The sequence below is a fragment of the Streptomyces sp. NPDC049813 genome, from assembly GCF_044465085.1.
Lineage (GTDB): Bacteria > Actinomycetota > Actinomycetes > Streptomycetales > Streptomycetaceae > Streptomyces.
This window is the reverse complement of record NZ_JBITLI010000012.1, coordinates 111,044-212,877: the sequence shown is the minus strand read 5'-3', so window position 1 is coordinate 212,877 and position 101,834 is coordinate 111,044. Positions and strand designations below refer to the sequence as shown.

The window sequence follows — 101,834 nt, the reverse complement described above, 5'->3', positions numbered from 1 at the left end:
GGGGGGGGGGGGGGTGGTGTCAGTTCTCGGCGCGGGGGGGGGGGCCGCGGGCCGCCCCCCCCCCCGCCCCGGCCCCCCCCCCGGGGGGGGGGGGGGGGGGCCCCCCGGGGGCCCGGGGGGCCCCCCGCCGGACGGTGGTCGGGTCAGACGGCGAGCGCCTGGGCGCGACGCTTCACCTCCGTGCCGCGATTCTCGCTCAGGGCCTGCGCGGGCGTGCCCGGCAGGGTGGGGTCGGGGGTGAAGAGCCACTCCAGCATCTCTTCGTCGCTGAAGCCGTCGTCCCGCAGCAGCGTCAAGGTGCCGGTGAGCCCCTTGACGATCTTGTCGCCGTCGATGAAGGCGGCGGGCACGTGCAGTGCCCGGTTCTCCCCACGGCGTACGGCGATCACCTGGCCCTCCTTCACCAGCTGCCGCACACGCGTCACCTCGATGCCGAACTGCTCGGCGATGTCGGGGAGGGTGAGCCAGTCGGGGACGAGAGCTTCGGTCTTTGCGTCAATCTCGGTCACGGGACAAGCCTGCCATCCCGCACCGACAGTCGGCGAGCCGGTCCGGGCTGACCAGGTGTTCCGCGGCCGGGCGGGGCTCAGGCGAGGGCGGACTTCAGCGGCCGGGCCGGGTCGGCGAGCCGCTCCGGGTCGAGCGCGGTGCCCGCCTCGATGAGCTTGCGGCCCTGCGCCAGGTCGCGGGGCCGGCCGACGGCCAGCACCCCCACGAGGGCGCCCGCGCGCAGCCAGCACACCGACCACGCGGCGCCGGCCGGGTCGCCGCGCCACACCGTGGTGTCGGCGGCGCGGTGGTGGCCCGCGTACTGCACGAAGCGGCCGAACTGCTCGGACCAGAAGTAGGGCACCGGGTCGTACACCGCCGGTGTCTCACCGATGATGTTCGCCGCCACCGTGCGCGGGCCCTGGAGGGCGTTGTCCCAGTGGTGGACCAGCAGGCGCTCCGCGTAGCGTCCGGAGGGGAAGGACGAGCAGTCCCCCACCGCGTACACGTCGGCCCGTGAGGTCCGCAGCCCGGCGTCGGCCAGGACCTCGCCGTGCCCGCCCAGGTCGATGCCGGAGCCGGCCAGCCAGGCGGTGGCCGGGCGGGCACCGATGCCGATGACGACGGCTCCGGCGGGCAGCTGCGTCCCGTCGTCCAGGACCACGGAGCCCGGCTCGACGCTCCGCACGCGCGCGTGGGTGCGCAACTCGGCTCCCGCGTCCGCGTACCAGGCGGCCATGGGGGCCGCGATCTCGGCGGGCAGCGCCCCGGCGAGCGGGCGCCCGGCCGCCTCGACGACGGTGACGCGGCAGCCCGCCTCGCGGGCCGCGGTGGCGAACTCGGCGCCGATCCACCCGGCGCCCACCACGACCACGTCGCGCTGCTCGGCGAGGACGGGCCGCAGCCGGGCGGCGTCGTCGAGGGTGCGCAGCAGGTGCACGGCGGGGTCGGCGTCGGTGCCGGGCAGCCGGACCGGTTCGGCGCCGGTGGCGACGACCAGGACGTCGTAGCGGACCGGGCCCGCCGCCGTGTCCAGCTCGTGGTCGCCGGGGCGCACCCCGGTGACCTCGCGGCCCAGCTCCAGGGTGACGCCGAGCGCCGCGAAGTCCACGTCGAAGGCGGAGCCGTCGGCCTTGCCCAGCAGGACGGCCTTGGAGAGCGGCGGCCGGTCGTAGGGCCGGTGGGGCTCGGCGCCGATCAGCGTGACGGGGCCGGCGAAGCCCTGTTCGCGCAGGGCCACGGCCGTCTGCACGCCGGCCATCCCCGCGCCGACGATGACGACGTGCCGCTGTCCCAGCGCTGTCCCGGTGCCGCTCCGCTGCTCGCTCACCGGATCACTTTAGGCACCTGATCTTGCGTGGGTCAGCGACGCGGACCACTCCCGTGCCGTGACGTCCTGCACACGTGTCACCGGTTTAGCCGCCGGGCGCAAGGAGAGAGCGGGCGACCGTACTTACTGCGGCTCGGGCACAGGAGTTAGGGTGACGGCGTAAAGCACTCGCGGGAGCCCGTACGCAGCGGGCTGAGAGGGAGGCTGGGACGGCCTCCGACCGTACGAACCTGATCCGGGTCATGCCGGCGAAGGGAGGGGCTGGACGCCCATGTCGCGTACGTCACCCGAGGCCACCGACGTCCTTGTCGTCGGTGGCGGCATCATCGGTCTGGTCACCGCCTGGCGGGCCGCGCAGCGCGGCATGTCCGTCGCGGTCGTGGACCCCGCGCCGGGCGGCGGGGCCGCCCAGGTGGCGGCCGGCATGCTGGCCGCCGTCACCGAACTGCACTACGGCGAGGAGACGTTGCTCGGCCTGAACGTCGCCTCCGCGCGCCGCTACCCGCAGTTCGCCGCCGAGCTGTCCGAAGCCTCCGGCCAGGACCTCGGCTACCGCGCGTGCGGCACGCTGGCGGTCGCCCTGGACGCGGACGACCGGGCGCACCTGCGTGAACTGCACGCCCTGCAACGGAGGTCGGGCCTGGAGTCCGAGTGGCTGTCGGGCCGGGACTGCCGCCGCCTGGAGCCGATGCTCGCGCCGGGCGTGCGCGGGGGCCTGCGGGTCGACGGCGACCACCAGATCGACCCGAGACGGCTCGCGAGCGCCCTGGTGACGGCCTGCGAGCGCGCGGGCGTGACCTTCCACCGGCGGCGGGCCGAGCGGCTCCACGTGGTCCGGGACCGGGCGTGCGGCGTGGTGGTGTCCGAGAGCGCCACGGAGGGTGCCTCCGGTGGCGCGGGCGACGGGGCCCCCGACGGCTCCGCGGCGGGCGGCACCCTGCTCGCGGCCGACCGGACCGTGCTCGCGGCGGGCAGCCACAGCGGGCGGCTGGCCGGCGTCCCGGACGAGGTCCGGCCGCCCGTCCGCCCGGTCAAGGGCCAGGTGCTGCGCCTCACGGTGCCGCCGGGGTACGCGCCGTTCCTCAGCCGCACGGTCCGCGCGGTCGTCCGCGGCAGCCACCTCTACCTGGTGCCGCGCCTCAGCGGCGAGCTCGTCGTGGGCGCCACCAGCGAGGAGCTGGGCTGGGACACCACGGTGACCGCGGGCGGGGTCTACGAGCTCCTGCGGGACGCGCACGAGCTCGTCCCGGGCATCACGGAGCTGCCCCTGACCGAGACCTGCGCGGGCCTGCGCCCCGGCTCGCCGGACAACGCCCCGCTGCTCGGCCCGACCGCCCTGCCCGGCCTCCTCCTGGCCACCGGTCACCACCGCAACGGCGTCCTGCTCACCCCGGTGACCGGGGACGCCATGGCGCAGGTCCTGGCCACCGGCGAACTGCCGCCGGAGGCCCGGCCGTTCACCCCCGGCCGGTTCGCCGGGGCGGCCCCCGGCGACCTCAGCGACGTCTCCTTGGAGCAGCCCGTATGAACGTGTCCCTGAACGGCGAGCCGCGCGCGGTGGCCGCCGGCCTCACCCTCGAAGCCCTCGTCACCACCCTCACCACAGCGCACTCCGGCGTCGCCGCCGCCCTGAACGAGACCGTCGTCCCGCGGACCCGGTGGGCCGTGACGGCGCTCCGCGACGGAGACCGCGTCGAAGTCCTCACCGCCGTACAAGGAGGCTGATCCGGCCATGGCAGACGACGCTTTCGTCCTCGGCGACACCACCTACTCCTCGCGCCTGATCATGGGCACGGGAGGCGCCCCGAGCCTCGACGTCCTGGAACGCTCCCTGGCCGCCTCCGGCACCGAACTCACCACCGTGGCGATGCGCCGGGTGAACGCGTCGGTGCACGGCTCGGTCCTGTCGGTCCTGGAGAAGCTCGGCATCCGGGTGCTGCCGAACACGGCGGGCTGCTTCACCGCGGGCGAGGCGGTGCTCACCGCCCGCCTCGCGCGGGAGGCGCTCGGCACGGACCTGGTGAAGCTGGAGGTCATCGCCGACGAGCGCACCCTGCTGCCCGACCCGATCGAGACCCTGGACGCGGCGGAGACCCTCGTCGACGACGGGTTCACGGTGCTGCCCTACACGAACGACGACCCGGTCCTGGCGCGCAAGCTGGAGGACATGGGCTGCGCGGCGATCATGCCGCTCGGCTCGCCCATCGGCTCCGGGCTCGGCATCCGCAACCCGCACAACTTCCAGCTGATCGCCGAGCACGCGCGCGTGCCGGTGATCCTGGACGCGGGCGCGGGCACCGCGTCGGACGTGGCGCTCGCCATGGAGCTGGGGTGCGCGGGTGTGATGCTCGCCTCGGCGGTGACGCGGGCCCAGGAGCCGGTGCTGATGGCCGAGGGCATGCGGCACGCGGTGGAGGCGGGCCGGCTGGCGTTCCGCGCGGGCCGCATCCCCAAGCGGCACTTCGCGGAGGCCTCCTCGCCCACCGAGGGCCGCGCGCACCTGGACCCCGAGCGCCCCGCGTTCTGACCGGGACCTACCAAGCGGGCCACGGCACCGGCCACGGTTGCGGGCCACGGCACCAGCAACGGTCGCGGGCCACAGCACCGGGTCACAGCTCTGCTGCAGTCCGGGTCCGGTCCGGCAGCGGGCCGGGGGCCTGTCGGCGGCTCCTCGTAGACTCGCCTGCGTGGACACGACCCTTCAGGACCCTTCCCCGGCCTTCGGCCGGGGAGACCCCATGCTCGGGCACGTGCTCGACGGCCGGTACCGCGTCGACGCGCGGATCGCGGTCGGCGGGATGGCCACGGTCTACCGGGCCGTGGACACCCGCCTCGACCGCGTGCTCGCGCTCAAGGTGATGCACCCCTCGCTGGCGACGGACGTGTCGTTCGTCGAGCGCTTCATCCGCGAGGCGAAGTCGGTGGCGCGGCTCGCGCACCCGAACGTGGTGGGGGTCTTCGACCAGGGTGCCGACGGCGCGTACGTCTACCTGGCGATGGAGTACGTCGCGGGCTGCACGCTCCGGGACGTCCTGCGGGACCGGGGCGCGCTGCGGCCCCGCGCGGCGCTCGACATCCTGGAGGCGGTGCTCGCCGCGCTGGGGGCGGCGCACCGCGCGGGCTTCGTGCACCGCGACATGAAGCCGGAGAACGTCCTGATAGGGGACGACGGCCGGGTCAAGGTCGCGGACTTCGGCCTGGTCCGGGCGGTGGACACCGTCACGAGCACCACGGGGACGCTGCTCGGCACGGTCTCGTACCTGGCGCCCGAGCAGATCGAGGACGGTACGGCGACGCCGGGCGTGGACGTCTACGCCTGCGGGGTCGTCCTCTACGAGATGCTGACCGGCGCCAAGCCGCACCCCGGTGACACCCCCGCCCAGGTCCTCTACCGGCACCTGAACGAGGACGTGCCCCCGCCGTCCGACGTCGTGCCGGGCCTGCCGCCCGCCCTGGACCGGCTGGTGGCCTCGGCGACCGCGCGGGACCCGCGGGCCCGCCCGCACGACGCGGTGGCGCTCCTCGGCCACGTACTGGAGGCTCGCGCCGCCCTGACCGAGGCCGAGCTGGACACCGATCCGCCGGGGGCCCGGGAGGTGCCGCACGCGGGTGCGGACGACCGGACGAGCGTGCTGCCGGGGGCGGTGCAGCAGCCGCTGCCCGCGGAGGCGGACGGCGTGCACCGTACGAGCCTCCTGCAGAGTCCGCCCCCGCCGCCGCCCGCCCGACGGCGGCGCACCGGCGGCAGGCCCCGGCGCGGCACCTTCGCGGTCGTCGCGGCGCTGCTGCTGGTCCTCGGGGTCGGCGCGGGCGTCTGGTACATCAACGCGGGCCAGTTCACGCAGGTCCCGTCCCTGCTGGCCAAGACCGAGGCGCAGGCGAAGCAGCGGCTGGACGCGGCCGGTCTGCACCCGGGCGGCACGACGGCGTACCAGTACAGCGACGCGTACGAGCGCGGCACCGTCATGGCCACGGACCCGGAGGCGAACGCCCGGATCCGGGACGACGGGACGGTGCAGCTGACGGTGTCCAAGGGGCCGAAGACGGTCAAGGTCCCGGACGTGGCGGGCTCGCGGCTGTCCGAGGCGAAGAGCGACCTCAAGGACCGGGGCCTGGAGCCCGGCATGGTCACCAAGGAGTTCAGCGAGGAGACCGACAAGGGCTCCGTGGTCCGTACGGACCCGAAGGCGGGCACGGTCCGCGCCACCGGTTCCGCGGTCGCCCTCGTCGTCTCCAAGGGTGCGCCGGTGGACGTCCCCGACGTCACGGGCGAGTCGGAGGACGACGCCGTGGCCGAGATCGAGGACGCGGGCCTGAAAGCGGAGATCGCCACGGCCCGGGTCACCTCCGACGAGGACGAGGGCGACGTGGCCCGCCAGTCCCCCGCCGACGGCCGGCTCGCCGAGGGCGACACGGTGACCCTGACGATCTCCAAGGGACCCCCGATGATCGAGGTCCCGGACGTCACGGGGCTGAGCGTCGACGACGCCCACGCGAAGCTGGAGGACGCCGGTTTCGACGTGGACGAGGACCGGGGTCTCCTCGGCCTGTTCGGCGACACGGTCAAGAGCCAGTCCGTCGAGGGCGGCGAGAAGGCCGCCAAGGGCTCGACGATCAAGATCACCATCCGCTGAGGCCGGGCCCCCCGCCCCAGGCCCCTGGCCGAGGCGGGGGCGGGCGGCGCGTCGGCCCGTTCATGACACCCTCGTCGGCCATGACACCCTTGGCCGGGTGAACAGCAGCATCCGCAACCCCATCGGCGGGCACGTCCCCGTGGCCGGCGGTCTCGCCACCGTCGGGCTCGCGTGGGCCCACGACGTCCGGGCCGAGGCCGTCCAGGTCTTCGTGGCCAACCCGCGCGGCTGGGCCACCCCGCCCGGCAACCCCCGGCAGGACGAGGAGTTCCGCGCCCGGTGCGCGGCCGAGGGCGTCCCGGCCTACGTCCACGCGCCGTACCTGATCAACTTCGGCTCGCACACCGAGGCCACCGTGGAGCAGAGCGTCACGTCGATGCGGCACTCGCTGCGCCGGGCCCGCGCGATCGGCGCCCTCGGCGTGGTCGTGCACACCGGCTCCGCGACCGGCGGCCGGGAGCGCTCCGTGGCCCTCGCCCAGGTCCGCGAGCGGATGCTCCCGCTGCTCGACGAGCTGACCCACGACGACGACCCGTTCCTGCTCCTGGAGTCGACCGCGGGCCAGGGCGCGTCCCTGTGCGCGCGCACCTGGGACTTCGGGCCCTACTTCGACGCCCTGGACCACCACCCGAAGCTCGGGGTCTGCCTCGACACCTGTCACATCTACGCGGCCGGCCACGACCTCGCCGGCCCGGGCGGCATGAAGCAGACGCTGGACCTGCTGGTGGACACGGTGGGCGAGGGCCGCCTCAAGCTGATCCACGCCAACGACTCCAAGGACGTCGCCGGCGCGCACAAGGACCGCCACGAGAACATCGGCTCGGGCCACATCGGCGCCGAACCCTTCCGGGAGCTGCTCTCCCACCCGGCGACGGAGGGCGTCCCGCTGGTCATCGAGACGCCGGGCGGCAAGGCGGGCAACGCGGCGGACATCGCCCGCCTGAAGGAACTGCGCCCCTAGGGCCTGTCTGGCGGCGCCGGGCTACAGCTCGGGGCCGTCCCCGGGCTCCTCCTGGTAGGAGTAGCGCTGCTCCTGCCACGGGTCGCCCACGTTGTGGTAGCCGCGCTCCTCCCAGAAGCCGCGCCGGTCGGCGGTCATGTACTCGACCCCGCGCACCCACTTCGGCCCTTTCCAGGCGTACAGGTGGGGGACGACGAGGCGGAGCGGGAAGCCGTGCTCGGCGGTGAGCAGCTCGCCGCCCTTGTGGGTGGCGAAGACGGTGCGCTCGGCGGCGAAGTCGGCCAGCCGCAGGTTCGAGCTGAAGCCGTACTCGGCCCAGACCATGACGTGGGTGACGGCCGGGTCCGGCGGCGCGAGATCGAGGATGGTGGAGGCGCGGACGCCGCCCCACTCGGCGGCGAGCATGCTGAACTTGGTGACGCAGTGCAGGTCGCCGACCACGGTCGCGTACGGCAGCGCCGAGAACTCCTCGTGGTTCCAGCAGTGCTTGTCGCCGTCGGCGGTGGCCCCGAAGACCCTGAACTCCCAGCGCTCGGGCCGGAACTTGGGCACCGGGCCGTAGTGGGTGACCGGCCAGCCGCGCTGGAGCCGCTGCCCCGGCGGAAGCTCCGGCTGCACTGCTCCCCCAGACTCGCGACCCACCGGCTGACCCATGCCTCCATCCTGACAGACCCCGGGCAGTGGCCACGACCACGCGGGCGCCGACGGGCCGCCGCCGCCCGCCGATCGGGGCAACTCCTACTAAGCGTGCACTTACTGGACGGGTTTCGGGACCGATGCGAGGATGCGCCGGAACCTGCCCAGTCCCACCGTGCGGAAGGAGCCCTTGCGATGCAGGGCGACCCCGAGGTCATCGAATTCCTCAACGAGCAGCTCACGGGCGAGTTGACGGCCATCAACCAGTACTGGCTCCACTACCGGATCCAGGACAACAATGGCTGGACCAAGCTCGCGAAGTACACGCGTGCCGAGTCCATCGACGAGATGAAGCACGCGGACAGGCTGACGGAACGGATCCTCTTCCTCGATGCCCTGCCCAACTACCAGCGGCTGTTCCACGTCCGGGTCGGGCAGACCGTCACCGAGATGTTCCAGGCCGACCGGCAGGTCGAGGTGGAGGCGATCGACCGCCTGCGGCGCGGCATCGACGTCATGCGCGCCAAGGGCGATGTGACGTCGGCGCGGATCTTCGAGGACATCCTGGAGGACGAGGAGCACCACATCGACTACCTCGACACCCAGCTGGAGCTGATCGAGAAGCTCGGTGAGGCGCTGTACCTGGCCCAGCAGATCGAGCAGCCGGACAGCTGACCCACAAGCCCCCGGAGCATGTCCTAGGCCGCGGCGGCCTCGTCCGGCGCGACGCCGGCCATCCGGTCGGGCCCGCTCGTGACCAGCGCGGGCCGGGGGTAGGACCCCCGCCCGAGCAGCGCCTGGATGCGGCGCACGCACGAGCCGCAGTCGGTGCCCGCCTTGCAGGCGGACGCGATCTGGCGCGGGGTGCAGGCACCCCCCTCCGCGTGCCGCTTGACCTGGTCCTCGGTCACTCCGAAGCAGTTGCAGACGTACACGCCGGCTCACCTCCCGGGGCGGGACTCGTCGGTGTCGCCGTCCCGATCGACTCGGTGAGGCTAGCCTAACCATACCCGTCGGGCCCGCCGCACAAAAGCGCCGTGGGGCGCGGATCGCTGTGATCCGCGCCCCACGGCGCCGTGCCGGTACGGGCTCACTGGTCGCGGTACATCTCCGCCACCAGGAAGGCCAGGTCCAGGGACTGGCTGCGGTTCAGCCGCGGGTCGCAGGCCGTCTCGTAGCGCTGGTGCAGGTCGTCGACGAAGATCTCGTCGCCGCCGCCCACGCACTCGGTGACGTCGTCGCCGGTCAGCTCGACGTGGATGCCGCCCGGGTGGGTGCCGAGCGCCTTGTGGACCTCGAAGAAGCCCTTGACCTCGTCGAGCACGTCGTCGAAGCGGCGGGTCTTGTGGCCCGAGGCCGCCTCGTAGGTGTTGCCGTGCATCGGGTCGGTGATCCACGCGACGGTCGCGCCCGAGGCGGTGACCTTCTCGACCAGCTCCGGCAGCTTGTCGCGGACCTTGTCGGCGCCCATCCGGACGATGAAGGTCAGCCGGCCCGGCTCGCGGTCCGGGTCGAGACGCTCGATGTACTGCAGCGCCTCCTCGGCCGTCGTGGTCGGGCCGAGCTTGATGCCGATCGGGTTGCGGATCTTCGACGCGAACTCGATGTGCGCGCCGTCCAGCTGACGGGTGCGCTCGCCGATCCAGACCATGTGGCCCGAGACGTCGTACAGCGTGCCCGTCCGCGAGTCGACGCGGGTCAGCGCCGACTCGTAGTCCAGGAGCAGCGCCTCGTGGGAGGCGTAGAACTCGACCGTCTGGAACTCGGCCGGGTCGGTGCCGCAGGCGCGCATGAAGTTCAGCGCGTTGTCGATCTCGCGGGCCAACTGCTCGTAGCGCTGGCCGGACGGGGACGACTTCACGAAGTCCTGGTTCCAGGCGTGCACCTGGCGCAGGTCGGCGTAGCCGCCGGTGGTGAAGGCGCGCACCAGGTTCAGCGTGGAGGCGGAGGCGTGGTACATCCGCTTCAGGCGCTCGGGGTCCGGGACGCGGGCGGTCTCGGTGAACTCGAACCCGTTCACCGAGTCGCCGCGGTAGGTCGGCAGCGTGAGGCCGTCGCGGGTCTCGGTCGGCTTGGAGCGCGGCTTGGAGTACTGGCCTGCGATGCGGCCGACCTTCACGACCGGCACCGAGGCGGCGTAGGTGAGGACGGCGCCCATCTGGAGCAGCGTCTTCAGCTTGTTCCGGATGTGATCGGCCGAGACGGCGTCGAAGGCCTCGGCGCAGTCGCCGCCCTGGAGCAGGAACGCCTCTCCCTTGGCGACGGCCGCCAGTCGGGCGCGCAGCTGGTCGCACTCGCCGGCGAAGACGAGCGGCGGATACGACTCGAGGTCGGCGATCACGTCGCGCAGAGCCTCGGCATCGGGGTACTCGGGCTGCTGCGCCGCGGGCAGGTTGCGCCAGGTGTTGCCAGCGCTCGCGCTGGTCTTAGCGTTCACGGTCACCTCGACAACATTACGGGGTCACGTCGGGCGTCCATTCCGCCGCTCATCTTTTGAGACAGCTGAGAGGCACCTGGCCCACATGAGCCCGGGGTTCGGGTACGGTTGCGCCCATGTTCGCGCAGTTCTTGACCCGCACCTGGTGGTGGACCGCACATCCGGCGGCCCACTGACTGCGCGTTCCCGAAACCGCGAAGGCCGCCCGAGGGGCGGCCTTCAGTGTTTTCAGGACACACACCGGCTGTTCCTCCCGAATCGACTGCTCCGTAAGTCTCCGGAAGGAACCCGATGCTGGACACCCTGCTCACCGACGACCGCCCCTTCGCCCTCCTGCGCCGCCGCGCGCCGGGCCGCGACCACGACACCGTGGAGCTGCTGATCGGCCCGGTCGGCTCGTACGAACGGCTGGCGGACATCCCCGAGGGGCTCGCCCTCGTCCCCTTCAAGCAGATCCGCGAGCGCGGCTTCGACGTCCGCGACGACGGCACCCCGCTCACGGTCCTCACCCCCGAGGAGTCGTACGAGATCCCGCTCGCCGAGGCGCTCGGCGGGCTCCCCCGGCACGAGGTCCGCGTCCAGGAGGGCGGCTTCGACATCGGCGACGAGGCGTACGCGCGGATCGTCGGGCGGGTGCTGCGGGACGAGATCGGGCGGGGCGAGGGCGCGAACTTCGTGATCCGCCGGACGTACGAGGGCGAGATCCCGGGGTTCTCCCGGGCGGACGCACTCGCCCTGTTCCGGCGGCTGCTCGCTGAGGAGCGCGGCGCGTACTGGACGTTCGTCGTGCACACCGGGGAGCGGACCCTGGTGGGCGCGAGCCCCGAGGTCCATGTCCGGATGTCCGGCGGCACGGTCGTGATGAACCCGATCAGCGGCACGTACCGCTACCCCGCGGCCGGGCCCACCCCCGAGGGCCTGCTGGACTTCCTCGCCGACGGCAAGGAGACCGAGGAGCTGTCGATGGTCGTCGACGAGGAGCTGAAGATGATGTGCACCGTCGGCGACATGGGCGGGGTCGTCGTCGGGCCGCGGCTGAAGGAGATGGCGCATCTCGCCCACACCGAGTACGAGCTGCGCGGGAAGTCGACCCTCGACGTGCGCGAGGTGCTGAAGGAGACCCTGTTCGCTGCGACGGTCACCGGCTCGCCGGTGCAGAACGCGTGCCGGGTCATCGAGCGCCACGAGCCCGCCGGGCGGGACGGGGCCGGGCGCGGGTACTACGCGGGGGCCCTCGCACTGATCGGCCGGGACGCGGGCGGCGCGCAGACCCTGGACTCCCCGATCCTCATCAGGACCGCCGACGTCGACGCGGGCGGACGGCTGCGGGTCTCGGTCGGGGCGACCCTGGTGCGGGGCTCCGACCCGGCGGGCGAGGTCGCCGAGACGCACGCCAAGGCCGCCGGGGTGCTGGCCGCGCTCGGGGTGCGCCCGGCCCGGCCGCGTGAGGAGGGCGCGCGGCCCGCGCTCGCCGACGACCCGCGGGTGCGGGCGGCGCTCGACGGGCGCCGCGCGTCGCTCGCGCCGTTCTGGCTGCGGATGCAGGAGCCCGGGCGGCCGGGTGGTGAGCTGAGCGGGCACGCGCTGGTCGTCGACGCCGAGGACACCTTCACCGCGATGCTGGCGCACGTGCTGCGCTCGTCCGGGCTCGGCGTGACGGTGCGCCGCTACGACGAGGCCGGGCTGCGCGAGGCCGTCCTCGCGCACGAGGGCCCCGTGGTGCTCGGCCCCGGGCCGGGCGATCCGGCGGACCCGGCCGATCCGAAGATGCGGTTCCTGCGGTCGCTGACGGCCGAGGTGCTCCGCGGCCACCGGCACGGGGTGCTCGGTGTCTGCCTCGGTCACGAGCTGGTCGCCGCCGAGCTGGGCCTGGAGATCGTCCGCAAGGAGGTGCCGTACCAGGGGGCGCAGACGGCCGTGGACCTGTTCGGGCGGACCGAGACCGTCGGCTTCTACAACAGCTTCGTGGCCCGCTGCGACGACGAGGCGGCCCTGGAGCTGGCCGCGCACGGCGTCGAGGTGAGCCGGGACACGGCGAGCGGCGAGGTGCACGCCCTGCGCGGGCCCGGCTTCGCCGGGGTGCAGTTCCACCCGGAGTCGGTGCTGTCGCTGCGCGGCGCCGCGATCGTGCGGGAGCTGCTGGCTCAGGTCGCGGGGGGCGCGGGCGCCGCCGCCGGCACCAGCACGTTCTCGGAGCGGCGGCCCGCGCAGTAGTCGAGGACGTTGCGCACCGTGGCGTCGACGATCTGGCCGACGGCGTCCACGGTGTAGTACGCCTGGTGCGAGGTGACCAGGACGTTCGGGAAGGTGACGAGGCGGGCCAGGGTGTCGTCGTCGACGATCTCCAGGGACTTGTCGAGGAAGAACAGGCCCGCCTCGGCCTCGTACACGTCGAGGCCGACCCCGGCGAAGCGGCCCTCGCGCAATTCGGCGACGAGGGCCTTGGTGTCGATGAGGCCGCCGCGGCTGGAGTTGACCAGGATCGCGTCGTCCTTCATGGCGCGCAGGGCGGCCGCGTCGACGAGGTGCTCGGTGGCGGGCAGCAGCGGGACGTGCAGGCTGATCAGGTCGGCCTCGGCGAAGAGCCGCTCCTTGTCGACGTACGTCATGCCGAGGGCCACGCACTCGGGGTTCTCGGCGACGTCCCAGCCGAGCAGGTTCATGCCGAAGCCGTGCGCGATGCGGGTGAAGGCCTCGCCGATCTTGCCGGTGCCGAGGACGCCGACGGTCCGCCCGCGCAGGTCCCGGCCGAGCAGTCCGTCGAGGCGGAAGTCGAAGTCGCGGGTGCGGGTGCTGGCCCGGACGATGCGCCGGTTGACGGCCATCGCCAGGGTCCAGGCGAACTCGGCGACCGAGTACGGGGAGTAGTACGAGACCCGGGCGACGGTGAGCCCGAGGCGCTCGGCGACCTCCAGGTCGATGTTGTTGAAGCCGGTCGAGCGCTGGGCGATCAGCTGGGTGCCGCCGGCGGCGAGGCTCTGCAGCACCCGGTTGTTCAGGGTCGCGTTGACGCTGGTGGAGATGGCCTCGTAGCCGGCGGCGATGGGAGCGGTGTCCTCGTTGAGGAAGACGTCCAGGCAGCGGACGTCGTGATGGCCCGCGAAGCCCTTCTCGATGAGGGGCTTTTCATCGGATTGCACACCAAATGCGAGGATCTCCATACCGGCGAGTCTAGGGCGCATGTGCCCGCCGGGCCCTCCGGCGGACCCGTCGCGCCCCCGGGACCCGCCTCAGCCGAAGAAGACGCCCACCTCCTCGTACAGCGCGGGATCGACCGTCTTCAGTCGCGAGGTCGCCTCGGCGATGGGGACCCGCACGATGTCCGTGCCCCGCAGCGCCACCATCTTCCCGAAGTCGCCGTCCCGCACGGCCTCGATCGCGTGCAGGCCGAAGCGGGTGGCGAGCCAGCGGTCGAACGCGGAGGGGGTGCCGCCGCGCTGGACGTGCCCGAGCACCGTGGTGCGGGCCTCCTTGCCGGTGCGCTTCTCGATCTGCTTGGCGAGCCACTCCCCGACGCCGGAGAGGCGGACGTGCCCGAAGGAGTCCAGCGACTCGTCCTTGAGGACCATGTCGCCGTCGCGCGGCATCGCGCCCTCGGCGACCACCACGATCGGCGCGTACGAGGAGGTGAAGCGGGAGGTGACCCAGGCGCAGACCTGGTCGAGGTCGAAGCGCTGCTCGGGGATGAGGATGACGTTGGCGCCGCCCGCGAGCCCCGAGTGCAGGGCGATCCACCCCGCGTGGCGGCCCATGACCTCGACGACGAGGACCCGCATGTGGGACTCGGCGGTGGTGTGCAGCCGGTCGATCGCCTCGGTCGCGATGCCGACGGCGGTGTCGAAGCCGAAGGTGTAGTCGGTGCCGGACAGGTCGTTGTCGATGGTCTTCGGGACGCCGACGGCCTGGATGCCGTAGTCGTCGGCGAGGCGGGCCGCGACACCGAGGGTGTCCTCGCCGCCGATCACGATGAGCGCCTCGACCTCCTCCTTGGTGAGGGTGTCCTTGACGCGGCGGATGCCGTCGGGGGCCTGGAGGGGATTGGTCCGGGAGGAGCCGAGGATGGTGCCGCCGCGGGGCAGGATGCCGCGCACCGCGGGGATGTCGAGCCGTACGGTGTCGTCCTCCAGGGGACCGCGCCAGCCGTCCCGGAAGCCGACGAAGTCGTAGCCGTACTCCTGCACGCCCTTGCGGACGATGCCCCGGATCACGGCGTTGAGCCCGGGGCAGTCGCCGCCGCCGGTCAGTACTCCGACCCTCATCGCGTAACTCCCTTGTCACGGTGAGCAGTTGGAGCAACTGTCCCGCGCGGGGTCACTCGTCGTCCAGACCCCGTTCGATCGCGTACCTGACGAGCTCCACGCGGTTGTGCAGCTGGAGCTTGCCGAGGGTGTTCTGGACGTGGTTCTGCACGGTGCGGTGCGAGATGACGAGGCGCTCCGCGATCTGCTTGTAGCTCAGCCCCTTGGCGACCAGGCGCAGCACCTCGGTCTCCCGGTCGGTGAGCCGGGGCGCGCCGGGCTCGTCGGTGTCCGGGGCCGGGGCCGGTTCGCCGGCCAGCCGCCGGTACTCGCCGAGCACGAGACCGGCCAGGCCCGGGGTGAAGACCGGGTCGCCGGCGGCCGTCCGGCGCACCGCGTCGACCAGCTCCTCCGTGGAGGCCGACTTCAGCAGGTAGCCGGTGGCGCCGGACTTGACCGCCTCCAGCACGTCGGCGTGCTCGCCGCTCGCGGACAGCACCAGGACCCGCAGCGCCGGGTCGGCGCCGACGAGTTCCTTGCAGACCTGGACACCGGGTCTGACCGGCAGGTTCAGGTCGAGGACGAGGACGTCGGGGGCCGCGGCCCGGGCGCGGCGCACCGCCTGTTCGCCGTCGCCCGCCGTGGCGACGACGTCGAAGCCGGCCGCGGCCAGGTCGCGGGCGACGGCGTCGCGCCACATCGGGTGGTCGTCGACCACCATGACCCGGACCGGGGCCCCCGTGCCGTCCGTGCGCGGTGTGCTCATCGCCGTGCTCCTGCCTTCCCCCGTGCCGTCCATGCCGCTCACTTCTCCTTCGGTACGTTCAGTTCGACCTCGGTGCCCTGGCCGGGGACCGAGATCAGCTCGGCGGTGCCGCCGATGTCGCGCAGCCGGCCCCGGATCGACAGGGCGACGCCGAGCCGTCCCTCGCCCTCGGCCTGGGCGAGCCTGCCCTCCGGGATGCCGGGCCCGTCGTCCCGCACGGTCACGGTCACCGCGTCCGGGGCGTCCTCCAGCAGGATCCACGCCCGGGCGTCCGGGCCCGCGTGCCGCCGCACGTTGTCCAGGGCGGCGCCGACGGCGGCGGCCAGCTCGCGGGCGGCGGCCGGGCGCATCAGGACCGGGGTGCCCGGCTCGGCGAAGGTGACGCGGGCGCCCGCGTGTCCGGCGAGCAGGGTCCGCAGGTCGAGGGGGCCGGACCGGTCGCCCCCGGCCCCGCCGGCCCCGCCGGGTTCGCCGGGTCCGTCGGGTCCGTCGGGTTCATTGACGGACCGCACCACGGCGCCCTGCGCGGCGTCCTCGGAGACCCGGGACCGCGGCGCCAGGCCGCCGGTCACCAGGGTGCGCAGCGCCGCCTCCTGCTCGCCCGCCATGCGCCCGATCTCGGCGGCCTCGCCGCCCAGCGCGTTGCCCCGGCGCTGCACCATGGCGAGGACCTGAAGGACGCTGTCGTGGATGTCCCGGGCGAGCCGCTCCCGCTCCCGGGTGGCGGCCTCGATCTCCAGGGCGCGGGCGAGGGTCCGCTCGGAGGCGCGGGCCACCTCGACGACGTAGCCGATGGCGATGGACGCGATGCAGACGAGCAGCACGTTGTGGATCATGCTGCGGCTGAGGCCGCCGCGCTGGATCACGTTGGCGACGCCGATGAGCAGGGACGCGGAGGCGGCCCAGCGCCAGCCGCCCTTGAGCGCCCAGGCGAGGACCGCGCCCGCCGTCCAGATCGAGGGGAGCGTGGAGCCGCCGGTCACCGCCCGCTCGTGTCCCGCGACCGGGGAGAGCAGGATGCCCGCGACAGCGATCGCCAGGTCTGCGGTGAGGAACGGCTTGGTGCAGCGCGCGGCCCCCGACACCTGCGGCAGGGTCGCCAGCGTCCATCCGGCGAGGACCGCGAAGTAGGCGACGGCGATCCACGGCCGCTCGTACACCTCCCAGGCCGAGGCGAACAGCCCGATGGCGTAGACCATGGTGAGCAGCCGGTAGCCGCGCAGCGCGCGCCACAGCGGCTGCTCCACCGACATCCGTACGACCCGCTCGCGCCTGACCGTGCTCCCCATGTCCCCCGCCCCCGTACCACCGCGGGCGACGCCGCTAGGCGCCGTCCCGCTCCTGGTGGGATTCCTTCCCGGCCTTCTCCTGCCCGGCCCGGGCCGCCTTCTCCGCCTTCTCCGCCTTCGCCGCGTCCGCGATCTTCCGCTTGGCGGCCGTCGCGTAGATGTCCACGTACTCCTGGCCGGAGAGCTTCATGATCTCGTACATGACCTCGTCGGTCACCGCGCGCAGCACGAACCGGTCGCTCTCCATGCCCTGGTAGCGGCTGAAGTCGAGCGGTTTGCCGATGCGGATGCCGGGGCGCATGAGCTTCGGCATCACCTTGCCGGGCGGCTGGATCTTCTCCGTGTCGATCATGGCGACCGGGATCACGGGCGCGCCGGTGGCCAGCGCCACCCGGGCCAGTCCGCCCGGCTTGCCGCGGTACAGGCGCCCGTCGGGCGAGCGCGTCCCCTCGGGGTAGATGCCGAAGAGCTCGCCGCGCTCCAGGACGTCGATGCCGCTCTTGACGGCGGCCTCCCCGGCGCCGCGCGAGCCCGAGCGGTCCACCGGGAGCTGTCCGACGCCTTTGAAGAAGGCGGCCGTCAGCTTGCCCTTCACGCCGGGCGTCGTGAAGTACTCGGCCTTCGCGATGAAGGTGACCTTGCGGTCCAGGACGGCCGGCAGGAAGAACGAGTCGGAGAAGGAGAGGTGGTTGCTGGCCAGGATCGCGGCTCCCTCGGCGGGGACGTTCTCCATGCCCTCCACCCACGGCCTGAAGCCGAGCCTCAGCGGCCCCCCGATGGCCACCTTCATTGCGCCGTAGATCAACCCACTGCCTTCCCTCGTCCGAGATTCAGACCTTAACCCGCGGGGCCGCTCAGGAGCCCGACGACCCTGGTCGGTGTCAGTCCGGTCGCGTACGGTGAGGGGCAGATCCCGCCGCGCGTCCGTCCAGCAGCCCGGGCGGGAACCAACACCCCCCTGCCCCACCACCAGTAGCCCTTTTCACGAACTGGAGACCGATGGTGCCGGTCCTTCCCGGAGCCGAGCCGTACCGCCACGAAGGCGGCGAGGTCGGCGTCCTCCTCTGTCACGGCTTCACCGGATCCCCCCAGTCGCTGCGGCCCTGGGCCGCCTACCTGGCCGGGCGGGGCCTGACCGTCTCGCTGCCGCTGCTGCCCGGGCACGGCACCCGCTGGGAGGACCTCGCGGTCACCGGCTGGCAGGACTGGTACGCGGAGGTGGACCGGGCGCTGCGGGAGCTCACGGACCGCTGCACGCAGGTCTTCGTCGCGGGCCTGTCGATGGGCGGGGCGCTCGCGCTGCGGCTCGCGGCGCACCACGGCGACCGGGTGGCGGGGCTCGTCCTGGTGAACCCGGGGATCAAGGTGCACGGTCTGGCCGCGCACGCCCTGCCGGTGGCCCGGCACGTCGTCCGGACGGTCCCGGGCGTCGCCGACGACATCGCGAAGGAGGGCGCGCACGAGCTCGGCTACGCCCGGGTGCCGCTGCACGCCGCGCACCAGCTGCGCCGCTTCTTCCGGCTCGTCGACCGCGACCTGCCGCAGGTGACGCAGCCGGTGACGGTGCTGCACAGCCCGCAGGACCACGTGGTGCCGCCCGCCGACTCGGCCCGCGTGCTGAGCCGCATCTCCTCCCGGGACGTCACGGAGATCCTGCTGGAACAGAGCTACCACGTCGCGACGTTGGACCATGACGCGGACCGGATCTTCGAGGAGAGCTACGCGTTCATCGACCGGCTCGCTCCCAGTGTCGGCAAGATCCCCAGCGAGGGCGTGAGCGGCCCCGGCGAGGGCGCGGAAGGGACGGCCAGCAGTGGCTGAGCAGGAGCGGCGGGAGCCCGGGAGCCCCGACAGCCCGGACGGCGGTGCGGGCCGCGAGCCCGAGGTGTCCGGTGCCGGGCAGTCGCCGCCGGACCCGCAGGAGGAGGGCGCGCTCCCCGTCGACGAGGACGCGGTGTGGGCGCAGATCGTCGCCGGGTACGGGGAGGAGCCGCCGGACCCGCCGGGCGCGAAGCCCTTCAAGTCGGTGGAGGACCTGGCGCTCCTTGACCCGCAGACGAACGCGGTGCCGGGGCGGGAGGACCGGGAGAACCCTGACGAGCAGGCCGAGCGACCCGCGGCGGACGGCAGGAGCCCGCTCGGCTCCTCGGTCTCCTTCGCCCCGGGCGTCGGTGGCGCGCCGGGCCCCCGGGACCACACGGTCGCGGAGCCGTCCGACACCGACTTCGACGAGGACGACGAGGGCCACTTCGTACCGCCCGAGCCGCCGCCGCTCCCGGAGAGCGACGTCACCGCCCGGTTCGCGTGGCTGGCCGTGCTCGGCGGCCCGGTGCTGCTGCTCGTCTCGGTGCTGCTCGGCTGGTCGATGACGTGGTGGCTGGCGACGCTCTGCATCGGCGGTTTCCTGGGCGGCTTCGCCACCCTGGTCGGCCGGATGAAGTCGGACGAGGACGAGGACGACGACCCGGGCCGCGGCGCCGTGGTCTGAACGGCGACGCACGGCGCGGGCCCGGCCGGGGTGCTCCCCCAGGGCCCGTTCCGTGCGCCCGCCCCGCTCCCGTCTCCTCAGGCCGCGGGGATGCGCAACGCCGCCAGGACCGGGAGGTGGTCCGTGGCCGCCCGCAGCTCGTGGGCGGGCAGGCCGGGCGGGACCCCGCAGCCGAGGATCTCGATGCCCTTGGTGGCGAGGATCGCGTCGATGCGCTGGTGCGGGTCGGCCGGGGTGGAGGTGTACTCGGAGCCCCAGGGCCGCACCGCCCAGGCGTCGTTGAGGGCGGCGGCGAGCCGGCGGAAGGTGCGCCCGTCCGGGCGCTCGTTCAGATCGCCGCCGACGACGGCGTGCTCGACGCCCAGCGCCTCGACCTGGTCGAGCAGCAGGCCGCCCTGGGCGTACCGCTCGTCCTTCTGCAGGCTCAGGTGGCAGCTGACCACGCCGAGCCGGACGCCGCCGAAGCGGACGACGGCGGTGGCGAAGCCGCGCCGGTGCAGCCCGGGGGTGAGGGGCAGCAGGACGTCCTCGGTCCGCTCCACCGTGGCCCGCAGCGAACAGAGCAGGGCCGGGCCCGCCGCGCTGCCGCCGCCGGAGAGGATCACCAGGTCGGCGGCGCGGGCCAGCCGGGCCAGCTTCTTGCGCCAGCGGAAGAACCGCGGCGCCTCCTGGACGAGCACGAGGTCGGGGGCGCAGGCCTTCATGACCCGGGCCAGCGCGACGGGATCGTCGCGCATCGAGCGGATGTTGTAGCTGAGGACACGGATGACGGCCGAACCGTCGGCCTCGGTAAGCGAGTTGGGGAGCGAGCCGGAGTCCATGGCGATCAAGATACGCCGGTGCCCGCCGTCCCCGGGGGGAACGACGGGCACGGCGCCGGTACCGCGTGTCGTCACATGACGGGATCGGGCTCGCGCGCGAGGTCCGCGGCGCCGACCATGCCCGCCTTGTTGCCGAGCTGGGCGGCGATGACGTCGGCCACCGGGCGCCAGTTCCCGCCGACCAGCCAGCGCTTGTACGACTTGCGGATCGGGTCGAGGACCAGCTCGCCCTCGTCCGACAGGCCGCCGCCGACGATGAACGCCGAGGGGTCGAAGAGCGAGGCGAGGTCGGCCAGGCCGGCTCCGGCCCAGCGCGCCAGCTCGCGGTAGGAGTCCACCGCGACCAGGTCGCCCTCGCGGGCGGCCGTGGAGATGTGCTTGCCCTCGATGCCCTCGGGGGTGCCGTCGCCGAGCGAGAGCAGGTACTCCGCGTTCTCCGGCGTCGCGTTGGCGCGCTGCTTGGCGTAGCGGACCAGGGCGCGGCCGGACGCGTACTGCTCCCAGCAGCCCTGCGAGCCGCAGCCGCACAGCAGGCCGTCCGGGACCATCCGGATGTGGCCGAACTCGGCGGCGACGCCGAAGTGGCCGCGGCGCAGCTTGTTGCCGATGATGATGCCGCCGCCGAGGCCGGTGCCGAGCGTGATGCAGATGACGTTGCGGTGGCCCTTGCCGGCCCCGAACTTGTACTCGCCCCAGGCCGCCGCGTTCGCGTCGTTCTCCACGACCACGGGCAGGCCGACGCGCTGCTCGACCTTCTCCTTCAGCGGCTCCTGGCGCCAGTCGATGTTCGGCGCGAAGTACACGGTGGAGCGCTGCCGGTTGACGTAGCCGGCGGCGCCGATGCCGACGCCGACGATCTCGTGCCCGGCCCTGGCACCTTCCACGGCCGAGGCGATCGCGTCCACGATCCCGTCAGGCGTGGAAGGCGTCGGCACCTTGAACGTGGAGAGGATGTTGCCCTCCTCGTCGACCACGCCGGCCGCGATCTTCGTACCGCCGATATCGACGCCGATGGTGAGTCCCATGAATCCCTCAGTTCGGTCGAGCCCCGCTACGGCCCACCGTACCTGAGGGGCCCCCGCCGCCCGCCTCAGTCCAGGTCGATGTGTTCCCCGTCGGGGCCTTCGTCCCGGGTGGTCCCGGGGCGCTTCGGGCCCTGCGGGGAGCGCTGGGTCCAGCGGCTCTCCTGCGTCTCCACGGCGGACCGGTAGGCGGCGAGCAGCTCGGAGCCGGCGGCGGCGAGGTGGTCGAAGACGCCGGAGTTGCGCTCGATGACCGGTTCGACGGCGGCCCGGGCCTGCCGGACGACCTGCCGGGCCACCTGCTCGGCGGTGCCCTGCGCTACGGCGCCGAGGAACGGGGCCTGGATCCCGGCCAGCTTGTCGCTCACCGCGTCCATGAGCCGGCGCAGCTCCTCGGCGGCCGAGCCGGGCGGTGTCCCGTACGCGGCCTTGCGGCGGGCCTTCTCCGCGGCGAGGTCCTCGGCGCAGGCCTGCTCCCAGGCGTCGGCGTCGACCTGAGGTGCGGGCTGCTCAGTGGCTTCGCTCATGGCGGCTGACTCCTGCGGAGAGCTGAACGGGGTGCGGTGCGATGACGTCTTCGACGGTACCCGAACGGACGCGGCGCCTTCAGGGGGTGCGCGGCCACAGATCCGGGTCCGGCGCGAACCGCACCCTCAGTTCGCCGTCGACGAGCCCGGCCCCGGCCACGGTGCAGCGGCGGGGCGCGGAGGGCAGCGGGACGACGCGGCGGAACGGTCCGGCGCCGACGACCAGCTCGTCGCCGCGCCGCACCAGGGTCAGCTCCTCGCGCACGGCGCCGGGCAGCGGGATGCGCCAGAGCAGTACGCCGTCCTCGGCGAGCCGGTCCTCTACGGGCCAGGGGACGCGGGGCGCGCTCGCACCGGGCGGCGGCACGGCGAGGTCGGCGGGGAGCGGGTCGTGGCCGAGGTGCGGTATCTCGTACGCGTCCTGCCACGCGGCGACGGTCTTGCGCTGGCGGGCCGCGGCGTCGGCCAGCCAGGGGTCGGCGGAGCCGTCGGGCCAGACGCGGTTGGCGATCAGCGTCTCGGTGCGCAGCCCGTGCAGGCTCAGCCCGAGGCGGGTGGTCCGCAGGATGCGGTCGGCGGCCGGGGTGGGTTCGGCGACGAGGCGCACGAGCGTGGTGTCGGCGTCGATCACGGCCTGGGTGGCGGCGAGTTCGGCGTCCCAGCGGGCCGCGGTCTCGTAGAGCCACTCCGCGGGCATCGGTACGCCCGCGAGCCGGCCGAGGACGGGGCGCAGGGCGCGGGCCGCCTGGCGTTCGGCGGGCAGCAGGCGGCGCAGGTAGCGGCGGAGCTGGCCGGGCAGGGCGAGGACGGCGACGGCCCGGGGGGCGGGCGGCAGGTCGACGACGACCAGGTCGTGGGGGCCTGCGGCGCTGTCCCGCAGGGCGCGCAGCAGCGCGAGTTCGTCGCTGCCGGGCAGCGGGGTCAGCTCGTCGGCGTCCAGCCGGGCGGCCCCGAGCAGGTCGAGCGCGGAGCGGGCCCGGTCCTGGAGGGCGAGCAGGTCGTCCCGGAAGTCGTCGGCCGGGGCGAGCCGGGTGACGGTGACGCCGGGCGGCTGAGCCAGGTCCTCGCCCGTGATCAGGTGCGTGCGCAGCCCGTCACGGGCGGCCCGCAGGGCGGTGGCGGCGGCGACGGTGGTCCTGCCGGAGCCGCCGGGACCGGTGACGAGAAGGGTGCGCATGGCGTCCGAGGCTACTGTGCCGGGGCCACGGGGGTGCGCCCCGCATCCCGCTTCTCAGTCGCCGGCGGAGTGCGCGGTGCCGGACTCGACGCGCTTCTTCAGGCCGGCCAGCGCGCGGTCGATGATGACCTTCTCGGCCTTGCGCTTGATCATCCCGAGCATGGGGATCTTCACGTCGACGGTGAGGGAGTAGGTCACCTCGGTGCCCGTGCCCGCGGGCCTGAGCAGGTACGAGCCGTCGAGCGAGCGCAGCATCTGGGACTTGACGAGGGTCCAGGACACCTCGTCCGGGCCCGTCCAGGTGTACTTGAGGGTCTGGTCGTCCTTGATCGCGCCGGCGTCCATGACGAGCCGGACCTGCTCCGCGCGGCCCGCGTCGTCGGTCGCGAGGACCTCGGCCTCCTTCACCTCGCCCGTCCAGTCCGGGTAGCGGGCGAAGTCGGCGATCACTCCCATGACGTCGGCCGGTGCCGCCTCGATCGTGATGCTCGAGCTGGTGTGTTCCGCCATCGCGGTGGCTCCTCCAGATGCGGTCCGGCGTGCAGGGGCGTGTCTCGCGTGCAGGCTATCGCGCGCGGGCGGCGGCGCCGTCACCACTCCAGGGCCCAGGGCCGTCCCGCGCTCGCGAAATGGCCGACGTTCACGCACTCCGTGGTGCCGATCCGCATGCGCCGGGTGAGCGGCTGGTGGACGTGGCCGAAGAGGCTGTAGCGGGGCCGGGTGCGGTGGATGGCCGCCAGGACCGCGCGGCTGCCGCGCTCGAACCGGCGCGCCACGGTGTCGTACACCAGCTCGGGGACCTCCGGCGGGATGTGCGTGCACAGCACGTCGACCTCGCCCACGGCCTCGATCTTGGCGGCGTACTCCTCGTCGTCGATCTCGTACGGGGTGCGCATGGGGGTGCGCAGGCCGCCGCCGACGAAGCCGAAGACCCAGCCGCCGATCTCGGCCCGCTGGCCGTCGAGCACGGTGGTCCCCGGCCCCGCGTACTCACTCCACAGGTGCGGGATGTCGACATTGCCGTAGGTGGCGTACGTAGGAGTGGGGAAGGCGGCGAACAGCTCCGCGTACTGCTTGCGCACCGCTTTCTCGATGGCGGGGCGGCGGTCGACGCCCGCCCAGAGCCGGGCGCCGAGCGCGCGGGCCTCCTCGAAGCGGCGGGCCGTGCGCAGCTCGACGAGGCGGTCGGCGTTCTCGGTTCCGAACAAGTCGGGAAAAATGCCGCGCGAGTGGTCGGCGTAGTCGAGGAAGAGGACCAGGTCACCGAGGCAGACGAGGGCGTCGGCACCCTCCCCGGCCCGTGCGAGGTCGGTGGAGTTTCCGTGCACATCGCTGACCACATGTACGCGCATGCGATCACCCTAGGACGGTGGCCCTAAGGTCGGTAGAGGGGGCCGGACCTGCGGTTACTTCCCAGTCGCGAAACACGTCGACTACTGTGCGCTGTGCACCGCCGTGACGTGTGACGCAGCGAACATCTGGCCTGGACCCCCTACCGAAAAAGCCATACCGGTGGGTAACGTCCGGGCAGTCCAGTCGTGCTCAGTTCAAGCAACGTGTCGGTCGGCAGCACCGCGTCCGCCGACCGGGTCCTGAGCACCTGCCCGATCTTGGACCGCACCGACGCATCGCACAGAGTCGTGGCGCCGGCGCCTTATGAGGAGCAGCAGTCTTGCGCGAGTTCAGCCTTCCGGCTTTGTACGAGGTCCCCGCGGACGGCAATCTGACCGACATCGTCCGCAGAAACGCCGCGCAGCATCCGGACGTCGCCGTCATCGGCCGCAAGGTCGGCGGCGCCTGGACGGACGTCACCTCCGTCCAGTTCCTCGCCGAGGTGCGGGCCGCCGCCAAGGGCCTCATCGCCGCGGACGTACGGCCGGGCGACCGGGTCGCCCTCATGTCCCGCACCCGCTACGAGTGGACGCTGCTGGACTTCGCGATCTGGAGCGCCGGCGCGATCACCGTCCCGGTGTACGAGACCAGCTCGGCCGAGCAGATCCAGTGGATCCTCGGCGACTCCGGCGCCGTCGCGGTCCTCGTCGAGTCGGCCGCGCACACCGAGGCCGTCGCCGCCGTCCGCGACCGGCTGCCGGAGCTGCGGCACGTCTGGCAGATCGACGCGGGCGGCGTCGAGGAGCTGAACCGCACCGGCGCCGAGGTCACGGACGCGACGGTCGAGGAGCGCAGCGGCACGGCCAGGGCCGACGACCCGGCGACCATCGTCTACACCTCCGGCACCACCGGCCGCCCCAAGGGCTGCGTGCTCACGCACCGCAGCTTCTTCGCGGAGTGCGGCAACGTGGTGGAGCGGCTGAAGCCCCTGTTCCGCACGGGCGAGTGCTCGGTGCTCCTCTTCCTGCCCGTCGCGCACGTCTTCGGCCGCCTGGTCGAGGTGGCCTCGCTGATGGCGCCGATCAAGCTGGGCCACGCCCCGGACATCAAGCACCTCACCGACGAACTCGCCGCGTTCCGCCCGACGTTGATCCTGGGTGTGCCGCGCGTCTTCGAGAAGGTCTACAACTCGGCGCGGGCCAAGGCCCAGTCCGAGGGCAAGGGCAAGATCTTCGACAAGGCCGCCGACACGGCGATCGAGTACAGCCGCGCGCTCGACACTCCCAAGGGTCCGTCACTCGCCCTGAAGCTGAAGTACAAGACGTTCGACAAGCTCGTCTACAGCAAGCTGCGCGCGGTGCTCGGCGGCCGCGGCGAGTACGCGATCTCGGGCGGCGCCCCGCTGGGCGAGCGCCTCGGGCACTTCTTCCGCGGCATCGGCTTCACGGTCCTGGAGGGCTACGGCCTGACCGAGTCCTGCGCCGCCACCGCATTCAACCCCTGGGACCGCCAGAAGATCGGCACGGTCGGGCAGCCGCTGCCGGGCTCCGTGGTCCGCATCGCCGACGACGGCGAGGTCCTGCTCCACGGCGAGCACCTGTTCACCGGGTACTGGAACAACGAGGGCGCCACCGGCGAGGCCCTGGCCGACGGCTGGTTCCACACCGGTGACATCGGCACGCTCGACGAGGACGGGTACCTGCGGATCACCGGCCGTAAGAAGGAGATCATCGTGACGGCCGGCGGCAAGAACGTCGCCCCGGCCGTCATCGAGGACCGCATCCGGGCGCATGCGCTCGTCGCGGAGTGCATGGTCGTCGGTGACGGGCGGCCGTTCGTCGGCGCGCTGGTCACCATCGACGAGGAGTTCCTCGGCAAGTGGGCCGCCGACCACGGCAAGTCCGCGGACGCGACGGTGGCGTCCCTGCTGGGCGACGCGGATCTGCTGGCCGCGGTCCAGGCGGCCGTGGACGACGGCAACGCGGCGGTGTCCAAGGCCGAGTCGGTCCGCAAGTTCCGTGTCCTGGGGGCCCAGTTCACGGAGGAGTCCGGGCATCTGACGCCCTCGCTCAAGCTCAAGCGGAATGTCGTGGCGAAGGATTACGCGGACGAGATCGAGGCGATCTACCGGGGTTGAGGCGCGTCACCGCGCCGCGGGGGTGCGGGTCCGGTACGCGGGTGCGGCCCGGTGGGGCTTCTCGCGCAGTTCCCCGCGCCCCCGAGATGCGCACTACGTGCGCCATCTCATCGGGAAGCCGCGGCGAGGCCGCACGCTTCGGAGGAGCTCCGGCGAAGCCGCGTGCTTCGGAGGACCTGCGGCGGCGAAGCCGCGTGCTTCAGGCAGAAGCTGAGACGAGCCGCATGCTTCAGGGGCGCGGGGAACTGCGCGAGAAGCCCCACCGGCCCGCGGCCGCGAGACAACCCACCCCGCACCCCGACGGGCGCTGCGCTACAACAACCCCCGCAACCGCTCCGCGAGGAGATCCCACCGCCACCGCTCCTCGACCCACGCGCGGCCACGCTCACCCATCCGGCGCCGCAGCTCCGGGTCCCCCAACAACGCCACGATCCGGTCGGCCGCCTCCTCGGGCGCACCCCCGCGCACGACCCACCCGGTCTCCCCGTCCAGGACCGCGTCCGGCGCCCCGCCGGAGTCCCCCGCCACGACCGGCAACCCCGTGGCCGACGCCTCCAGGTAGACGATCCCGAGCCCTTCCACGTCCAGCCCCCCGCGCCGCGTCCGGCACGGCATGGCGAACACGTCACCGGCCCCGTAGTGCGCGGGCAGCTCCTCCCACGGCACCGCCCCGGTGAACCGCACGGAGTCCGCGACCCCGGTCTCCTCCGCCAGCGCCCGCAGCTCCTTGCCGTACGGGCCGCCGCCGACGACCAGCAGCACCGTGTCCGGCACGGCCGCCAGGATCCGCGGCATCGCGAGGATCAGCGTGTCCTGGCCCTTGCGCGGCACCAGGCGCGACACGCACACCACGACCGGACGCTCCGTCAGCCCCAGCCGGGCCCGCACCTCGTCGCCGCCGGAGCCGGGGTGGAACGTCTTCTCGTCGACCCCGGGCGGGAGTTGGACCATCCGCGCGGCCGCCGCCGGCGTGAGCGCCGCCGCGATCCGCTCGCGGGTGTACTCGCCGAGGTAGGTGATCGTGTCCGTCGACTCGCCGATCCGGCGCAACAGGCTCCGGGCGCCCGGGAGCTGGGCCCAGCCGGCCTCGTGCCCGTGGGTCGTGGCGACAAGCCGCCGCGCCCCCGCCCGGCGCAGCGCGGGCGCCATCAGGCCGAGCGGCGCGGCCGCCCCGAACCAGACCGACGTACAGCCGTGCTCCTTCAGGAGGCCCACCGCGCGCCGGGTCACGCCCGGCGTCGGCAGCAGCATCGTCGTGCGGTCGCGTACGACGGTGAACGGCTGCTCCGCGTCGAAGGCGGCGGTCGCCTCCGCGCCTTCCCTGCCGCGCTTCCAGGTGGAGGCGTAGACCACGAGCCGGTCGGGGTCCAGACGCAGCGCCATGTTGTGCAGGAACGCCTGGATGCCGCCGGGCCTGGGCGGGAAGTCGTTGGTGACGACCAGCGTCTTGTTCGTCGTGTGCATCGCCGCTGACAGTACCGAACCCGCCGCACCGGGACCGCCACGCCGCCTCGGTCCGTGGCGGCCACACCGGTCCGCCGGGCATGATGGTTCGAATGAAGACGCGAAATCCGGCAGCACTCCTCGTCATCTGGGCGTTGACCAGGGCACTGCTGTTGCTGTGCGTCTTCAAGGTCGTCGTCGTCCCGGGCCCGGACGTCACCAGCGACGTCTCCGTGATCTACCAGGGCTGGTTCGACGTCCTGCGTACCGGAACGTTTCCGCTGGACGACGTCACGTGGCAGTACCCCCCGGCGGCGGCGGTCGCGATCCTCTCCCCCGCGCTGCTCCCCTTCCTGTCGTACGCCTCGGCCTTCTTCCTGCTGGCGTTCCTGGCGGACGCGGCCGTCTTCCTGATGCTGCTGTACGCCGACCGCCGGGGCATGGCGCGGCGCGGCGTCTGGGTCTGGGTGGCCGGCCTGCCGCTGCTGGGGCAGACGGTGTACGCCCGCTACGACGTGATGGTGACCGCCGTCGCGGTCGCCGCGCTGCTGGCGGCGGCCCGGCACCCGAGGGCCGCCGGGGTGCTGGCCGCGCTCGGCGCGATGCTCAAGGTGTGGCCCGCGCTGCTGCTCGTCGGGGCGCGGCGCGGCCGGGCGACCCGGGAGGCGTGGGGCGCCGCGGTGCTGACGGCCGGCGGGCTCGCGCTCACCTGCGCCGTCGCGATGCCGGGCGCGTTCGCCTTCCTGACCTTCCAGCGCGACCGCGGCACGGAGGTCGAGTCGCTGGGCGCGCTGGTCTTCCACGTGGCGCGGCGGTTCGGCTGGTCGGGCACGGTGCAGCTGAACTACGGGTCCGTCGAGTTCCTCGGCCCCGCCGTGCCCCTGGTCAGCGTCCTCGCGCAGGGGCTGACCGGGCTCGCCCTCGGCTGGCTGGTGCTGTGGCGGCTGCGGGCGCGTACCTGGGGTGAGGGGACGCCGGCCGACGCAGGCCTGACGGCGGTGCTGCTGTTCACCACGACGAGCCGGGTGATCAGCCCGCAGTACATGCTGTGGCTCGTCGGTCTTGCGGCCGTGTGCCTGCTGTTCCGGGACAGCCGGATGACGCTGCCGGTCTGGCTGGTGCTCGCGGCGACGTTCGTGACGTTCCTGGAGTTCCCGCTGTGGTTCTCGCACGTGGTCGCCAGCGACACCCTCGGGCTGACGCTCCTTGTGGTCCGCAACGGTCTCCTGGTCGCCGCGACGCTCAGCGCCTGCCGCCGGCTCTGGCGCTCGACGGTGACCGGCTCCGGCCGCGCCGCGCGGGTTCCGGCGCCCCCGCACGTGGAGCGCTCCGGGCTGAGCGGAGCGGCCAGCTCCTCCTGAACGGGGACGGACGGCCTCCCGGCCCGTGGCTAGGACCCGTCTCCCAGCTCGCTGCGGACGTACGCCCGCCACTTCGCCGCGAAGTCGTCCTCCCCGATCCCGAGGACCTTGTGCAGCGCCCCCTCCACCGCCCCGGCCCGCCGCTGGTGTTCGCCGACCGCCGCGTAGAAGGCGTTGAGCTTCGCCTCGCCCCACCGCTCCGCGATCATCCGGCAGGCCAGCCAGCCGCTCTCGTACGCCCGCGCGAGCTTGCCGGAGTCGCCGCTGAACCCGAAGTCCGCGTCCTCGGGCAGCGTGGCCGGCGGCGTCCCCTCGCGCACGGCCCGCCGCAGCTCGGGCGCGGCCTCCGCGGCGGTGCGGCCCGTCCCGCGGTACCCCGTCCAGTCCGCGTACCCCTCCGACAGCCACAGCGGCGTGGCCGGTGTGGTCACCGCGCGGGTGGCCACGTGCGCGGTCTCGTGGGTGAGCACGACCTGCTTGCCGAGGTCGCCGAGGACCCCGTACGCCTCCGGGTTGATGATCACCCGGTCCGCGGGCGCCGAGCCCGACCCGCCCGCCTCCCCGGTCGTGACGGCGGCGATCCCGCGGTAGCTCGCGGCCGGCGAGCCGAGCAGCTCGCCCATCCCGTCCAGCGACTCGGGGACGAGGACGACGACGCGGCGCGCCCAGCGCCGCCCCCAGGCGTCCGTCACCGCGGGGACCGCCCGGTCGGCGATGTCGGCGTACGACGCCAGCACCGACCGCTGCTGCCCCACACCGAGCACGAGGCTGTGCGCGCCCTTCACCGCCGTGATCCGGCCCTGTTCCCACAGCTGCTCGCCCGACTTCGCGGCCGGTTCGTCGTCCACCACCCGCCAGCGGCCGTCCTCGCGCAGCAGCGTCAGGGTCCGCTCGGCGACGACCGGCGCCGTGTCGTACCCGTCGACGCGGTACCGCAGCTCGGCCGCGGCGCGGACCCGGGAGCCTGAGCCGTCGAGCCGGGTCAGGTGGTACGCCCAGGAGTCCAGCGGCACCGCCGCGAGGTCGAGGAGCAGGTACGGGTCCGCGCCCCCGGTCGCCCGGTACGCGGCGGCGTCCTTGCCGAGCACGGCCCGCGCCCGTCGGTCCAGCACGTCCTGCACGGCGGCCGAACGCGCGTCCGTCCGGGGCGCGTCCGCCCCGCACCCGGCCACGCCTGCCAGCAGGGCGCCGGCTGCCACGAGGCACCCCGCCCTGCCCACCGCACGCCGTCGACCAGCCATCCTCCCGATCGTACGGCGTCCCGGGCGGGCGGGCTCAGACCCGGGTCACGGAGGAGACCGGCATCATGCCGACCGGGTCGTAGCGCACCGGGGCGCCGGGGTACGGCGCGTGGATGACCTGGCCGTTGCCGGCGTAGATGCCGATGTGGTGGGCGTCGGACCCGTACGCGACGAGGTCGCCGGGGCGGGCCTGGGAGAGCGGCACCTGCCGGCCCGCGTACCGCTGGGCCTGAGAGGTGCGCGGCAGACCGACCCCGGCCTGCCCGTACGACCACTGCATGAGGCCCGAACAGTCGAAGCCGGAGGGGCCGTTGGCGCCCCAGACGTAGGGCTTGCCGAGCGCCGACTGGGCGGCGGCCAGGGCGGCGGCCGCGCGGGCCGACGAGGCGGGCCCCGCGCCCGCCAGGTCGGGGCGCTCGTCGCCGCGCGAGGCCCGCTCGTAGGCGGCACGGTCGCCGTCCGGCAGCGAGTTGAGCAGCCGCCTGGCCTTCGACAGCTTCGCCTCGACGGTGCGCTTGTGCCGGGCGACGGCCTTGCGGCTCTTGTCCAGCTGCGCCAGTTTGCGCTGGGCCTCGGCGCGCTCCTGCGCCAGCTCCCGCTGCGCGGTCCGCAGTTCGGAGAGCTCCCCGGCCTGCCGGGCGCCGATCCGGTCGAGGGCGCTGGCCCGGTCGAGGTAGGCGGCCGGGTCGGAGGAGAACATCAGGGCGAGCGAGGGGTCGAGGCCGCCGGAGCGGTACTGGGCGCCGGCCACCATGCCGAGCGCCCGGCGCATCGTGTTGATCCGCTCCTGGCCCCGGGCCACCTGGTCCTGGGACGCGGCGAGGTCGGCGCGGAGCCGGTCGGTGCGCTCGTCGGCCTTGTTGAACGCCTCGGTGGCGGTCTCCGCCTGCTCGTACAGCCGGTCCACGGCCGCCTTGGTGTCGGCCGGATCGTCCTGCGGCGCGGCGCCCGCGGGGGCCGCGCCGAGGGCGGCGGCGGCCGAGGCGACGGCGGCGACGGTCAGGACGGTGGCACGGGCGTTCCGGTCGAGATCCGAGAGACCGGGGAGCGCGGTGCGGCGATGGGACCCCACAGGCAGCCGCTTCCCTTCCGCTGGCAGAGCGCTGACGAGCGCTGACGACCCCCGTGATCGGGGAATGCGCGCCGACAGTAGCCGCGCGGCCACCGCCTGGCCAACGACCGTTCGGGGCGCGCACACCACGAAGCCCCGCCTCTGACGCAGGTCATGGGCGGGGCGTGGGGTCAGCGAGCGGAGTCGGAATTCGCCCGAACGGGCTCGTTCTCCGGGACGCGTCGGGCCGCGGGTGCGGGGGTCAGATACGGACGCCGAACTGGAACGAACCGATCGTGCTCATCGACTCGTAGCGGACGACGGCGCCGGGGTGCGGGGCGTGCAGCACCTGGCCGTTGCCCGCGTAGATGCCGACGTGCGCGAGGCTGTTGAAGAAGACGAGGTCACCGGGCTTGAGCTGGCTCATGCCGATCTTGGTGCCGTCGTTCTGCTGGGTGTACGTGGTCCGGGTGATGCCGACCCCGGCCTGTCCGTACGCCCACTGCGTGAGGCCCGAGCAGTCGTAGGAGTTGGGGCCGGTGCCGCCGGAGACGTACGCCTTGCCGAGCTGGGTGGCGGCGGCGCTGAGCGCTGCCCCGCCGAACTTGGAGGCGGGCGCCTCGTTGCCGAGGTCGACGCGGCCGGCGGAGCCGCGGCTGGCGCGGGTCTCGGCGTCGGCCATCTTCTGGCGCTCGGCGGCGGTCAGGGTGTTGAGCAGCTTCTGCGCGGAGCCCAGCTTGCTCTGGACTTCCTTCTTCTTCTTGCCGAGCTCGGTGCGGGTGTCGGCGAGGTCCTTGAGCTTCTCGGAGGCCTCGGCGCGCTCCTGGGCGAGGGTGCGCTGCTTGTCCTGGACCTTCTTGAGCGACTGCAGCTGCTGGGCGCTGAGCGAGTCGATCGTGGACGCCTTGTCGAGGTAGTCGTCCGGGTCGGCGGAGAGGAAGAGCTGGACGGAGGGGTCGATGCCGCCGGAGCGGTACTGCTGGCTGGCGAGCGAACCGAGGCCCGTGCGCAGCTCGTTGAGGTCCTCCTGGCCGCGGGCGACCTTGTCCTGGAGGTCGCCGATCTCCTTCTCGAGCTTCTGCTGCTTCTCCTTGGCCCCGTTGTAGAGGTCGGTGGCCTTCTCCGCCTCTTCGTAGAGCTTGTCGACCTTGGCCTTGACCTCGCTCTTGTCGGGCTTCGGGGCGGCGTTGGCCGCCTGCGCGGAGAGGGCCACGGCAGCGGCGGCGGTCGCGGTGAGCACGGTCACGCGGGTGCGGCTCGGCTGCTTGGGTCGACGGTGGGACGCCACGAAGGCGAGCTCCTTCTTCCTCCAGCCGCCCACGCAAACACCCGGTGGGCGGTGCCCCTCCACCGTCACTCACCTCATGTGAGTGATCACCCGAGCGGAGGTTCGAGGCCTGACCCTAGTGATGTTCTTGTGATCAGTTCAAATCCTGACGGGAAAAATCTCGGTCGCCAACAGGTTTCTTTGCTCACAACTCACGTGCGGTAATGGTCGTTTGACCGTACGTTGCAGGAAGGTTCCGCCAATTCGGTCATACGGAACGGACCTTGCGGATGCGGCGTATGCGGCGTACGTGACGGGGTGGGCTCAACCGTGCGAGAGCCGCTTCAGCAGCATGACGGAGGCGACCGGACGCGCGCCCGCCTTCGCGACGCCGTCGGCGACCTCGCGGTCCGTCGACACCACGATCACCGGCCGGCCCGACGGTTCCGCGCGCACCAGCTGGCGAATCAGTTCGTCAGCGGTGACACCGGCCTTGGAGAAGAGCACCCTGACCCCGCGCGGCGGCGCGAGCAGCACCGGCGCGGCCAGCTCGGCCCCGTCGAAGACACAGGTCACCTCGGCGCCGGTCTGCGCGGCGAGCTGGGAGAGCGAACCGAGCAGCCGCAGCCGCTGCTTCTCCAGCGGCATCGTCGGATAACCGGTCTTGGTCACGTTGTAGCCGTCGACCACGAGATGGGCCTGGGGCAGCGCGAGCAACTGGTCGAGGATGGCGGGGTCGTGCTCGTGCAGGGCGCGCGCCGCGATGTCCTTGGGCGTCATCCGGCCCGGCTCCACGGCGTCCACGGAGTCGGCGGGGCGGGCGGAGACCGGCGGCAGCGCCAGCTCCCTGCGCAGCCCCTGGGCGGCGTCCAGGACGGTGTCGAGCAGCAGCCGCACCCGCATGTCCTCGACACTGCGGCCCTCCCGGGCCGCCCGGCGCGAGGCCTCCAGGGCCGCCTCGGCCTCGCCGAGCCGCGCCTTGAGCCGCCGCGTCTCGCTCTCCGCGGCCGACACCTGGGCCTGGCCCTCGGTGCGCAGGGCGTCGGCCTCGGCCCGCGCCTTGCGCACGGCGGCCTCGCCGCGCTTGACGTCGCTGAGGGCCGCGCGCAGCTTGCGGTGCACGGCGTCGGTCTCGCGCTTCGCGGCGTCGAGTTCGGCGCGCAACCGTTCCGTCTCGGTCTTGGTGTGGGCCTGCGCCTCGGCGAGCCGTTCGCGCAGCGAGCGCAGTTCGGCCCGGGTCTCCTCGTCGGCCCGCTCGGCGTCGGCCCGCTGGGCCTCCTCGCCGGCGGCGGCAACCAGCTTCACCCAGCCCACGGGCCGCAGCACGTACGCGGCCGCGGCCACGTCCAGCGGGTCGGCGGCGGGCGGCGGCGACCCGGCGTCGAGCGCCGCGGTCAGCTCGGGCTGCACCTCGCGGAACCGCTCCGCGATCCGCTGCCGGAACAGCGGCTCGCTCTCCACGGCGGCCGCCATCGCGTTCCCGGCGAACTTCAGCCGGCGGGTCGGGGTGAACCGCGCGTACTGCCGCAGCTGCGGCGGCAGTTCACCGACGGTCAGGCCGCCGAAGCCGTCCGAGACGATCTGCACGACCCGCCGCCGCACGCCTTCGGGCAACGGCCGGTCGAGCACCTCGGCGGCGGCGGCCTCGTCGGCGTGCCCGGCCTCCCCGCCTGTGCTCTCCACCATCCGTCACCCCAAAGTCGCTGAGGGGCCGCTCCTCAGGAGTCGGCGCCCGGCCTGTCGACGAGTTCCACCTGGTCCACCGCGTTGCACCAGCGGCAGCGCACGGACTCGATGGTCTCACTGACCACGGTCCGCTCCTCGACCTCCGGCTCACCGGCCAGGTCGAGGTGGACGTACTCGACGACCTTCGAGGAGCGGGTCACGTCGAACCGCGTGAGATTGCCGCAGAGCGTGCAGCGCCAGCGGGTGGTGGCGGTCGGCAGGGGAACCGTCATCGGACTGTCGCCTCTTCCTTCGCGCACGGCCCTCGGCGCGTGCGCTTTCCGTGGTACGTGGTGCGTGCTTTATTGCCTGTAACCCTACGGCCTGCCGTACGCCGCCCGCTCCCCGCCGTGCGTCATGCTCGTCCCCATGATCGGCAACGGACGCCACGCGATCGGCAGAGTGACCGCATTCCTCCGGGGACATCCGGCTCCGGTCACGTACGCGATCATCGCTCTCTGCTGCGTGACCTTCGTCCTCTCCCCCTCCTCCGGGCTCAACCCGTCGTACGGCACGGGCGACCACCTCCTCACCGCGCAGAGCGCCTACTTCGAACGCTGGGGCGTCCTGCCCGCCGAACTCTTCACCGGATCCCCCCGCGCCGCCCTCACCCCGGCCACAGCCCTGTTCGTGCACGGCAGCTGGATCCACCTGCTCGGCAACATGCTCTTCCTGTACGTCTTCGGGGCGATGGTCGAGGAACGCATGGGGCACCTGGCGTACGCGCTCTTCTATCTGATCAGCGGGTACCTGGCGCTCCTCGGCTACGCGATCGCCCACGCCGGCTCCGAACAGACCCTGGTCGGCGCCTCGGGAGCGATCTCGGCGGTGCTCGGCGCGTTCCTCTACCTCTTCCCCGACGCGCGGGTGACGAGCGTCTTCCCCTTCCTCCTCTTCCTGCCGCTGCGCTTCCCCGCCTGGGTGGTGCTGCCGTTCTGGGTGGCGCTGCAATGGGCGGCGGCCGGCCAGGACAGCCAGGGGCCCGGGGTCGCCTACCTCGCGCACCTGGTCGGCTTCTCGGTCGGGTTCCTGTGGGCGTGGGTGCGGTACAGGTCCCGGGCTAAGGTGAGGGCAGCCCCAGCCACGGCCACCGAGGGAGACAGCCAGCCGTGATCACCGCGATCGTGCTCATCAAGACCAGCGTGGACCGGATCCCCGAGATCGCGGAGTCGATCGCGGCGCTCGACAGCGTCAGCGAGGTCTTCTCCGTCACCGGTACGTATGACTTGATCGCCATGGTCCGGGTGGCCCGGCATGACGATCTCGCGGATGTCATTCCCGGGCGGATCAGCAAGATCCAGGGGGTCGAGGGCACCGACACGCATGTCGCCTTCCGCACGTACTCCCAGCATGACCTGGAGGCCGCCTTCTCCATCGGCCTGGATGGCTAGCCCCGCCAGGGGCGCGGGGGGCAGGGCCCCCCCCCCCCCCCCCCCCCCCCGGGGGGGGGGGGGGGGGGGCGCCCCCCCCCGCCCCCCGCGCCCCTTACGGGGCCGGGACGCAGCGGCCTTCTTCGGTGCGGTAGGTCCACTTGGCGCCGTGCCGGACCAGTTCCTTCACGGCCCCGACGAACCGCTCGACGTGCTCGTCGGGCGTCCCCGCCCCGAAGCTCACCCGGATCGCGTTCAGCGACTTCTCCCCCGGCGCCGCCTCGGGCGCCCCGCACTCGCCCTGGGTGCCGGGGTCGGAGCCGAGCAGCGTCCGCACCAGCGGGTGGGCGCAGAACAGGCCGTCCCGCACGCCGATGCCGTACTCGGCGGAGAGCGCGGCGGCGAAGTGCGAGGAGTTCCAGCCCTCGACGACGAACGACAGGACGCCGACACGCGGGGCGTCGTCCCCGAACAGGGAGAGCACCTTGACCTCGGGCACCTCGGCGAGGCCCGCGCGCACCGTGCGGATCAGGTGCTGCTCGCGGGCGACGAGGGCGTCGAAGCCCGCCTCGGTGAGGGCCTTGCAGGCGGAGGCGATGGAGTAGACGCCGATGACGTTCGGCGAACCGGCCTCGTGCCGGGCGGCGCTGTCGTGCCACTCCACGTCCACCCCGCCGTCGGCGCGGCGGGCGACCTTGCGGGAGGCGCCGCCACCGGCGAGGTAGGGCTCGGCGGCGCGCAGCCAGTCGGCGCGGCCGGCGAGCACCCCGGACCCGAAGGGCGCGTACAGCTTGTGCCCGGAGAAGGCGATCCAGTCCACGTCCAGTTCCTGCACGGAGACCGGGTGGTGGGGGGCGAGCTGCGCGGCGTCGAGCACGATGCGGGCGCCGTGCGCGTGCGCGGCGGCCGCCAGCTCCCGCACCGGCCACAGCTCGCCGGTGACGTTCGAGGCGCCGGTGACGCAGACGAGGGCGGGCCCGTGGGGGTCGCGGCCGGCGAGGGCCCGCTCCAGGGTGGCGACGGCCTCGGCGGGGGTGCGGGGCGCGTTCAGGTACGTCACCTCGGCGTCGCGCCAGGGCAGCAGGGACGCGTGGTGCTCGGTCTCGAAGACGAAGACCTGGCAGCCGGCGGGGAGCGCGGCGGCGAGCAGGTTGAGCGAGTCGGTGGTGGAGCGGGTGAAGACGAGCTGGTCGTCCGCGCGGCAGCCGAGGAACGCGGCGACGGTGGCCCGGGAGGTCTCGAACAGGTCGGTCGACAGCTGCGAGAGGTACCCGGCTCCGCGGTGGACGCTGCCGTAGTAGGGCGCGTAGGCGGCGACGTCGTCCCACACCCGCTGGAGGGCCGGTGCGCTGGCGGCGTAGTCGAGGGCGGCGTAGGTGACCTCGCCGCCGGTGACGAGCGGCACGGTCACGTCGCGGCCGAGCACCGGCAGCGGGGCGGCGGTCCGGGTACAGGCGGCGGCTTCGACGGAAACGGACATGGCTGAACTCCCTGGCGAGGTAAGCGAATCGACCATGCCGGAACCACGTCCGAGCAGTGCGGAACAGGGCTCGACGGCATGGGAGAGAAGAGGAAACGGGTAGGCGGAGGCGGGGCCGAGACGCCCTATCGCATTCGCTTGCTCACGAGACTGCTCCCTTGAGGACCAGGACCCCAGGGTTGCGAGGGGTCCGCGCTTGCCATACGCCTTGCTGCGTACGGCCTGGTCTTCACCCAGGGCACCCCGCCACGGACGGAGGGTTGCCGGACAGCGGGCTGGGGCCTCGATCGCTGTCACTCATGACCTTGGAGAGAATCCTGCCACACCTTGCGGATACGGCAAGGGCGCGGTCCAGTTCCTGAGACATCCGGACCGCGCCCTGCGTCACACCGCGCGAGCGGTCAGCGGTTGCTGGCGGCCACCCAGCGCTCCAGGGCCGCCTTGGCCGCGCCGGAGTCGATCGACTCGGCGGCCCGGTCCATCCCGGCCCGGATCTGGTCGGCCAGCGCCCCGGGCCCGGGGCGGACGGCGACGAGCGCGGCGGCCGAGTTCAGCAGGACGGCGTCGCGGACCGGGCCCCGCTCCCCGTCGAGCAGCCGCCGGGCGACCTCGGCGTTGAACGACGGGTCCCCGCCGCGCAGCGCCTCGATCCCGACGGTCTCGATGCCCACCTCCCGGGGATCGAAGACCTCCTCGCGCACCGAGCCGTCGCGCACGACCCAGACCCGGGAGGTGCCGGTGATGGTCAGCTCGTCGAGCCCGTCGTCGCCCCGGAAGACCAGCGAGGAGTTCCCGCGCTCCGCGAAGACGCCGGCCACCACGGGCGCCATCCGCGGGTCGGCGACCCCGACCGCCTGCGCCCGTACCCGGGCCGGGTTGGTCAGCGGGCCGAGCAGGTTGAAGACGGTGCGGATGCCGATCTGGCCGCGGGCCGCACCCGCGTACCGCAGGGCCGGGTGGAACTTGATCGCGAAGCAGAAGGTGATCCCCGCCTCCTCCGCGACCTGGGGGACGCGGGCGGGCGGCAGGTCGAGGTTGACGCCCAGCTTCTCCAGGACGTCCGATGAGCCGGAGGCGGAGGAGGCGGCGCGGTTGCCGTGCTTGACGACCTTGGCGCCCGCCCCCGCGATGACGATGGCGGACATGGTGGAGATGTTGACGGTCTTGGCGCCGTCCCCGCCCGTCCCGACGATGTCGACGGTCGCGCCGGGCACCTCGATGGTGTTGGCGTGCTCGTACATCCCGCGGACCAGGCCGGTGATCTCCTGGACGGTCTCGCCCTTGGCGCGCAGGGCGACCACGAAGGCGGCGATCTGGGCGTCGGTCGCCTCGCCGGTCATGATGCGGTCCATCGCCCACGCGGTGTCGTCGGCGCTCTGGTCCCGCCCCTCCAGCAGGCCGTTCAGCACGGTGGGCCAGGAACGGACCGCCGCGGTGTCGCCTCCAGCGGGGTTCAAAGCGCTCATGGCCGCTCCTGCTCGGTGTCATGGGGGTCGGATCGCCCACCCGGATCGCCACCCACCTTATCCAGCGCCGCGGACGGCAAAGAGCCCCCGTCCAGTGCCTGGACGAGGGCTCCTGCCGTGGCGGACAGTTCAGGGATCAGTGGTGGCCGTGGCCGCTGGTGATCTCCTTGTACTCCTCGGCGGTGGGCTTGGGGATCTGGTTGTTCTCCCCGTAGAAGCCCTTCGAGAGCTTGGCGCGCGTCTTCTGCAGGCGCGACGTCTTGCGCTCGACGCCGTTCTCGTCGACCGAGGGGCCGATCTCGACGGGCTTGTACTGCTCGTGCGCGGTGAGCGTGTGCAGCGCCTCGGCGCCGAGCGGCTCGTGGACCTCGATGAACTCACCGTGCGGCAGACGCTTGATGATGCCGGACTCGCGTCCGTGCAGCACCTTGTCCTTGTCCCGGCGCTGGAGGCCGAGGCAGATCCGCTTGGTGGCGATGAAGACGAGGACCGGCACGACGAAGAAGCCGACCCGGACGAACCAGGTGATCGCGTTGATCGACAGGTGGAAGTGCGTGGCCCAGAGGTCGTTGCCACCACCGACGAGCAGGACGAAGTACCAGGAGATCCACGCGGCACCGAACGCGGTACGCGTCGGCACGTTGCGCGGGCGGTCCAGGATGTGGTGCTCGCGCTTGTCGCCGGTGACCCAGGACTCGATGAACGGGTAGACCGCGATCGCGACCAGGACCAGCGGGAAGATCACCAGCGGCACGAAGACGCCCAGGACCAGCGTGTGGCCCCAGAGGTTGATCTCCCAGCCCGGCATCGTACGGATCAGGCCCTCGGAGAAGCCCATGTACCAGTCGGGCTGCGCGCCGGTGGAGACCTGGTCGATGCGGTACGGGCCGATGGCCCAGATCGGGTTGATCGAGGCGATGGCCGCGACGACCGCGATGACACCGAAGACGAGGAAGAAGAAGCCACCCGCCTTGGCCATGTAGACCGGCAGCAGCGGCATGCCGACGACGTTCTTCTCGGTCTTGCCGGCACCCGCGAACTGCGTGTGCTTGTGGTAGAAGACCAGGATCAGGTGGGCCACCAGCAGGCCGAGCATGATGCCCGGCAGCAGCAGGATGTGGACCGAGTAGAACCGCGCGACGAAGTCGCCGCCCGGGAACTCGCCGCCGAAGAGGAAGAACGACAGGTACGTGCCGACGATCGGCACGGACAGGACCGCGCCCTCCATGAAGCGGACACCGGTGCCGGAGAGCAGGTCGTCCGGGAGCGAGTAACCGGTGAAGCCGGTGAACATGCCCAGGACGAACAGCAGGAAGCCGAACAGCCAGTTGACCTCACGCGGCTTGCGGAACGCACCCGTGAAGAACACGCGCATCATGTGCACGAACATGCCGGCGAGGAAGATCAGCGCCGCCCAGTGGTGGATCTGCCGGATCAGCAGACCACCGCGCACATCGAAGGAGATGTGCATGGTCGAGTTGAACGCCTCCGACATCAGCTGCCCCTGCAGGGGGGTGTAGCTGCCGTTGTACGTCACCTCGTTCATGGACGGGTGGAAGAACAGCGTCAGGTACACACCCGTGAGGATGATGATGATGAAGCTGTACAGGCAGATCTCACCGAGCATGAAGGACCAGTGGTCCGGGAAGATCTTGCGCATGTTGGACTTGGCCAGGGAGTAGATCCCCAGACGGCCGTCGGCCCAGTCGGCGACGCGCTCGCCGGCCGGCGCCTTCTCGCGAGAGGGCGCCTCGTTGCTGGTCGTAGTACTCATCCGCGCTCCCAGAAGGCAGGACCGACGGGCTCAGCGAAGTCGCCCTGCGCCACGAGGAAGCCCTCGTCATCGACATCGATGTGCAGCTGCGGCAGTGCGTGACCGGCGGGGCCGAAGATCACCCGCGCACCGTCGGAGAGGTCGAAGGTGGACTGGTGGCAGGGGCACAGCACGTGGTGCGTCTGCTGCTCGTACAGGGAGATCGGGCAGCCCACGTGGGTGCAGATCTTCGAGTACGCGACGACGCCCTCGTGGGACCACTCGAGCTCGCGCTTGTCCTTGATGTTCTCCGGCTGGATCCGGACCAGCATCAGCGCGGCCTTGCCCATGACCTGCTGGAAGTCCTCGTCGTGCTCCTCCACGCCCTCGGGCTTGGCGAAGGTGAGCGAACCGACCGCGATGTCCGAGGCACGCAGCGGCTCGTTCGTGTTCATGTTGACGAGCTTGAGGCCCTTCTTCCAGGCCGTGGTGCGCAGCTTCTTCTCGGGCAGCGGCCCGAGGTCGCGCAGGAGCACCACGCCGGAGAGGGGCACCAGGGCCAGCGCGCCGAAGAGCGTGTTGCGGATCAGCTTGCGCCGGCCGAACTGCGACTCGCGCGCACCGTCGGCGAAGTCCGACAGGACCTTGGCCCGGACCTCGGGCTCGGCCTCGATCGGGTGACGCTCGGCGGCGACCTCGACGTCGGACATCAGGGTGCGGGCCCAGTGGACCGCGCCCGCGCCGATGCAGAACAGGGCCACGCCCAGGGTCACGCCGAGCGCGAAGTTGAGCGCGCTGATGTGCCCGATCGGGAAGACGTAGATGCTCTTGTCGACGCCGATGGCGACGTACGAGGCGATGAACGCGACCGTGGCCAGCATCGAGATCGTGAACAGCATCGCCACGACGCGCTCGGACCGCTTGGCGGCCCGCTCCTCGATGTCCTGGATCCGGTGCTCGTGCGCGGGCAGCCCCGGGTCGGCGAACGGGTTGTCCGTCCCCTCGACCGCGCCGTGCCCGGTCTCCTGCTCGGAGGGCAGGTTCTCTTCTGGAATGTCTTGGCTACTCATGACTTCTTGGCCTTTGCGGTCCGAGCGGCGACCCAGATGGCGACGGCGATGAGGGCGCCGAGACCGAAGATCCAGGCGAACAGACCCTCGCTGACCGGGCCGAGCCCGCCCAGCTTGAGGCCGCCGGGGCTCTCCGTCTTGTCGCCGTTGACCGCGTCGAGGTACGCGATGATGTCCTTCTTGTTCTGCTTGGTCATCGTCGTGTCCGGGAAGGACGGCATGTTCTGCGGGCCGGTCTGCATGGCCTCGTAGATGTGCTTGGGCGCGACGTCCCCGAGGTTCGGCGCGAACTTGCCGTGCGTCAGCGCGCCGCCTTCACCGGTGAAGTTGTGGCACTGCGCGCAGTTGGTGCGGAACAGCTCGCCACCCTTGGCGATGTCCGCGCCTTCCGGGTTGTAGTCCTTCGAGGTCGGCGCGACCGGACCGGCGCCCAGCGAGGCGATGTACGCCGCGAGCTGGTCGATCTCGGCCTGCGAGTAGATGACCTTCTTCTTCGGGACCTGAGCGCCCGGCTGCTGGGCCGGCATGCGGCCCGTGCCGACCTGGAAGTCGACGGCGGCAGAGCCGACGCCCACCAGGCTCGGGCCGTCAGTGGTGCCCTGACCGCCGGTTCCGTGGCAGCTGGCGCAGCCGACGGAGTAGAGCTTCTTGCCCTCGTCGATGGCGAGGGACTGGGCGGTTTCATCGGCCTGCGCCTTGCTCGCGGGCGCGAACGCGGCGTACAGCCCCCCGGTGGCCGCCAGCGCGAGGAGTAGGACGACGACCGCCGCCAGCGGATGGCGTCGTCGTGCGGAGAGCTTTTTCACGGATTACCCCGGTGTCAGGATCTTCTGCGTCGGTGCTGCGGGAATGTGTCGGGTTCTGCGCCCGATGCTGTGATCTTCGGACTACTTGATCAGGTAGATCGTGGCGAAGAGGCCGATCCAGACGACGTCGACGAAGTGCCAGTAGTAGGACACGACGATGGCGGCGGTCGCCTGCTCGTGGGTGAACCTCCGGGCCGCGTACGTCCTGCCGAGGACGAACAGGAAGGCGATGAGCCCGCCTGTCACGTGCATGCCGTGGAAGCCGGTGGTCAGGTAGAACACCGAGCCGTACGGGTCGGAGGAGAGCGAGAGCCCGTCCTTCTTGACCAGTTCGGTGTACTCGAAGACCTGACCGCCGATGAAGATCGCACCCATGATGAAGGTGACGATGAACCACATTCTGAGCTTCTTCACGTCACCGCGCTCGGCGGCGAAGACGCCGAGCTGGCAGGTGAGTGAGGAGAGCACCAGGATGGTGGTGTTCGTCGCCGAGAACGGAAGGTTCAGGCTGGACGCCATTTCCTTCCAGTGATCCGGTCCCGTCACCGATCGCAGGGTGAAGTACATCGCGAAGAGGGCCGCGAAGAACATCAGCTCGGAACTCAGCCAGATGATGGTTCCGACGCTGGTGAGGTTCGGTCGATTGACCGACGGGTGCGCGTGCCCGGTTTCTACTGTCGTTGCTGTCGCCACGACCGACATTATGTCGGTCGCTTATCTCGCCCTCACTCCGGGGGGTGCCGTTCGGAGTGTCTGGGGGGTGTGTCCAGCCCATATGGCCCATCGGAGGGCTGTGCGAACCGGTGTTGACGGGGTGTCGGGAGGAGTAGGCTCCGCGCCGAGGACACCGCAAGACGCCCCAGACTGACAACGCCCCGGAGGAACGATGCAGTCGACCGCGACGGTTCTGGTCTACAGCGACGACGCCAGCACGCGGGAGCAGGTCCGCCTGGCGACCGGCCGCAGGCCCGCGTCGGACGCGCCCGAGGTCCGGTTCCTGGAGTGCGCGACCCTGCCCGCGGTCCTCACGGAGCTGGACCGCGGCGGCATCGACGTCGTCGTCCTGGACGGCGAGGCGGTCCCCGCGGGCGGCATGGGCGTGTGCCGGCAGATCAAGGACGAGGTCTTCCGCTGCCCGCCGGTGCTGCTGCTGATCGGCCGCCCCCAGGACGCCTGGCTGGCCACCTGGAGCCGCGCGGACGCGGCGGTGACGCTGCCGGTCGACCCGGTCGACTTCCCGGCCGCGCTGGCCTCCCTGCTCCGCTCCCGGCAGACCGTCGGCGCCTGACCGCGGGGCATCCGCCCGGCGACTCCCGGACGCCGCCGGCGCCCGGGAGTCGGAAGTCTCACATCCGGCAGAACCGGGCCCGGGGGCTCAGACCTCCGGGCTCAGCCGCGCCCGGGTGACCGGGTCGGGCGTGCCGGTGGCGGTGGCGGACAGGGCGCTGCCCTCGCCCCACTTCTTCCAGCTGACGTTCCAGTCGCCGAACCCGTTGCCGAACGGGTCCATCTCGGCGCCGGAGCTGTTGATCACCTTGACGATGTCGCCCTCGCGCACGGTCTTGAAGAACCAGGCGGCGTTGCCGGTGCTCATGCCGGTGCAGCCGTGGCTGACGTTGGCGTACCCCTGGGAGCCGGTCGACCAGGGCGCGGCGTGCACGTACTCGCCGCTCCAGGTGACGCGGGTCGCGTAGTACACCGGCAGGTCGTAGGAGTCGGACGAGCCCGCGGCGATGCCGATGCTCGTCCCGCGCATACGTACGTAGTACTCCTTGCCCAGCACGACCTTGACGCCGTTGCGGGTGTCGAAGCCCGGCTTGCCGGTGGTGACCGGGATCGTGTTGATGGCGCTGCCGTTGCGGTAGACCGTCATGGAGTGCGAACCGGCGTCGGTGATCGCCTCGATGCGGTCGCCCGTGGTGAGCGTCAGCGGCTTGCTCTCGCCGCCCCAGAGCCCATCGCCGACCTTGAGGCCCTGGAGGCTGCTGCGGGCCGTGATGGTGGCGTGGGCGGGCCAGTACTCCTTCGGGCGGTAGTGCAGCGTCTTGCTGTCCACCCAGTACCAGGAGCCCTCCTCCGCGGCCGGCTCGGAGGTCACCTTCAGGGACCGCTCCACGATCGCGCGGGCCTTCGCGTCCTTGACCGGCTTGTTCAGCTCGGCCGTGATGGGCTGGCCGACGCCGTACGTACCGTGCTCGGGGCCGAAGGTGGCCTTGAGAGCCTTCTCCTTGCCGGGGTCGCCGGTCTCGAAGGTGAGGACCTTGCGGCCCGGGGCGCCGTCCTCGTCCATGGTGCTGACCCGGACGGTGTACTGGGCGTCGGCGGCCAGCGGGGAGGTGGTGTGCCACCTGCGGCCGTCGGCGGAGAGTTCGCCCGCGACGTAGCGGCCGAGGGCGTCCGTGGCGGTGACGTCGGTGATGCGCCCCTCGTCGCCCTGGGCGCCGACCTCCAGGGGCTTGTCCGGGTCCGCCTTCTTCCCGCCCACGGGCCCGCTGAAGGAGATCTGGCTCGCCGCGTCGTAGGGCTTGGCGGAGAGCGGGTGGCCGGAGCTGCCGCAGGCCGTGAGGCCCGCACCGAGTGCGGCCACCAGCAGGCTGCAGCCCAGAACCGTACGGATGCGCGGAGAGTGGTCCATGAGCACACCGTAAGAAGGTTCGCCGCGGCCGGCGCGGTGAGATGAGCCGGTCGGGGCACGGCCGACACGCCGAAGGGCCCGGACGCTCCCTCAGGAGTGTCCGGGCCCTTCGCGCGCGTGCGGTCAGAACCGGGAGGTGCTACTGGTTCTGGTTCTCACCGCGGTAGTACTCGAAGACCCAGCCCCACAGGCCGAACATGATCACGGGGGCGGAGAAGTACAGCAGCCACCAGCCGAAGACGACGCCCAGGAAGGCGAGCGCGCCACCGACGGCCAGGGAGAGCGGCTGCCAGGAGTGCGGGCTGAAGAAGCCCACCTCACCGGCGTCGTCCGCGACGTCGGCTTCCTTGTTGTCCTGCGCACCGGTGTCGACCCGCCGGGCCGTGAAGGCCAGGTAGTAGCCGATCATGATGCACAGGCCGAACGCCAGGAAGAGCGCCGTCGTACCGGCCGGCTCCTTCGACCACACGCCGTAGACACCGGCCATGATCAGGACGAAGAGGCTCAGCCAGATGAACATCTTGCCTTGGACCTTCACTTGCCGGCCTCCTTGCTGCCAGCCAGCGCCTTGTCACCATGGCCGGAGTTCTCCAGCTGGTCCAAGGCCGCGATCTCAGGGTGATGCAGGTCGAACGCCGGCGATTCCGAGCGGATGCGCGGCAGGGTGAGGAAGTTGTGCCGCGGCGGCGGGCAGGACGTCGCCCATTCGAGCGAACGGCCGTAGCCCCACGGGTCGTCGACCTCGATCTTCTTGCCGTACTTGGCGGTCTTCCAGACGTTGTAGAAGAACGGCAGGATCGACAGGCCGAGCACGAACGAGGAGATCGTCGAGACCGTGTTCAGGGCGGTGAAGCCGTCGACCGCGAGGTAGTCCGCGTACCGGCGCGGCATGCCCTCGACGCCCAGCCAGTGCTGCACGAGGAACGTGCCGTGGAAGCCGCAGAACAGCGTCCAGAAGGTGATCTTGCCGAGCCGCTCGTCGAGCATCTTGCCGGTGAACTTCGGCCACCAGAAGTGGAAGCCGGAGAACATCGCGAAGACGACGGTGCCGAACACCACGTAGTGGAAGTGCGCCACCACGAAGTACGAGTCCGAGATGTGGAAGTCCAGCGGCGGGGCCGCCAGGATCACGCCGGTCAGACCACCGAAGGTGAAGGTGATCAGGAAGCCGATCGCCCAGAGCATCGGTGTCTCGAAGGACAGTGAGCCCTTCCACATCGTTCCGATCCAGTTGAAGAACTTCACGCCTGTCGGTACGGCGATCAGGAAGGTCATGAAGGAGAAGAACGGGAGCAGCACGCCGCCGGTGACGTACATGTGGTGCGCCCACACGGTCACGGAGAGACCGGCGATGGCGATCGTCGCGCCGATGAGGCCCGAGTAGCCGAACATCGGCTTTCTCGAGAACACCGGGATCACTTCGGAAATGATGCCGAAGAAGGGCAAGGCGATGATGTACACCTCTGGATGGCCGAAGAACCAGAAGAGGTGTTGCCAGAGCAACGCGCCGCCGTTCGCGGCATCGAACACATGCGCCCCGAACTTGCGGTCCGCCTCCAGGGCGAACAGCGCGGCGGCGAGCACCGGGAAGGCCAGCAGCACCAGCACACCGGTGAGCAGCACGTTCCACACGAAGATCGGCATGCGGAACATCGTCATGCCGGGCGCGCGCATGCAGATGATCGTGGTGATGAAGTTGACCGAGCCGAGGATCGTGCCGAAGCCGGAGAAGGCCAGACCCATGATCCACATGTCGGCGCCGATGCCCGGCGAGCGGACGGCGTCCGAGAGCGGGCTGTAGGCGAACCAGCCGAAGTCGGCCGCGCCCTGCGGGGTGAGGAAGCCGGCGACCGCGATCAGCGAGCCGAACAGGTACAGCCAGTAGGCGAACATGTTCAGCCGCGGGAACGCGACGTCGGGGGCGCCGATCTGCAGCGGCATGATCCAGTTCGCGAAGCCCGCGAACAGTGGCGTCGCGAACATCAGCAGCATGATCGTGCCGTGCATCGTGAACGCCTGGTTGAACTGCTCGTTCGACATGATCTGCGTACCGGGACGGGCCAGCTCGGCGCGCATGAAGAGCGCGAGCAGACCGCCGATGCAGAAGAACGCGAACGACGTGACCAGGTACAGCGTGCCGATCGTCTTGTGGTCGGTGGTGGTCAGCCACTTGATCACGGTCGCGCCGGGGCTCTTCGGCCGCACGGGCAGCTCGTCCTCGAACGAGTTGTCAGCTGCGGCGGCACCCTGGGGTTCGTTGAGGATGCTCACAGGTTGTTCGTCTCCCGGTTCTTCTCGTGTTCCGTCTGGGCGATGCCAGCCGGGACGTAACCGGTCTGCCCCTTCTTGGCAAGGTCCTTGAGGTGCTGCTCGTAGCGCTCAGGAGAGACGACCTTCACGTTGAAGAGCATCCGGGAGTGGTCGACGCCGCACAGCTCGGCGCACTTGCCCAGGAAGGTCCCCTCCTTGTTGGGGGTCACCTCGAACGAGTTGGTGTGGCCCGGGATGACGTCCTGCTTCATGAGGAACGGCACCACCCAGAAGGAGTGGATGACGTCCCGCGAAGTGAGGACGAAGCGGACCTTCTCGCCCTTGGGGAGCCAGAGGGTCGGGCCGGGGTTGCCGGTCTGCGGGTTCCGCGTGCCGGGGGTACCCACCTCGTAGACGCCGCCGGCGTTGGCCGGGAAGTCGTCCTTGAAGCGCTGCGGGATCGCGGAGAGCTCCTTGGAGGTCTTGGCGTCACCCTTGACACCGGGCACGTCCTCGACGTAGTTGAAGCCCCAGCTCCACTGGTAGCCGACCACGTTGACGGTGTGCGCCGGCTTGTCGTCGAGCTTGAGCAGCTTCGACTCGTCGCGCGCGGTGAAGTAGAAGAGGACCGACACGATGATCAGAGGAACGACCGTGTAGAGGGCCTCGAGCGGCATGTTGTACCGCGTCTGCGTCGGAACCTCGATCTTGGTGCGGCTACGCCGGTGGAAGATGACACTCCACAGGATCAGCCCCCACACCAGCACGCCCGTGGCGAGCGCTGCCGCCCACGAGCCCTGCCAGAGGGAGAGGATCCGTGGGCCCTCTTCCGTCACCGGAGTGGGCATACCAAGACGGGGGAAGTCCTTGTATGTGCAACCGGTAGCGGTTACCAGGATCAGGCCCGCAGTCAGCACCTGCGGCAGCTTCCGCCGCATCGGGCGCCGCGACGAGCGGTCGGAGCCGTTGGGACTCACGTAGCGCCTTCCCGAGAGTCTCGCCCGCGCTGGTTGGCTACGGCCGTCTCGCTGGTCGCTCGCCGCCCTGGCACACGGGCAGGGGTTTGGATGTTTATGCGGACCAAACCCTACTGGACGCTATTTGGGGTCGCGCGGGGAGGGTGCCTAACGCGCCGCGGGTCACTCCGAAGGGTGGGATCGGGGCCTGTTGGGGGTTTCTGACGGGGGGTCCGGGCGCCGTTCGGGGCGGGTCGGCCGACTGGTCGGCGACCGCGGGTTCGCAGTGGTTGCTCGCGCAGTTCCCCGCGCCCCTTCGGGGGCGCTTTAACTTTGGGGGGTGGGTTACTTCGATGTTGCTTCGTCCGCTCCCCTGCACCCCGTTGCTCGGCAGGCGCTTCAGGCGTCCCTCGATGAGGGGTGGGCCGATCCGTCCCGGTTGTACCGGGAAGGACGAAAGGCGCGGCTTCTCCTTGACGCCGCGCGCGAGGCGGCCGCCGAGGCGGTGGGGTGCCGGCCGGACGAGCTGGTCTTCACCTCCTCGGGAACGCGCGCCGTGCACGAGGGGATCGCCGGGGTGCTCGCGGGCCGTCGGCGTGTCGGGCGGCACCTCGTGGTCTCCGCGGTGGAGCACTCGGCGGTCCTCCATTCGGCGGCGGCCCATGAGCGCGGCGGCGGCACGGTGACCGAGGTGGGTGTCGGGCGGGAGGGCGCGGTCTCCCCCGACGGCTACGCCGCTGCCCTGCGGCCCGACACCGCCCTGGCCTGCCTGCAGTCGGCCAACCACGAGGTGGGCACGGTCCAGCCCGTGGCGGAGGTGGCCGAGGCGTGCCGGGCGGCGGACGTGCCGCTGCTGGTGGACGCGGCGCAGTCGCTCGCCTGGGGGCCGGTGGCGCGGGGCTGGTCGGTGCTGGCCGGCAGCGCCCACAAGTGGGGCGGTCCGGCCGGGGTCGGGGTGCTGGCCGTGCGCAAGGGAGTGCGGTTCGCTCCGCAAGGGCCCGCGGACGAGCGGGAGTCCGGGCGCGCCGCGGGGTTCGAGAACATCCCGGCCGTGGTGGCCGCCGCCGCCTCGCTGCGGGCGGTACGGGCCGAGGCCGCCGGGGAGGCGGCGCGGCTGCGGGAGCTCACGGACCGGATGCGGGCGCGGGTGCCCGCGCTCGTACCGGACGTGGAGGTCGTCGGGGACCCGGTGCGGCGGCTGCCGCACCTGCTGACGTTCTCGTGTCTCTATGTCGACGGGGAGACGGTCCTGCACGAGCTGGACCGGGCCGGTTTCTCCGTCTCCTCCGGCTCGTCGTGCACCAGCAGCACGCTGACGCCGAGCCATGTGCTGCGCGCGATGGGCGTGGTGAGCGAGGGCAACGTACGGGTGTCGCTGCCGCTCGGGGTGGCGGAGGCGGAGGTCGAGCGGTTCCTGGAGGTGCTGCCCGGCGTCGTGCGCGGGGTGCGGGAGAGACTCGGGGCGCCCGTGGCCGGCGGGAGCGGGGACGCGGAGGCCGTCACCGTCGACGCGGTCGGCATGACCTGCCCGCAGCCGGTCATCGAGCTGGCCCGGGCGATCGGCCGGGTCCGGGCCGGGGGCACGGTGACTGTCGTCGCCGATGACGAGGTCGCCGCCGTCGACATCCCGGCGTGGTGTTTTACGCAGGGCCACGAGTACGTGGGGGCCGCGCCCGGGCCTGACGGGGCCGTCGCTTATGAGGTACGGAGGGGCGCATAGGGGGCGCGGGGAACTGCGCGCTCGGCCACGACGGATGCCGCGGACGCGTCTGCTCGGTGCATGAGCAGACGCGTCCGCGGCCGTTCGTCGGCTGGTCGCGCAGTTCCCCGCGCCCCTGAGCGGCGTCTAGCTCAGGTAGGACTCGACCTCGGCCGCGGCCTCGTCACCGTAGGCCTTGCGGAACCGGTCCATGAAGGGGGCGCGAGCCAGGGCGTACTCCTGCGTGCCCAGGGTCTCGATGACCAGCGTGGCGAGCATGCAGCCGACCTGCGCCGCACGCTCCAGGGAGGCCCCCCAGACCAGCCCCGAGAGGAACCCCGCCCGGAACGCGTCGCCGACGCCCGTCGGGTCGATCTTGGCCTTCTCCTCGGGGCAGCCCACCTCGATGGGGTCCTCGCCGACCCGCTCGATGCGCACGCCCCGCGCGCCGAGGGTGGTGACGCGGTGGCCGACCCGGCCGAGGATCTCCGCCTCGGTCCAGCCGGTCTTCGACTCGATGAGGCCCTTCTCGTACTCGTTCGAGAAGAGGTAGGTGGCGCCGTCCAGCAGGAGGCGGATCTCCTCGCCGTCCATGCGCGCGATCTGCTGCGAGAAGTCGGCCGCGAAGGGGATCTGGCGGGAGCGGCACTCCTCGGTGTGGCGCATCATCCCTTCCGGGTCGTCCGCGCCGATGAGCACCAGGTCGAGGCCGCCCACCCGGTCGGCGACGGTCTTCAGCTCGATGAGGCGGGCCTCGCTCATGGCGCCCGTGTAGAAGGAGCCGATCTGGTTGTGGTCGGCGTCCGTGGTGCAGACGAAGCGGGCCGTGTGCAGGGTCTCGGAGATGCGGACCGAGTCGGTGTCCACGCCGTGCCGCTCCAGCCAGGCGCGGTACTCGTCGAAGTCGGAGCCGGCCGCGCCCACGAGGATCGGGGCCGTGCCGAGCTGTCCCATACCGAAGGCGATGTTGGCGCCGACACCGCCCCGGCGCACGTCGAGGTTGTCGACGAGGAAGGAGAGGGAGACCGTGTGCAGCTGGTCGGCGACGAGTTGGTCGGCGAAGCGGCCGGGGAAGGTCATCAGGTGGTCGGTGGCGATGGATCCGGTGACTGCGATTCGCACGGCGAGGTCACGCTTCCTGCGGGGAAAGGGGTTGACAGTCCACGCTATCCGGTCAGGTGCCCCGCCCTGAAGAGCGCCGAAGTGCGGAAACTACCCGATAGTAGGGCTTTTTTCCGGGGAGCAGGCGTGCCTACGGTGCGGACATGACGTACGACGTGTCCTTCATGACGCAGGACGGGCTCGCCGCGCTGCGCGGCGACTGCGCGCGGATGGTGCCGCACTGGGTGCTGCCGCGTGCCCCGTGGGAGACCGACCGGGTGGCGGCCGCACCGGCCGCGGAAGGCGTGGCCGGTATACACGGGGTCGTCGTGCCCGCCGCCTCCGCCCGTCTCATCGACGCCATGGCGGACTTCGGCGACTGACGGCGCACGGAAGGGAACCGCGCGCTCCCCTGTCACGTCCCACCTCCGTCCCCGGCGCACGCGCCGGGGGGCACGGGACATGTATGTGGCGGCTGAAGGAGCGATGCGGTGAGCACGGAGGAGCGGACGCAGGATCGGCACTCGCGGCGGCGCACGCTGGCCGTCGCCTCGGTCGCGGCGGCTGTGCTGCTCGCCGGTGGCGGCGGGGCCTACCTGGCGACGAGCGCGTCCGGGGGCGGCGAGGACCGCACCGGCGCGGGAGCGGGAGGCGGCGGCACTCCCCCGCCGCTCGCCCTGGACGGCTACGCGCAGGGCGGCAGCCCCGGCGCCCCGAACGGGATCGCGCCGGGCGAGCCGGACCCGAACGGCACGCGGTACCGGGCGACCGGCACGCTGCCGCAGGGCCCCGGTGAGGCCCCGGTCTACCGGGCCGCGGGCACGGTGACCGCCGCCGAGGTGGCCGCTCTCGCCGAGGCCCTCGACGTGCCCGGCACTCCGCGCCTGGTCGACGACGCCTGGCGGCTCGGCCCGGCCGCGGACGGGTCCGGGCCCTCGCTCCAGGTCGGCCGGCAGGCGCCGGGGACCTGGACGTACGCGCGGTACGCGCCGTCGCAGGGCCAGAAGTGCGCGGGCGTCGCGAAGTGCCCGGACCCGGCGGGCGGCGGGAGCGAGCATGACGCGGTGAGCGCGGCCGCGGCGGAGAAGAGCGCCGCGCCGGTCCTCAGGGCCCTCGGCCAGGGCGACGCGGCACTGGACGCGACCCAACTGATGGGCGCCACCCGGGTGGTGAACGCCGATCCGAGGGTGGGCGGCCTGCCGACGTACGGCTGGTCGACCGGGATCCAGGTGGGCGCGGACGGCCAGGTGACCGGCGGCAGCGGGCAGTTGAAGGCGCCGGTGAAGGGCGCCACGTATCCGACGGTGGGGGCGAAGGAGACGATCGAGCGGCTGAACGGCGCGGCGGCCGGTGACCGCGGGGCCGCGGTGGGCGGCTGCGCGAGCGCGGTGCCGCTGGACGGGAGCACGGCCGACTCCGGGCAGGGCGCCGGCTGCACGCCGTCGTCACCGCGGCCGCCGGCGTCCACGACGGTCTCCGTCACCGGGGCGACGTTCGGGCTCGCCGCGCACGTCGTCGGGGGGCGGCAGGCGCTGGTGCCGTCGTGGCTGTTCCGGGTGGCGCCGGCCGGGGACGGCAAGGAGTTCACCGTGACGCATCCGGCGGTGGAGCCGGAGTTCCTGGTGGCGCCCGGCAGTTCGGCGTCCCCGCCGGCATCCTCCTCGGCGTCCGCTTCGGCGTCGGCTTCGGAGCCGGGGAAGGGTGAGCGCGGGGCGGAGACGGGTGACGTGCGGGTCCAGGGGTACGGCGCCGAGGGGCGGACCCTGACGCTGCACTTCACCGGGGGCGTCTGCGCGACGTACGCGGCGAAGGCGCAGGAGTCCGGCGGGAAGGTGACGGTGCGGGTGACGTCCACGCAGGACAGGGGCAGCATCTGCGTCAAGATGGCGAAGTTCTACACGCTGCCGGTGACGCTCGACGCGCCCCTGGACGGGCGGAAGGTCGTAGGCACGGACGGCTCCACGGTGGCGCCCGCGCAGAAGAACGGCCCGGGCGGGGCCGCTCCGGCGCCGCGCGGCTGACCGCGCGCACCCGGCCCGTACACGGCGAAGGGCGGTCACCCCGACCGGGGTGACCGCCCTTCGCCGCGCTTGCTCAGCTGAACGAGTCGCCGCAGGCGCAGGAGCCCGTGGCGTTCGGGTTGTCGATCGTGAAGCCCTGCTTCTCGATGGTGTCGACGAAGTCGACGGAGGCGCCGCCCAGGTAGGGGGCGGACATGCGGTCGGTCACGACCTTGACGCCACCGAAGTCCTTGACGACGTCACCGTCGAGCGAGCGCTCGTCGAAGAAGAGCTGGTAGCGCAGGCCGGAGCAGCCGCCGGGCTGGACGGCGACCCGCAGAGCCAGGTCCTCGCGGCCTTCCTGCTCGAGCAGAGCCTTGACCTTGGCCGCGGCGGCGTCGCTCAGGATGATGCCGTCGCTGACGGTGGTGGTCTCGTCCGATACGGACATCTACATCTCTCCCGGGTTGTACGGAGACTGCTTGCCGACCATTGCAACCGGCAAAGACCCGGATCCATTCCGGATCGTCGGGGCGTTTCGCGCTTCTCTTTCATGCTCGCACACCCCGGCCCGGGCGGGCACGGGACGGCCGGGGCGGATTGCGTCACATCGACGACATCGGCATCGTCAAACTGACGTGAAGCGGTTATGATAGATAACGTCATTTCGACGAAAAGTCGGTCTGCAGACAAGAAAGGGTGCGTGACGTGACCACGGCCCAGACCCCCCAGGCAGTCGTTGACCTGGACGTTTCGCCTACGCCGCTGGCGCTGCTGCTGCTCGGCCGCGAGGCCGACGCCGCGAGCGAGCGCGGCGTCGACTGCCCCGGCGACCTGCCCTCGCCCTCCGACCCGGACCTGGTGGAGCGGGCCCGCGCGGCCAAGGAGAAGCTCGGCGACAAGGTGTTCGTGCTCGGACACCACTACCAGCGCGACGAGGTCATCCAGTTCGCGGACGTCACCGGCGACTCCTTCAAGCTGGCGCGGGACGCGGCGGCGCGGCCCGAGGCCGAGTACATCGTCTTCTGCGGCGTGCACTTCATGGCCGAGTCCGCCGACATCCTGACCGGGGACGAGCAGAAGGTCGTGCTGCCGGACCTCGCCGCGGGGTGCTCGATGGCCGACATGGCCACCGCCGAGCAGGTCGCCGAGTGCTGGGACGTGCTGACCGAGGCCGGGATCGCCGGGCAGGTGGTCCCCGTCTCGTACATGAACTCCTCGGCCGACATCAAGGCCTTCACCGGCAAGCACGGCGGCACGATCTGTACGTCGTCGAACGCCGAGCGCGCGCTGAACTGGGCGTTCGAGCAGGGCGAGAAGGTGCTCTTCCTGCCCGACCAGCACCTGGGGCGCAACACCGCGGTGCGCGACCTCGGCATGTCGCCGGCGGACTGCGTCGTCTACAACCCGCACAAGCCCGGCGGCGGTCTCACCGCGGAGCAGCTGCGCGACGCGAGGATGATCCTGTGGCGCGGGCACTGCTCGGTGCACGGGCGGTTCTCGCTGGAGTCGGTGAACGACGTGCGGGCCCGCATACCGGGGGTGAACGTGCTGGTGCACCCGGAGTGCAAGCACGAGGTCGTCGCTGCGGCGGACCAGGTCGGGTCCACGGAGTACATCATCAAGGCGCTGGAGGCCGCGCCCGCCGGTTCCAAGTGGGCCATCGGCACCGAACTGAACCTCGTCCGGCGGCTCGCCGACCGGTTCGCTCCCGAGGGCAAGGAGATCGTCTTCCTCGACAAGACGGTCTGCTTCTGCTCGACCATGAACCGGATCGACCTGCCGCACCTCGTGTGGACGCTGGAGTCCCTCGCGGAGGGGCGGCTCGTCAACCGCATCGAGGTCGACCGCGAGACGGAGCGGTTTGCCAAGGTGGCGCTTGAGCGGATGCTGGCGCTCCCGTAACGGTCCAGCGGGGCCGGGGCCGTACCCCGCCGGGGGCGCGGGGAACTGCGCGCTCAGCCGACGAAAGCCGCAGTCGCGTCTGCTCATGTACCGAGCAGACGCGACTGCGGCTTCGTCGTGGCTGGGCGCGCAGTTCCCCGCGCCCCTGGGCGGGGTCAGACCGAAGCTCGCTCCGGTTCTGCCGGGTCCGACTGGGCCGGGATGCCCGCCTTGCGCTCGCGCTTGGCGGCGCGCTTGGCGGCCCGCCGCTCCTTGCGGAGCTCCAGCATCGCGTAGAGCGTCGGCACCAGCAGCAGCGTGAGCAGCGTCGACGTGATCAGACCGCCGATCACGACCACCGCGAGCGGCTGCGCGATGAAGCCGCCCTCGCCGGTGACGCCGAGCGCCATCGGGAGCAGAGCGAAGATCGTGGCCAGGGCCGTCATGAGGATCGGGCGCAGCCGGTGCCGGCCACCCTCGACCACGGCCTCGACCACGCCGTACCCCTGGGCGCGGTACTGGTTGATCAGGTCGATCAGGACGATCGCGTTGGTCACGACGATGCCGATGAGCATCAGCATGCCGATCATCGCGGGGACGCCCATCGCGGTGCCGGTCACCACGAGCAGGCCGATGGCGCCGGTGGCCGCGAACGGGATGGAGACCAGCAGGATCAGCGGCTGGGCCAGCGAGCGGAACGTCGCCACCAGGAGCATGAAGACGATCGCGATCGCCGCGAGCATCGCCAGGCCGAGGTTCTTGAACGCGTCGTCCTGGTCGGAGGTGACGCCGCCGATCGTGGCCGTGGCGCCCGTCGGCAGCTTCAGCTTGTCGATCTTCGACTGGAGGTCGGTGCTGACCGCACCCGTGTTGTCGCCGGTCGGCCGGGCCGTGATGGTGGCCGCGCGGGCGCCGTCGATCCGGGTCATGGAGACCGGTCCGTCGGCGAGGCGCACGGTGGCGATGTCACCGAGCTTCGTGCCGCCCGGTCCCAGCGGCAGCTTCTTCAGCTCGTCCATCGTCGTGGCGGGCTTCGCGGAGGTGACGACGATGTCCCGCTCGGTGTCGTCGAGGGTCGCCTTGCCGCTGGTGGTGCCGCGCACCGCCTGGGCGACGGCGGCGCCCAGCGTCGTGTCATTGAACCCGGCGGCCGCCGCCTCGGCGTTGGCGCGCACCGAGATCCTCGGCACCGACTGCGACAGGTCGCTGGTGACGTCCGTGACGTCGTCGACCGAGGCGACGGTCTTGCGGACCTGCTCGGCGGCCTTGTCGAGCACCGCGCCGTCCGCGGCCTTGACGACCACGCTGACGTCCTGGCTGCCGAAGCCGTCCCCGGCCGAGATCGTCGTCGTACCGGCCCCGGACAGCTTGCCGAGCTCGCGCTCGATGCGGTCCTGCGTGGCCTCGTACTCCGCCTTGTCCTTCAGCGTCACCTGGTACGAGGCCTGGTTGGTGTCGGTGCCGCCGCCGAAGGCCGCCATGAAGCCGGACGAGCCGATGGTGACCTGGTAGTCCTTGATCGCGTCGATGCCCTGGAGCACCTTCTCGACCTGGCGTGCGGCGGCGTCGGTCGCGGCCAGGCTGGTGCCGGGCTTCAACTCCTGCTTGATGGAGAGGACTTCCTGCTCGCCCTGGTCGAAGAAGTTGGTCTTGAGCAGCGGCGCCATGCCGAAGGTGCCGACGAGGACGACCACCGCGATGGCCAGGCTCGTCAGGCGGCGGCGCGTCGCGAAGCGCAGCACCGGGACGTAGACCCGCTGGAGCCGGGAGCGGGCCTCCTTCTCCTCGGCCTTGCGGCGGGCCTCCTCCGGGTCGATGCCCTGGATCGCCCTGGGGGCGCGCAGGAACCAGTACGAGAGGACCGGGACGACGGTGAGCGAGACGAGCAGCGAGGCGAGCAGCGCGGCCGTCACGGTGATCGAGAACGAGCCGAACAGCTCGCCCACCATGCCGCCGACCAGGCCGATCGGCAGGAAGACCGCCACGGTGGTGAGGGTGGAGGAGGTGACCGCGCCCGCGACCTCGCGGACCGCCTTGAGGATCGCCTCGTGGCGCTCCTCGCCGTAGCCGAGGTGGCGTTTGATGTTCTCCAGGACGACGATCGAGTCGTCGACGACGCGGCCGATCGCGATGGTCAGCGCGCCGAGCGTGAGCATGTTCAGGGAGAGGTCGCCGATCCACAGGACGATCAGCGCGAGGACCACGGAGAGCGGGATGGAGACCGCGGTGACGAGGGTCGAGCGCAGCGACGCCAGGAAGACCAGGATCACGATGACCGCGAAGAGCAGGCCGAGCGCGCCCTCCGTGGTCAGGCCCGAGATGGACTTCGACACGGCCGGGCCCTGGTCGCTGACGACGGTCAGCTTCGCGCCGGCGCCGAGGTCCTGGCGCAGGTCGTCCAGCTTGTCCTCGACCGCCTTGGAGATGGTGACCGCGGAGCCGTCGTGGTCCATGGTGACGGTGACGGCGAGGCTGGGCCGGCCGTCGGTGCGGGTCAGGGAGTCGGCGGCGGAGGGCCGCTGCCGGACGGAGGCGATGTCCCCGAGGCGGACCGGCTTCTTGCCGCCCTGACCGGTGACCATCAGGTCCTCGATCTGCCGCAGCGAGGTGAAGCCGCCGCCGACCTGGACCGTACGGTTCTTGCCGTCCTCGGCGAAGGAGCCCGCGGGCACGGTTGCGCCGCCGGCCTGGAGGGCCTGGCTCAGCATCTGGACGCCGACGCCGGCCGCGGCCATCTTCTTGTCGTCCGGGGTGACGTCGACCTGGAGGTCGCGGACGCCGTCCACGTTGACCTGGCCGACGCCCTCGATGTCCTTCAGCGCCGGGACGACGGTCGCGTCGAGCTGGTCGGCGAGGGCCTGCTGGTCCTTGTCGGAGGTGACGGCGAGCACGACGGTCGGGATGTCGTCCGTGGAGCCCGCGATGACCTGCGGGTCGACGGAGTCGGGGAGCTGGGCGCGGGCCCGGTTGACGGCCTGCTGGACGTCGGCGACGAGCTGCTTGGAGTCGCTGCCGCTGCCGAAGTCGAACTGGGCCATCACCACCGCGTTGCCCTCGGAGGCCGTGGAGGTGACGCCGGTGATCCCGTCGACCGCGTCGATGGAGCTCTCCAGCGGCTCGACGACCTGCTTCTCCACCACGTCGGGCGACGCGCCCTGGTACGGGGCCAGGACGGAGACCATGGGCAGTTCGATGGTGGGCAGCAGCTGCTGCTTGAGCTGGGGGATCGCGAGGGCGCCGAAGGCGATCGCGATGATGGACACCAGCCCGATCAGGGCGCGTTGAGCGAGGCTGAATCTCGACAGCCAGGACATGAGCGGGGGTACTCCAGGGGCGTGAGCGGTGATGACGGCCCTGACGCGGACATGCGCAGGGGCCCGCCTACACCCTCAGCCACCGCGACCGCCGGATTCGTCGCTCCCAGGTCCCGTTCTTGAGCGGCGCCTACTGCGGGCGGAGTACGCGGGCGCGTGATTCAGTCCACCCTCGGACGGACCAGGCCCGATTCGTAGGCAATCACCACGAGTTGTGCCCGGTCGCGGGCGCCGAGCTTGGCCATGGCGCGGTTCACGTGGGTCTTGACGGTGAGCGGGCTGACCTCCAGGCGCTCGGCGATCTCGTCGTTCGACAGCCCGCCCGCGACCTGGACCAGGACCTCGCGCTCGCGCCCGGTGAGCGCGGCCAGCCGCTCCGCGTGGCCGCCGCCGGTGCCCGCCGCCGCGTCCGAACCGTCGCCCTGCGCCAGGAACTTGGCGATCAGGCCCTTGGTCGCGGCGGGCGAGAGCAGGGCGTCGCCCGCGGCCGCGACGCGCACGGCGCCGAGCAGCTCCTCGGGTTCGGCGCCCTTGCCGAGGAAGCCGGAGGCGCCTGCCCGCAGCGACTGCACGACGTACTCGTCGACCTCGAACGTCGTCAGCATCACGACGCGTACGTGGGCCAGTTCGGGGTCGGCGCTGATCTCCCGGGTCGCGGCGAGGCCGTCGGTGCCGGGCATCCGGATGTCCATCAGGACGACGTCGGGCCGCTCGGCGCGGGCGAGGCGGACCGCCTCCGCGCCGTCGGAGGCCTCCCCCACCACGTGCATGTCGGACTCGGAGTCCACCAGCACCCGGAAGGCGCTGCGCAGCAGGGCCTGGTCGTCGGCGAGGAGCACCCTGATGGTGCCGCTGGTGCCGTGCGTACCGCTCGTCATGGCGTGGCGTCCCCTGCTGTGGTGGTCCGGGCGTCGACCGGAAGGATCGCATGGACGCGGAAGCCGCCGCCGTAGCGCGGTCCCGCGGTGAGGGTGCCGCCGAGCGCGCTGACGCGTTCGCGCATGCCGAGCAGGCCGTGGCCGCCGTTGGCGTCCGGGTGACCGGCGGCGGGGGCCTCCGCGGGCCCGTCGTCCAGGACGGAGATCTCCACGTCGTGCCCGACGCGCACCACGCTGACCTCGGCCTTCGCGTCAGGACCCGCGTGTTTGCGGACGTTCGTGAGTGCCTCCTGCACCACCCGGAAGGCGGCCAGGTCGACGGCGGCGGGCAGGGCCGCGGCCGCCTCCCCGCGGGCCACCTCGACGGGCAGGCCCGCGTGCCGGAAGGTGGCGACGAGGTCGTCGAGCCGGTCGAGTCCGGGCGCCGGCTCGGTCGGCGCCTCCGGGTCGCCGCTCTGCCGCAACAGGCCGACGGTGGCGCGCAGTTCGTTGAGGGCGGAGCGGCTGGCCTCGCGGACGTGGGCGAGGGCCTCCTTCGCTTGGTCGGGCCGCTTGTCCATGACGTGGGCGGCGACCCCGGCCTGCACGTTGACGAGCGCGATGTGGTGGGCGACGACGTCGTGCAGATCGCGGGCGATGCGCAGCCTCTCCTCCGCCACCCGCCGCCTGGCCTCCTCCTCCCGGGTGCGCTCGGCCCGCTCGGCGCGCTCCCGGATGGCTTGCACGAAGGCGCGCCGGGAGCGGACGGCGTCCCCGGCCGCGGCGGCCATCCCGGTCCAGGCGAAGATGCCGAGGTTCTCCTGCGCGTACCAGGGCAGCGGGCCGACGAGCATGGCGATGCCGGTGAGCACGGCCATGGTGGCCAGGCCCACGCGCCAGGTGGTGGGCCGGTCGGTGCGGGCGGCGACCGTGAAGAGGGCGACGACCGCGGACATCACGACGGGGGCGCGGGGTTCGCCGGTGACCAGCTCCACGACGGAGACGGCCGCGGTGGCGCCCAGCACGTACATGGGGGCCTTGCGCCGGAAGACCAGGGCGAGGGCGCCGAGCACCATGAGCAGGAAGCTGAGGCCGCCGGGGGTGCGGGCGCCCCAGACGTAGGCGCCCTCGGGGCCGTGCGGGTCGACGAAGGAGCCCGCGATCATGGCGATGAGGACGCCGAGCGCGACGAGGGCGTCCAGGGCCAGGGGGTGGTTCCTGGCCCACCGTACGAGGGGGGTCACCGGGGTCACGGTAGCCGCCCGCCGCGCCGCTGGTCAGCCCGGGATCAGACCGTCGTCGCTGAGCATGGAGCGGACCTCGTCGAGGGTCGCGTCCGGCCCGGGCAGGATCAGCTCCGAGGGCTCCAGGGCGGAGTCCGGGAGCGGCTCGCCGAGCCGGCGCACGGCTTCCAGGAGCGCGGTGAGCGTGCGGCGGAAGCCCGCCTGGTCGCCGCTCTCCATCTCCCGGAGCAGTTCGTCGTCCAGCTCGTTGAGCTCGGCGAAGTGGCTGTCGGCCAGTCTGACCTGGCCCTCCCCCATGATCCGTACGATCATGACGCCCTCCTCGGGGCTGTCACGGCCCGGTCGAGGCCTGTGCTACTGCTTGTCGAAGCGCGGCGTGTCCTGCGGCTGCTGCGCCTGCCGGCCCTGCTCCGCGCCGCCCTCGATCGCCTGCTGGGACGAGGACGGGCCTCCGGCCAGCTCGGCCTTCATGCGCTGCAGCTCCAGCTCTACATCCGTACCACCGGAGAGGCGGTCCAGCTCGCTCTGGATGTCGTCCTTGGCGAGCCCGGAGGAGTCGTCGAGGGCGCCGGAGGCGAGCAGCTCGTCGATGGCGCCGGCCCGCGCCTGGAGCTGCGCCGTCTTGTCCTCGGCCCGCTGGATCGCCATGCCGACGTCGCCCATCTCCTCGGAGATGCCGGAGAACGCCTCGCCGATCCGGGTCTGGGCCTGCGCCGCCGTGTAGGTGGCCTTGATGGTCTCCTTCTTCGTACGGAAGGCGTCGACCTTGGCCTGGAGCCGCTGCGCCGCGAGGGTGAGCTTCTCCTCCTCGCCCTGGAGCGTCTGGTGCTGCGTCTCCAGGTCCGTGACCTGCTGCTGGAGCGCGGCCCTGCGGGAGAGCGCCTCGCGGGCCAGGTCCTCCCGGCCGAGCGCGAGCGCCTTGCGGCCCTGGTCCTCCAGCTTGGAGGACTGGCCCTGGAGCTGGTTGAGCTGCAGTTCCAGGCGCTTGCGGCTGGTCGCCACGTCGGCGACGCCGCGGCGCACCTTCTGCAACAGCTCCAGCTGCTTCTGGTACGAGTAATCGAGGGTCTCGCGCGGGTCCTCGGCCCGGTCCAGGGCCTTGTTCGCCTTCGCGCGGAAGATCATTCCCATACGCTTCATGACACCGCTCATGGGCTTCGCGCGCCCCCTTCTGACAGATCCGACCGGCCGTTCGAGCTCCAGCACTGCGACAGAATCCACAGTACGGGTCCTGCATCTATTACCGCACTGTTCAGGTGCGGATGCGCTCATCCCCAAGGACGACTGCGTCCCGGCCCGCTCCGGCGTGAGGAGTAGGTGGGCCCCTGTGTGCCTCTAGGGACGCCGGGCGTTGCCGGATCGTTCCCCACGGGCCACTGGTCCATGCACGGCCACCGCGTACCCTTGGCTTTTGTGTTCCGTAGCCGATCCCAGGACGACAAGGCCTCCGCCGCCAAGGCCCCGGTGACCTCCTCGTCCACGCAGACCCGAGACCCGCAGGCGCCCAAGGGCCGCCCCACGCCCAAGCGCAGCGCGGCCCAGTCGCAGCGCCGCAGCGTGGCCAACACCAAGATGACGCCCAAGGAGGCCCGCGGGCGTCAGCGCGAGGAGCGCCGTACCGCGATGGAGCGCCAGCGTGCCGCGCTGGCCAACGGTGACGAGCGCTACCTGCCGGCCCGCGACAAGGGTCCCGTGCGCAAGTACGCGCGTGACTTCGTCGACTCGCGCTTCTGCATCGCCGAGTACTTCCTGCCGATGGCGGTGATCATCCTCGTCCTGAGCATGGTCCGGGTCGGCTCCCTGCAGAACATCGCGCTGCTGCTGTGGCTCTTCGTCATCGTCGCGATCGTGATCGACTCGGCCATCACGGGCTTCCGCCTGAAGAAGAAGCTGGCGGAGAAGTTCCCGGACGAGCGCCGCAAGGGCGCCGTGGCGTACGCGCTGATGCGCACGCTCCAGATGAAGCGGCTGCGGCTGCCCAAGCCCCAGGTCAAGCGCGGGGAGCGACCCTGAGCGCGGACGCGTTCGCCGGGGGCGCGCCGGACGCCTGGCTGGCGGGGCTGGGCGGCGTGCGCAATGTCGTACGGCAGGAGCTGGTGGCCCGGCAGCTCGACGAGCAGATAGCCGGCCGGTTCCCCGTCGGGCAGCGGCTGCGGGTGCTCGACGTGGGCATGGGCCAGGGCACGCAGGCGCTGCGTCTCGCCCGGGCCGGGCACAAGGTGACCGGCGTCGAGCAGGACCCCGGGATGATCGCCGTGGCGCAGCAGGCGCTGGCGGCGGAGCCCGAGGGGGTCCGCGAGCGGGTGCGGATCGTCGAGGGCGACGGCCACCAGACGGGCGTGCACTTCCTGCCGGGCAGCTTCGACGTCGTGCTCTGCCACGGCGTCCTGATGTACGTCGAGGACCCGGACCCGCTGCTCGCGGGCCTCGCGCGGATGCTGGCCCCCGGCGGCCTGCTCTCCTTGCTGGTACGGAACGCGGACGCGCTCGCCATGCGGCCCGGGCTCGCCGGTGACTGGGTCACCGCGCTCGGCGCCTTCGAGTCGACGTCGTACAGCAACCGCCTGGGCCTGGACGTGCGGGCCGACCGGCTCTCCACCCTGACGGCGACGCTCGCCGGGATCGGGGCGCCGCTGCACGCCTGGTACGGGGTGCGGGTCTTCACCGACCAGGCGAAGGACGGGGCCGAGCCGCCGGAGCGCGGGGAGTTGCAGACGCTGCTCGCCGCGGAGGAGCGGGCCGGGCGCACCGAGCCGTACCGGCGGATCGCGGCGCTGCTGCACCTGTGCGGGGTCCGCGGCTGACGCCTGTTCGGCCGCGCAGGGCGGGCGACCGCCCTGCGCGAACGTGACAATCCGGGCATGGATGCCTCTCGCGCGCGTGCGCCCCGTCCGTCCCGTGCCGTCCGCTCCCGTGCGCCGCGGGCCGCCCTGCCGCTGACCGGCGCGCTGTGCGCCGCGGCGCTCCTCTCCGGCTGCTCGGACCCTGGCGCGTCCGGTCCGCCGTCCGGCTCCACGACGCAGGCCGCGCCGGCGGCGGCCGACAGCCTCCAGGACGACTACCAGAAGGTGATCAAGGACGTCCTGCCCTCGGTCGTCCAGATCCAGGCCTCCTCCGACCTCGGCTCCGGCGTCGTCTACGACGACCAGGGCCACATCGTCACCAACGCGCACGTGGTGGGCGACGAGAAGAGCTTCAAGGTCACCACGGCCAACAGCACGGACGAGCTCACCGCGCGGCTCGTCTACGCCTACCCCGAGCAGGACCTCGCCGTCATCAAGCTGGACAAGCGGCCCGAGGGGCTGAAGGCCGCGCGCTTCGGCGACTCCGCGAAGGTGGCGGTCGGACAGATCACGCTGGCGATGGGCTCCCCGCTGGGGCTCTCCTCCAGCGTCACGCAGGGCATCGTCTCGGCGACCGGCCGGACCGTGAGCGAGGGCCGCTCCGGCGGCGGCACCGGGGCGACCATCGCCAACATGGTGCAGACGTCCGCCGCGATCAACCCGGGCAACAGCGGGGGCGCGCTGGTGAACCTGGACGGCGAGGTCATCGGCATCCCGACGCTCGCGGCGGTCGACCCGGGCCTGGGCAGCGGGTCGGCGCCCGGCATCGGGTTCGCGATCCCGGCGTCGATGGCCACGACCGTCGCCGACCAGGTGATCAAGGACGGCAAGGTGACGGACTCGGGCCGGGCGGCGCTCGGCATCACCGGGCGCTCGGTGCTCGACGACGGCTACCGCGCCGCCGGGGTCGCGGTGGTCTCCGTGACGGACGGCGGCGGGGCGGCGAAGGCCGGGATCGAGGCCGGGGACATCATCACCCGCTTCGACGGCCGGGACGTCGACACCATGCAGGCGCTGTCGGAGGCCCTGGCGGGCAAGAAGCCCGGCGACAAGGTCGCGGTGACGTACACCCGGGACGGTTCGCGGAAGACGGCGGACGTCACGCTCGGCGAGATCTGACCCGCCCGGGACGCGGCTGCGGCGAGGCCGTAAGCCTCGGGGGCCCGAGAACCCGCGCGGCCGGCCACGACGGGGCCCGCGCCGGGAACGGAAGGCGGGCGGGGCCGCGCCCGGAACGGGACGGGGGCGGGAGCGCACCCGGCACGGCACGCGGGCAGGACCGCACCCGGCACGGCACGCGGGCAGGACCGCACCCGGCACGGCACGCGGGCAGGACCGCACCCGGCACGGCACGCGGGCGGGACCGCACCCGGCACGGCACGCGGGCGGGGCCGGGCCCTCGCCCCGCCCCGCCCGCACCCGTCACTCCTGCGGAGCCGCCGCCTCCTCCGCGTGCAGGCTCATCGGGCCGTAGATCACCGTGGCGTCCTCGGAGAGGGTGACCTGGTCCGCCCCGCCCTCGGCCAGTTCCTTCCAGTACTCGCCGATCCACGACTCGGCGTCGCCCTGCGTCGTGAACTCCTCCGGCTGCACCGCCGGGGCCACCTCTGTCCCGTCGGACTTCTCGAACCGCCACGTCCATGCCGCCATGTCAGCCTCCCGGTACCGGATGTCCGATGTCTGGATTCCCCGGAAGCGTATCCGGGCGCGCGGCACGGACGGGGGCGCGGGAGGATCTTCCCGTGGAACTGACTCTGCTCGGCACCGGAGCCCCGGCGGGACTGCCCCGCCCCGACTGCCCCTGCGCGGCCTGCGCGACCGCGTCCGGCCCGGGCGCGCGCGCCGCGACGGCCCTGCTGGTCGACGGGGTGCTGCTGCTCGACCTGACGCCGGGCGCCGTCTTCGCCGCGGCCCGCGCGGGGCACAGTCTCGGCGGCGTACGGCAGGTGCTGCTCTCCCATCCGCACGACGGGCCCGCGGTGGAGGTGCCGGCCGGGCTGCCCCAGCCGGGGCGGGTGCCGGACGGGCGGGAGCTGGCGCTGCTCACCGGGCACCGGGTGCGGGCGCTGGCCCTGGACGCGCCGGGCACCGGGTACGAGGTGACCGGGCCGGAGGGCGGGCGGCTGCTCTACCTCCCGCCGCGCGCCGCGGCCGCGGGGCTCGACGCGGTGCGGACCCCCTACGAGATGGTGGTCCTGGACGTGGTCGGGCGGCCCGACGCGCTGGCGCGGCTGCGCGCCGCGGGCGCGGTCGGGCCGACCACCGACATCGTCGCCGTCCACCTGGACCACGACGTGCCGCCCGGCCCCGAGCTGGGGCGGCGGCTCGCGGCGGCGGGCGCCCGGGCGGTGCCGGACGGGACGACGCTGACCGTGGGGGCGTACGAGAGCGTGCCCGACGTGCCGCGCAGGACGCTGGTGCTCGGCGGGGCGCGGTCGGGCAAGTCGGTGGAGGCCGAGCGGCGCCTGGAGGCCTTCCCCGACGTGCTCTACGTCGCGACCGGCGGGACGCGCGGCGGGGACACCGAGTGGGCGCGGCGGGTCGCCTTGCACCGCGACCGGCGGCCCTCCTCGTGGCGGACCACGGAGAGCTGCGAGCTGCTTCCGCTGCTGGCCGACGCGGCGGACCCGGCGCCGCTCCTGGTGGACTGCCTGTCGCTGTGGCTGACGTACGCGATGGACGAGGTGGACGCCTGGTCCGACGCGGCGTGGGCGGACGGCGGCGAGAAGGCGCTGCGCGCGCGGGTCGCCGAACTGGTCGAGGGGGTGCGGCGGACCCGGCGCACCGTGGTCGCCGTCTCGAACGAGGTGGGCTCGGGGATCGTGCCCGCGACCGCGTCCGGGCGCCGCTACCGCGACGAACTGGGCCGGCTCAACGCGGCGTTCGCGGGCGAGTGCGAGCAGGTGCTGCTGGTCGTCGCCGGGCAGGCGCTCGTCCTGCGCGGCTGACGGAAGGCGCGGCTGACGGCGGGTGCGGCCCACGACAGCGGGTGCGGCCCACGACAGCGGGTGCGGCCCACGACAGCGGGTGCGAGCCGACGGCGGATGCGAGCCGACGGCGGATGCGAGCCGACGGCGGGTGCGAGCCGACGGCGGGTGCGGCTGACGGTGGCGGGAAGGGTCAGGCCGGGTCCGGGTTGCGGCGTGCGATGACCCGGTACGCGTTCGAGAAGCGGGTGCGGCTGACCAGCGGGGCGAGCAGCCGGTCGGCGGCGTAGCAGGCGACGAAGGCGGGGGCGGCGGCGTAGCTCAGCGCCCGGCGCAGGCCGCGCCGGGCGGCGCCGGGGGCCCTGGTGCGCCACGGGGTGTCGCGGTCGGGCAGGTAGCGGCTCAGGAGCAGGGCGCAGGCGGCCGACAGATCGAGCGGGACGTGCGGCTCGCGCCGGTCGACGGCGACGACCGTGAAGCCGAGCGCCGCCAGCTCGGTGCGGAGGTTGGCGAGCGGGATGAAGTGCAGGTGCTGCGGCTGGAAGTACGGCACCCACCACTTGCCGAGCAGCCTGGCGTAGCGGCTCTCCGGGTCGGGGACCTCGATCAGCAGGTGGCCGCCGGGGCGCAGGACGCGGTGGGCCGCTTTGAGTTCCTCGCGCGGGTCGAGGGAGTGTTCCAGGTGGTGGAACATGCTCATCGCGTCGTAGCGGCCGGCCAGCTCGGGGGCGAGGTCCGGGAGGAGACCGCGGTGGGCCTCCTCGATCCGGCCCCGCCTGCGGCCCTCCGCGACGCCGGAGCCCAGGTCGAGTCCGTCGAAGGCGGTGTACGGCAGGAGTTCCCTGGCGACGGCCGGGAAGTGGCCGCGGCCGGTGCCGACGTCCAGCCAGCTCTCCGGCTCGATGAAGCGGGCCAGGGCGCGCACGGCCCGCCGGTGGCGGGGGACGGAGCTGCGGGCGCCGAAGACCTTCTCGGCCTGTTCGGCGTGGAGGCCGTCGTAGAAGTCGCGGTAGTAGAAGTCGAGGCCCTCCCGGGTGAGGCGGGGGTTCTGGAAGGAGTGGCCGCAGGACCGGCACTGGTCGACCGTGAACGTGCCGGGCTTGTGCTGGAGCAGGTCGGTGGTGCGCAGCCGGGTGCGCAGCCGCGCCGAGCCGCACCAGGGGCAGTCGGTGCGGGGCGGCTCGTGGAAGCGTTCGGTGCCCTGGGCGAGTGCGGTGAGGTAGGCCGGGCGGCGGTCGGCCACGGCCTGGACTGAGGGGGACATTTCTGGGTCAACTCCTGGCGCCACCGTGGTACGACAATCCGATACAAACAAGAACGTAAGGGATCATCGGGCACCCGGCAATCACAGGGCGCGGTTGCCGCGTCGCGCCAGGTGATCACCTGTCAGGAGCCGCCACCGCCAGGCGTTCCGCGGGGGCCGGGCGGCTGACGGGACGTCAGCGGCCGGGCCGGCGCACGGCCGGTACTGTTCGACGAATGAGCTCGCTGAATCTCGACGACTTCACCGACCTGATCGAGCGCCCCGACGGCGGCACCCGCCGCGACGCCGAGGAGCGCAGGGCCCGGTTCGCCGTGCCGCCCGGCGCCCTGGGCCGCCTCGACGAGCTGGGCGAGTGGCTCGGCGCCGCCCAGGGTTCGGTGCCGGTGCGGCCGGTCGCGCGGCCGCGGGTGGTCCTCTTCGCCGGCGACCACGGCGTCGCCGGGCTCGGCGTGTCGAAGCGCGCCGCGGGCACCGCGGCCGCGCTGGTCCGCGAGGCCGCCGAGGGCGCGAGCGCCGGCGCGGTGCTCGCCCGGCGGCTCGGTGTCGGCGTGCGGATCGTCGACATGGCGCTCGACTGCGACCCGGCCGAGCTGCCGGCCGGGGTCGGGGGGCACCGGGTGCGGCGCGGCTCCGGGCGGATCGACGTCGAGGACGCGCTCACCCTGGAGGAGGCCGAGGCGGCCTTCCTGGCGGGTATGGCGATCGCCGACGAGGAGGCCGACGCGGGTACGGACCTGGTGGTGCTCGGCGACCTGAGCGTGGGCGGCACGACGGCGGCGGCCACGCTCGTCGCGGCCCTGTGCGGCACCGACGCCTCGGTGGTCACCGGCCGCGGCGGCGACCCGGTCGACGACCTGACCTGGATGCGCAAGTGCGCGGCGGTGCGGGACGCGCTGCGCCGGGCCCGGCCGGTCCTGGGCGACCAGTTGCAGCTCCTCGCCGCCGTGGGCGGCGCCGATCTCGCGGCGGGGACCGGCTTCCTGTTGCAGAGCGCGGTGCGCCGCACGCCGGTGATCCTGGACGGCGTGGTGTCGGCCGCGTGCGCGCTGGTCGGCCAGCGGGTCGCGTTCCGCGCGCCCGACTGGTGGCTGGCCGGGCACGCCAGCGGCGAGCCGGCCCAGGCCAAGGCGCTGGACCGGATGGCGATGGACCCGCTGCTCGACCAGGGCGTGCGGGTGGGCGGCGGCGCCGGCGCGCTGCTGGCGCTGCCGGTGGTCCAGGCCGCCGCCGCGCTGGCGGCGGAGCTTCCCGAACTCCCGGAGCCCGGGGCGGAGCAACCCGCGGACGAGAAGCAGGGGGCCACCGGCGTCCCCGACACCGCTGACACCGCTGACGCGGCCGACAACGCCGACGCCGCTCCTGCCGACGACGGCACGCAGAGCGCGAGGGGCGCGGACGGCGTGGTCGGCGCGGAGGGCGCCGAGCGGTAGTGACCCCGGGTCGGCGCCGCACCCCAGGACGGCTCGCCCCAGGACGGCTCGCCCCGGGTCGGCGCCGCACCCCACGGCGGCGCCGTCCGCAAATCACACCAAAACGCCCATATGCTCGCCGTCATGGGCGTCACGGGAGAGCCACCGACCAGCACACCGACCTCACGACGCGCCGCGGGCTTCACCGTCTGGTACCTCCGGGCCGTCACGTTCCTCAATCTGCTGAGCGCCGTCTGGGTCTCCTTCGGACAGGACCTGCGCCGCCACAACGCGGAGAACTACTTCACCCCGTACCTGCTCGCCGCGGGCTTCTCCTCCGCCGTCGTCACCTGGTTCCTCGCGGTCACGATGCGCCGGCGCAGACGCGCGGCCTGGATCCTCAACCTCGTGCTGGCCGGCGCCTTCCTGCTGCTGTTCGCCGTCGTCATGTGCTTCGCGGAGGTCCGGCAGTACGCGCAGAACTGGATCTCGCTCGCGGCCACCGCCGCCTTCGTGGCCGCCCTGCTCGCCGGGCGCCGGGAGTTCTACGCCAAGGGCGACCGCGCCAACCCCCGCCTCGCCGCGGCGCTCGCCGCCGGCGGCCTGCTGGCCACCTCGCTCGTCGCGGCGCTGCTGGTCACCGCCGCCGACCAGGCGCGGGACACCGGGCGTGCCACCTTCCTGGACCGCTGGCGCTACGGCACGCTGCGGCTCGTCTCCGTCGCCACCGACGGCGCCCCGCACCCGGGCATCGCCACCCCGCACTGGGTCGACGCCGTCATCAACGTCCTGTCGACGCTCCTGCTGATCGCTGTCGTGCGCGCCGCCTTCCGCGCCCGCAGGGCGGTCGACCCGATCGCCCCGCACGACGAGTCGCGGCTGCGCGCCCTGCTCGACAAGGGCGGCGAGCGCGACTCCCTCGGCTACTTCGCGCTGCGCCGCGAGAAGAGCGTCGTGTGGTCCCCGACCGGCAAGGCCGCGGTGACGTACCGGGTGATCGGCGGCGTCTCGCTCGCCTCCGGCGACCCCATCGGCGACCCGGAGGCCTGGCCCGGCGCGATCGAACCCTGGCTCGCCCAGGCGCGGGTGCACGGCTGGATCCCCGCCGTGATGGGCGCGAGCGAGGAGGCCGGCACCGTCTACGCGCGGCACGGCCTGGACGCCCTCGAACTCGGCGACGAGGCCATCGTGGCGACCGCGACCCGGGACGGCGGCGCCGAGCGCCGCTTCACCCTCGAAGGGCGCTCGATGCGCACGGTGCGGCAGGCCTACAACCGGGTGCGGCGCGCGGGCTACTCGGTCCGGGTCCGCCGCCACGAGGACATCCCGCCCGCCGAGATGGCCCACCTGCTGGAGCGGGCCGACCAGTGGCGCGACGGGGCCACCGAGCGCGGCTTCTCGATGGCGCTCGGCCGGCTCGGCGACCCGGCCGACGGCCGGTGCGTGATGCTCGAATGCACCGACGCGACCGGGCGGTTGCGGGCGGTGCTTTCGTTCGTGCCCTGGGGCCCGCGGGGTCTTTCGCTCGATCTGATGCGGCGTGACCGGGCCGCAGAGAACGGGCTGATGGAGTTCATGGTCATCGAACTCCTGCAGCGCTCCGCCGAGATCGGCGTCGCCCGGGTCTCGCTCAACTTCGCCCTCTTCCGCTCCGTCTTCGAGCGCGGCTCGCGGCTCGGCGCGGGCCCCGTGCTGCGCCTGTGGCGCGCGCTGCTCGGCTTCTTCTCCCGGTGGTGGCAGATCGAGTCGCTCTACCGCGCCAACGCCAAGTACCGCCCTCTGTGGGAACCGCGCTTCCTGCTCTTCGAGAAGAGCGCCGACCTGCCGCGCATCGGCATCGCCTCGGCCCGCGCCGAAGGCTTCCTGGACCTCCCCGGCCTGCCGGGGTGGCTGCGGCGCGACCGGGTGGAGCAGCCGTGACGGGCGCCGCGGGCAGCTGGGCCCGCCGCGAGTGGGGGCCGCTGTACGGCGTCGTCCGCGCACGGCTGCGCACCCGCGGGCGGCCCCCGGTCCCGCTGACCCTGACCGCGGTGGGCCTGACGGCGGCGTTCCAGTACGTCCAGAACCAGCCCTGGGGCTACCCGCTCGTCCAGCAGATCGGCGCGGTCCGGGCCGCCGACCCCCTCTGGCTCGGCCTGGCGCGCACGCCCCTGTCCCTCTACGTCCCCGCGCTCGACCTGCCGGTGTGGGGCGCGCTCGCGCAGGTCCTGCTCGTCCTCGGCGTCGCGGAGCTCTCCCTCGGCCGCCGCCGCACCCTGCTGCTCGCGTACGCGGCCACCCTCGCCGGGACGCTGTACGCGCGGGTCGGCGTCGCGCTCGGCCCGGCGGGCCCGCTCGGCCTGCCCGCGTCGGACGCGCACGTCGTGGACACCGGCCCCTCGGCCGCGGTGGTCGGCCTCGCGCTCTACGTGTGCTGGCGCCACCGGGCCCGCTGGACCGGCGCCCTGGTCGCCGTCGCGATGGCCGCCGAGTGCGCGCTCGAGCCGAACCTGGCGGGCAAGGAGCACCTGGCCGCCGTCGCCGCGACGCTCGCCCTGTGCGGCGCCACCGCGCTGCGCGGGCGCGCCCCGGCCCCGGCCGCCGCCCCGGGTTAACCTCCCCCGGTGTCCGCAACGAGCTCCCGCACCGCCCTGACCGACGGCATACGTTTCGCCTTCGGCACCCTCACCGTCCTGCCCGTCACCGTCACCCGCTGGGACCGGGACGCGGCCCGCGCCGGCATGCTGTGCGCGCCGCTCGCGGGCCTGGTCGTCGGGGTCGCCGCGGCGGCGCTCGGCGGGGCGCTGACCTTCCTCGGGGCGGGGGCGCTCCTCGCCGCGGTCGCCTCCGTCGCGGTGCCGGCGGTGCTCACCCGGGGCCTGCACCTGGACGGGCTCGCGGACGTCGCGGACGGCCTGGGCAGCGGGAAGCCCGCGGCGGACGCGCTGCGCGTCATGAAGCAGTCGGACATCGGCCCGTTCGGCGTCGTGACGCTGGTCCTCACGCTGCTCGCCCAGATCGCCGCCCTGGCCCAGCTGTACGCGCAGTCCTGGGCCCACGGCGCCGTCGCGGCGGCCGCCTGCGCGGTGACCGCCCGCCTCGCCCTCACCTTCGCCGCCCGCGCAGGCGTCCCGGCCGCCCGCCCGGAGGGGCTGGGCGCGGCCGTCGCCGGGACGGTGCCGCCGCGGGCCGCGCTGCTGACGGGCCTCGTGGTCGCGGCGCTCGCCGCCGCGCTCTCGCCCGGGGCGGCGCTCGGCGTCGTACTGGGCTGCGCGGCGGCCGAGGTGCTGCTGCGCCGCTGCGTGCGCCGGTTCGGCGGGGTGACGGGGGACGTGTTCGGGGCGGTGGCGGAGACGGCGGCGACGGCGGTGCTGATCACCCTGACACTCACCTGAACCAGATCAGACCCCCAGCACCCCCTCTCGGCCCCTCCGGCGCTTGAGGAGCGGGGTCCGGGGCAGAGCCCCGTGACAGCACCTCGGGGGCCCGCGGCCAGGAGACGGGCGTAGGCTCACATCCGGGCCACCCAAACCCCCGAGCCACGAAAGAGGGACCTCACCACAGTGACTGCTCTGACTCTCAGCACCGCCGCGCCCAGCGGCCTGCGTGCCGACGCCGTCGTCGTCGGTGTCGCCAAGGGCACCAAGGGCGACACGAACCTGGTCGTCGCGCCGGGCGCGGAGGCCGTGGACAAGGCGTACGACGGCAAGCTCGCCGCCGTCCTGGAGACCCTCGGCGCCACCGGCGGCGAGGGCGAGGTGACCAAGCTCCCCGCGCCCTCCGGCTTCAAGGCGCCGGTCGTGCTGGCGGTCGGTCTCGGTGCCCTGCCCGAGACGTCCGCCGACGGCGCGACGTTCGACGCCGAGTCGCTGCGCCGCGCCGCGGGCGTCGCCGCCCGCACCCTCGCCGGTGCCAAGAAGGCCGCGTTCGCGCTGCCGGTCCAGGACGCCGAGGACGCCGGTGTGATCGCCGAGGGCGCGCTGCTCGGCGCGTACTCCTTCGACGCCTACAAGGAGTCCGCCCAGGACGCCAAGAGCGCGAAGGCCCCGCTCGCCGAGGTGGTCCTGCTCGGGGTCAAGCCGCGCGACAAGGCCTACAAGGCGGAGATCGAGCGCGCCACCGCGCTCGGCGAAGAGCTGAACCGCGCCCGCGACCTGGTCAACACCCCGCCGAACGACCTCAACCCCGAGGCCTTCGCCGCCGTCGCCCAGGCCGCCGGCAAGGAACACGGCATCAAGGTGCAGGTCCTCGACGAGAAGGCGCTCACCAAGGGCGGCTACGGCGGCATCCTCGGGGTCGGCGCCGGTTCCTCCTCGGCCCCGCGCCTGGTGAAGCTCTCGTACACCAGCTCCAGGGCAGGCAAGAACACGAAGCACCTCGCCTTCGTCGGCAAGGGCATCACCTACGACTCGGGCGGCATCTCGCTGAAGCCCGCCGGGCACAACGAGACGATGAAGTGCGACATGGCCGGCGCCGCCGCCGTGTTCGCCGCCGTCGTCACCGCGGCCCGCCTCAAGCTCGACGTGAACGTCACCGGCTGGCTGGCGCTCGCCGAGAACATGCCGTCCGGCTCCGCCACCCGCCCCGGCGACGTGCTGCGCATGTACTCCGGCAAGACCGTCGAGGTCCTGAACACGGACGCCGAGGGCCGGCTCGTGCTGGCCGACGCCCTCGCGAAGGCCTCCGAGGAGACCCCGGACGCGATCGTCGACGTGGCGACCCTGACCGGCGCCATGGTCCTCGCGCTCGGCAACCGCACGTACGGGATCATGGCCAACGACGACGCCTTCCGCACCTCGATCCACGAGATCGCGGAGGAGGTCGGCGAGCCGTCCTGGCCGATGCCGCTCCCGGCCGACCTGCGCAAGGGCATGGACTCGGCCACCGCCGACATCGCCAACATGGGCGAGCGGATGGGCGGCGGCCTGGTCGCCGGCCTCTTCCTGAAGGAGTTCGTCGGCGAGGGCATCACCTGGGCCCACCTCGACGTCGCGGGCCCCGCCTTCAACGAGGGCGGCCCGTTCGGCTACACGCCCAAGGGCGGCACGGGCTCGGCGGTCCGTACGCTGGTCCGCCTCGCGGAGCGCACGGCCGCGGGCGACCTCGGCTGACCCGGCGTACACGTCGTCACTGGTGACAGCCCCGGGCCCGGCGCCCGGGGCTGTTCGCTCTGGACGAAAACGCCCTCCCTGCCCCCTTCCGGCCCCTTCCTCCTGGCCTGCTTCCGGTGTAACCGGCGTCTCAGACCCCGGCCCGACGTCCCGCATGCCTTCGACAAGTGCGAGGATGGGGGGCGGCAGGACAGGGCCCCCACCACAGGGCCGAAGAACGAGCGGCCGAACACCAGCCGCCGCCCGGTCATCGGAGACCGGCGTACGGCGCACATGCATGGAGGACGTGACGTGGCGAACGACGCCAGCACCGTTTTCGACCTAGTGATCCTCGGCGGTGGCAGCGGCGGTTACGCCGCGGCTCTGCGTGCCTCGCAGCTGGGACTCGACGTCGCCCTGATCGAGAAGGGCAAGGTCGGCGGCACCTGCCTGCACAACGGCTGCATCCCGACGAAGGCCCTGCTGCACGCGGGCGAGATCGCCGACCAGGCCCGCGAGAGCGAGCAGTTCGGCGTCAAGGCGACCTTCGAGGGCATCGACATCGAGGCCGTCCACAAGTACAAGGACGAGGTCATCTCCGGCCTGTACAAGGGCCTGCAGGGGCTGATCGCCTCCCGCAAGGTGACGTACATCGAGGGTGAGGGCAAGCTCTCCTCCCCGACCTCCGTCGACGTGGACGGCCGGCGCGTCGAGGGCCGCCACATCCTGCTGGCGACCGGCTCCGTGCCGAAGTCGCTGCCGGGCCTGGAGATCGACGGCAACCGCATCATCTCCTCGGACCACGCGCTGAAGCTGGACCGCGTCCCGCAGTCCGCGATCGTGCTGGGCGGCGGCGTCATCGGCGTCGAGTTCGCCTCCGCGTGGAAGTCCTTCGGCACCGACATCACCATCGTCGAGGGCCTCAAGCACCTCGTGCCGGTCGAGGACGAGAACAGCTCCAAGCTCCTGGAGCGCGCGTTCCGCAAGCGCGGCATCAAGTTCAACCTCGGCACGTTCTTCGAGAAGGCGGAGTACACGCAGGACGGCGTCCGCGTGACCCTCGCCGACGGCAAGACCTTCGACGCCGAGGTGCTGCTCGTCGCCATCGGCCGCGGCCCGGTCTCCCAGGGCCTCGGCTACGAGGAGCAGGGCGTCGCGATGGACCGCGGCTACGTCCTCGTCGACGAGTACATGCAGACGAACGTGCCCACGATCTCGGCCGTCGGTGACCTCGTCCCGACGCTCCAGCTCGCGCACGTCGGCTTCGCCGAGGGCATCCTGGTGGCGGAGCGTCTGGCCGGTCTCAAGACCGTCCCGATCGACTACGACGGCGTGCCGAAGGTGACGTACTGCCACCCCGAGGTCGCCTCCGTGGGCATCACCGAGGCCAAGGCCAAGGAGATCTACGGTGCGGACAAGGTCGTCGCTCTGAAGTACAACCTCGCGGGCAACGGCAAGTCCAAGATCCTCAAGACCGCGGGCGAGATCAAGCTCGTCCAGGTCAAGGACGGTGCCGTGGTCGGCGTCCACATGGTCGGCGACCGTATGGGCGAGCAGGTCGGCGAAGCCCAGCTGATCTACAACTGGGAAGCGCTGCCCGCCGAGGTCGCCCAGCTCATCCACGCCCACCCGACGCAGAACGAGGCCATGGGCGAGGCCCACCTCGCCCTCGCGGGCAAGCCGCTGCACTCGCACGACTGAGCAGCGACCGCACCCGCCGCCCCCGTCGCAACTGGGCGCGACGACCGACCACAGACTTCCGCACTGCGGTATCCGTAGCTGCGCATCGTTAAAGGAGCAACAGAAACCATGGCGGTTTCCGTATCCCTTCCGGCGCTCGGTGAGAGCGTCACCGAGGGCACTGTCACCCGCTGGCTGAAGGCCGAGGGCGAGCGCGTCGAGGTCGACGAGCCGCTGCTGGAGGTGTCGACCGACAAGGTCGACACCGAGATCCCCTCGCCCGCCGCCGGCGTCCTGGCCTCCATCAAGGTCGCCGAGGACGAGACCGTCGAGGTCGGCGCCGAACTGGCCGTCATCGACGACGGCTCCGGCGCCCCGGCCCAGGAGCAGGCCCCGGCCGCCGAGCCGGCCAAGGCCGACGAGGCCGCGCCGTCCACCGAGGCCGAGGCCCCCGCCCCGGCTCCCACCGCCGACGCGGCCGCCGGTTCCGGCTCCGCCGAGGGCACCGACGTGACACTGCCGGCGCTCGGCGAGTCCGTCACCGAGGGCACCGTCACCCGGTGGCTGAAGGAGGTCGGCGAGGAGGTCGCGGAGGACGAGCCCCTCCTGGAGGTCTCCACCGACAAGGTCGACACCGAGATCCCCTCCCCCGTCGCCGGTGTGCTCCTGGAGATCACCGTCGCCGAGGACGAGACCGCCGAGGTCGGCGCCAAGCTCGCCGTCATCGGTGCCCCCGGTGCCGCTCCGGCCAAGGCCGAGGCGCAGCCCGCCGCCCCCGCTCAGGAGGCTCCGGCGCCGCAGCAGGCCGCCCCGGCCCAGGAGGCCCCGGCCCCGCAGGCTCCGGCCGCCCCCGCCCCGCAGGCCCCCTCTGCCCCGGCCCCGCAGCAGCAGACCCAGCCGGCGCCCGACCCGGTCCCGTCCGAGCCGGCCCCCGCTCCGACGCCCGCTCCGGCCAAGGCCGAGGCCCCGAAGAGCCCCGCGCCCGCCCCGGCGGACGACGGTGCCTACGTGACCCCGCTGGTGCGCAAGCTCGCCGCCGAGAACAACGTGGACCTGTCCACGGTCAAGGGCTCCGGCGTCGGCGGCCGCATCCGCAAGCAGGACGTCACGGCCGCCGCCGAGGCCGCCAAGGCGCAGGCTCCGGCCGCCGCCCCGGCCGCCTCCTCGGCGCCGAAGTCCCCGGCCCTGGAGGTCTCCCCCCTCCGCGGCCAGACGGTCAAGCTGCCGCGCATCCGCAAGGCGATCGCCGACAACATGACCAAGGCGCTGCACGAGCAGGCGCAGCTCTCCTCGGTCATCGAGGTCGACATCACCAAGCTGATGAAGCTGCGGGGCCAGGCCAAGGACGGCTTCGCCGCCCGTGAGGGCGTCAAGCTCTCGCCGATGCCGTTCTTCGTCAAGGCCGCCGTCCAGGCGCTCAAGGCCCACCCGGTCATCAACGCGCGCCTGAACTACGACGAGGGCACGATCACCTACTTCGACTCGGAGAACGTCGGCATCGCCGTCGACTCCGAGAAGGGCCTGATGACCCCGGTCATCAAGGGCGCCGGTGACCTCAACCTCGCGGGCATCGCCAAGAAGACGGCGGAGCTGGCCGGCAAGGTCCGCACGAACAAGATCGCCCCGGACGACCTGTCGGGCGCCACCTTCACGATCTCCAACACGGGGTCGCGCGGCGCGCTCTTCGACACGGTCATCGTCCCGCCGAACCAGGTCGCCATCCTGGGCATCGGTGCCACGGTGAAGCGCCCCGTCGTCATCAACCACCCGGACCTGGGCGAGACCATCGCCATCCGCGACATGACGTACGTGACGCTCTCCTACGACCACCGTCTGGTGGACGGCGCGGACGCCGCCCGTTACCTGACGACGGTCAAGCAGATCCTCGAGGCCGGCGAGTTCGAGGTCGAGCTGGGTCTGTAGTACTTCCGCGTACGTGCGAGTGCTTCCGCGTGCTTGCGCGTACTTACGGGTACTTCCGGGTGTCCGGCTGTAACCAGCCTCACCTGCGGCGCCCCCGTCCGGAGCACATCCGGACGGGGGCGCCGCCGTATTGTCTAGTCGTCAACTCCCCTTGGCCCCCGGAGGAGCCCTCATGACCACGCCGGTCGTCCACTCGCTGCGCGAGCAGATCCGCGAGCACATCGTGGAGGGGATCGTCAGCGGCCGCTGGAAGCCGGGCGAGCGCATCGTGGAGCGCCGGATCGCCACGGAGCTGGAGGTCAGCCAGACGCCCGTACGGGAGGCCCTGCGGGAGCTGGAGTCGCTGCGGCTGATCGAGTCGGCGCCCAACAAGGGGGTGCGGGTCCGCAACCTCTCGGCGGCGGACCTGGAGGAGAGCTATCCGGTGCGGGCCGGTCTGGAGGCCATCGCGGCGGAGCTCGCCTGCGGGCGGCTGGCCGAGGACTGCTCGGCGCTGGAGCCGCACGTCTCCGCGCTGTACCGGGCCGACCTGGACGCGGACGGGACCGCGCAGGTGCGGCACACGGTCGGTTTCCACCGGGAGCTGGTCCGCGCCGCGGGGAACTCCGTGCTGCTGCACACGTGGGAGGGGCTCGGGATCGAGGTCTTCACCGCGCTCTCCATCCGGTGGCTGGGGACCGTGCAGCAGTCCTACGCGGAGGAGCACGAGGAGCTGGTCGCCGCGTTCCGGCGGCGGGATCCCGACATCGCCGCGCTGGTGAAGGCGCATGTTCTCGGGTGTGCGCCGCGTCCGTGAGGCGGCGGGCGTGGGCCATGTGCGGTGCGTCGCCCGGTGATCGCCGTGCGTGGCTGGTCGCGCAGTTCCCCGCACCCCTGGCGGGGCACGGAGTGCCCCTGCTCATGGCACCTTGTGCCTACTTTTTCGAACTGGAGAGGTTTTACTCTTCAACCCTTTGATCGATCATCGATCACGGAGTTATTGTCGCTGTCGGATCCCCACCGGGACCCCGCCCTGTCCTGCCAAAGACCAAGGGCACCCCACCCCACCCCCTTCGACTCAGGAAGGCGTGCGGCGACTATGACCGACCCCATGCGCATCCAGCCGAGCGAGCTCGACCAGCTCCCGGACCGCGACCCCGAGGAGACCGCCGAATGGCAGGCCTCCCTGGACGCCGTCACCAAGGCGGCCGGGCCGCACCGTGCCGCGCAGCTGATGCGCCGCACGCTGGAGCGCGGCGAGGCCGGCGGCCTGCCGCTGCCCAAGCTCCTGTCGACCGAGTACCTCAACTCGATCCCCACCTCCGCCGAGCCGGACTTCCCCGGTGACATGGAGCTGGAAGCCAAGATCACCGCCTACAACCGGTGGAACGCGGCGGCGATGGTGACGCGCGGCAGCAAACACGGCGTCGGCGGGCACATCGCCACCTTCGCCTCGGCCGCCTGGCTGTACGAGACCGGCTTCAACCACTTCTTCCGCGGGAAGGAGGGCGACGGCTCCGGCGACCAGCTGTACATCCAGGGCCACGCCTCCCCCGGCATCTACGCCCGTGCCTTCCTCGACGGCCGCCTCTCCGAGGCCCAGCTGGACAACTTCCGCCGCGAGGCCGGGGGCAACGGCCTGCCGTCGTACCCGCACCCGCGCCGCCTCCCGTGGCTGTGGGAGTTCCCGACCGTGTCGATGGGCCTCGGCCCGCTGTCGGCGATCTACCAGGCGCGGTTCAACCGCTACCTGAGCGCCCGCAACATCAAGGACACCTCGAACTCCCACGTCTGGGCCTTCCTCGGCGACGGCGAGATGGACGAGCCCGAGTCGACCTCGGCGCTCACCCTCGCGGCCCGCGAGGGTCTGGACAACCTGACCTTCGTCATCAACTGCAACCTGCAGCGCCTGGACGGCCCGGTCCGCCCGAACTTCCGCGTCGTGCAGGAGCTGGAGGCCCAGTTCCGCGGCTCCGGCTGGAACGTCATCAAGTCGATGTGGGGCAACGCGTGGGACGAGCTGTTCCAGCTGGACACCACCGGCGCGCTCCTGGAGCGGCTCCGTGAGGTCCCGGACGCCCAGTTCCAGACGTACCAGACGCGCGACGTCGCCTACATCCGCGAGAACTTCTTCGGTGTGAGCCCGGCGCTGACCGAGCTCGCGAAGGTGCTGTCCGACGACAAGATCTCCGAGTGCTTCCACACCTCCCGCGGCGGCCACGAGCCCCGCAAGGTGTACGCGGCGTACAAGGCGGCCGTCGAGCACAAGGGCGCCCCGACGGTCATCCTGACCCAGACCGTCAAGGGCTTCACGCTCGGCAAGGGCTTCGAGTCGAAGAACGCCAACCACCAGATGAAGAAGCTGACGATCGACGAGTTCAAGGACATGCGTGACCTCCTTGACCTGCCGATCCCGGACAGCCGCTTCGATGACAACGCCGGTGTCGTTCCGTACGCCCGTCCCGCGGAGGGCTCGCCCGAGCTGCGCTACCTCGCCGAGCGCCGTGCCGCCCTGGGCGGTCCCGCCCCGGCCCGCCGCACGCAGCCGCTCGCGCCGCTGCCCGCCCCCGCCGACAAGGCCTTCGCCTCGTTCGACAAGGGCTCCGGCTCGCAGTCGGTCGCCTCGACGATGGCGCTCGTACGGCTCCTGAAGGACCTCGTACGGGACAAGACGTCCGGCAAGCGCTGGGTGCCGATCATCCCCGACGAGGCGCGCACCTTCGGCATGGAGTCGCTCTTCCCGTCGCTGGGCCTGTACTCGCCCAAGGGCCAGACGTACGACCCGGTCGACCGCGACCAGCTCATGTACTACAAGGAGTCCGAGTCGGGCCAGATCCTCAACGAGGGGATCAACGAGGCGGGCTCGCTGGCCGACTTCATCGCCGCCGCCACGTCGTACTCGACGCACGGCGAGCAGATGATCCCGCTGTACATCTTCTACTCGATGTTCGGCTGGCAGCGCACCGGCGACCAGTTCTGGCAGCTCGCCGACCAGATGGGCCGCGGCTTCGTCGTCGGCGCCACCGCGGGCCGCACGACGCTCACCGGTGAGGGCCTCCAGCACGCGGACGGCCACTCGCCGATGATCGCGGCGACCAACCCGGCGGCCCTCTCCTACGACCCGGCCTTCGCCTACGAGATCGCCACGATCATGAAGGAAGGCCTGCGCCGCATGTACGGCGAGGCCAAGCCGGGCGAGGACCAGGACGTCTTCTACTACCTGACGGTCTACAACGAGCCGATGCCGCAGCCGGCCAAGCCGGCCGTGCAGGGTCTCGACGAGGCCATCATCAAGGGCCTGTACCGCTTCAACACGGCGGAGACCGCGGGCGTCGAGGTGGCGGCGGCGAACGCCCCGCGCATCAACCTCATCGGTTCCGGCACGGCCATCCACTGGACGCTCAAGGCGCAGCGGCTGCTCGCCGAGGAGTGGGGCGTGGCCGCCGACGTGTGGTCGGCCACCTCCTGGACCGAGCTGCGCCGCGACGCCCTGGAGGCCGACGAGGCGCTGCTCAAGGGCGAGGAGCGGATCCCGTACGTGCGGCAGGCGCTCGCCTCCGCGCAGGGTCCCGTGCTGGCCGTCTCCGACTACATGCGCCAGGTCCCGGACCAGATCGCGCAGTGGGTCGAGCAGGACTACTCCTCGCTGGGCGCGGACGGCTTCGGCCTCTCCGACACCCGTGAGGACGCGCGCCGGCACTTCGGCGTCGACGCCGAGTCGATCGTCGTCGCGGCCCTCGCCCAGCTCGCCCGCCGCGGCGAGGTCAAGGCGACGGCCGTGAAGGAGGCGCGCGAGCGCTACGGCCTGTAGGCGCAGCAGTAAGTACTGTGCGTGCCCCGTCCCGATTGCCGGGGCGGGGCACGCGTGCGTGAATGGACGGGTCGCCGAGGGGGGCGCCCGTGGAAGGCATGCGCGTGCAGATTTCCAAGACCCCCTCCGCGCCCTGCTGGGCCGATCTGTCCACTCCGGACACGGACGCGGCCCGCGCCTTCTACGAGGCGCTGTTCGGCTGGCGGTCCCGGCCGGCCGGGGGCCAGGCGGCCGACGGGTACCGCATGTTCGCCCTCGACGCGCAGGACGGGCACCTGGTCGCCGGGGTCGGTCCGGTCTCCGATCCGCGGGAGCCGGCCCGCTGGCTGCCGTACTTCCAGTCCAGCGGCGCCGAGGCGGTCGCCGCGCGGGTACGGGGCAACCGCGGGCGGGTCGTCGCGGGTCCTGTCCCGGCGCTCGGGCAGGGCAGGCTGGCGGTCTGCCAGGACCCGGCGGGTGCCGGGTTCGGGCTGTGGGAGCCGCTGGCGCACGCCGGTTTCGAGGCGGTGAACGTGCCGAGCAGCTTCTGCTGGTTCGAGCTGCTCACCCGGGACCCGGCGGGCGCGGTCGACTTCTACCAAGCGGTGCTGGGCTGGGGCACGCGGCGGCGGCCCGCCGGGGACGCCGGGCCCGGCGCGTACACCCAGTGGACGGTCGCCGGGGACGCGTTCGGCGGGTTGGTCGACGTGGCGGCCCAGGAGTTCCCGCCGGAGGTGCCCGCGCCGCACTGGAACCTCTACGTCGCCGTGGACGCCCCGGACGCGACCGCCGCGCGCTGCGCGGAGCTGGGCGGCCGGGTCCTGCTCGCGCCGAGGCAGGTGGCGACGGGCCGCTTCGCGATCCTCGCGGACCCGCAGGGCGCGGTGTTCTCGGTCATGCACGGCACGCCCGGCGACTGAGGCGTGTCCGGCGGACCAGGCCCCACGGGGCGCTGTCAGTGGTGCCGTCCATGATGGCGGCATGCGTGCTGCCCGTCTGATCAAAATGGTGCTGCTGCTCCAGTCCCGGCCGTCGATGACCGCGGCCGAGCTCGCGCGCGAGCTGGAGGTGAGCGAGCGGACGGTGACGCGGGACGCGCAGGCGCTGTCGGAGGCGGGCGTGCCGGTCTACGCGGACCGCGGCCGGGCGGGCGGCTACCGGCTGATCGGCGGCTACCGGACGCGGCTGACCGGGCTCGCCCGCGGCGAGGCGGAGGCGCTGTTCCTCTCCGGGGTGCCGGGCGCGCTGCGCGATATGGGGCTGGACGACGCGGCGTCGGCAGCCCGGCTCAAGGTGTCGGCGGCGCTGCTGCCGTCGCTGCGGGACGCCTCGCGGACGGCGGCACAGCGCTTCCACCTGGACGCGCCGGGCTGGTTCCAGGAGCCGCAGACACCGGAACTGCTGCCGGTGGTCGCGGAGGCGGTCTGGGACGACCGCGTGCTGCGGGCCGCCTACCGCCGGGGCCTCCAGGAGGCGCCGGTGGAGCGGGTGCTGGAGCCGTACGGGCTCGTGCTGAAGGCGGGTGTCTGGTATCTGGCGGCGGCCGTGCGCGGCGGAACGGCGGATGTGGCCGCAGGTCCCGCCGCCTATGCCGCGGGTGACGGCCGTGCGGCGGGGCCGCGGGTGTACCGCGTGGACCGGTTCGCCGCGGTGGAGCCGGGGGACGAGCGGTTCGTCCGGGACGAGCGGTTCGACCTGCCCGCGTTCTGGGACGAGCGGGCGGCGCAGTTCGCCCGGGCGATCCTGCGGGCCGAGGTGGTCGTCCGGCTGACGGCGGCCGGTCTGCGGCAGCTGCCGCACGTCACCGACCCGGTGGCCGCGCGGGAGGCGGTGGCGGCGGCGGGTCCCCCTGAGGCGGACGGCATGGTGACGGTGAGGCTGCCGGTGGAGTCGGAGGACGTCGCGTACTCCCAGCTCATGGCGGTCGGGGCGGAGGCGGAGGTGGTGGCTCCGGTCGCGCTGCGGGAGCGGTTCGCGCGGGCGGCCCGGCGGATGCGGGAGCGGTACGGATGAGCGCCGGACCCACCTGCTCCGGCCACGCGTGGCGTGCCCAGGGCATGTGCACGCATAACGAAGTGGCGCACGTCCGGCGCTCAGCGTGCGCCCCCTGGGTCCAGGGCCGATGCTTGTCCCGTGATGGACGAGACCGAGTTCTGGGAGATCGTGGACAGCACCCGCGAGGCCGCCGAGGGCGACCCCGACGACCACGCCGAGCTGCTCGTCGACAGACTGCTGCGCGCCGACCCGGACGCGGTGCTCGACTTCGCCCGGCACTTCGAGGCCCGCTACAACCGCAGCTACCGCTGGGATCTGTGGGGTGCCGCCTGGGTGCTGCTCGGCGGGGCGAGTGACGACGCGTTCGACTACTTCCGGTGCTGGCTGATCGGCCAGGGCCGGGAGGTGTTCGAGGGGGCGCTGCACGATCCGGACTCGCTGGCGGAGTCGCTGCGCGACTTCGACGAGGAGGTGGACGGGGACGGGGAGGAGCTGGGGTATGCGGCGGACGAGGCGTACGAGGAGCTGACCGGGGCGGTCGCGCCGGACCTGGGGATTCCGCCGGCGCCCGCGGAGCCTTTGGGTACGCCGATCGACTTCGAGAACGCGGAGGCCGTGGCCCGGCTGTATCCCCGTCTTACGGAACGCTTCGGCTAGGCGCGGGGCGCTGGGGGCGCCGGGGCGGGGCATCTGGGTCGTTGGCGAGTGCCGGGCCGGTGGGGCGGGGCCCCGGAGACCGTGGGCGGGTGCCGGCCCGGTGGGGGCTGGTCGCGCAGTTCCCCGCGCCCCTGAGGCATGCGGCTTCGCCGCAGCCCCAGAGACGGCGCACGAAGTGCGCCTCGAAGGGGCGCGGGGAACTGCGCGGCCCGCCCCCACCGGCCCGGGCACGGCGAACCGCGCACGCCATCCCGCCCCGCCCCCGGAGGGATCCGTCAAGCTGCCCTGATGGCTTGGTCCAGGTCGGGGAAGGCGAACTCGAAGCCCGATTCGAGGAGCCGAGTGGGGACCGCCCGGGTGGAGCCCAGAACGTCCCCCGCCATCTCCCCCAGCACCAAGCGGAGCGCCCCCGCCGGGGCGGGAAAGAGCGCCGGACGCCGCAGCACCCGCCCCATCGCCGCCGTGACCTCCCGGTTGGTCGCGGGATGCGGCGCCGTCAGATTGACCGGCCCGGACAGCTCCTCGGTGTCGAGGAGGTGGCGCAGCGCCGCCACCTGGTCGTGCAGCGCGATGTAGGCCCAGTACTGGCGGCCGTCGCCCAGCCGCCCCCCGAGCCCCACCTTGAAGAGCGGGAACAGCTTCGCCCAGGCCCCGCCCGCGCGGGAGACGACGAGCCCGGTGCGGGCCAGGACCGTACGGATGCCGGCCTGGTGGGCGGGGGCGGTGGCCGCTTCCCACTCCACGCACACGGACGGCAGGAACCCCTCGCCCGCGGGGGCCGACTCGTCGACCGGGCGGCTGCCGGTGGAGCCGTAGTAGCCGACGGCGCTGCCGTTGAGGAAGACGCGGGGCGGGGTGGGCAGCCCGGCGAGCGCCTCGGCGAGGGTGGTGGTGCCGAGGACCCGGCTGTCGCGGATCTCCCGCTTGTAGGCGTCGGTCCACCGGTGGTCGCCGACCCCGGCGCCCGCGAGGTTGACGACGGCCTCGCAGCCGGCGAGCCCGCCGGTGTCGACCTCCCCCTTCCTGGGGTCCCAGCGGACCTCGTCCGCGGCGCGCGGAGCCCGGCGCACGAGCCGGCGCACCTCGTGTCCGTCGGTGGTCAGGGAACGGACGAGCGCGGATCCGATGAGTCCGGAGGCGCCCGCCACCGCGATACGAGTCATGACCCCATCCTGCCGGTCGTACAGTGACGCGCATGTCGCTGCCACCGCCCCGGATACGTTTCGCCGCGCCGGACGACGACGAGGTGCTGGGCCGCCTCGACCGGGACACCTGGTCGTACCTGCACGCGGTCGTGCCGCCGCAGCAGCCGCCGCACCCGCCGTTCTTCAGCGACCGGTTCGGGCCGCGGGACCACCTGGTCGCCGAGCTGGCCGGCCGGCTCGTGGGGTACATCCGGTTCGCCCTCCCCACCCCGCTGCCCACGAACGCGCACGTCAGACAGGTGCAGGGGCTCGCCGTCGCCACCGAGGCGCGCGGCCGGGGCGTGGGCCGGCTGCTGGTGCGGGCCGCGGTCGACGAGGCCCGGCGGCAGGGCGCGCGGCGGCTCACCCTGCGGGTGCTGGGACACAACGCCCCGGCCCGGGCGCTGTACGAGGCCGAGGGCTTCGTCGTCGAGGGCGTGCTCCCGGAGGAGTTCCTGCTCGACGGCGCGTATGTGGACGACGTCCTGATGGGGCGCTCGCTCCTCGACGGCGCCCGGCGGAATGCGGCGGCCCGCGACTCATAGCAGGGTTGACCCGTACGCCCGTACGCCCAGCCCGTACGCCCGCCCGTAGGCCCGAAGCTGCGAAGGGAGCCCGCCGGCATGACCTGGCCCGTGGGACGCCGCCGCGACGGGGAGGAGCGCGCCTGGCTGCGCGGGGCGCCGCCACCGCGCTGGGTGCGCTGGCTGCCCGTCGTGCTGCTCGTCGGGCTCGGCGCGCTCCAGGCCTCCACCGAGCAGCGCCTGGAGCTGGGTTTCCTGCTCGCCGCCATCCCGCCGCTGGCCGCGCTCTCGTACGGGCCCGCGGCCACGGCGCTGCTGGGCGGCCTCGTCGTCCTGGTGCTGGCCCTGCCGTCGACGGGGTTCGACCGCCCGGGCAACAGCGACGTGCTCACGGTGATGTTCGTGTCCGCCCTCAGCGTGCTGATCGCGTGGGTGCGCAGCCGCCGCGACGAGCAGCTGGTCACCGTGCGCACGGTCGCGGAGGCCGCCCAGTTCGCGGTGTTGCCGCCGCTGCCCGAGCGGGTGGGGACGGTGCGCTGCGCGGGCCTGTACCGGGCCGCGGAGCGCGGGACGCTGGTCGGCGGCGACTTCTTCGACGTACGGCGCGGGCCGCGCGGGGTCCGGGCGATCGTCGGGGACGTGCAGGGCCACGGTCTGTCGGCGGTGGGCACGGTGGCGGGGCTGCTCGGCGCGTTCCGGGAGGCGGTGCTCGACCAGCCGGACCTGCAAGGGGTCGCGGCCCGCCTCGACCGGCGGCTCGTGGTGGACTCCGCGCAGGAGGAGCACCCGGAGCTGTTCGCGACGGCGGTGCTGCTGGAGTTCCCGGACGACTCCCGGGCGGTCCGGATCGTCAGCTGCGGCCATCCGCATCCGTTGCTGCTGCGCGACGGGCGGGTCACCGAGCTGCCGGTGCCGTCGGGGACCCCGCTGGGCGTCGGGATCGGCGGGCTCGCGCCGCTGGAGGCGCTGACGGTGGAGCTGCGCGCCGGGGACCGGCTGCTCGCGCTGACCGACGGGGTGACGGAGGCGCGGGACTCGGCGGGCCGCTTCTACCCGCTGACGGCCCGGCTGCCGGGGTTCGCCACCGAGGATCCGGCGGCGCTGACGGACGCGCTGTGGCGGGACGTGCTGCGGTTCGCGGGGACCGTCCGGGACGATCTGACGCTGCTGGTGTTCGCTCCGGACGCCCCGGATGTGCCGGGCCCGGGGCGGGATGTGAACGTAGGGCCATGAAAAACCTGGGACTCCCGCACCGCCCGGGGCGCCGCCGATCCGCGACCGCCGTCTCCGCCCTGCTGCTGCCGCTGACCCTGTCCTGCGTGGCGGGCTGCTCCGACGACGGCGCCGGCACGCCGCCGCCCGCGGCCACTCCGGCGGCGACCGCCAGCGGCGCGCGGTGCGTGACCGACGCGCTGCCCGCCGGCGAGGACGCGGACGCGGGGCCCGCGGCGACGGGCGTGTACACGCGCGAGCACGGCGCGACGCAGGCGCGGCAGAGCACGCCGTACAAGGCGCGGAAGAAGGACGTGTCGGCGATCCTCGTGTCGGGTTCCGGGGAGCTGTCGACGCGCGACTCGAAGGTCCGCAAGAAGGGCGCCACCTCGTCGGTGGAGGCGTCGGGCGACCACGGTCTGAACGCGGCGGCGCTGGCCCGCGACGGCGGCCGGCTCACCATGTCCGGTGGCAAGTTCTTCGCCACGGGCAAGGGCGCGACGGCCGTCTTCGCCACCGGGAAGGACGCGCGGGCGACGCTCAGCGCGACCGGCCTGCGCACCCGGGCCGCCGCCGCGCGGGGCGTGACGGCGGCGCACGGGGGCCGGGTGGACCTGACGTACGTGCAGGTCATCACCGAGGGTGCGCAGGCGCCGCCGGTCGCGGCCGGGCCCGGCGGGACGGTGACGGTGTCGGGCGGCACGATGACGTCGGCCGGGTGCGGTTCGCCCGGGGTGCAGACGGCCGGGGACGTGTCGGTCAAGGGCACGCTGTTCGACCTGGCGAACGCGGAGGCGTTCACCGTCGAGTCCGGCGGTGCGCTCTCCCTGAAGGAGGTGCGCGCGACCGCGGCGGCGGGCGGCGTGCTGCTGCGCGGCACGGACACCACGTCGTTCGCCATGACGGGCGGGTCGATGCAGGTGGCGGAGGGCGACCTCTTCTCGGTCCGGCAGACCGACGCGGAGATCACACTGGCCGGCCACGCCGAGCTCAAGTCGAAGGGCGGGGCGCTGCTGCGGGTCCGCGACGCGGGGAGCGTACGGTTCGCCGCGGACGACGAGCGTCTCAAGGGCGACGTCCTCGTCTCCGACGGCTCGGCGGCACTGGACCTGACCGGGACGACGCGGCTCGACGGGGCGGTCTCGGGGGCGGCGGTGAAGCTCGGCGCCGGCACGCGGTGGTCGGTGGCCGGGGACTCCACGGTCGCGGGTCTTGAGCTGGGCTCCGGGGCGAGCGTCGCCCGGACCATCGACGGGAACGGCCACACGGTGACGTACGACCGCGGCGCGAGCCCGGGGCTCGGCGGGAAGACGTACCGGCTGTCGGGGGGCGGGACGCTGCGGCCCGCGTAAGGCATCGGGAGAGCGCGGGGCCACGGCCGGCCCGGGTCCGGGTCTGTCCGGGCTCCAGGGCCGAGCTCGGCCGGAGAGCCGGACCCGGCCGGAGGACCGGACCCGGCCGCAGGGGCGAACTCGGCCGCAGGGGCGGACTCGGTCGCAGAGCCGGACCCGGCCGCAGGGGCGGACTCGGCTGAAAACCCAGACCCGGCCGCAGGAGCGGACCGGCCGGAGGGGCGGGCTCGGCCGCAGAGCCGGACCCGGCCGGAGGACCGGACCCGGCCGCAGGGGCGGACTCGGCTGAAAACCCAGACCCGACCGCAGGAGCGGACCCGACCGCAGGGGCGGACCCGGCCGCAGGGGCGGACCCGGCCGCAGAGCCGGACCCGGCCGCAGGACCCTACCGGCCGGAGGGGCGGGCTCGGCCGGAGGACCGGACTCGGCCGGAGGGGCGAACCCGGCCGCAGAGCCGGACCCGGCTCTAGGGGTGGTCGCGGCCCTGGAGGTGGGCCGCCTTCTCCCGGATCGCGGGGAGCGCGGCCATGAGGGACTCGCCGGGGCAGTAGGTCTCGTAGCCGTCGCGGTGGCCGGAGATCGCGTGGAAGTCGGCGCTGGTGCCCTTCTTGAACCGGCTGAGGCTGTTGCTGGACGTCAGTCGCACGGTGGCGCGCGGGTCGGCGCCGGACAGGCCGAGTTTCCAGGCGGCGAGCGCGGCGATGGAATCGGCCATCGCCCGGGGCACCGGCACGTCCTCGGTGAAGGTGCCGATGGCGGCGATGCCGGCGGTGCGCTGGTTGAAGCCCTGGGTGTGCGCGCCGACGACGGGCCGGTCGACGCCGCCCGCCCGGCCCTCGTAGACGGTGCCGCAGCGGTCGACGAGGAAGTTGTAGCCGATGTCGTCCCACTCCTTGCTGCCGGCCTGGCCCGCGTAGATGAAGCGGATGATGCGCGGGGTGTCGGCGCAGTCGTAGCCGTTGGGCGAGTCGGTGTGGTGGAGGAAGACGGCGACGACACGGTCCGCGTACCGCACCGGGTCCCGGTCGTAGGGCTTGACGCCGGCCATCCACTCGGCGCGGCGCACGATGCGCGGCGGCGGGGCGGTGTGCGCGCCGGTGGTGGCCCGGACCGCGGTGGGCGCGGCGCCGGGGCCGGCCGCCGGGGGCCCGGAGCGGGTGAGGACGGCGGCCAGCACCACGACGCCGACCCCGAGGAGCAGGGTCCCGGGCAGCCCGCTCCACACCCTCCGCATGACACGCACGCCTCCCACTCTCCGGTGGAGCGGAGCTGTTCGGTCGGCCACATGTCCGCCAGGTGGCGGAACCAGGACGGGCCTCCCGGTCGTTTGTTACCGATATGGACCCGCGGATACCTCTGCTCGACATCGCGCTGATCGTGCTGGCGCTCGCCTACGCCGTCTCGGGGTACCGGCGCGGGCTGCTCACGGGCTGTGTCTCGCTGGCCGGGTTCGTCGGCGGCGCCGTCGTCGGCGTCTGGCTGCTGCCGTTCGTCATGGACGGCGTGACGAACGGGACGGCGACGGCGACGGCGGTCGCCGTGGTGACCGTGTTGCTGCCCGCGATCGCCGGGCAGGCGCTGGCCGGGCGGCTCGCGCTGCGGGTGCGCGGCGGGATGGACCGGGCGCCGGGGCCGCTGCGGGTCGCGGACGGCATCGGCGGCGCGGCCGCGGGCGCGGTGGCGGTGCTGGTGGTGGCGTGGGTGGCGGGCAGCGTCCTCGCGGCGTCGTCCTCGCCGGCCCTGAACCAGGCGATCCGGGGCTCGGCGGTGCTGGGCGCGGTGCACGACACGATGCCGTCGACGACCCCGTCGTGGTTCTCCCGGGCCACCGGCGCGCTCACCTCCGCGGGCTTCCCGCAGGTCTTCGACCCGTTCGCGAACGAGCCGTCGGCCGAGGTGGCGGAGCCCTCCGGGGACAACGTGACGGCGGCCGCGACCCGGGCCGCGCAGCGCGGCACGGTCAAGGTGGAGGGCTCGGCGGGCACGCAGGGCCGCGAGGGCAGCGGTTTCGTCTACGCGTCCGAGCACGTCATGACCAACGCGCACGTGGTGGCGGGCATCGACGACCCGTCGGTCCGGATCGGCGGTGTGGGCCGGGCGTACGAGGCGAAGGTGGTCCTGTTCGACCCGGACAAGGACGTGGCGGTGCTGTACGTGCCGGAGCTGCGGGCCCCGGTCCTGCCGTTCGACGACGGCGCCTCGCGGGGCGACGCGGCGGTCGTGGCGGGCTATCCGCAGAACGGCGGCCTCGACCTCCAGGCGGCCACGGTCGCCGACACCATCCGGGCGGGCGGCCAGGACATCTACGGCGGGGGGCGCGTCACCCGCGAGATCTACTCGATCCGCTCCACGGTGCTGCCGGGCAACTCGGGCGGCCCGCTGCTCACGACGGGCGGCCGGGTCTACGGCGTGGTCTTCGCCCGCTCCACGACGGACGCGGGTACGGGGTACGTCCTGACGGCACCCGAGGTGGCCCCGGACGCGCGGCGCGCGGCGAACGCGACGACGCCGGTGGACACGGGTCCGCTCATCTCCTCCTGAGGGGCGGGGCGGCAGGGGCGGGGCGCGCGGCAGGGGCGGGACCTCGGAGGCGGGGCGGGGCGCCGGAGGCGGGGCGCGCGACAGGGGCGCACTCCTGTGCGGCGCGTGCCTCCATGTCGCCCCGTCGCGCGGCTGTCCTCGGGTGCGGGTGGATTTAACGTCGAGCCCGACTCGGGTATCGCTCGGCTTTGTTCGGGGCATGACGCCTGCGGAACGAGCCGCCACCGGCCGCGCAACCCTGGGAGGGGCACGTGCTTGAGGCCGCGCACGCAGAAGCAGAGGTCGTCATCGTGGGGGGCGGGGTCGCGGGACTCGCCGCCGCCCGGTACCTGGCCAGGGCGGGGGTGAGGGTGCTGGTCCTGGAGGCCGCGGGCGGGATCGGGGGCCGGATGTCGACCGAGAAGGTCGACGGGTTCCGGCTCGACCGGCTCGGCCGGCTGCTCTCCACCGCCGACCCCGAACTGGGCCCGGCGTGCGCGCCGGACGACCTGGCGCTGCGCCTCTTCTCCCCCGGCGTGCTGGTGCACAGCGACGGCCACCGCTACCGGACCGGCGAACCGGCTCCGACCCGGCGCACAAGGGGCGCACTCGGCGCGGCGCGCGCCCTTGCGACCGCCCCCCGGGCGCCGCGCGGGGCCCGGCCGCCGCTCGGCGGCCCCCTGGACCACGCGCGGCTCGGGTCCGCGCTCGCCCGGCTGGCCGCCACCCCGCCCGCCCGGCTGCTCGCCCGCCCCGACCTGCCCGTCGGACGCGCCCTGGCCACCCGGGGCCTGCCCGCCAGGACCCTGCACGGTTTCGTCCGCCCGCTCCTGTCGGCCCTGCTCTGCGACCCGGAGCTGACGACGTCCAGCCGCTGCGCCGACCTCGCCCTGCACGCGTACGCGGCGGGCCGGCTCGCCGTGCCGGAGGGAGGCGCGGACGCGCTGCCCGAACTGCTCGCGGCCGCGCTGCCGCCCGGCACCGTGCACACCGGGGTCCGGGTCACCGCCGTCTCCGCGAACTCCGTGACCACCGCCGGGCACGGCCGCCTGTCCTGCCGCGCCGTGGTGCTCGCCACCGACGCCGTCGCCGCCGCCGAGCTGCTGCCCGGCCTGCACGTGCCCGCCTTCCACCCGGTGACCGTGGTGCACCACGCCGCGCCCGAACCGCCGCTGAGCGAACCGGCGCTGCTGCTCGACGCCGACCGGTCGGGGCCGGTCGCGCACACCGCCGTGGTCAGCCAGGTCGACCCGGGGCGCGCCCCGGCAGGCCGGGCGCTGGTCTCCTCGACCGTGCTCGGTCCCCCGCCCTCCGAACACGAGCTGCGGCGCCACCTGGCGGCCCTGTACGGCACGGGGACCACCGGCTGGGAGACCCTCGCGGTCCACCACGACCCGCACGCCGTGCCCGCGATGCCCGCCCCGCACGACCTGCGCCGCCCCGTCCGGCTCCTCGCCGGCCTGTACGTCTGCGGGGACCACCGGGCCACTAGCACCGTGCACGGCGCACTCCACTCGGCCCGCCGCGCGGCCCGGGCGGCCCTGACCGACCTCGGCCTGCCCCGGACTGCGACACCCGCCCGGACCCGGACCACACCGTCACCGAGGGCGGCCTGACCACCCGTACATCCACCCCGACGGACCGAGCCACCGGACTCCGCAACCTGAGCCAACGGCCCGGGCAACCCGCCCGATCCGACCGGGGCCGGAACCACCCGCCCGTCCGGCCCAGGGCGGCCCAGGCCGCCCGGCCGATACGACCGAGGCCGGAACCGACTGCCCGTCCGGCCCAGGCAGCCCGGGTGACCCAACCGCAGCCAAAACCACCCGCCCGCCCAGTCCAAGGCGACCCGGGCGACCCGCCCGACACAACCGCAGCCAGAACCAAGCGCCCGTCCAGTCCAAGGCGGCCCGGACCGCCCGGCCGATATGACCAGAGCCAAAACCGAGCGCCCGTCCGGTCCAAGGCGGCCCGAGCCGCCCGAGCCGCCCGAGCCGCCCGGGCCGCCCGGGCCGCCCGGGCGAGCCGACCGGAGCCGATACCCGGGCACGGCCCCGGGCCACCCGCCCCCGGGCCCGCGGCCCCCTGTCACCCCAGCGCCGCCACCCTCTCCCGGTACCCCCGGACCGCCCCCGCGTCGCGGTACGGCTCCAGGCGGCGCTCGAACTCCCGCACGTACTCGTGCGCCCGCACCGAGCGCATGTCGGCCGCCGCGGCCGCGGCCTCCGCGGCCAGTGCGCACGCCGAGTCCAGCTCGCCGAGGCCGAGCCGGGCCGAGGCCAGCACGACCCGGCAGAAGAGGCGGCTGCGCGCGAACCCGGGCGCGCGCAGCCGCAGCGACCGCTCCGCGTGCTGCGCGGCGGTCCGGTACAGCTGAAGATCCCGGTGGCAGTGCCCGAACTCGTCCGCGAGCTGCGCCTCGTCGAAGAACCGCACCCAGGGCGGCACCTCCTCCCCGCCGCGCGCCGCTTCGAGCGCCCGCTCGGCCCGCACCAGCGAGGACGTACAGGCACGCACCTCGCCGAGCACCCCGTGCCCGCGCGCCTCCACGGCGTGCAGCAGGGCCTGGAGCACGGCGGGCGCCGCGGACCCGACCCCCTGCTGCGCGACCCGCGCCAGCTGCACCGCCTCACGGCCGTGGCCGAGGTAGACGGCCTGCCGGCTCATGGTGATCAGGACGTACGCGCCGTACATCCGGTCCCCCGCGGCCTGCGACAGCCGCAGCGCCTGCACGAAGTACCGCTGGGCGAGGCCGTGCGCCGCGATGTCGTACGAGGTCCAGCCCGCGAGCCGGGTCAGATCGGCGACGGCCCCGAAGAGCCGCCGCCCGGCCTGCTCCCCGTACGTGCCGCGCAGCATGGGCTCGGCCTCGTGCTCCAGGTAGCGCACCAGCGCCTGGCGCGCGTGCCCGCCGCCGTAGGCGTGGTCGAGCGCGCGGAACAGTTCGCTGACGGAGCGCAGGGCCGCGATGTCGCCGCCGGTCACCCGGTGCCCGGGCCCGCGCTCGGTCTGGGTGCGCTGGCGGGGCACGACGGGCCGGCCCTGGACCGGGACCCGGGGCGCCGCCTCCCCGCGTACGACCCGGTCGTCGGCGTGGCCGATCAGCCAGTCGCGGCTGGGCACGACGAGCCCGGCCGGGGTGAAGGCGATCTTGCGCAGTTCGGCGTGGCTGCCGGAGTCCTTGCGCCACAGGCCGCTGACGATGTCGACGGCCTCCTCGGGCGACCCGGCGAACTCCAGGCCCGCGTAGACCGGCGCGCACGCGTCGAGCCCCAGGTCCTGCGCCGACAGGCGGCGGCCGAGGCGGCGGGTGAACACCTCGGCGATCAGCGCGGGCGTCGTCCCGCGCGGCTGCTGCCCGCGCAGCCATCTGGTCACCGAGGTCTTGTCGTAGCGCAGATCGAGACCGTGTTCGAGCCCGAGCTGGTCGACGCGGCGTGCGAGGCCCGCGTTGGAGAACCCTGCCTCCGCGATGAGCGCGGCGAGCTGGCGGTTCGGTGTGCGCTGCGGAGGTCGTTCCGTCATCAGCTGTGCGGTCTCCTGCCTTCCGGGCCGGGGTGCAGCCCTCATGGAACGGCGCGAATGTAGCGGCGATCCCCGCCACCGTTGGGGCGTTCGAGACGCCTTCATCCGATCGTGTGACGAACTCCGCGAGGAGTGGACGGAGCGGACCGCGGACGGGGTCGCGCGCACGGCGCGGGGCAGGAGGGGACGGGGCGGTCCGGAGGCCGCCTCCGCTCGGCCCTACGATGCTTGTGCGCTACACCCAGAAGTACCGGAAGGTTCTGACCCGTGCCTCATATCGTCATCGACTACTCCGACGGCCTCGCCGGCACGGTCGACCTGCCCGCCCTCGTGGCGGAGCTGCACCCCCTCGTCGTCGACCGGGTCCGCTCGGTCGGCGTCGGCAAGACGTTCGCCCGCCCCAGCACCACGTACGTGGACGGCGCCCCGGCCCCCTTCCTGCACGTGGAGGTCGGTCTGCTGGCCGGCCGCCCGCCGTCCGTGCGGACCGCGCTCGCCGAGGACGTCCTCGCCCTGCTGGACAAGCACACCTCCGCGGCGCCCGGCACCACCTGCTCCGTCGAGGTCAGGGAGCTCGACGCCTCCTACCGCCTCTTCCCCACCCACTGAGCCGCGCACCGGGCGCCGTACAGTTGTTCAGGGCGCGATATATGCACGGTGAAGCTTGTAGGGAGGCACGTGCCGTGAGTGAGTTCCGGTTCGTCCGCATGGGGTTCGGTGCGGACAGGGTCGAGTACCAGGTCGCCTGGGACGAGCAGCGCCGTGTGCACGCCGCCCGGTTCGCCGACGAGGTGCCCGACACCTGTCTGCTCCTGGAGCACCCGGCGGTCTACACCGCGGGGCGGCGCACCGCGCCCGAGGAGCGCCCGCTGGACGGCACCCCCGTCATCGACGTGGACCGCGGCGGCAAGATCACCTGGCACGGCCCGGGGCAGCTCGTCGGCTACCCGATCCAGAAGCTGCCGCGCCCGGTGGACGTGGTCGCGCACCTGCGCCGCCTGGAGGACGCGATGATCGCGCTCTGCGCGGAGTTCGGCGTGGCGACCTCCCGGGTCGAGGGCCGGGCCGGCGTCTGGGTCCTCGGCGACCCGGTGCCGGAGCGCCCGAAGCTCGGGGGCCTCACCCTCGACTTCGACCCGCGCGCCGCCGACCCGGAGTTCGACCCCCGGCTCAACGGCCCGGAGTACGCCCCGTCGAACGCGGGCCAGCGCCGCGAGGACCGCAAGATCTGCGCCATGGGCATCCGCGTCGCCAAGGGCGTCACGATGCACGGCTTCGCGCTCAACGTGAACCCGGACACCTCGAACTTCGACAAGATCATCCCCTGCGGCATCCGCGACGCGGGCGTCACCTCGCTCTCGTACGAGCTGGGCCGCGAGGTCACGATCGAGGAGGTGCTGCCGGTCGCCGAGAGGCACCTGCGGGCCGTTCTCGCCGGCGCGGAGCTGCGCCCGCGGGCCGTGGAGACGGCACCGGCGTAGCCGCCCCGCGCGAGCGGCGGGGAATGCACCCCGAAGGCGGCCTTGTTGTCAAGGTCGGCCATCCGTGAGGGCCATGAACATCACGGGCGTACCCTGAGGTACGCCGAGGAATCAAAGCTTTAGGGAGCCGGTCGTGTCCGCAGTCGCACCCGACGGACGCAAGATGCTGCGCCTGGAGGTCCGTAACAGCCAGACCCCCATCGAGCGCAAGCCCGAGTGGATCAAGACCCGGGCGAAAATGGGCCCCGAATACACCAAGATGCAGAACCTCGTGAAGTCCGAGGGCCTGCACACGGTCTGCCAGGAAGCGGGCTGTCCCAACATCTACGAGTGCTGGGAGGACCGCGAGGCCACGTTCCTCATCGGCGGCGACCAGTGCACGCGGCGCTGCGACTTCTGCCAGATCGACACCGGCAAGCCCGAGGCCCTCGACCGCGACGAGCCGCGCCGCGTCGGCGAGTCCGTCGTCACGATGGACCTGAACTACGCCACGATCACCGGTGTCGCCCGCGACGACTTGGAGGACGGCGGCGCCTGGCTGTACGCGGAGACGGTCCGCCAGATCCACGCGCAGACCGCGGACCGCGCCGAGGGCCGCACCAAGGTGGAGCTGCTGGCCCCCGACTTCAACGCGGTCCCCGAGCAGCTGGCCGAGGTCTTCTCCTCCCGCCCCGAGGTCTTCGCGCACAACGTCGAGACGGTGCCGCGCATCTTCAAGCGCATCCGCCCCGGCTTCCGCTACGACCGCTCGCTGAAGGTCATCACCGACGCCCGCGAGTACGGCCTGGTCACCAAGTCCAACCTGATCCTGGGCATGGGCGAGGAGCGCGCCGAGGTCAGCGAGGCGCTGCGCCAGCTGCACGACGCGGGCTGCGAGCTGATCACCATCACGCAGTACCTGCGCCCCTCCGTGCGCCACCACCCGGTGGAGCGCTGGGTCAAGCCGCACGAGTTCGTGGAGCTGAAGGAGGAGGCCGAGCAGATCGGTTTCTCCGGAGTCATGTCGGGCCCGCTGGTCCGCTCCTCGTACCGCGCGGGGCGGCTGTTCCAGATGGCCGTGGAGAAGCGCGGCGCGTACGTGGCGTCGCAGGCGGTCTGAGCTCCGCGCTCGATCACCGGGCCGGGCCGCCGCGCCCGGCTCCGGCGCCTGACCTCCGCACCTCGCCGGGCTCCGGCCCGGTGAGGCGCGTGTGAATTCACGCACAAGCTACTATCCCTCGGTATCGGCCGAGAAGACGCGGTCCCGACCGTCCCCGCAGATGAGGGCGGACTCCGGGGCCGCGCCGGTGTTCCACCGCCGAGAGCCAAGGCTTCACGGGCGTTTGACCAGTCGGTCATGCCCTGGTAACACCAGTCAGTGACGCTGTACTCACAGCTCGTACACCCTTCATCCAGGCCGTGATCCGATCCCGAGGGGGGACCCCACCCATGCAGGCCGCGCCCGTACGCGCCACCGCCGTCCCGACCTTCACGACCGCCCTGCGCGCCGTGGAGTCGCTGCTGATGAGCGGCGGCCAGCGCACCGCACGCCGCAACGCCTGGACCTCCGTCCTGGAGGACCGTCGCCGCGCCAAGGACCGGGTCGAGGCGCAGCGCGTCCTCGAAGCGGTCAGCTCCCGCGGCTGATCCGCCCGCGGGGCCGGTGCTGCTGTTCAACGGCGGCCCCCGGCCACGTAGACTTCACGTATGGCGAGGAAGGAACCTGCAGCGGACGCTGCAAACACGGGGCGGCTCAAGCAGATCGCTCTGACCTACAAGATGACCCGCAAGGCCGATTCGAAGATCGGTCTTGTACTCGCGGCTGTGGGAATCGTCACCTTCGGTGTCTTCCTCGCGATCGGCTTCTTGATCGGTCACCCCATCTATCTCGGAATTCTCGGCTTCCTGCTCGCCTTCCTCGCGATGGCGATCATCTTCGGGCGCCGTGCCGAGCGGGCGGCCTTCGGGCAGATGGAGGGCCAGCCCGGCGCGGCGGCCGCCGTGCTCGACAACATCGGGCGCGGGTGGACGACGACCCCCGCCGTCGCGATGAACCGCAGCCAGGACGTGGTGCACCGCGCGGTCGGCAAGGCCGGCATCGTGCTGGTCGCCGAGGGCAACCCGAACCGGGTCAAGTCCCTGCTGGCCGCCGAGAAGCGGAAGATGGCCCGCATCGTCGCGGACGTGCCGGTCCACGACCTGCTCGTGGGCAACGGCGAGGGCCAGGTCCCGCTGAAGAAGCTCCGCACCACCATGCTGAAGCTGCCCCGCGTCCTGCCCGGCCCCCAGGTCACCGCGACCAACGACCGGCTGCGGGCGATGGGCGACCTGATGGCGAACATGCCGCTGCCGAAGGGGCCGATGCCGAAGGGTATGCGTATGCCCCGCGGCGGCAAGATGAGGTGACGTCCGCGTCACCGCGCTGAGCTGTGGAAAGGCGCCCCGGGCTTGTGCCCGGGGCGCCTTTCGTATGCGCCTGCGCCTCTGCCTCGCCCAGTCGTCTGCGGTGTGCCGACGCGTCGGCGGTTACGGGTCACGTCGTGGCCTCTCGCGCAGTTCCCCGCGCCCCTGGAGCATGTGACTCCGCCACAGCCCCATGGAGAGCGCGCACGCAGTGCGCCTCTCAGGGGCGCGCGGGGAACTGCGCGAGAAGCCCCACCGGCCGGACAGCCGTACGACCTGCTCGGACTACCGACCCGCTCAGATACGGACCTCGACGGACCGGGCCAGCCGGTCATGCAGCCCGCGCCCGTCCCGGTCCCAGATCAACGCGGGGATGGCCAGACACAAGAGCACGGTCCGCACGATCGCCCGGCCGAACCCCAGCCGCCGCCCGCCCGCCTCGGAGACGACCCGCAGCCCGAACAGCCGCTTGCCCGGCGTGCAGCCGATCGTCCCGACGGTCAGCACCCCGAGCGCCAGGAAGACGAGCAGCGCCCAGTTCCCCGTGGAGGGGGTGTAGCCCTGCGTCACCAGCCCGTATGCGATCAGCATGCACAGCGCCCAGTCGACGACGAGGGCCCCGAAGCGCCGGCCGGGACGAGCGACGGAACCGGGGCCCTGCTCGGGCAGACCGAGCTGCTCCCCGCGGTATCCGAACTCCGCGCCCGACTGTTCCAAGGCCTCGCGGGGCCCCGACAGCCACGATCCCATTGCTTCCCTGTTGTCCACGCGTCCACGGTACTGCGCCCGGCGCGGTGACAGGCCCGGCCCCCCTGGTCCGGTTAACTTCGGCGAAACAAATGGGTCATGCTTGAGAAACCACGTCTGCCTATGGTCAGGTCCAGCGTGTGCCACCGCACTGGCCGCACGACCGAGCTGCAAACCCCGCCCCTCCCGGGTGGGAGTAGGAGGAGTTGGATGTTCCAGAACGCCGATGACGCCAAGAAGTTCATCGCGGACGAGGACGTCAAGTTCGTAGACGTCCGCTTCTGCGACCTGCCGGGTGTGATGCAGCACTTCACGGTGCCGGCTTCGGCGTTCGACCCGGCCGAGGAGCTGGCCTTCGACGGCTCCTCGATCCGCGGGTTCCAGGCCATCCACGAGTCCGACATGGCGCTCCGCGCCGACCTGACCACCGCGCGCGTCGACCCCTTCCGCCGCGACAAGACGGTCAACATCAACTTCTTCATCCACGACCCGATCACGGGCGAGCAGTACTCCCGCGACCCGCGGAACGTGGCGAAGAAGGCCGAGGCGTACCTCGCCTCCACCGGCATCGCCGACACCGCGTACTTCGGCCCCGAGGCCGAGTTCTACGTCTTCGACTCGGTGCGCTTCGAGACCTCCGCCAACCGCTCGCTCTACGAGATCGACTCCGAGGCGGGCGCCTGGAACACCGGCGCGGTCGAGAACAACCGCGGCTACAAGGTCCGTTACAAGGGCGGCTACTTCCCGGCCCCGCCGGTCGACCACTTCGCCGACCTGCGCGCCGAGATCTCCCTCGAACTGGACAAGAACGGCCTCCAGGTCGAGCGCCAGCACCACGAGGTCGGCACGGCCGGCCAGGCGGAGATCAACTACAAGTTCAACACGCTGCTCGCCGCGGCCGACGACCTGATGCTCTTCAAGTACATCGTGAAGAACGTCGCCTGGCGCAACGGCAAGACCGCGACCTTCATGCCGAAGCCGATCTTCGGTGACAACGGCTCGGGCATGCACGTCCACCAGTCCCTGTGGGCCGGCGGCGACCCGCTCTTCTACGACGAGCAGGGCTACGCGGGCCTCTCGGACATGGCGCGCTACTACATCGGCGGCATCCTCAAGCACGCCCCGTCCCTCCTGGCCTTCACCAACCCGACGGTGAACTCGTACCACCGCCTGGTCCCGGGCTTCGAGGCCCCGGTCAACATGGTGTACTCGCAGCGCAACCGCTCCGCGGCCATGCGTATCCCGATCACGGGCTCGAACCCGAAGGCCAAGCGCGTCGAGTTCCGCGCGCCGGACCCGTCCTCCAACCCGTACCTCGCGTTCTCCGCGCTGCTGATGGCGGGCCTGGACGGCGTGAAGAACAAGATCGAGCCGGCCGAGCCGATCGACAAGGACCTCTACGAGCTGGCTCCCGAGGAGCACGCCAACGTCCAGCAGGTCCCGACCTCGCTCCCCGCGGTCCTCGACGCGCTCGAGGCGGACAACGAGTACCTCCAGGCCGGCGGCGTCTTCACGTCCGACCTGATCGAGACGTGGATCGACTACAAGCGCACGAATGAGATCGCCCCGATCCAGCTGCGCCCGCACCCGCACGAGTTCGAGCTTTACTTCGACATCTAGAGATCAGGTCCGGGCGGCCTGGGAGGTTCCGGGGAACATGCGTTGACCTGCGAAGACACTGCTCGGCAGTGCTCGCTGTTGCCGCTTGGTTTCCGCCCTCTTGTGCACCGCGTGTACACCGCTCGGCCGATTCCCTGATGCGACGTCATTAGCAGTGAGGGCCGCTACCCCGAAATCTCGGGTGGCGGCCCTCACTGCTGCTTGTGGCCGATCGGCGACTAGGCGCCGTGCGCGTTGTCTTCGGTCGCAGTCGTCCTGACGTCGGCCGCCCGCGCGATGTCGGCAGCAAGTCCGCGCATCTCCGCTCGTAGCCCGTCGTCGTCCCGTTCGACCGGCGCTGTCCCGTGCCAGGTGTCCAGGGGTTGGAGGATCAGGCCGATCTCTTGCGGACTTCCGCAGGCCCACCAGAGCCCCCACAGGAGTTCAGCGCCTTTCTCCGCAGGGAGAGTGCCGGCCACCATGTGCCGAGCGATGTCCCCGGCCTGGATCCACGCCGTCCCGGTGGTGTCCACCGGCTCAACGCCCAACCCGGACAGCATGCTCCGGACGAGCGGCTCGCCTTCCGAGCGCAAGAGTGTGGTGGACTCGATGGCCAGCTCGACCACGCCCGGATGGTCGATCCCCGCGACGAGCAGGTCGCACGCCAGGCGGACCGCAGCACCGCAGTCCAATGACCCGGCGGTCAACTCGGCGTTGAGCCGCACGATCCGATCGCGAAGATCCGGTGGGACGCCGGACAGGGCCTCGGGCTGCTGCGCGGTGTCACTCGGCCATGGAGCGGGATCTACCTCGTGCAGATCCTCGAAGGAGTCCCGGGCAGGGTCGATCGGGCGCCACGACGGATCGCGCGGCTCGTCGGCCCGCGCCGGCCGCGCGTGCCGTCGACCCCGCTCTTCGCACGCCCTGTAGGCCGCATAATTCCGCTGCGCCTCGATGAGCGACGGCCGGTTCGCCCCGCCCCCCATATTCGGATAGCGCAGCTGCACCCCGTCGTCCTCCCAGAAGCACACCGGGCAGATCTCATACGACCCGGGCCAACCCCGCCCGGCGTCGAACACCAAGTGCCCGCAGCAGGGGCAGGCGCCGAGGCGCGGGAGACCGTCCATGGCCGGAGTATCCCCTCATGGGTACACGCTCAGCCAGCGAGTTTGATCCCGACCGCTGAATCCGAACATCTGGCGATAGTACGGAGTTGGGCAGGGGCCCTGCCCTCGACGGAACGGGCCGCCCTGTACCGCGCGGCCCCCGTACGCCCCCAGGGCAGCGGGCCGGCCCCGCGTGATCGGGCCTGCCGACCCCCGGGTGATCGGGCCCTACCACTCCACCGGCACATCCTCCCCCGCGATGACGTCCCGGGAGACGTCCGCGACCTTGCGTTGGTGGGAGCGGGCGTAGCGGCGTAGGCCGGCGAAGGCTGCTTCCAGGGTGAGGCCGTGTTGGGCCGCCAGGATGCCCTTGGCCTGTTCCACCACGACCCGGCTGCTGAGCGCGTGC

General features: G+C 72.8%; 93 protein-coding genes and 2 riboswitches (1 of these 95 cut by a window edge). Of the genes, 46 read left to right on the top strand and 47 right to left on the bottom strand.

Annotation, left to right across the window (positions count from 1 at the left end):
- Nucleotides 1-143: 143 nt before the first annotated feature.
- Both ACIBW6_RS24365 and ACIBW6_RS24360 read right to left on the bottom strand, forming a co-directional pair.
- Complete coding sequence (locus ACIBW6_RS24365; protein ID WP_399062964.1) at nt 144-509, bottom strand: Rv2175c family DNA-binding protein; 366 nt, start codon at nt 507-509, stop codon at nt 144-146.
- A 77-nt stretch (nt 510-586) separates the two neighbouring features.
- On the bottom strand, nt 587-1,819 hold the full coding sequence (locus tag ACIBW6_RS24360; protein ID WP_399062962.1) for an NAD(P)/FAD-dependent oxidoreductase: 1,233 nt from the start codon (nt 1,817-1,819) through the stop codon (nt 587-589).
- 160 nt (nt 1,820-1,979) lie between these two features.
- Nucleotides 1,980-2,093, top strand: a riboswitch (TPP riboswitch).
- Between ACIBW6_RS24360 and thiO the strand changes: the two genes are divergently transcribed.
- From thiO to ACIBW6_RS24335, 5 genes are all read left to right on the top strand, one after another.
- Entirely contained in the window at nt 2,091-3,347 is a 1,257-nt protein-coding gene (gene thiO, locus ACIBW6_RS24355) for a glycine oxidase ThiO (protein ID WP_399062960.1), read from the top strand. Its footprint overlaps the riboswitch before it by 3 nt.
- On the top strand, nt 3,344-3,544 hold the full coding sequence (gene thiS, locus ACIBW6_RS24350) for a sulfur carrier protein ThiS (RefSeq protein WP_399062958.1): 201 nt from the start codon (nt 3,344-3,346) through the stop codon (nt 3,542-3,544). The genes thiO and thiS overlap by 4 nt, the downstream gene beginning before the upstream one ends.
- Before the next feature lie 7 nt (nt 3,545-3,551).
- Nucleotides 3,552-4,346: a thiazole synthase gene (locus ACIBW6_RS24345; RefSeq protein WP_399062955.1), complete on the top strand. Its 795-nt coding sequence runs from the start codon at nt 3,552-3,554 to the stop codon at nt 4,344-4,346.
- A 160-nt stretch (nt 4,347-4,506) separates the two neighbouring features.
- Nucleotides 4,507-6,453 carry a Stk1 family PASTA domain-containing Ser/Thr kinase gene (gene pknB / locus ACIBW6_RS24340; RefSeq protein ID WP_399062954.1) on the top strand — a complete coding sequence of 649 codons (1,947 nt, stop codon included), beginning with the start codon at nt 4,507-4,509 and terminating at the stop codon, nt 6,451-6,453.
- A gap of 97 nt (nt 6,454-6,550) precedes the next feature.
- On the top strand, nt 6,551-7,414 hold the full coding sequence (locus tag ACIBW6_RS24335) for a deoxyribonuclease IV (protein WP_399062952.1): 864 nt from the start codon (nt 6,551-6,553) through the stop codon (nt 7,412-7,414).
- Nucleotides 7,415-7,435: 21 nt separating this feature from the next.
- Here ACIBW6_RS24335 and ACIBW6_RS24330 read toward each other — a convergent pair whose 3' ends face one another.
- Nucleotides 7,436-8,068, bottom strand: a complete 633-nt coding sequence (locus ACIBW6_RS24330; protein WP_399062949.1) for a sulfite oxidase-like oxidoreductase — start codon at nt 8,066-8,068, stop codon at nt 7,436-7,438.
- 177 nt (nt 8,069-8,245) lie between these two features.
- Between ACIBW6_RS24330 and bfr the strand changes: the two genes are divergently transcribed.
- The gene (bfr, locus tag ACIBW6_RS24325; protein ID WP_324768392.1) at nt 8,246-8,725 is read left to right on the top strand and encodes a bacterioferritin; all 480 of its coding nucleotides are present in this window, start codon (nt 8,246-8,248) and stop codon (nt 8,723-8,725) included.
- Nucleotides 8,726-8,748: 23 nt separating this feature from the next.
- On the opposite strand, the gene ACIBW6_RS24320 is transcribed toward bfr, so the two are convergent.
- Entirely contained in the window at nt 8,749-8,985 is a 237-nt protein-coding gene (locus tag ACIBW6_RS24320; RefSeq protein WP_399062946.1) for a bacterioferritin-associated ferredoxin, read from the bottom strand.
- 155 nt (nt 8,986-9,140) lie between these two features.
- The gene (locus ACIBW6_RS24315) at nt 9,141-10,493 is read right to left on the bottom strand and encodes a class II 3-deoxy-7-phosphoheptulonate synthase (RefSeq protein ID WP_399062944.1); all 1,353 of its coding nucleotides are present in this window, start codon (nt 10,491-10,493) and stop codon (nt 9,141-9,143) included.
- 110 nt (nt 10,494-10,603) lie between these two features.
- Here ACIBW6_RS24315 and ACIBW6_RS24310 point away from each other — a divergent pair, with 110 nt between their 5' ends.
- Together ACIBW6_RS24310 and ACIBW6_RS24305 are read left to right on the top strand one after the other, a co-directional pair.
- Complete coding sequence (locus ACIBW6_RS24310; protein ID WP_399063116.1) at nt 10,604-10,663, top strand: trp operon leader peptide; 60 nt, start codon at nt 10,604-10,606, stop codon at nt 10,661-10,663.
- 115 nt (nt 10,664-10,778) lie between these two features.
- Nucleotides 10,779-12,701, top strand: coding sequence for an anthranilate synthase family protein (locus tag ACIBW6_RS24305; RefSeq protein WP_399062942.1), 1,923 nt, complete (start codon nt 10,779-10,781; stop codon nt 12,699-12,701).
- Here ACIBW6_RS24305 and ACIBW6_RS24300 read toward each other — a convergent pair.
- The 5 genes from ACIBW6_RS24300 to ACIBW6_RS24280 all read right to left on the bottom strand — a co-directional run bounded on the left by ACIBW6_RS24300 (nt 12,632) and on the right by ACIBW6_RS24280 (nt 17,585).
- Entirely contained in the window at nt 12,632-13,648 is a 1,017-nt protein-coding gene (locus ACIBW6_RS24300) for a 2-hydroxyacid dehydrogenase (protein WP_399062939.1), read from the bottom strand. The two genes, ACIBW6_RS24305 and ACIBW6_RS24300, sit on opposite strands and share 70 nt — an antisense overlap.
- 69 nt (nt 13,649-13,717) lie before the next feature.
- Complete coding sequence (locus tag ACIBW6_RS24295) at nt 13,718-14,746, bottom strand: 6-phosphofructokinase (protein ID WP_399062937.1); 1,029 nt, start codon at nt 14,744-14,746, stop codon at nt 13,718-13,720.
- Nucleotides 14,747-14,798: 52 nt separating this feature from the next.
- Complete coding sequence (locus ACIBW6_RS24290; RefSeq protein ID WP_399062934.1) at nt 14,799-15,491, bottom strand: response regulator; 693 nt, start codon at nt 15,489-15,491, stop codon at nt 14,799-14,801.
- Between the two features lie 38 nt (nt 15,492-15,529).
- On the bottom strand, nt 15,530-16,780 hold the full coding sequence (gene macS, locus ACIBW6_RS24285; RefSeq protein WP_399062932.1) for a MacS family sensor histidine kinase: 1,251 nt from the start codon (nt 16,778-16,780) through the stop codon (nt 15,530-15,532).
- Between the two features lie 34 nt (nt 16,781-16,814).
- Nucleotides 16,815-17,585 (bottom strand): lysophospholipid acyltransferase family protein, encoded by a 771-nt coding sequence (locus ACIBW6_RS24280; protein WP_399062930.1) that lies wholly within the window; start codon nt 17,583-17,585, stop codon nt 16,815-16,817.
- Between the two features lie 197 nt (nt 17,586-17,782).
- Here ACIBW6_RS24280 and ACIBW6_RS24275 point away from each other — a divergent pair, with 197 nt between their 5' ends.
- Complete coding sequence (locus tag ACIBW6_RS24275) at nt 17,783-18,601, top strand: alpha/beta hydrolase (protein ID WP_399063113.1); 819 nt, start codon at nt 17,783-17,785, stop codon at nt 18,599-18,601.
- On the top strand, nt 18,594-19,268 hold the full coding sequence (locus tag ACIBW6_RS24270; protein ID WP_399062928.1) for a hypothetical protein: 675 nt from the start codon (nt 18,594-18,596) through the stop codon (nt 19,266-19,268). The genes ACIBW6_RS24275 and ACIBW6_RS24270 overlap by 8 nt, the downstream gene beginning before the upstream one ends.
- A gap of 77 nt (nt 19,269-19,345) precedes the next feature.
- Here ACIBW6_RS24270 and ACIBW6_RS24265 read toward each other — a convergent pair whose 3' ends face one another.
- From ACIBW6_RS24265 to ACIBW6_RS24240, 6 genes are all read right to left on the bottom strand, one after another.
- Nucleotides 19,346-20,089: an endonuclease/exonuclease/phosphatase family protein gene (locus ACIBW6_RS24265; protein WP_399062926.1), complete on the bottom strand. Its 744-nt coding sequence runs from the start codon at nt 20,087-20,089 to the stop codon at nt 19,346-19,348.
- 71 nt (nt 20,090-20,160) lie between these two features.
- Complete coding sequence (locus tag ACIBW6_RS24260; RefSeq protein WP_356495416.1) at nt 20,161-21,114, bottom strand: ROK family glucokinase; 954 nt, start codon at nt 21,112-21,114, stop codon at nt 20,161-20,163.
- Nucleotides 21,115-21,179: 65 nt separating this feature from the next.
- On the bottom strand, nt 21,180-21,638 hold the full coding sequence (locus ACIBW6_RS24255; protein ID WP_399062923.1) for a DUF5304 domain-containing protein: 459 nt from the start codon (nt 21,636-21,638) through the stop codon (nt 21,180-21,182).
- Between the two features lie 79 nt (nt 21,639-21,717).
- Nucleotides 21,718-22,815: an ArsA-related P-loop ATPase gene (locus ACIBW6_RS24250; RefSeq protein ID WP_399062921.1), complete on the bottom strand. Its 1,098-nt coding sequence runs from the start codon at nt 22,813-22,815 to the stop codon at nt 21,718-21,720.
- A gap of 54 nt (nt 22,816-22,869) precedes the next feature.
- Nucleotides 22,870-23,325, bottom strand: a complete 456-nt coding sequence (locus ACIBW6_RS24245) for an SRPBCC family protein (RefSeq protein WP_399062919.1) — start codon at nt 23,323-23,325, stop codon at nt 22,870-22,872.
- Nucleotides 23,326-23,405: 80 nt separating this feature from the next.
- Entirely contained in the window at nt 23,406-24,167 is a 762-nt protein-coding gene (locus tag ACIBW6_RS24240) for a metallophosphoesterase (protein ID WP_399062916.1), read from the bottom strand.
- Between the two features lie 320 nt (nt 24,168-24,487).
- On the opposite strand from ACIBW6_RS24240, the gene ACIBW6_RS24235 reads away from it, so the two are divergent.
- Complete coding sequence (locus ACIBW6_RS24235) at nt 24,488-26,284, top strand: AMP-dependent synthetase/ligase (RefSeq protein WP_399062914.1); 1,797 nt, start codon at nt 24,488-24,490, stop codon at nt 26,282-26,284.
- 312 nt (nt 26,285-26,596) lie between these two features.
- Here the strand turns inward: ACIBW6_RS24235 and ACIBW6_RS24230 are convergent, their stop codons facing one another.
- The gene (locus ACIBW6_RS24230; protein WP_399062912.1) at nt 26,597-27,748 is read right to left on the bottom strand and encodes a glycosyltransferase family 4 protein; all 1,152 of its coding nucleotides are present in this window, start codon (nt 27,746-27,748) and stop codon (nt 26,597-26,599) included.
- Between the two features lie 92 nt (nt 27,749-27,840).
- On the opposite strand from ACIBW6_RS24230, the gene ACIBW6_RS24225 reads away from it, so the two are divergent.
- The gene (locus tag ACIBW6_RS24225; RefSeq protein ID WP_399062910.1) at nt 27,841-29,088 is read left to right on the top strand and encodes a glycosyltransferase 87 family protein; all 1,248 of its coding nucleotides are present in this window, start codon (nt 27,841-27,843) and stop codon (nt 29,086-29,088) included.
- A 29-nt stretch (nt 29,089-29,117) separates the two neighbouring features.
- Here ACIBW6_RS24225 and ACIBW6_RS24220 read toward each other — a convergent pair whose 3' ends face one another.
- The 5 genes from ACIBW6_RS24220 to ACIBW6_RS24200 form a co-directional block, all read right to left on the bottom strand.
- On the bottom strand, nt 29,118-30,329 hold the full coding sequence (locus tag ACIBW6_RS24220) for a hypothetical protein (RefSeq protein WP_399062908.1): 1,212 nt from the start codon (nt 30,327-30,329) through the stop codon (nt 29,118-29,120).
- Between the two features lie 34 nt (nt 30,330-30,363).
- Nucleotides 30,364-31,401, bottom strand: coding sequence for an NlpC/P60 family protein (locus ACIBW6_RS24215; RefSeq protein WP_399062906.1), 1,038 nt, complete (start codon nt 31,399-31,401; stop codon nt 30,364-30,366).
- 241 nt (nt 31,402-31,642) lie between these two features.
- Nucleotides 31,643-32,668 carry an NlpC/P60 family protein gene (locus ACIBW6_RS24210; RefSeq protein ID WP_399062904.1) on the bottom strand — a complete coding sequence of 342 codons (1,026 nt, stop codon included), beginning with the start codon at nt 32,666-32,668 and terminating at the stop codon, nt 31,643-31,645.
- 303 nt (nt 32,669-32,971) lie between these two features.
- Entirely contained in the window at nt 32,972-34,333 is a 1,362-nt protein-coding gene (locus ACIBW6_RS24205) for an NYN domain-containing protein (RefSeq protein WP_399062901.1), read from the bottom strand.
- Between the two features lie 32 nt (nt 34,334-34,365).
- On the bottom strand, nt 34,366-34,605 hold the full coding sequence (locus ACIBW6_RS24200; RefSeq protein ID WP_399062899.1) for a hypothetical protein: 240 nt from the start codon (nt 34,603-34,605) through the stop codon (nt 34,366-34,368).
- Between the two features lie 136 nt (nt 34,606-34,741).
- Between ACIBW6_RS24200 and ACIBW6_RS24195 the strand changes: the two genes are divergently transcribed.
- Together ACIBW6_RS24195 and ACIBW6_RS24190 are read left to right on the top strand one after the other, a co-directional pair.
- Nucleotides 34,742-35,485 (top strand): rhomboid family intramembrane serine protease, encoded by a 744-nt coding sequence (locus ACIBW6_RS24195; RefSeq protein WP_399062898.1) that lies wholly within the window; start codon nt 34,742-34,744, stop codon nt 35,483-35,485.
- Entirely contained in the window at nt 35,482-35,763 is a 282-nt protein-coding gene (locus ACIBW6_RS24190) for an Lrp/AsnC ligand binding domain-containing protein (RefSeq protein WP_356495228.1), read from the top strand. The genes ACIBW6_RS24195 and ACIBW6_RS24190 overlap by 4 nt, the downstream gene beginning before the upstream one ends.
- Before the next feature lie 94 nt (nt 35,764-35,857).
- On the opposite strand, the gene ACIBW6_RS24185 is transcribed toward ACIBW6_RS24190, so the two are convergent.
- The 6 genes from ACIBW6_RS24185 to ACIBW6_RS24160 all read right to left on the bottom strand — a co-directional run bounded on the left by ACIBW6_RS24185 (nt 35,858) and on the right by ACIBW6_RS24160 (nt 43,019).
- On the bottom strand, nt 35,858-37,222 hold the full coding sequence (locus ACIBW6_RS24185; protein WP_399062896.1) for an aminotransferase class V-fold PLP-dependent enzyme: 1,365 nt from the start codon (nt 37,220-37,222) through the stop codon (nt 35,858-35,860).
- Between the two features lie 187 nt (nt 37,223-37,409).
- A riboswitch (SAM riboswitch) is annotated at nt 37,410-37,527 on the bottom strand.
- A gap of 96 nt (nt 37,528-37,623) precedes the next feature.
- On the bottom strand, nt 37,624-38,688 hold the full coding sequence (gene trpD / locus ACIBW6_RS24180) for an anthranilate phosphoribosyltransferase (protein ID WP_399062894.1): 1,065 nt from the start codon (nt 38,686-38,688) through the stop codon (nt 37,624-37,626).
- 136 nt (nt 38,689-38,824) lie between these two features.
- Nucleotides 38,825-40,462 carry a cytochrome bc complex cytochrome b subunit gene (locus ACIBW6_RS24175; RefSeq protein ID WP_399062892.1) on the bottom strand — a complete coding sequence of 546 codons (1,638 nt, stop codon included), beginning with the start codon at nt 40,460-40,462 and terminating at the stop codon, nt 38,825-38,827.
- On the bottom strand, nt 40,459-41,511 hold the full coding sequence (locus ACIBW6_RS24170) for a Rieske 2Fe-2S domain-containing protein (protein WP_399062890.1): 1,053 nt from the start codon (nt 41,509-41,511) through the stop codon (nt 40,459-40,461). Before ACIBW6_RS24170 ends, ACIBW6_RS24175 begins: the two co-directional genes overlap by 4 nt.
- Nucleotides 41,508-42,317, bottom strand: a complete 810-nt coding sequence (locus ACIBW6_RS24165; RefSeq protein ID WP_399062885.1) for a c-type cytochrome — start codon at nt 42,315-42,317, stop codon at nt 41,508-41,510. The genes ACIBW6_RS24170 and ACIBW6_RS24165 overlap by 4 nt, the downstream gene beginning before the upstream one ends.
- Nucleotides 42,318-42,398: 81 nt before the next feature.
- Nucleotides 42,399-43,019, bottom strand: coding sequence for a heme-copper oxidase subunit III (locus tag ACIBW6_RS24160; protein ID WP_356495591.1), 621 nt, complete (start codon nt 43,017-43,019; stop codon nt 42,399-42,401).
- Between the two features lie 184 nt (nt 43,020-43,203).
- Here ACIBW6_RS24160 and ACIBW6_RS24155 point away from each other — a divergent pair, with 184 nt between their 5' ends.
- Nucleotides 43,204-43,605, top strand: a complete 402-nt coding sequence (locus tag ACIBW6_RS24155) for a hypothetical protein (RefSeq protein ID WP_399062883.1) — start codon at nt 43,204-43,206, stop codon at nt 43,603-43,605.
- Between the two features lie 87 nt (nt 43,606-43,692).
- Here ACIBW6_RS24155 and ACIBW6_RS24150 read toward each other — a convergent pair whose 3' ends face one another.
- The 4 genes from ACIBW6_RS24150 to coxB form a co-directional block, all read right to left on the bottom strand.
- On the bottom strand, nt 43,693-44,952 hold the full coding sequence (locus tag ACIBW6_RS24150; RefSeq protein ID WP_399062881.1) for an Ig-like domain-containing protein: 1,260 nt from the start codon (nt 44,950-44,952) through the stop codon (nt 43,693-43,695).
- Between the two features lie 139 nt (nt 44,953-45,091).
- On the bottom strand, nt 45,092-45,490 hold the full coding sequence (locus ACIBW6_RS24145; protein ID WP_356495588.1) for a cytochrome c oxidase subunit 4: 399 nt from the start codon (nt 45,488-45,490) through the stop codon (nt 45,092-45,094).
- Nucleotides 45,487-47,223: a cytochrome c oxidase subunit I gene (ctaD, locus tag ACIBW6_RS24140; protein WP_399062878.1), complete on the bottom strand. Its 1,737-nt coding sequence runs from the start codon at nt 47,221-47,223 to the stop codon at nt 45,487-45,489. Before ctaD ends, ACIBW6_RS24145 begins: the two co-directional genes overlap by 4 nt.
- Nucleotides 47,220-48,179, bottom strand: a complete 960-nt coding sequence (gene coxB / locus ACIBW6_RS24135; RefSeq protein WP_399062876.1) for a cytochrome c oxidase subunit II — start codon at nt 48,177-48,179, stop codon at nt 47,220-47,222. The genes ctaD and coxB overlap by 4 nt, the downstream gene beginning before the upstream one ends.
- A gap of 319 nt (nt 48,180-48,498) precedes the next feature.
- On the opposite strand from coxB, the gene ACIBW6_RS24130 reads away from it, so the two are divergent.
- Nucleotides 48,499-49,878 carry a cysteine desulfurase/sulfurtransferase TusA family protein gene (locus tag ACIBW6_RS24130; RefSeq protein ID WP_399062874.1) on the top strand — a complete coding sequence of 460 codons (1,380 nt, stop codon included), beginning with the start codon at nt 48,499-48,501 and terminating at the stop codon, nt 49,876-49,878.
- Between the two features lie 126 nt (nt 49,879-50,004).
- Here ACIBW6_RS24130 and ACIBW6_RS24125 read toward each other — a convergent pair whose 3' ends face one another.
- Entirely contained in the window at nt 50,005-50,979 is a 975-nt protein-coding gene (locus tag ACIBW6_RS24125) for a carbohydrate kinase family protein (RefSeq protein WP_399062873.1), read from the bottom strand.
- A 143-nt stretch (nt 50,980-51,122) separates the two neighbouring features.
- Between ACIBW6_RS24125 and ACIBW6_RS24120 the strand changes: the two genes are divergently transcribed.
- Together ACIBW6_RS24120 and ACIBW6_RS24115 are read left to right on the top strand one after the other, a co-directional pair.
- The gene (locus ACIBW6_RS24120; RefSeq protein ID WP_399062871.1) at nt 51,123-51,341 is read left to right on the top strand and encodes a hypothetical protein; all 219 of its coding nucleotides are present in this window, start codon (nt 51,123-51,125) and stop codon (nt 51,339-51,341) included.
- A gap of 108 nt (nt 51,342-51,449) precedes the next feature.
- Complete coding sequence (locus ACIBW6_RS24115) at nt 51,450-52,979, top strand: hypothetical protein (RefSeq protein ID WP_399062868.1); 1,530 nt, start codon at nt 51,450-51,452, stop codon at nt 52,977-52,979.
- Between the two features lie 73 nt (nt 52,980-53,052).
- On the opposite strand, the gene ACIBW6_RS24110 is transcribed toward ACIBW6_RS24115, so the two are convergent.
- Complete coding sequence (locus ACIBW6_RS24110) at nt 53,053-53,409, bottom strand: iron-sulfur cluster assembly accessory protein (RefSeq protein WP_356491442.1); 357 nt, start codon at nt 53,407-53,409, stop codon at nt 53,053-53,055.
- A 257-nt stretch (nt 53,410-53,666) separates the two neighbouring features.
- Between ACIBW6_RS24110 and nadA the strand changes: the two genes are divergently transcribed.
- The gene (gene nadA / locus ACIBW6_RS24105; protein WP_399062866.1) at nt 53,667-54,863 is read left to right on the top strand and encodes a quinolinate synthase NadA; all 1,197 of its coding nucleotides are present in this window, start codon (nt 53,667-53,669) and stop codon (nt 54,861-54,863) included.
- A 155-nt stretch (nt 54,864-55,018) separates the two neighbouring features.
- Here nadA and ACIBW6_RS24100 read toward each other — a convergent pair whose 3' ends face one another.
- From ACIBW6_RS24100 to ACIBW6_RS24080, 5 genes are all read right to left on the bottom strand, one after another.
- Nucleotides 55,019-58,156: an efflux RND transporter permease subunit gene (locus ACIBW6_RS24100; RefSeq protein ID WP_399062864.1), complete on the bottom strand. Its 3,138-nt coding sequence runs from the start codon at nt 58,154-58,156 to the stop codon at nt 55,019-55,021.
- 161 nt (nt 58,157-58,317) lie between these two features.
- The gene (locus ACIBW6_RS24095; RefSeq protein ID WP_399062861.1) at nt 58,318-59,034 is read right to left on the bottom strand and encodes a response regulator; all 717 of its coding nucleotides are present in this window, start codon (nt 59,032-59,034) and stop codon (nt 58,318-58,320) included.
- Complete coding sequence (locus ACIBW6_RS24090; protein WP_399062859.1) at nt 59,031-60,257, bottom strand: sensor histidine kinase; 1,227 nt, start codon at nt 60,255-60,257, stop codon at nt 59,031-59,033. Before ACIBW6_RS24090 ends, ACIBW6_RS24095 begins: the two co-directional genes overlap by 4 nt.
- A gap of 33 nt (nt 60,258-60,290) precedes the next feature.
- Complete coding sequence (locus tag ACIBW6_RS24085) at nt 60,291-60,569, bottom strand: hypothetical protein (protein ID WP_399062857.1); 279 nt, start codon at nt 60,567-60,569, stop codon at nt 60,291-60,293.
- 42 nt (nt 60,570-60,611) lie between these two features.
- Complete coding sequence (locus ACIBW6_RS24080; RefSeq protein ID WP_399062855.1) at nt 60,612-61,409, bottom strand: PspA/IM30 family protein; 798 nt, start codon at nt 61,407-61,409, stop codon at nt 60,612-60,614.
- 231 nt (nt 61,410-61,640) lie between these two features.
- Here ACIBW6_RS24080 and ACIBW6_RS24075 point away from each other — a divergent pair, with 231 nt between their 5' ends.
- The 3 genes from ACIBW6_RS24075 (at nt 61,641) to ACIBW6_RS24065 (ending at nt 64,219) form a co-directional block, all read left to right on the top strand.
- Complete coding sequence (locus ACIBW6_RS24075) at nt 61,641-62,270, top strand: DUF3043 domain-containing protein (protein ID WP_399063110.1); 630 nt, start codon at nt 61,641-61,643, stop codon at nt 62,268-62,270.
- Nucleotides 62,271-62,353: 83 nt separating this feature from the next.
- Nucleotides 62,354-63,061, top strand: coding sequence for a class I SAM-dependent methyltransferase (locus tag ACIBW6_RS24070; protein WP_399063107.1), 708 nt, complete (start codon nt 62,354-62,356; stop codon nt 63,059-63,061).
- A 57-nt stretch (nt 63,062-63,118) separates the two neighbouring features.
- Entirely contained in the window at nt 63,119-64,219 is a 1,101-nt protein-coding gene (locus ACIBW6_RS24065) for a S1C family serine protease (RefSeq protein WP_399062853.1), read from the top strand.
- 303 nt (nt 64,220-64,522) lie between these two features.
- Here ACIBW6_RS24065 and ACIBW6_RS24060 read toward each other — a convergent pair whose 3' ends face one another.
- Nucleotides 64,523-64,750 carry a hypothetical protein gene (locus tag ACIBW6_RS24060; RefSeq protein ID WP_399062851.1) on the bottom strand — a complete coding sequence of 76 codons (228 nt, stop codon included), beginning with the start codon at nt 64,748-64,750 and terminating at the stop codon, nt 64,523-64,525.
- A 92-nt stretch (nt 64,751-64,842) separates the two neighbouring features.
- Here ACIBW6_RS24060 and ACIBW6_RS24055 point away from each other — a divergent pair, with 92 nt between their 5' ends.
- Nucleotides 64,843-66,048: a bifunctional adenosylcobinamide kinase/adenosylcobinamide-phosphate guanylyltransferase gene (locus ACIBW6_RS24055; protein ID WP_399062849.1), complete on the top strand. Its 1,206-nt coding sequence runs from the start codon at nt 64,843-64,845 to the stop codon at nt 66,046-66,048.
- A gap of 172 nt (nt 66,049-66,220) precedes the next feature.
- On the opposite strand, the gene ACIBW6_RS24050 is transcribed toward ACIBW6_RS24055, so the two are convergent.
- Nucleotides 66,221-67,291: a class I SAM-dependent methyltransferase gene (locus tag ACIBW6_RS24050; RefSeq protein ID WP_399062847.1), complete on the bottom strand. Its 1,071-nt coding sequence runs from the start codon at nt 67,289-67,291 to the stop codon at nt 66,221-66,223.
- 215 nt (nt 67,292-67,506) lie between these two features.
- Between ACIBW6_RS24050 and ACIBW6_RS24045 the strand changes: the two genes are divergently transcribed.
- From ACIBW6_RS24045 to ACIBW6_RS23990, 12 genes are all read left to right on the top strand, one after another.
- Nucleotides 67,507-68,721, top strand: a complete 1,215-nt coding sequence (locus ACIBW6_RS24045) for a nicotinate-nucleotide--dimethylbenzimidazole phosphoribosyltransferase (RefSeq protein WP_399062845.1) — start codon at nt 67,507-67,509, stop codon at nt 68,719-68,721.
- 123 nt (nt 68,722-68,844) lie between these two features.
- Nucleotides 68,845-70,620 carry a phosphatidylglycerol lysyltransferase domain-containing protein gene (locus ACIBW6_RS24040; protein WP_399062843.1) on the top strand — a complete coding sequence of 592 codons (1,776 nt, stop codon included), beginning with the start codon at nt 68,845-68,847 and terminating at the stop codon, nt 70,618-70,620.
- Entirely contained in the window at nt 70,617-71,294 is a 678-nt protein-coding gene (locus ACIBW6_RS24035; RefSeq protein WP_399062842.1) for a hypothetical protein, read from the top strand. Before ACIBW6_RS24040 ends, ACIBW6_RS24035 begins: the two co-directional genes overlap by 4 nt.
- A gap of 9 nt (nt 71,295-71,303) precedes the next feature.
- Nucleotides 71,304-72,074, top strand: a complete 771-nt coding sequence (gene cobS, locus ACIBW6_RS24030) for an adenosylcobinamide-GDP ribazoletransferase (protein WP_399062840.1) — start codon at nt 71,304-71,306, stop codon at nt 72,072-72,074.
- Between the two features lie 168 nt (nt 72,075-72,242).
- Nucleotides 72,243-73,790 (top strand): leucyl aminopeptidase, encoded by a 1,548-nt coding sequence (locus ACIBW6_RS24025; protein ID WP_399062838.1) that lies wholly within the window; start codon nt 72,243-72,245, stop codon nt 73,788-73,790.
- 291 nt (nt 73,791-74,081) lie between these two features.
- Nucleotides 74,082-75,470, top strand: coding sequence for a dihydrolipoyl dehydrogenase (gene lpdA / locus ACIBW6_RS24020; protein WP_399062836.1), 1,389 nt, complete (start codon nt 74,082-74,084; stop codon nt 75,468-75,470).
- A gap of 108 nt (nt 75,471-75,578) precedes the next feature.
- Nucleotides 75,579-77,372: a 2-oxoglutarate dehydrogenase, E2 component, dihydrolipoamide succinyltransferase gene (gene sucB / locus ACIBW6_RS24015; RefSeq protein WP_399062834.1), complete on the top strand. Its 1,794-nt coding sequence runs from the start codon at nt 75,579-75,581 to the stop codon at nt 77,370-77,372.
- A gap of 172 nt (nt 77,373-77,544) precedes the next feature.
- Nucleotides 77,545-78,168: a GntR family transcriptional regulator gene (locus tag ACIBW6_RS24010; protein ID WP_399062832.1), complete on the top strand. Its 624-nt coding sequence runs from the start codon at nt 77,545-77,547 to the stop codon at nt 78,166-78,168.
- A gap of 282 nt (nt 78,169-78,450) precedes the next feature.
- Nucleotides 78,451-81,162 carry a pyruvate dehydrogenase (acetyl-transferring), homodimeric type gene (aceE, locus tag ACIBW6_RS24005; RefSeq protein WP_399062830.1) on the top strand — a complete coding sequence of 904 codons (2,712 nt, stop codon included), beginning with the start codon at nt 78,451-78,453 and terminating at the stop codon, nt 81,160-81,162.
- A 98-nt stretch (nt 81,163-81,260) separates the two neighbouring features.
- A complete protein-coding gene (locus ACIBW6_RS24000) occupies nt 81,261-82,061 on the top strand; it encodes a VOC family protein (protein ID WP_399062828.1) in 801 nt (266 codons plus the stop codon).
- Between the two features lie 61 nt (nt 82,062-82,122).
- A complete protein-coding gene (locus ACIBW6_RS23995) occupies nt 82,123-83,154 on the top strand; it encodes a helix-turn-helix transcriptional regulator (protein WP_399062827.1) in 1,032 nt (343 codons plus the stop codon).
- 123 nt (nt 83,155-83,277) lie between these two features.
- Nucleotides 83,278-83,793, top strand: coding sequence for a DUF4240 domain-containing protein (locus tag ACIBW6_RS23990; protein WP_399063105.1), 516 nt, complete (start codon nt 83,278-83,280; stop codon nt 83,791-83,793).
- A 275-nt stretch (nt 83,794-84,068) separates the two neighbouring features.
- Here the strand turns inward: ACIBW6_RS23990 and ACIBW6_RS23985 are convergent, their stop codons facing one another.
- Complete coding sequence (locus ACIBW6_RS23985; protein ID WP_399062825.1) at nt 84,069-84,956, bottom strand: TIGR01777 family oxidoreductase; 888 nt, start codon at nt 84,954-84,956, stop codon at nt 84,069-84,071.
- A 38-nt stretch (nt 84,957-84,994) separates the two neighbouring features.
- Between ACIBW6_RS23985 and ACIBW6_RS23980 the strand changes: the two genes are divergently transcribed.
- The 3 genes from ACIBW6_RS23980 (at nt 84,995) to ACIBW6_RS23970 (ending at nt 88,065) form a co-directional block, all read left to right on the top strand.
- Complete coding sequence (locus ACIBW6_RS23980; protein ID WP_399063103.1) at nt 84,995-85,522, top strand: GNAT family N-acetyltransferase; 528 nt, start codon at nt 84,995-84,997, stop codon at nt 85,520-85,522.
- A gap of 78 nt (nt 85,523-85,600) precedes the next feature.
- The gene (locus tag ACIBW6_RS23975; protein ID WP_399062823.1) at nt 85,601-86,734 is read left to right on the top strand and encodes a PP2C family protein-serine/threonine phosphatase; all 1,134 of its coding nucleotides are present in this window, start codon (nt 85,601-85,603) and stop codon (nt 86,732-86,734) included.
- Nucleotides 86,731-88,065: a hypothetical protein gene (locus ACIBW6_RS23970; protein ID WP_399062821.1), complete on the top strand. Its 1,335-nt coding sequence runs from the start codon at nt 86,731-86,733 to the stop codon at nt 88,063-88,065. Before ACIBW6_RS23975 ends, ACIBW6_RS23970 begins: the two co-directional genes overlap by 4 nt.
- Before the next feature lie 466 nt (nt 88,066-88,531).
- Here the strand turns inward: ACIBW6_RS23970 and ACIBW6_RS23965 are convergent, their stop codons facing one another.
- Entirely contained in the window at nt 88,532-89,299 is a 768-nt protein-coding gene (locus ACIBW6_RS23965) for a peptidoglycan recognition protein (RefSeq protein WP_399063101.1), read from the bottom strand.
- Between the two features lie 116 nt (nt 89,300-89,415).
- On the opposite strand from ACIBW6_RS23965, the gene ACIBW6_RS23960 reads away from it, so the two are divergent.
- Together ACIBW6_RS23960 and ACIBW6_RS23955 are read left to right on the top strand one after the other, a co-directional pair.
- Nucleotides 89,416-90,606: a MarP family serine protease gene (locus tag ACIBW6_RS23960; protein WP_399063099.1), complete on the top strand. Its 1,191-nt coding sequence runs from the start codon at nt 89,416-89,418 to the stop codon at nt 90,604-90,606.
- Between the two features lie 251 nt (nt 90,607-90,857).
- Nucleotides 90,858-92,201, top strand: a complete 1,344-nt coding sequence (locus ACIBW6_RS23955; protein ID WP_399062819.1) for an FAD-dependent oxidoreductase — start codon at nt 90,858-90,860, stop codon at nt 92,199-92,201.
- Nucleotides 92,202-92,673: 472 nt separating this feature from the next.
- Here the strand turns inward: ACIBW6_RS23955 and ACIBW6_RS23950 are convergent, their stop codons facing one another.
- Nucleotides 92,674-94,110 carry a regulator gene (locus ACIBW6_RS23950; protein ID WP_399062817.1) on the bottom strand — a complete coding sequence of 479 codons (1,437 nt, stop codon included), beginning with the start codon at nt 94,108-94,110 and terminating at the stop codon, nt 92,674-92,676.
- 267 nt (nt 94,111-94,377) lie between these two features.
- On the opposite strand from ACIBW6_RS23950, the gene ACIBW6_RS23945 reads away from it, so the two are divergent.
- The 5 genes from ACIBW6_RS23945 (at nt 94,378) to ACIBW6_RS23925 (ending at nt 97,976) form a co-directional block, all read left to right on the top strand.
- Nucleotides 94,378-94,719: a 5-carboxymethyl-2-hydroxymuconate Delta-isomerase gene (locus ACIBW6_RS23945; protein ID WP_399062815.1), complete on the top strand. Its 342-nt coding sequence runs from the start codon at nt 94,378-94,380 to the stop codon at nt 94,717-94,719.
- A gap of 74 nt (nt 94,720-94,793) precedes the next feature.
- Nucleotides 94,794-95,591: a lipoyl(octanoyl) transferase LipB gene (gene lipB, locus ACIBW6_RS23940; protein WP_399062813.1), complete on the top strand. Its 798-nt coding sequence runs from the start codon at nt 94,794-94,796 to the stop codon at nt 95,589-95,591.
- Nucleotides 95,592-95,724: 133 nt separating this feature from the next.
- Nucleotides 95,725-96,690, top strand: a complete 966-nt coding sequence (lipA, locus tag ACIBW6_RS23935) for a lipoyl synthase (protein WP_399062811.1) — start codon at nt 95,725-95,727, stop codon at nt 96,688-96,690.
- A 329-nt stretch (nt 96,691-97,019) separates the two neighbouring features.
- Nucleotides 97,020-97,217, top strand: coding sequence for a hypothetical protein (locus ACIBW6_RS23930; RefSeq protein ID WP_399062809.1), 198 nt, complete (start codon nt 97,020-97,022; stop codon nt 97,215-97,217).
- 60 nt (nt 97,218-97,277) lie between these two features.
- Nucleotides 97,278-97,976, top strand: coding sequence for a DUF4191 domain-containing protein (locus ACIBW6_RS23925; protein WP_399062808.1), 699 nt, complete (start codon nt 97,278-97,280; stop codon nt 97,974-97,976).
- A 294-nt stretch (nt 97,977-98,270) separates the two neighbouring features.
- On the opposite strand, the gene ACIBW6_RS23920 is transcribed toward ACIBW6_RS23925, so the two are convergent.
- Nucleotides 98,271-98,741, bottom strand: a complete 471-nt coding sequence (locus ACIBW6_RS23920) for an RDD family protein (RefSeq protein ID WP_399062806.1) — start codon at nt 98,739-98,741, stop codon at nt 98,271-98,273.
- Between the two features lie 189 nt (nt 98,742-98,930).
- Here ACIBW6_RS23920 and glnA point away from each other — a divergent pair, with 189 nt between their 5' ends.
- Nucleotides 98,931-100,340, top strand: a complete 1,410-nt coding sequence (gene glnA / locus ACIBW6_RS23915; RefSeq protein ID WP_399062804.1) for a type I glutamate--ammonia ligase — start codon at nt 98,931-98,933, stop codon at nt 100,338-100,340.
- Between the two features lie 218 nt (nt 100,341-100,558).
- Here glnA and ACIBW6_RS23910 read toward each other — a convergent pair whose 3' ends face one another.
- Both ACIBW6_RS23910 and ACIBW6_RS23905 read right to left on the bottom strand, forming a co-directional pair.
- A complete protein-coding gene (locus ACIBW6_RS23910; protein WP_399062802.1) occupies nt 100,559-101,446 on the bottom strand; it encodes a CPCC family cysteine-rich protein in 888 nt (295 codons plus the stop codon).
- A 207-nt stretch (nt 101,447-101,653) separates the two neighbouring features.
- Nucleotides 101,654-101,834 carry the final stretch of an ANTAR domain-containing protein gene (locus tag ACIBW6_RS23905; RefSeq protein WP_399062800.1) on the bottom strand. Its footprint extends 542 nt past the window's final position, so only the last 181 of its 723 coding nucleotides appear in the window; its start codon lies beyond the right edge, outside the window; the stop codon is at nt 101,654-101,656.

Bases quoted from the DNA above. Each gene is read 5' to 3' on its own strand.
- ACIBW6_RS24150 (WP_399062881.1), bottom strand. From the start codon at position 44,952: ATGGACCACTCTCCGCGCATCCGTACGGTTCTGGGCTGCAGCCTGCTG.
- ACIBW6_RS24265 (WP_399062926.1), bottom strand. From the start codon at position 20,089: ATGGACTCCGGCTCGCTCCCCAACTCGCTTACCGAGGCCGACGGTTCG.
- ACIBW6_RS24230 (WP_399062912.1), bottom strand. From the start codon at position 27,748: ATGCACACGACGAACAAGACGCTGGTCGTCACCAACGACTTCCCGCCC.
- ACIBW6_RS24195 (WP_399062898.1), top strand. From the start codon at position 34,742: ATGATCGGCAACGGACGCCACGCGATCGGCAGAGTGACCGCATTCCTC.
- ACIBW6_RS24175 (WP_399062892.1), bottom strand. From the start codon at position 40,462: ATGAGTACTACGACCAGCAACGAGGCGCCCTCTCGCGAGAAGGCGCCG.
- ACIBW6_RS23975 (WP_399062823.1), top strand. From the start codon at position 85,601: ATGACCTGGCCCGTGGGACGCCGCCGCGACGGGGAGGAGCGCGCCTGG.
- ACIBW6_RS24160 (WP_356495591.1), bottom strand. From the start codon at position 43,019: ATGTCGGTCGTGGCGACAGCAACGACAGTAGAAACCGGGCACGCGCAC.
- ACIBW6_RS24225 (WP_399062910.1), top strand. From the start codon at position 27,841: ATGAAGACGCGAAATCCGGCAGCACTCCTCGTCATCTGGGCGTTGACC.
- ACIBW6_RS24120 (WP_399062871.1), top strand. From the start codon at position 51,123: ATGACGTACGACGTGTCCTTCATGACGCAGGACGGGCTCGCCGCGCTG.
- thiS (WP_399062958.1), top strand. From the start codon at position 3,344: ATGAACGTGTCCCTGAACGGCGAGCCGCGCGCGGTGGCCGCCGGCCTC.
- ACIBW6_RS24065 (WP_399062853.1), top strand. From the start codon at position 63,119: ATGGATGCCTCTCGCGCGCGTGCGCCCCGTCCGTCCCGTGCCGTCCGC.
- ACIBW6_RS24100 (WP_399062864.1), bottom strand. From the start codon at position 58,156: ATGTCCTGGCTGTCGAGATTCAGCCTCGCTCAACGCGCCCTGATCGGG.
- ACIBW6_RS24060 (WP_399062851.1), bottom strand. From the start codon at position 64,750: ATGGCGGCATGGACGTGGCGGTTCGAGAAGTCCGACGGGACAGAGGTG.
- bfr (WP_324768392.1), top strand. From the start codon at position 8,246: ATGCAGGGCGACCCCGAGGTCATCGAATTCCTCAACGAGCAGCTCACG.
- ACIBW6_RS24085 (WP_399062857.1), bottom strand. From the start codon at position 60,569: ATGATCGTACGGATCATGGGGGAGGGCCAGGTCAGACTGGCCGACAGC.
- ACIBW6_RS24170 (WP_399062890.1), bottom strand. From the start codon at position 41,511: ATGAGTAGCCAAGACATTCCAGAAGAGAACCTGCCCTCCGAGCAGGAG.
- ACIBW6_RS23925 (WP_399062808.1), top strand. From the start codon at position 97,278: ATGGCGAGGAAGGAACCTGCAGCGGACGCTGCAAACACGGGGCGGCTC.
- aceE (WP_399062830.1), top strand. From the start codon at position 78,451: ATGACCGACCCCATGCGCATCCAGCCGAGCGAGCTCGACCAGCTCCCG.
- ACIBW6_RS24260 (WP_356495416.1), bottom strand. From the start codon at position 21,114: ATGGGACTCACCATCGGCGTCGATATCGGCGGTACGAAGATCGCGGCC.
- ACIBW6_RS24305 (WP_399062942.1), top strand. From the start codon at position 10,779: ATGCTGGACACCCTGCTCACCGACGACCGCCCCTTCGCCCTCCTGCGC.
- ACIBW6_RS23985 (WP_399062825.1), bottom strand. From the start codon at position 84,956: ATGACTCGTATCGCGGTGGCGGGCGCCTCCGGACTCATCGGATCCGCG.
- ACIBW6_RS24045 (WP_399062845.1), top strand. From the start codon at position 67,507: ATGAGCTCGCTGAATCTCGACGACTTCACCGACCTGATCGAGCGCCCC.
- ACIBW6_RS23930 (WP_399062809.1), top strand. From the start codon at position 97,020: ATGCAGGCCGCGCCCGTACGCGCCACCGCCGTCCCGACCTTCACGACC.
- thiO (WP_399062960.1), top strand. From the start codon at position 2,091: ATGTCGCGTACGTCACCCGAGGCCACCGACGTCCTTGTCGTCGGTGGC.
- ACIBW6_RS24075 (WP_399063110.1), top strand. From the start codon at position 61,641: ATGCACGGCCACCGCGTACCCTTGGCTTTTGTGTTCCGTAGCCGATCC.
- ACIBW6_RS24240 (WP_399062916.1), bottom strand. From the start codon at position 24,167: ATGCGCGTACATGTGGTCAGCGATGTGCACGGAAACTCCACCGACCTC.
- ACIBW6_RS24080 (WP_399062855.1), bottom strand. From the start codon at position 61,409: ATGAGCGGTGTCATGAAGCGTATGGGAATGATCTTCCGCGCGAAGGCG.
- ACIBW6_RS24300 (WP_399062939.1), bottom strand. From the start codon at position 13,648: ATGGAGATCCTCGCATTTGGTGTGCAATCCGATGAAAAGCCCCTCATC.
- ACIBW6_RS24155 (WP_399062883.1), top strand. From the start codon at position 43,204: ATGCAGTCGACCGCGACGGTTCTGGTCTACAGCGACGACGCCAGCACG.
- ACIBW6_RS24250 (WP_399062921.1), bottom strand. From the start codon at position 22,815: ATGCGCACCCTTCTCGTCACCGGTCCCGGCGGCTCCGGCAGGACCACC.
- ACIBW6_RS23950 (WP_399062817.1), bottom strand. From the start codon at position 94,110: ATGACGGAACGACCTCCGCAGCGCACACCGAACCGCCAGCTCGCCGCG.
- ACIBW6_RS24245 (WP_399062919.1), bottom strand. From the start codon at position 23,325: ATGGCGGAACACACCAGCTCGAGCATCACGATCGAGGCGGCACCGGCC.
- ACIBW6_RS24220 (WP_399062908.1), bottom strand. From the start codon at position 30,329: ATGGCTGGTCGACGGCGTGCGGTGGGCAGGGCGGGGTGCCTCGTGGCA.
- ACIBW6_RS24000 (WP_399062828.1), top strand. From the start codon at position 81,261: ATGCGCGTGCAGATTTCCAAGACCCCCTCCGCGCCCTGCTGGGCCGAT.
- ACIBW6_RS24050 (WP_399062847.1), bottom strand. From the start codon at position 67,291: ATGTCCCCCTCAGTCCAGGCCGTGGCCGACCGCCGCCCGGCCTACCTC.
- ACIBW6_RS24185 (WP_399062896.1), bottom strand. From the start codon at position 37,222: ATGTCCGTTTCCGTCGAAGCCGCCGCCTGTACCCGGACCGCCGCCCCG.
- ACIBW6_RS24010 (WP_399062832.1), top strand. From the start codon at position 77,545: ATGACCACGCCGGTCGTCCACTCGCTGCGCGAGCAGATCCGCGAGCAC.
- macS (WP_399062932.1), bottom strand. From the start codon at position 16,780: ATGGGGAGCACGGTCAGGCGCGAGCGGGTCGTACGGATGTCGGTGGAG.
- ACIBW6_RS24330 (WP_399062949.1), bottom strand. From the start codon at position 8,068: ATGGGTCAGCCGGTGGGTCGCGAGTCTGGGGGAGCAGTGCAGCCGGAG.
- ACIBW6_RS24290 (WP_399062934.1), bottom strand. From the start codon at position 15,491: ATGAGCACACCGCGCACGGACGGCACGGGGGCCCCGGTCCGGGTCATG.
- ACIBW6_RS23990 (WP_399063105.1), top strand. From the start codon at position 83,278: ATGGACGAGACCGAGTTCTGGGAGATCGTGGACAGCACCCGCGAGGCC.
- ACIBW6_RS24205 (WP_399062901.1), bottom strand. From the start codon at position 34,333: ATGGTGGAGAGCACAGGCGGGGAGGCCGGGCACGCCGACGAGGCCGCC.
- ACIBW6_RS23995 (WP_399062827.1), top strand. From the start codon at position 82,123: ATGCGTGCTGCCCGTCTGATCAAAATGGTGCTGCTGCTCCAGTCCCGG.
- ACIBW6_RS24040 (WP_399062843.1), top strand. From the start codon at position 68,845: ATGGGCGTCACGGGAGAGCCACCGACCAGCACACCGACCTCACGACGC.
- ACIBW6_RS24345 (WP_399062955.1), top strand. From the start codon at position 3,552: ATGGCAGACGACGCTTTCGTCCTCGGCGACACCACCTACTCCTCGCGC.
- ACIBW6_RS23970 (WP_399062821.1), top strand. From the start codon at position 86,731: ATGAAAAACCTGGGACTCCCGCACCGCCCGGGGCGCCGCCGATCCGCG.
- ACIBW6_RS23965 (WP_399063101.1), bottom strand. From the start codon at position 89,299: ATGCGGAGGGTGTGGAGCGGGCTGCCCGGGACCCTGCTCCTCGGGGTC.
- ACIBW6_RS24200 (WP_399062899.1), bottom strand. From the start codon at position 34,605: ATGACGGTTCCCCTGCCGACCGCCACCACCCGCTGGCGCTGCACGCTC.
- sucB (WP_399062834.1), top strand. From the start codon at position 75,579: ATGGCGGTTTCCGTATCCCTTCCGGCGCTCGGTGAGAGCGTCACCGAG.
- ACIBW6_RS24110 (WP_356491442.1), bottom strand. From the start codon at position 53,409: ATGTCCGTATCGGACGAGACCACCACCGTCAGCGACGGCATCATCCTG.
- ACIBW6_RS24255 (WP_399062923.1), bottom strand. From the start codon at position 21,638: ATGAGCGAAGCCACTGAGCAGCCCGCACCTCAGGTCGACGCCGACGCC.
- ACIBW6_RS24095 (WP_399062861.1), bottom strand. From the start codon at position 59,034: ATGACGAGCGGTACGCACGGCACCAGCGGCACCATCAGGGTGCTCCTC.
- trpD (WP_399062894.1), bottom strand. From the start codon at position 38,688: ATGAGCGCTTTGAACCCCGCTGGAGGCGACACCGCGGCGGTCCGTTCC.
- ACIBW6_RS24295 (WP_399062937.1), bottom strand. From the start codon at position 14,746: ATGAGGGTCGGAGTACTGACCGGCGGCGGCGACTGCCCCGGGCTCAAC.
- ACIBW6_RS23910 (WP_399062802.1), bottom strand. From the start codon at position 101,446: ATGGACGGTCTCCCGCGCCTCGGCGCCTGCCCCTGCTGCGGGCACTTG.
- glnA (WP_399062804.1), top strand. From the start codon at position 98,931: ATGTTCCAGAACGCCGATGACGCCAAGAAGTTCATCGCGGACGAGGAC.